Raw genomic sequence first — 113,199 nt, 5'->3', positions numbered from 1 at the left:
GTACCCTGCTCAAACTCATCACGGTTATCGAGCGCGCCAGTGCCGGCAAGGTGTATATCAACGGCCACGATATTGCCGATATCAGCCGTCGCCACGTGCCTTATCTGCGCCGCGAAATCGGCATGATTTTTCAGAATCACCACCTGCTGATGGACCGAAGCGTGTTCGACAACGTGGCGCTGCCACTGGTTATCGAAGGCTTTACCCACGGCGAAATCAAAAAGCGGGTGGCCGCAGCGCTGGACATGGTGGGCCTGTATGGCAAAGAGCGTCATAACCCCATCATGCTCTCCGGCGGTGAACAGCAGCGGGTGGGTATTGCCCGCGCCATCGTCAACAAGCCCGCACTGCTGCTGGCGGATGAGCCTACGGGTAACCTCGACCCCAAGTTGTCGATGGACATTCTGCGCTTGTTTGAGACCTTCAACGATGCCGGCACCACGGTACTCATCGCCACCCACGATCTGGGGCTTATCGCCCGGATGAAATACCGCACCCTGACCCTGCGCCAGGGCCGTATGCTGGGGGCGCGCGAAATTGGCGAGCCGCTGCGCCGCGGCGAATAAAGGAGCTGACCATGCGCGAACACGGAGAGCTGACCCGCAGCAAATTGCCCTTTACCGGCCAGATTGTGATGTTCTTTATCCGCCATATTCAGCAGGGCATGGCCAGTATCGGCGAGCTGTGGCGCAATCCGGTATCGTCACTGATGACCATGGCCGTGCTGGGGGTGAGCCTGAGTCTGCCCGCCGCCTTGCAGGTGCTGGTGAAAAATGCCGATACCATCACCCAGTCCTGGAACAGCGCCGCTGAAATTTCCCTGTTTATCGATGAAGGCCGCAACGAGCAGGCCATTCAAAGCCTGATTTCCCGTATTAAGGTGTACCCGGAAATCGCCGAGGTGCAGTATATCAACCGCGATCAGGCGCTGGCGGAGTTCCAGCAGTTGTCGGGCTTTGGCGAAGCCCTGTCTTATCTGGACGCTAACCCGCTGCCAGCGGTGGTAACAGTGACGCCAACCGCCAAATATTCCACCCCGGTGGGCGCCCGCGAGCTGCTTGGCAAGCTGGAGCGCGAACAGGAAGTGAGCTTCGGTCGCCTCGATATCGAGTGGCTGGAACGCTTGCAGGCGGTGATCCGTTTGCTGGAGCGCACCGTAATGGCGATTGCAGCCCTGTTGGTGCTGGCGGTGGTGCTGGTGATTGGTAACACCATTCGTTTGGCGATTATGAACCGCCGCAACGAAATCGAGGTGATGAAACTGGTGGGCGCTACCGAAGCCTTTATTCAGCGGCCGTTTCTGTACACCGGCATCTGGTATGGCGTGATTGGCGGCATTCTGGCCTGGATCATCATCAACCTGCTGGTGTGGTATCTGGATGGCGCCATTGCCGAGCTTTTGGGGCTGTACGGCAGCGATATCGAAATGGCGTCCTTAAGCTTTACCGAGCTGATCCAACTGGTGTTTCTGGCCTCCTTCCTTGGCTGGCTTGGCTCATATCTGTCGGTACGCCAACACCTGCGGGCGATTGAGCCCTCTTAAGCCCCGCTCAGACGCGCAAAAAATGAACTTTTGTTCACTTGAGAAGTCCTGTTTGCGGGGCCAAAATAGCTTTCCGGAATAGGTGGCTTGGAGCCAGCCTTGACATGACATGTCAGATGGCCGATAGTTCATCAGCCCTCCCCGAACCTCGGGTAAAGGCTCAAGTGAGAAGTAATCAGGAGAACCAATGACTGGACAAACGCAATCAATGGCACTGATGGTCCCCCAGGGAGCAGGTAGCCTTGAAGCTTATATTCACTCGGTCAACAGCATGCCCATGCTGGAGGCGGAGCAGGAGTATCAGCTCGCCAAGCGTTTGCAGGAAACCGGTGACCTGCAGGCGGCTAAGCAGCTGATTATGTCCCACCTGCGCTTTGTAGTGCACGTTGCCAAAAGTTACTCTGGCTACGGTCTGCCTCAGGCTGACCTTATTCAGGAAGGCAACATAGGTCTGATGAAGGCCGTTAAGCGATTCGATCCCGATGTAGGCGTGCGTCTGGTATCCTTTGCTGTGCATTGGATTAAAGCCGAGATCCACGAATACGTCCTCAAAAACTGGCGCATCGTCAAGGTGGCCACCACCAAGGCACAGCGCAAGCTGTTCTTTAATCTGCGCAAGGCTAAACAGCGTCTGGGCTGGTTCTCAGATGATGAAGTGGCCATGGTAGCGGAAAACCTTGGGGTATCGAAGGAAGACGTAACTGAGATGGAGTCGCGCATGGCGGCCCAGGATCAGGCCTTCGATCTGGTGAACGACCACGACGATGACGAGAGCTTCGCGCCTGTGCATTATCTGGAAGACCACTCTTCCGATTTGGCGGCCAACATCGAAAACGACAACTGGGAATCTGCTGCCCAGAATCGTTTGCTGTCGGCCATCAAGACTCTGGACGAGCGCAGCCAACACATTCTGCGTGCCCGCTGGTTGGATGACGACAAAGTCACCCTGCAGGAGCTGGCTGAGCAGTATCAGGTATCTGCCGAGCGTATTCGCCAGCTTGAAAAGAATGCCATGAACAAACTTAAGGCCTGCATGGAAGTCTAACTTCCGGCGAGTCTGAAAAAACCGGCCTGAGCGCCGGTTTTTTTATGCCTGTTTAGCGTTCGAGTTAGCCTTTGTTAACCGCTCAGGCCTTCTCGCGTCAGCAGCGCCTGTACCAGCGCCTTCCGATTGGGCTTAAGGCCGGTGCTGCCTATATCGGGCCAGGAAAAGTAGCGTCGGGGCCGCTTGAAGCGGGCAATCTGGCTGGCAAGAAACGCATCCAGCTCAGCTTGGCTTGGCATGGTGCCGCCATCCTGCCTTAAGCGCAGCATGGCGTGGGGCAAGTTACCAAAGCGTGCGTCAGCCAACGCAAATACCAGCGCCTTGGCGATGGCTGGATGACGACACAGCGCCGCCTCCACTTCCTCCGGTTGCAGGTTTTCGCCGCCGCAAACAAACATGTTATCCAGCCGACCTGCCACAAACAGCCGACCGTCAGCATCGAGGTGGCCTTTGTCTCTGGTGGCAAACCAGCCGTCTATGGTCAGTGGCCTTTCTATGCCGTTTGGCGTCAGATAGCCCAGAAACAGGGTATCGCCGCGCACCTGAATTTCTCCCTCCTCAGTGCGCAGTTGCCGCCCGGGCAGCAGAGTACCGCTGGCGCCTTCACTGTTGGCTGGCCCGGTGGTGATTTGTGAGCTCATTTCCGTCATGCCGTAGCTGCCAAACGCAGCAATCCCGAGGCCTTTCATGCTCTCCAGCAAGGATGCAGGCATGGCGCCGCCGCCAAGCAGCAAGGCTTTCACCGATGACAGCCGCTCGGGCGCAGAGCACAGCAGTTCGCTTAGCTGAGCTGCCACCAGTGACACATGGGTTGGCTTGAGCTGGGCGAGGCTGTCGCTGAGTGAGGGTTCGGTAGGAATGGCCACGCAGGCGCCCGCGAGTACGCAGCGGTGCAAAATCGCCAGTCCACCGATATGAAACAGCGGCAGTGATAACAGCCAGCTGTCGCCTGGCTCAAGGGGGATGAGTGACGCCGACCCAGTGGCGCTGGCCATGTGGTTGGCCAGGCTGTGCAGCGCGGCTTTGGGCTCGCCGCTGGAGCCCGAGGTCAGTACCAGATTAACCGGTGCCTGCCAGTCGATAAGGCCGGGCTCGGGCGTGTCCGTTTCAGCATGGGTGTTTGGGCATGCAGTGATTGAAAACCCGTCGATGGCGCCAAGCCTGGGTATTTGAGGATCGCCATAATAGATGGCATCCAGTTCCAGCCGCCTGGCGAGCTTTTCAAGCTGCGCCTCTGGGAAGCGCCAGGACAGCGGGCAATACAGGCTGCCAGCCTCCACACAGCCCCAGTAAAGCAGCACCTGCTCGGGGCTGTTGCGGCCAATGACTCCCAGCCGTTTAATGCCTGCCTGTTTAAGCACGGCGCCAATGTGTCGTGCTTTGATTGCCAGCTCGCGGTAGCTGAGGCGGGTATCGTCCCAGTGCAGGGCGCAGGCATCGGGCCAGCGCTTTGCGGCCTGTTGCAGCGGCGACAGTGCGGTTGATGCCGTCAAAGCAGTGAAGCCCCAATTTCAGAACCCTGAATCGAGCCCGGGGCACTGGGTGTAAGCAGTCGGCTCTTGCCGCTTGGCAGCACACAGTCGGCATCGAAGGCGGCCAGAGTATCCAGCCCCGGCGCTTCATCCGGGGTCGTTATGGCAGCAAATTGCCTGAGCGCATCTATGCCGAGGGAAGACTCGAGGCTTGAGCTGATAACGCAGCGCACCCCGAGGGTATGGGCCTGGTCGATAAGTCGTTGCACTCTGGCGGGTGAGCCCAGCAGCATGGGTTTGAGCACCAATGCTTTAAGGCCCTGAGCCTGTGGGTCTTGGGGTAAATGCTGCGCGTCTGTCCCTGAGGCAATGGATTCGTCCAGCGCGAAGCCGATGCCGGTGGCACGGTTCAGGGCCGGGTTGTCCTGCGGGTTGCGGCAGGGCTCTTCGATATAGTCGATGCTCTGCAGCGGCAGGCAGGCGCAAAAGTCGATGGCGGTGTCGAGCTCAAAGCCCTGATTGGCATCGAGGCGCAGCTTAAGTGTGGGCCTGGCCGCCAAAATGGTATGGATAAGCCGAAGTTCCTCCTCCATGGAGGTTTGCGCCACCTTGACCTTGGCAAAGCGGGTCGCATCCGGCAGTGCTTTGACTCTTAATGTCAGAGCATCGAGACTTTCGCCCGGGTTTAGATACAGCAAGGGCACCGCCGGGACGCATGGGGTGCGGGCGGTATCATCAATGCTGTGGCCGAAATGGCCCCTGAGTTTGGCCACAGCCACACCAAGGCCCCAGCCGATAGCGGGCAGGCTGGCGTCATCGGCGGCCAGCTCCAGCTCATCCAGGGTGGTAAGCTGTTTCAGGCTGGTCTTAAGCGCGGCAATACAATCATCCAAAGACTCCCTGCTGAAGCCCTGCAGCGTTTCGCCATCGATATCGATCCCCGACAGCGGGGCTATCTCGGCAAAAGCGGATATACCATCCAAACGCGCTTCGAGCACCAGGCCCTGTCTGTGGTCGATGCGCTGCTTGCCCACCGGTAAGGGGCGGGAGAGGGCGATACGGTAGGGGTAGAGGGCGAATTCCATAGAAGAAGTCATGATTGGGTTCCATCGATAAGGCTAAGCAGCAAGGCTGCCAGTACCTCAGGCTGCTCGGCATGGCAATTGTGGCCTGCGCCGCGAATACAGTGGCTGTGGACAGGCGCCAGCTGCTGCCAGTTCCGGGCAATGGCGGCAAACTTGACGTCGTGCTCGCCATAAATAAAGTTGACCGGGCAACTGAGCATGGCGGGCAATTGCCACAGGTCTTGTTGCCTGCCAAGGGAGGTGGCTCGGTAAAGGGCAACCAATTGATTGCGCAGGGTATCCGGATGGTCTTGCAGCCGCTTTTCGATAAGCCGGGCGCGGCTGACATCGTCCAGATGGGCAAACACTCCCTGTCGATACCAGTCATCCAGAAATTGGCCGAGTGGCTCGTTGGCCAGCCGCTCGGCCCAAAGTCCATCAGAGCCAAGCCGCTCGTTGCGGGCAGATTCATCAGCGAGTCCCGGGTGGCAGGACTCCAGTGTGAGCGATAACAGCCGCACCGATTGATGCCCGTCCTGCCCCTGCTTGGCCTGTAAGCGTTTGGCCAGATGCAGCGCCAATCTGCCGCCAAGGGAATAGCCCAGCAAGTGAAACTGACTCACTTCATGCTCGGCCAAATAGTGCTCCAGCGCGTCGCAGACTCTGTCGAAATCGAACTCGCAGCAGGACAAAGGATTCAGGCCGTGGCCGGGCAGATCCGGGGTCAACACCCGCAGGCGACTGCCGAGCGTTTGCCTGAGTTCATCCCAATCGCGGCCGCTGCCCAGAAAACCGTGCAGCAGCACCAGTGTTGGCATCAGCGGCTTCGCATCCACTCTGCCATCCTTTTGATTTGATTGCTGGCCTGGTCGTGGGCGACTGTCACTTCAATCAGGCTGGCGCCGGGATGTTCCAGTGCGCTCTGATAGGCTTCCATAAAGCTGTCCATGTCTTCGGCTCTGTCGTAGGGCAGGCCGAACATGGCCGCGCCATAGCCAAATTCGAGTCCGTGGCTCAGACGGTAAAAATCGCTTCTCAGATTCTCGGAAGGCACCGGCAGCAGATTGAAAATATTACCGCCATCGTTGTTCAGCACCACTATGACCAGCGGCGACTGGCAGCTTCTGGCCAGCGCCAGCGAATTGAGATCATGCAGCGCCGAGAGGTCGCCGATAATCAGGGTTGTGGGTCTGCCCTGATGACGGGCCACCCCGCAGGCCGTGGCCAGCAAGCCATCGATGCCGGAGGCGCCTCGATTGGTAAAGGTGCTGGCGGCGCAGCAGCCGATGGGGGCGAACATGTCGTACAGGCGCACCGGCAGGCTGTTGCCGATAAAGAGCTGCTGCTCGGCGGTGTGGCTCGCGGCAATGGCGCGTACTACCTGGGCCTCGCCAAACTCGCTGCCATCGATATGGTGGATAAAGTCCTGCTCCACGGCCTGATTCAGCGCCGTCAGCTCATTGGCCCAATTGGCCTCGCTGGAGCGTGGCCAGTCCAGCGCCGCCATCTCACCCGCACGGCCAAGCCACAATTGCTTGCAGCTGTGGCTGGGATCGAGCCGCTCCTGTGCGGGCAATACCTGCCAGTGGCTGTGCCAGTCTTTTTCGGCCAAAAAGGCGATAAGCCGTTTTGACAGCAGACGAGCGCCGAACACCAGCACCCGATCGGCCTGTTCCAGCAAGCCTTTGGCTCTGGGGCTCAGCAGCAGTTGGTCGATATGGCCAATGGCCCCCGGATGTTGCCGCAGTTGGCACTGGGCATCGGTCAGCAGCGGCCAGCCAAGCTTTTGCGCGAGCGTGATGAGTTCCAGTGGCGCCTCGTCTTCGGTGAGTGTGCCTGCCACTATCACGCCCTTGCCGTGGACGAAGCGCATCATGGCGTCCCTCGGCGGTGGGCTGAAGGGGCGCGATGGCGCTATGTCGAGGTAGGGCGTTTGGGTGGCCTGCCAGTGGCTGAGGCGGCCAAGATAGCCGTCGAAACCGCTTAGTTCAGACGCTTCGCTGGGATACAGGGGCTCGCGGTACATGCAGTTGATGTGCAGTGGCCGGCTGAGGTTGGCAAGCTTTTCGTCGATGCTGCTGAGCAGCGCTTCTGGTGCTATCTGGCGGCTTGGCGCCGGCAGGTTCAGCGGCTCAGCATACTGGCCGAAAATCCCGGGCTGGGGAATGGCCTGATTGGCTCCGCAGCCAATCAGCTCCCAGGGACGGTCGCCGGAGAGCACTATCAGCGGCACCCGGGTCAGCCAGGCTTCGACAATGGCGGGGTAGAGATTGGCCACCGCGGTGCCTGAAGTGGTGATGATGGCTACCGGTGTGCCACTGGCCTTGGCCAGTCCCAGCGCCAGAAAGCCCAGTCCGCGTTCATCGAAATGCAGATGGCGACTGAGCTTGTTTTGGGCGGCAGCCGCCAGAGTGAGTGGCGTGGAGCGCGAGCCCGGCGCCATGCACAGATGCTGCACGCCATAGCGCGACAGCTCTTCGAGAATAAGTGAGCCCCAAAGCAGATTGAGTTCGGCAGTGCCTGGATGAGTATGGTCCATGGGTCAAAATATCGGGGAACTGATGACCATAGTTTACCGCTAACTCCAGCGCATAAAAGGCAATTTTTTCGCTTGGTGCCAGCGGTGTTGCCAATTGCCGACCGGCTCACTCAATTCGGGCGCCATTTGGCAGTTTGGTGATCGGGCTGTGGCGCAATTGAGATCAGCTGGCGAGGTTATTGATCCACTCGCTCATTACCACGTGGGTTTTGATTTTAACTATGTCGGTGTGGGTATCTATATATTCGCGGATTTCGTGCAGGCGCCGCATCGACGGGGTATGAACGTACACCAGCAGATCCATATCACCTGAGATGCCGTGGCAGGTAAGCACTTCGGGAATGGCCTGAAACACATGCACCACGTCGGCGCAGCGGGGGCATTTGTGCTGAATTTCGAAGTAGGCCGACACCCCTTCTTTTTGTGACTCGGACAAGAGCACCTGATAGCCACGGATAACGCCTGTGCTCTCGAGCTTCTTGATCCGGTCCGACACTGCGCTTCGCGACAAATTCACCCGCTCGGCAATGGCCGATACGCTCTGGCGCGCGTCTTCCCTCAGTGCCTGCACTATGGCCTTGTCGAATTTATCCACCTTGAAGCAGCTCCCCATGACTGTTGCCGACGAAATGACGGCAAACTGATTAATGTCCGGCAAAATGACGGCTTGATGCCCTGGTATGGCGGAAAAGCACGACAGAATGTTATTCGGTGCCCGACTATACTTTGGCTCATTCCCCGCTGCAATAATTTAACAGATGGAACATATCAAAGGAACGATCGGACGTTGGCAAGGCGCCGGACTCATGGCCACCACTTTATTGGGTACCGGGGTGTTTATCTTACCGCAGATGACGCTGGCAAAGGCCGGTACCAGCGCGCTCTGGGCCTGGGCGCTGCTTACCCTGGCCATTATCCCTGTGACCCTGGTGTTTGGTCGTTTGGCGAGCCGGTTTCCCCATGCCGCCGGGCCAGCCTTCTTCGTGGAAAAGGCCTTTGGCCGCACCCTTGGTCGCAGCATAGGGCTTATCTTTTTGCTGGTGATCCCCATGGGCGCCCCGGCCGCCATTTTGATGACATTTCAGTTTGTCACCGCCTTGCTGCCATTGGCGGGCGCTGAGCTGTTGGTGGCGCAGCTGCTGGTGATAGGTCTGTTGTGGCTCGCCAATTTAAAGGGCTTACAGGTATCGGCCAAGGCGCAGTTTGCACTGACGCTGGGGATTGTGTCTGTGGTACTGGCGCTGTTTATGGCGCTGGGTGTGCAGCATCACGCCGTCGAATTGCCGGATTTTGAATCAGCCTGGCAGACCGGCCCCATGATGCTGGCTGCGGGTATCGCCTTTTGGAGCTTTCTCGGTGTGGAAGCCATGACTCATCTGGCCCACGATTTTCGTGAGCCGGAAAAAGACATGATCCCGGCGATGATGATTGGCACTGTGCTGGTGGGGCTGATTTATCTTGGCTGTACCAGCCTGCTGTGGCTGGTGCCATCCAGCACAGGCGTGGCCATGATGGGGGTATTCGATGCGCTGCTTGGCGGCGCCGGTGCTCAGCTGATTGGGGTGCTGGGGATTGCCGCCGGCCTGGCTACCGTGAATGTGTATGCCGGCAGTGCTGCCAGACTGCTGTGGAGTTTTAGCCGCGAAGGCATTATGCCGCGCTATTTCCAGCGTCTTAACGACCACGGTGTGCCGGTGCGCGCCCAAACGGCGATTCTGGGCACCATGGCGTTGGTGCTGACCCTGGTGTTTGTGTTCAAGCAGGATCTGGAGCAGTTGATCGCCTGGAGCAACGGGGTGTTTGTGATTATCTATGCCATGTCGATGCTGGCGGCCTGGCGCTTGCTTGGCGCATCGTCCCGCCCGTGGATTTTATTGGGGTTGGGGTTCTGCATTGCGCTTGGGATATCGCTTGGCGAACGTATGGCTTATGCGGTGCTTTTGCTGATGCTGGTGTTGCCCCTGCTGTGGTGGCAGAAGGGGCATTTGCAGCGTAAAGCGGATAGTGCCTGTTAAATCCGCTGATCCAGGCTGAAGTCGAGGCGGATCTGCTGGTTACTCACAGCAACCGGTTTGCCATCGACCATCCTGGGTTTGTACTTCCAGCGCTTAACCGCGTCGCGGGCGGCGGCATCGAAGGTGCGTTTGGGGTTGGCATCCAGCACCCGGATATTGGTGGTGCTGCCATCGGCGGCAATATCGAAGCCCAACACCACAAAGCCTTCTTTGCCGTTTTGGGCGGCGCTGATGGGATAGTTGGGCTGGATTTGTACCACTGGCACTGCGTCAAAGTTGTTGTTGCCAAAATCCTGACCTGTCGGTTGCACAGGTGGCAGCTCAATGGTGGGTGTCTCGATTAATGTGCCGTTTGGATCGCCGCCGCCAGTGGCGATAGCTATGGGCTTGATTGGCTCAGGGATCGGTGGTGGCGTGCGCTGCCTATCTGGCCTGGGATCTACTCTGTCCGGCATGGTGACCTGGAGTGCAGGTGTCGGTGTCGGCTGCTGATATTCCGCCGGCGGCTGTTTCACCAGATAGGCCATAAAGACAAACAAGCCCAGAGTGACCAAGGCGCCCAGCATTCCCAGCGTACCTTTTCGCATCAGTGATTTACCCATATCCACCTTCCTGTGTTGTATTGGCATTCACTGATATAGCTAGCAGCTTGCTTTTTAACCGGCAAACATTTTCTTACACTTTTCCCTAATAAAAGCAAATATTTACAAAATATAAACGGCAATTTTACCTGCGGTTTACCAAAATGGTGTGGCGCAACTATATCGGGAGCTTGCAGATGAACACACTCACTCGCGTTTTGGGAACCACAATGCTGCTGTCCTTATTGGGCGTCAGTGCAACCACCGCCCTGGCGGCGGATCAACCGGCCATTCAGGCTGCCATTAACGACGCAGCACGGCCCGCAGCCGACAGACTGAAAGATGCCAATCGACACCCTGATGCCATTCTTAATTTCTTCGAGGTAGCGCCGGGTCAGCAGGTGCTGGATATCTTTTCCGGAGGCGGTTACTACACCGAGCTGCTGGCCCGCACCGTGGGCAAACAAGGCACAGTCGTGGCGCACAACAACAAGGCGTATCTGCCCTTCGCCGGTGATGAGCTGAAGCTGCGTGACTACAACACCCGCTTGCCCAACGTGCAGACCCTGCTGGCGGAGGCCGATGATCTGCATTTTGCCGAAGCAAGTTTCGATCGCATCTTTTTCGTACTTGGCTTTCATGACGCCTTTTTCAGTGAAAAAGATTGGCCTGCCATCGATGTCGATAAGCTCACTGCGCTGATGTATCGCTCCCTCAAGCCGGGCGGCAAGGTGGCTATTATCGACCATCGCGCCAGTGCCGGAGTGGGGATAGCCGTGACCCACAGTCTGCACCGCATTGAACCTGCGGTGGTGGTTGCAAAAATGACCGCCGCCGGATTTGTGCTGGAAGGCGAGAGCGCGGCGCTGGCCAATCCCGACGATAATCTGGAAAAGTCGGCGTTTGACAAGGATATACGCGGAAAGACTGATAGATTCGTACTCAAATTTACCCGGCTGTAACCAAAGGGCGTGGCAGTAAAAATCTGGTCTATATTTGAATTAGCAGACAAAGGAGACCGGAATATGAATTCAGCTGCGCTTTTATCCAAGGTCGATGAATTGCCAAGGTTGCCCAAGGCCATCGCCGAGTTGTTGGATGCGGTAAATAACGAAGACACCTCCATAAAAGAGGTTTGCGAAAAGCTTTCCCACGACCCTGTGCTCAGCGCCCGGGTGCTCAGACTGGCCAACTCGGCGCGCTTTGGCAGCTCGCGGGAAGTGGGCTCCATCGACGATGCCGTGGTGCGTTTGGGTATGCAAACCCTGCGCACCCTGGTGATTGCCTCAGCGGTGGTGGGTGCGGTGCCCAAGGTGGAAGGCATTGATTTAGGGGATTTTTGGGGTAATACCTTTGAAGTGGCCACCATTTGTCAGGAGCTGGCCAAGCGGCTTGGCACCCTGCCGGAAGAAGCCTTTACCTGCGGTATTTTGCATTCCATTGGCGAACTCTTAATTGCCAGTGGTGAGCCCGAAAAATCCGCTGCTATCCGCGCAGCTGTGGCTGAGGGTGCCGACCGGCATTTGATGGAAAAAGAAATGCTTGGCTACGATTCTGCCGATATCGGCGCCATGCTGGCGCAAAACTGGAAGTTCACGCCGGCGCTTGTGAAGGGGATCCGCTTTCAGGATGCGCCCAAGACCTGCGAGCCTTACTCAAAGCTTGCCGGCATGATTGCCATGTCCAAGCGGGTGGTCAGTGACTGGGAGAAAATCGGCGACGATGAGCGCACCAGTTGGCTGGCTCAGGTAAGTGAAATGGCCGGGGTGAAGGTGGATTTGGGCGGTCTGGCGGAGAAGCTGGGCAAGCTTCACGGTCAGGGCATGGAAATGGGCAAGCAGCTGGCTTAGGTAATTGATTTTAAGTAAAACGCCGCTCGGTGCGAGCGGCTCCTGTCCTGCGAGTTTTCCCTGCTGGCCTGACTGGGTGCTTGGCTGGGTGCTTGAGTAGCCGACTGGCTGCTTAGTCGCTTACCTGGTTGCGCAGCTGGATCAATTCACTGTGTTTTAAGTAGAGCAGATCGGCCGTTTTACGGATGATCTGCTCTTCGTATTGGCATAATTCCCCATCGGCAAAGGCCAGTTGCCACATCGCCAGAATCAGCGCCTGTTTGTCCTGCAGGCTGAATTCCCGGTTGATTAAATCCGTATATTCAAACAGCGAGACCGCTTCTTCGTGGCGCGCCATGGCGCTTTGGATAAGCTCACTCGCCTCAGTGGCAGAGGCGCCGGTGAGATTGGCGATAATGCCGGGCAACAGTGTTTGCTCCTGCCCGGAGAGGCTTTCATCGGCCAGTACCACTTCAATCAGGAGTGCCGCAGCGGCTTCCTGCCGGGAAAGCGACTTGCCGGGTTCCCCCAGTTGCTGTTTCAGCAGTTTTTTCAGCGCCGCTATCATGCTTTCCTCCCAAGAATGGCTGTTTGAGCTGTGAAGTTTACAGCAGGCTGCCAAGACCTTTCATCAGCAGACCTACGGTATCTTCACTGGCATTGGCCTGCAGGTAGTTTTTGGCAACATCCACCATAGGCGCAGCAAGCTCACGTGAAATCCCCAGTTTTTCAAAGGCATCATACACAAGGGCGCTGCCCTGAAGCGAGTTGCCCAGGCTGCCGCCCACGCCGGAAAGCAGGCCAGACATACCGCTGCCGGAGTCCAGCGCCGGCACGGCGCTGAGCATCTTATCGGCGCCGGGGATGGCGTTGCTGAGGCTGGAGAATTCACTGCCACTGAGGCTGCCCTGAGCCATTTTCAGCAGGGCGCCCATGCCACCTTCGGCCTGATTCTGATCCAGACCAAGGGCCATTAAGTTACCCAGCAGATCGCCGCTTTGGGCTTGGTTGGATGCGGCCTGGGCGGTGTTGCTGGCCGACTGAGTGGTAGTGCTTACTTGCTTGAGCGTGTCTGCCGCCAGGGCGCCAAAATCGGCTGCGCTGGCCACAGGCGCCAGCAGAGACAGGGAGGCAAGCAGAGAAAGAGTGGTGATTCGTTTCATTTTGAGACGTCCTGTTGGTGTTTTCCTTCAAAGGTTGGGGGATATTCTAGGCCGCCCAAGGTAAAAAATGCACGGAATTTGCGTCATATCAACCCTTGGTCACCGATAAGCCCTGTGCATCCATGGGGGTTTTTCGGTATTCTAGGCGCACAAAATAAAGGGTCAGTTTCTGCCGGTCACAAATCGCTTTTGGGCGGCGGAATGTAATTAACTTTTAACGGTTGGATAGACACATGTCATTGTCGGTAGTTCTGAGCGAAGCGTTTAATTTCTTTCGCAATCATCTGAGCCAATTGGCGGCTCTGACCATTCCACTGTTGCTGGCCCAGGTTGGGATCCAGCTGTGGCTGGGCAGCGAGTTTGCCAAGGCCGATATTGAAAACCCACAATTTGGGGCACCGCACTTCTTCGCCATGATGGTGCTGCTGATCATTTTCTCGATTCTGATTGCCGCGCTGACCCTGTACTTACAGCTGCGCAGCGAAGGCCATCAGCTGGCCACCGGCCAATTACTGAAAGCCAGCATGCCTTTTGTGCCACCGCTGCTGCTGGCCGGGGTGTTCTCGGGCATGGCCATTCTGGCGCCTGTGGTGTTTCTGGCCGTGTTTGGTCCGCTGTGGATTGTGGGCCTCGGGATCAGCCTGTATCTGTTCGCCCGTCTCGCTTACGTGAATTTTATGGTGGTGGCCGAGCGCTTAACGCCCTTTGAGGCTATCAAGGCCAGCTTCCAGTTTTCGGCGCCCATTGCCTTTAAAACTATGGCATTGCTGATGCTTTATGTGCCGCTGTCGCTGATTGGTGGTACCTTGTCGCAGGTGGCTGGCAACGTGGGTTTGCCGCTGCAACTGCTGACCGATACCGCCTTTGCCTTTATCGGCCTGTTCGTTAACGTGGCGCTGTTTCGCCTCTACATGGTGACCCGCTCACAGGCTTGATGGGAGACCTATGGCACATACCCGGCTAACCGATACTGGGCTTGTCAGCGCCTTCAACAGCGATTTGGGCGCTGATTATCAACAGGCCCGCCGTCATGCCCGTGATGTGCCTTCCCAGGCACTTTTGACCCTCAGAAGTGCCCTGTTCAAACTAACCGGCCTGCTTGCCGATGGCCGCTTGTCATTCGACAGCCCCAATCTCTACAACCGTATCGAAGCCCTGTCACAGGCTCGCCTATTGGGGGTGCGTCAGGTGCGGGCCATGCATCGGCTGCGTGCCGATGGCAACCGCGGTGCCCACCCGGAAAAATACCATCTAAGTCAGGAGCAGTTGCTGGCGCTGGCGGAAAAGTCGCTGCAAAACTTCTGCGCCCTGGTGGCTGAACTTGGCAATCTGGGCGAATGGGAATTTGAGCCGCTGGATGCCCTTGGCAATCGCGAGCTGTGTTTTCGCGCCGTGATGCAGGACGATGCCGAGGCTCAGTATCTGCTGGGGATGGCATTCAAGGTGGAAGGCCTGATGGAGCGCGATAAGGCTGAAGCCTTTGATGATCACCAACAAGCCTCATCTCTCGAACCAAAGAGGCTGCTGACCAAGGCCAAGCATTGGTTCAGGGAGGCGGCTAATCATTTGCCCAAGGCCAGATACGAGCTGGCTGTGGCCTGGCTGCACGGCTATGACGGCGAAACCGATGCCAAAAAAGGTCTTGAACTGCTCGTTCAGGCGGCAGATGAAGGCATAGACGACGCCCGTGCCCTGCTGGGCTTTTGTGCGCTGACCGGTCAGTTTGGTCAGCTCCAGGACTTAAGCCTTGCCAAAGCACTGCTGACCCAGGCGGCGGAGGCAGGCCACACAGAGGCCGAAGCCAATCTCGGGGTGCTCTATTATCAGGCTGGTGAGCTTGAGCGCGCCTTTGGCCATATCGAATCGGCTGCCCGTGGAGGCTTCCCGGCGGCGCAGTACCATGTGTCGCTGATGCTGAGTCGCGGTGAGGGTTGCCCGGCAGATACGCTTGCCAGCGAGCGCTGGCTTGCCGAAGCAGCCCAGCAAGGGCAGCTGGATGCCATGTTCCTGCGAGCCCGCCACATGTTGCACGATGAAGCCACGCTGGGCGGCGATTTGGCGCTGGCAGAAGACTATTTACGCCAGGTGATCCGCTATGGCCGCAGCGTGCCGGCGATGATTGAATTATCGATGGCGCTCGCCGATGGCATTCTTGGCCGTATCGATGTGGTGGGGGCGGCTGCGTTGCTGCGCCACGGCGCCATGCTGGGGAATGCACAGGAGCGGGAAATTATTGCGCCCCTGTGGCAGTCGCTGGCCGAGCAGGTGGAAAAGGTTCTGCCGCTTTCGACCCATACAGACGAAAAAAAGGCCCTGGAGAGAGCCAAAGATTTGCTGGTGGAAATGCCGGGGCCGGGTGATGAGCGCTAGCCCCGGGGCAGTGGATTACTCGGTTGGATCGTGATCGAAGGTGCGGCCCTGATGGGGACGTGGACGGAATGCATCGCGATCGCGAAAACGGATAAAGGCGTCACTGGTTTCGGCTTCAAACTGAGTCTCGGCGCGCTTGGCCTGAGCCTGCTGGGCGCGGCGAACCAGCTTACCCAACCAGATGCGGCCAAATACGCTCAGCAGCCCGAAGGCGACCGCACCGGCCAGCAGAATAAAGGGTAAGGCCACCAGGCTGAGTCCCATTACCACCAAACCGGCCACAAACATGGCCAGACCTTTAAGGCCGCTGAAACGTTGGTGCAGGGGCGGGGTGTGGAATTGACTGTAAATCATATTGCCTCCTCGGCGGGTGTCATGGTCACAGTCTGCGAAAAATCGTCCCGCGAAGCACGTGAAATATGGTTAATCTTGCGGCTGCCTTCCGTTAATTCCAGCTGCCGCTGTCGCGGGCACTGTGCCTTGCACTCTGAGTAATCAGTTCCCTGAGCCACTTGTGGCCCGGGTCGCCATCGTTGCGCTGATGCCACAGCAGCACGTACGCCAGCGGCATAAAATCAAACGGCAGCGGCAGCATTACCAGCGGATACAGATTGATGGCATGGCGGGCAAAACTTTCCGGCAGGGTAAACACCAGGTCGGTGTGGGCACAGACACTGGCGGCGCCGTAAAAGTCTGGCACCGTGGTGCACAAATCCCGCTGCTGCCCCTTGGCTGCCAGGTGGTAATCCAGCGCCCACCAGTCGTTACCTTCGCAGCGCACCTGCACATGCTGCATGCTGAGGTAAGCCTCCACATCCCAGTTGCCCGCCTGATGCAGCGCCAGCGCCGGGTGCCCAACCCGCACCAGACACAGCTGATGGTCGTGATACAGAGTCTGATGGCTGATGCCTTCGGGCAGGCTGTCGATACTGAAATTCGATTGGGGCTGCAGGTCGATACCGTCGATGCCAAAGTCAATCTGGCCCAGCTGTAAGTCACTGATGGACTTTTCATTCCACATGTAGGAGTTGATACGCAGGTTCGGCGCCTGGGCCAGCAAGGGGCCGATGAACCCGGGGATCAGGGTTTCGTAGGCGCTTTCCACCATGGCAAAGCTGAAGCTGCGGTTGCTGCTGCCCGGGTCGAAACTGGGGGGCAGGGTGAGTTGATACAGCTCCTGCAGGATTTTCGGAAGCCGCTCGCCGAGTGCCAGTGCATGTGCCGTGGGCTTCAGTCCGTGGGCGGTTCGGGAAAACAGCGGGTCGCCCAGGGTTTCCCGCAGGCGGCTCAGGCTTTTCGACAGCGCCGATTGACTCAGATTCAGCCGCACGGCCGCGCGGGTCACGCTCTGTTCTTCAATCAAAACCTGCAGCACCACCAATAAATTCAGGTCGATACGGGCCAGCTTATCCAGTTGCATAGATATTCCTTGAGGGAATTTGTAAAAGGAATATATACCATTTCTGTTCATACCACAGCAGGGGTAAGATGCTCGCATCGTTAAACCAGTCTGAAAATACCTAACGCCATGTCCCGTAATCTGTTGCCTATTTTGATGTCTCTGGTGCTGTTAAGCCCGCTGGCCATCGACATCTACTTGCCTTCCATGCCCGCGATGGCGGTGGATTATGGCGTTGACGAGCGGCAGGTGCAGTCCACCCTGGTGCTGTTTTTGTTTGCCATGGGTGTGGGTCAGGTATTGATTGGTCCGCTGGCCGACCGTTATGGCCGTCGCCCGGTCGCGCTGTTCGGTACTGTGCTCTATGTGGTCAGCAGCTTGCTTGCCATGGCAGCGATGGAGTTTGAGTGGCTGCAATTGGCGCGTCTGCTGCAAGGCCTGGCGGCCTGTTCTACGTCCATCGTGGCCTTCAGTGCCGTGCGTGACAGCTACAGCCAGTCCGAAGGCGCCCGTATTTACAGTTATCTTAACGGTGCCATTTGCGTGATCCCGGCGCTGGCCCCGACCCTCGGCGGCCTGCTGGCACTGCAATTTGGCTGGCGCTCTACCTTTGCCTTTATGGCGCTGTACGGCCTGTTGATGCTGGTGGTGGTGGGCTATCGCCTGCCGGAAACCCGTCCGGCCAATACCCATTCTGCCGGGCCATTGTACCGCTGGGAACGTTATGGCCCCGTGCTGAAAAACAGCCACTTTATGTTTTATGCCATCACCTGTATGGCGGCCATGGCGGCTATCCTGTGTTATGTGTCTTACTCGTCCATCTGGCTGATTGGCCGCCTTGGGCTCAGTGAACTGACCTTCTCCGGTCTGTTTGGCCTCAATGCTTTGGTCAACGTAGTGGCGTGTTTTGCGGCGCCGCTGGTCATCAAACGTCTTGGCAACCGCCCCACTGTGATTGTGGCCCTGTGGCTGATGGCACTGGCGTCACTGCTGGAGCTTGGCCTGCAACTGGTTGACTGGCAAACCCCGCTGGCAGGTGCCTTCGCCTTTATGCTGCCGATGATGCTGCTGTGTATTGGTTTTGCACTGCTGCTTGGCCCGGCCACCAGTATGGCGCTGGCACCCTTCGGTGAGCGTGCAGGTACGGCAACCGCCATGCTTGGATTTATTCAAATGAGTGGTGCGTCTGTGATTACTGCGGTGGTGCAGCTGACGCCTCTGGAAGCCCCGCTGGCCATAGGTTTGACCATGGGCATTCTGGCACTGCTACTCTTGTTTGTGATGATGTTGCCAGGGCTTGGCCATTGGCACCGGGAACCAGAGCACGGCTAAGCGTGCCCCGTCCGGCGATAAAGAATCACCCTTTGGCCCACGACGAGATACTCGGAGTGGGCCTCTTTTTATCAGAAGCGACCGTTCAGACCCACATTGAAGTTGAAACCGTCATCGCTATTTGAGTCGCCGCTATCAAACTGCTTTGCAAGCACAAAATTGGCCGACAGGCTGTCGGTCATTCGAAGGTAATAGCCGGTATTGAGGGCAAAGGTATCGTCGTCCTCGGAGATGGCATAGTTGGCGCCGACGTGCCAGGCACGATTGATAAACCAACTGGCGCCAATCTGGCCGCTGGTCATTGAGCTTGAACCAAACTGATTGCCATCAACACTGTTGTGCTGAATGCTGGCATCAAATTTAATGCCTTCAGTGCTTTGCAAACGCAGGTAGCTGCTGACACCGGCAGTCCAGGTATCGAGGTCGCTGTCAAAGCCAAAGTATTCGGCATTGGCGCGAGCGTAGCTCAGATAGGCTCTGGAAACATCATTGAAATACCAGCCGGCAGTGATTGAGTAGGTATCTGAATCGGCAGCATTGCCCATTGAGCTCTTGCCCAGGGCGGCACCGATAAACCACTTGGATGCAAACACATACTCGCCGCCGACATTGTAGGTATCATAGTCGCTGTCGTTTACGCCGGTGGCATACAGGGCACTGAACACAGATGATTGCGCCAGGTAACCGGCCAATACATAAGGGTCTTTACTCTGATCGACAGGGGAGAGGTAGTAGTTATAGCCAACTGCTGCGACACCGGAATCACTGTATTCAGAGTTGGCGCCATAGCTGGCAGAAACTTCGTGTTGGAACGGCGTGTCCTGGGCCTGAACCTGGGTGCAAAGAAGGGCTAATCCGAGTGATAACGCACCTGATACTTTTTTCATTTTACTATCCTTGTTTTCTAATGAGATGAATGACTTCCAATGTCCTGAATGTTACTCAGGGACTGAATATTGAAATGTCGGTTGCGATTTTGTCGGAAGCTTGTATCTGTGCACAAGGGTTAATTTGTAAGCATTTTGGAGCGCAAACTTGAGTCGAAAAATTTGTCAGCGCTGTCATTTTCCCTGCAACGTGTGTCTGTGCGATGTCCTCAAACCTGTGACATCCCGCAGCGCTGTCTGGGTGTTGCAGCACCCATCTGAAACCGACCATGGCAAAAACAGTGCCCGTTTACTGCCGCTGATGTTGGATAAGGCGCAGATTGTGGTTGGCGAAACCGCTGCGGATTTTGCCGGGCCGCAGGCACAAATTCAGGCTCAGGGATTGGCGCCTGTGCTGGTGTATCCCGCCGAAGCCGGGGAGGCGGTGTTTACGCCTGCGGCAAACGCGCCTGAGCCGGAAAACCGGCTGCTTATTCTGCTCGATGGCACCTGGCGCAAGGCGCTGAAGATGTATCACCTCAACCCCTGGCTGCACACGCTGCCCAAACTCGCCTTGTCGCCTGAAAAGCCCTCGGCCTACCGGATCCGCAAGGCACGCAGGGCCGATAGCCTCTCGACGCTGGAGGCCGCCGCCGAGGCGCTGACGCAGCTGGAGCCGCAGCTCGATGTGTCTGCCCTGTACGAGGCCTTTGATGCCATGGTATCCCGGCGCCTGGCGGCCATGCCTGAGGCGGTGCGGCAACGATATTTACGTGATGAGAGCAACACTTAGCCGATTTGACCGATAGGGCGTGGCCGCAGTTGGTGCTACTCTGGCACATGAACAGGATTGTTTGATTTCGGTGGTACAGGATGACGGTAGTTGAAATGGATGTGGCTAACGACCGCAGCAGCAAACGGGGCCGGGTAAAGGCCCTTGGCGAGCGAAGTATGCGCTTGCTCTGGCTGCTTATTCTGTGTGGTCTCACCACCCTGGTGTTGTCGGTGGGCTATGCCTTTTGGCAGCTGGAACGCGAGATTAAAGACGACCTCGACCAGCTGATAGGCTTCCTCGACACCCGACTGCAAACCGCCGAGCGGGCGCTGCTGGAACTGGATGCTCAGGACGTATCCCGCTGCGATGATGCCGCCGTGCGGCGGATGACCGAATTTACCTTTGAACACCCAGCCGCCGGCATCTTTCTTACCCGCCCAGTGGGCGATACCTCCAGGGTGTTTTGCACCATCCACGGTCAGGTGGCCCCCACCCAGCACAGCACAGTGCTGGCAAGGGCACAAGTGCCTGACAAGCCCGGCTTCGAGTTGATTATTGTTGAGCACCTCTGGTCCGGAAAGCCGCGCCGCAATCTGTTTCTCGACTACCATGGCGAGCGCCAATACAACTCGGTGCAAATCCCCCTCTCCGACAGCTATGCCTTCCTCGAGGCCGATAAAGAATCCCAGCGCCGCCTCACGATATTGCTCAACAACCAATACCAAATCACCCAGCTTGGCAGTCTCAGGGACAAGGATGATTGGGGCAGCATGAAGGCGGGCAGCGCCATTTGGCCGCTGTCGATGGAGGCTGCCATCAGTGGCCGCCGGGTGCTGGCCGAGGCGCGGCTGCTTATTCCGTTGCTGCTGCCCTTTGCGGCCCTGGGGGTCTTTCTGCTGGTGTACATTTCACGGATGCGGGCGCGGGTAGATGAAACCCTGTTTCGGTTCCACCGCGCCTTGGAGCGTGACGAGTTTGTCGGCTATTTTCAGCCGATTGTGGATGCCAGTGCCGGGCGTATCACCGGCTGTGAAGTCTTGCTGCGCTGGGTCAGGGCCGATGGCTCAGTGATCCCGCCGGGGCGCTTTATTCCGCAGCTGGAACAGAGTGAGCTTATACAGGAAGTGACCCAACGGCTGCTGTTGTCGCTGCCAAAGCAAATCGGCGAGGTGCTTGAGGCCGACAAGGCATTTCGCTGCGGCGTGAATCTGGTACCGGCGCAGCTCGAATCTCCGGAGCTGGCCGACTGGCTCAGCGCCAATTGCGATGCCATTGGCTGTAACCATCTGGCGCTGGAGATCACCGAGCGTCTGCCAGTGACCGATATGCCAGCCGCCCGCGCCGAACTGAAGCGATTCAAGGCGCTGGGTATCGAAATCAAGCTCGATGATGCCGGTACAGGTTACGGCGGCGCCGCGTATTTGCAGGAACTCAGTATTGATGTGCTGAAAATCGATAAGCTGTTTGTAGATACCCTGCTGATTTCACCGGACAACACGCCTGTGCTGGATGCCTATATCCGTCTGGGGCAGAGCCTGGGGCTCAAGATCATTGCCGAAGGGGTGGAAACCCAGGCGCAGTCGCAGGCGCTGATCGCCAGAGGCGTGCATTTGCAGCAGGGATTCCTGTTTGCCAAACCCTTACCGGCGGCAGATTTTGTTGCGCTGTACCGCAACTGGCAGCCACAATATGGGGAGATGCGGCCCAGGCAGTTACAGCCGCAATAGTGTTTTTGTCCCAAGCGCCGCGCTTGAAGGAACCAAGCCATGAAAAAATTGCCCCTGTTCGTTGCCATGCTGAGCGCAGCCCTGAGCTTTGCGGTTATGTCTGCCGACGACACTAAGCCCCGGCTGGTGATGAAAGCCGACAAGGCCCGGGAACAGGCCCAGAAAACCGAGGCCGAGCAGCTCGAGAAAGCCCGTGCTGCCGCGGCCGATACCGCCACCCGTGAAGCCGATGTGCTTAAGCGACAGCAGCACGATGGCTGGGAAGATGCCCAGCGTGACAAGGCTGCCGCCCAGTTCAACGACCGCGAAAGCCGCGAGCAAAAGTATCTGCGGGAAGCCAAGGAAGCGGCCAGGAAAGAGCGCAAGATCCCCAAACCATGAGTTTTCCCTGTTGCCTGTGCGGCGAAACCGCCCTGTATTTGTTCGCCGAAGACCGTCGTCGCCCTTATTACCGTTGCCGCAACTGTGCCCTGGTACAGGTGCCGGCGCCGTTCCACTTAAGCGCCGCCGACGAAAAGGCCGAATACGACAAGCATGACAATGGCGAAGACAGCCCAGGCTATCGCAGCTTTCTGAGCCGGACCCTGACGCCTTTGTTGCCGCGGCTGCAGCCTGGCGATAGGGGCCTTGACTTTGGCTGCGGTGCCGGTGCTTTGCTGGCCAAAATGGCCGCCGAGCAAGGCTATGAGTTTGCACCATACGATCTCAATTACTTTCCCGACCGCAGCGTGCTGACGCGCCAATACCAGTGTGTAACCCTCACCGAAGTGATTGAGCACGTGGCCGATGCCCGTGGCCTGCTGGATGAGCTGGCGGGTTTGTTGGCACCCGGTGGTCTGCTCGCCATCATGACCAAGCGGGTGCTGTCGGCCGATGCCTTCAGCCGTTGGCACTACAAAAACGACCCCACCCACATCAACTTCTACAGCGACGACACCTTCGCCTGGATAGCGGCCGAACGCGGCTGGCAGCTGGAGCTGGTGGACAAAGACGTGGTGTTTTTCCGGGTTCCCGAATAATTGGTTAACAATTAATCCATTCGCATGTAGTTTGGTTATTCGGATAATAAAATCAGAATAACGGAATCCCTATGCGCTCCTTTCCTGTTGCCAAACTTTCCCTGGCCCTTGCGGCTCTGTGTACCTTGCCCGCCCAGGCTCAAACCCCGGCTCAGCTCGCCGCGGCTGTGGAGCAAAAAGTCATTGAATGGCGCCGCGATCTGCATCAGCATCCCGAGCTTTCCAACCGCGAATTTCGCACCGCCGAGGTAGTGGCCAAACACCTTAAGTCTCTGGGGCTTGAGGTTCAGACCGGCATAGCCCACACCGGGGTGGTGGCCAGGCTCAAGGGGGCCAAACCCGGGCCGCTGATTGCCCTGCGTGCCGATATGGATGCGCTGCCGGTGACCGAGCGAGTAGATATTCCCTTTGCCTCCAAAGCCACAGATACCTACCGTGGCCAGACGGTTGGGGTGATGCACGCCTGTGGTCACGACACCCATGTGGCCATGTTGATGGGGGTGGCCGAAAGCCTGGCGAAAATGAAAGATAGCCTCGCCGGGGAAGTGATGTTTGTGTTTCAGCCCGCCGAAGAAGGTGCGCCGGACGGTGAAGAAGGTGGTGCCGAGTTGATGCTCAAGCAGGGGCTGTTTGGCAAACATAAGCCCGATGCTGTGTTTGGATTGCATGTGACCTCCAATCTGCCAGTGGGCATGATTGGTGTGCGTCCGGGCCCGGCTATGGCCAGTGAAGATTCTTTCAGTATCAAGGTGAGCGGCCGCCAGACCCACGGCTCCCGTCCCTGGAATGGCATTGACCCCATAGTCGCCTCGGCTCAGGTGGTCAGCGCGGTGCAAACCATAGTGTCGCGCCGGGTGGATGTGACCAAGGCGCCTGCCGTGGTCAGTTTTGGTGCCATCAATGGCGGCATTCGCTCCAATATTATTCCTGATGAGGTGGAGCTGATTGGCACTATCCGTACCTTCGATCAGGCAATGCGTGCCGACATCAAAAAGCTGCTGTCGCAAACCGCCGCCGATGCGGCCGCGGCAGTGGGCGCCAGCGCTGAGACCCAGATTAAGCAGGGTTACCCTGTGACGGTGAACAGCCCGCAGCTGGTGGCCCAGATGCGCCCGGTGCTCGAGGCCGTGGTGGGCAGTGCCAAGGTGCTGGAGCCGGGGCTGATCACCGGTGCTGAGGATTTCTCCTTTTATGCCCAAGAGGTGCCGGGGATGTTCTTCTTCCTTGGGGTCACACCTGCGGGAAAAGATCCGGCCACCGTGGCCAGTAACCACTCGCCTGAATTCTATGTGGATGAAAAAGCACTGAAAATTGGCGTTGAAGCCATGACGGCGGTGGCGCTGGCAGCCCTGAAGCCGCAGTAAGCGGCGGTCAGCCGGTATCACTTTCATTTACACTTTTTTCCGCATATTCGCCTTCGCCGCACTTGCTGGCGGCGAAGGGATTGCTTTAAATGGCGGATTGGTATTTACACAAATTTTAATTCAGAAGCAGGAAGCGAAATGAAACGTACGCTGTCAGCCCTGACTCTGGCAATGGGCCTGGCTTTGGCCCCCTTTGCCAGTCAGGCCACCACTGCCGCCGATATCAAGAGCTTTACCTTGGATAACGGTATGAAAATCATGGTGCTGGAAGATGCCTCCATCCCCAACGCCAACATGTATCTGTTCTGGAAAGTGGGCTCGCGCAACGAGGCCCCGGGCATTACCGGTATTTCCCATTTCTTTGAGCACATGATGTTCAACGGCTCCAAAAAGTACGGCCCGAAGATGTTTGACCGCACCATGGAAGCGGCCGGTGGCGCCAACAACGCCTACACCACCGAAAACCTGACCGTGTACACCGACTGGTTCCCGGCCACTGCGCTGGAAACTATTTTCGACCTCGAAGCCGACCGTATCGCCAATCTGGATATCAACGCCAAGATGGTGGAAAGCGAGCGCGGCGTGGTGACCTCAGAGCGCAGCACTGGCCTTGAAAACTCCAACATCCGCGCCCTGATGGAAGAGCTTAAAGGGGTTGCCTTCCGTGCTCACCCCTACAGCTGGCCTGTGATTGGCCATGAGTCGGACATTGCCGCCTGGACGCTGGAAGATCTGGTGCAGTACCACAAGACCTATTACGCCCCCAACAATGCGGTGGTGGTGATTGCCGGTGATGTGAAACTGGACGAAGTAAAGTCGCTGGCGGGCAAGTATTTCGCGCCTATTCCTGCGCAGGAGCCGCCGAGGGAAGTGAAGACTGTTGAGCCGCTGCAAAAGGGCGAACGCCGCACCTTTATCCACAAGGCTTCGGCCAGCACGCCTAACGTAATGATGGCCTATCACGTGCCTGCCACCTCACACGAAGACTATTATGCGCTGGAATTGCTGGCGGGCATTTTGAGTGCCGGTAACAGCTCACGCCTGTATCAGTCGATGGTCGACAGCCAGCTGGCACTGGAAGCCGATACCTACTTCCCCATGTCCTTCGATCCCAACCTGTTCTACGTTTATGCCGTGGGCGCTCCCGGCGTGACTGCCGCCGCGCTGGAGCAGGAACTGATTGCCCAAACCAACCGCATCGCCGCCGAAGGTGTGACCGAGCAAGAGCTTGAGAAAATCAAAAATATCAAGCTGATGGAATTCTATCGCAGCATGGAAACCATCAATGGCAAGGCCAACACCCTGGGCACCTACGAACTCTTCTTTGGCAGCTTCGATAAGCTGTTCAACGCCCCTGAGGCATACAACAAGGTCAGCACCGCCGACATTCAGCGCGTGGCCCAGACCTACCTGAAACGTGCCAACCGCAGTGTGGCCGTGCTTGCTGCCGAAGAGGAGATGGATAAATGATCAAGTGTAAACCCCTGATGATAGCGGCAGCACTGGCACTGGCCGGTTGTGCCGCCACCGAGGGCAACAAGGGTGTCGAGGCGCCGGCAAATGCCGCATTCCAGCTGCCCGCCTACGAGCGCGTAACGCTGGACAATGGCTTGACCCTGTTCCTGATGCAGCAAAAAGAAGTGCCACTTATTACCCTAAGCGCCGTGGTGCGTGCCGGTGCGGTGAATGACAGCGTTTCAGGCGTTTCTGCCATTACCGCCGAGAGCCTGATGTTGGGCGCCGGTGGTAAGTCCAAGCGCGATATTGAGAATCAGGTCGATTTTCTCGGCGCCAGCCTCAATGCCAGTGCCGGTAAAGAAGGCAGCTATGTCAGCGCCAAGTTTATGGCCAAGGATCTGGATACCATGCTGCCACTGTTTGCCGACGTGCTGCGCCGTCCTGACTTTGATGCCGCCGAGTTCGATAAACTCAAGCAGCGTGAAGTGGGCGGCCTTATTCAGGCCAAGGAAAGCCCGAGAGCCGTGATTGGCAACTACTTCGGTAAGCTGGTGTATGGCGAGCATCCCTATGGCAACGCCAGCAGCGGCAACAGTGAATCGGTAGACAGCCTGACACTGGCGCAGGTGCGTGCCTTCTACAGCGGTTTCTATCAGCCAATCAACACCGCCATTTCTGTGGTGGGTGACTTTGATGTGGCCGAGATGAAAGCCAAGCTCAATGCCCGCTTCGGCGATTGGCACAATGGCTCTGTGACCAAGATGCGCTCCCTCGAAGAAGGCCTGCCGGTGCTTGGCAAGAGCCGGGTGCTGCTGGTGGACAAGCCCGATGCCATGGAAACCACCTTTGTGATTGGTGGCATGGGCATTTCCGAGGATAACCCCGATGCTGTGGGTCTGACCGTGGTCAACACCATTCTGGGTGGCCGTTTCACCTCCTGGCTCAACGATGAGCTGCGGGTGAATGCCGGTCTGACCTATGGCGCCCGCTCAGGCTTTACCTCCTACGCCGACAGCGGTCTGTTCCAGATAAGCACCTTCACCAAAACCGATACCACCGAAGCGGCCATCGATTTGGCGCTCAAAACCTACGATCGTCTGTGGCAACAGGGGATCGACCAGGCCACGCTGGATTCGGCCAAGGCCTACGTGAAGGGCCAGTTCCCGCCCAAGTTCGAAACCAGCGGTCAGCTGGCCGGTCTGTTGTCTGACATGTACCTCTACGGCTTTGATAACAGCTATATCAATGACTTCGAGCGTAAAGTCGACAGCCTGACCCTGGAAGAAACCCAGCGTTTGATCAACACCTACTTCCCCAGAGACAAACTGCAATTTGTGCTGATTGGCAATGCCGCCAAGGTGGCACCTGTGGCAGCCAAATATGGTGAAGTGACTCAGGTGAACATCAAGGACGTGGGTTTCGGTAACTAAGCCCACACCTTCTTCAACGGGGTCTGCATTGTCAGACCCCGTTTCATTTTTACGCCCGGCGGCGCACATTTTCCTATTTGTTCTACACTTATTTCCATGGCGGCAGTCTGGGACAGGAGTCCGCGCCTGCCACACCGCCGCCCGATCTCGGGCGAATCGAAGGGAAAGAGCCATGACGAACGACAAGCACACACAGGAAGAAGGGGACTCCCTGTCTATGGACATGCTGGAGGAGGCCTTTCTGAATAAAGTCGACTGGCTGCACGTGCAGGAGACAGTAAAGCTCCTGCTGCTGTCGATGGCGCAAATTGAACTCACCCTCACCGACGGCGACTACAATGTGACCGGCCTTGGGCAGCAGTTTACCGAGATGGCATCGCACCTGCGGCAGGTGAATCTGCACCTGGCCAATCAACCCGATACCCCCAAAGACATCATTAAACACGGCATCATGCTCGAAACTGAAATCGATAAGGGCGTGGTGGCATTTCAGTTTTACGACCGTCTGAGCCAGCGACTGCAACACGTGGTCACAGGGCTGGCCCTGACCGAAGATTTGCTGTGCAACGAAGAAAAACGCCTGCAGGGTGAAGAGTGGTCAAAAATCCAAAAGCAGATAAAATCTACTTACTCCCTTGATTGTGAACGTAAAATGTTCGATCTTGTGCTCCAGGGTATGCCACTTCATGAAGCCTTGGCGCTGTATCGGGATGAACATCTTTACCGCAAAGACGATATCGAACTCTTTTAACTCTGCCCTTTGTGCATTGTCTCTGTTGCTGCCACTGGCGGCAGCGGAGATGCCGTTTGCCCAGTGGTGCACCAGCCTCGCCGGGCAATGGCAGGGCACCGGCGCCCGCCCCGGTGAAGTGCCCAAATCCCTCTCCATCGATGTAATCTGCAGTGCCGACCGCCATCAGTTGATCATCAGCGTCAGTCGCGGCGTGCGCTATGCCAGCAGCGAAACCTGGTGGTTTCGCCGTCAGGGCGACAAAGCCATGTTGACCTATTTTGATGGCGTGACCGAAGACAAGGGGCAGCTATTCAGCCTTTATCGGCGCGGCGACAGCTATTCGCTGCTGGGGGAAGGTGTGGTGGCCGACAGGCCTGCGCTGATCCAGTTGCTTTTTGAGCCCCAGGAGCAGGGCTGGCAATGGCTGCAGCAGTCGCAGTTTCTCGATGACGACATCGCCCAATACCGCTTATTCCGGGGCCTGTCGATGCGTCCACGGCAAGCAGGCGCCACGCAGCCCCAGTGAGGGCAGCTTAGCGGGCGCCGCCAAAGCCCTGCTGACGCCAGGCTTCGTAACTGATAATGGCTACGGCGTTGGACAGGTTCAGGCTGCGGCTCGACTCCACCATGGGAATGCGCAGGCGCTGCTCGGTGGGCACCGAGTTGATAATGTCCATCGGCAGACCACGGCTCTCGGGGCCAAACAAGAGTACATCACCGGCCTGGTAAGTCAGTTCTGAGTGGGGGCGGCTGCCCTTGGTGGTGCAGGCCAGAATGCGTCGCCCTGCCATGGCCTCAAGGAAACTCGCGAAGTCTTTATGGCGGGTCACCCGGGTCATATCGCTGTAATCCAGCCCGGCGCGGCGCAGCTTTTTCTCTTCCAAATCAAAACCCAAAGGTTCAATCAGGTGCAGTTCACAGCCGTTGTTGGCGCACAGGCGAATAATATTGCCCGTGTTGGGGGCGATTTCGGGTTCGTAGAGAGCGATGTTGAACATAGCAGCAGGCATCAGGTCTGAGTTGGGCTGGAGTATAACAAAGCCAAAGTGCCGCGCCCAAAAAAACAGGCCCTCAGCGTTGCAGAGGGCCTGGATAAAGTCGAAATGACTTAGATTTTAAGGTGCTTTGACAGCGGCAGTTCGCGGTAACGCACGCCGCCAGCGGCCACTATGGCATTGGCAAGGGCCGGGGCTACCGGCGGCACGCCGGGTTCCCCCACTCCGCCCGGCACAGCTCTGGAGGCGATGATCTCAGTCGTAATCTGCGGGCAGTGTGGCAGCCTGAGCAGCGGGTAGTCGTGGAAGTTTGACTGGGTCACGGCGCCTTTGTCGAAATCGATTTCGCCAAAGAGCGCAAGGCTTAAGCCAAACATCACCGCGCCTTCCATCTGCGCGGCCACCCGGTCTGGGTTCACCACAGTGCCGGCATCCATCAGCGCGATAGCATCCACCACAGTGAGCTTGTCACCTTCGAGCCGCACCTTGATGGCCACGGCGGCATAGGCAACAAAGCTGCGGTGAATGGCAAAGCCCCAGCCTTCGTTTTTACCCGCTGGTTTTTGTGCCATCAGCGCTTCGGCGCGGTCAATCAGCTTAAGGTAGCGGCCCACATCCACCGGATGACGGCTCTGATCTTCACCATAGTTGCCATATTCAAAGCCTTGATTGGCAAAGTTTTCAACCCGCGCCTTGCCGAGCAGTTCCCGCCACTGGGCGGTGCAGGATTTTCCATTGGCAATGGCGAGTTCGTCCACAAAGCTGCCCACCCCAAAGCCGTGTTGAATGTTACTCACCGACCTTAACCAGCCGATGCGGGTGTGGCTTTCGGCCTTGACGGCTTCGCAGCGCACGGCGCTGATATCCCAGGGAATATCGGTAAAGCCCAGGTCCAGCTCGAACGGCTGCGGAGTATCCACGGCACTGTCGAAGGTGCTGCCGATAGAGGGGAAGGCGGTACGCGACAATATCGCCTGCACCTTGCCCTTGTCGTCGATGCAGGCCTGGTAGTACTGGGCGCTGATGGCGTGCAGGTAGCCGTTTCTCAGCTCATCTTCACGGCTCCACTGCAGCAGCACCGGCTTGTTGATTTTGCTGGAAATAAACGCGGCTTCGACGCTGAAATCCGGCTTGGATTTGCGGCCGAAGCCGCCGCCGAGCAGGGTGACATTTACCTTAACCTTGTCTTCATCGATACCCAGCATACCGGCCACATTCTGCTGGGTGCTTTGGGGCGTTTGACTGCTGGCCCACAGTTCGCAGCCGTTTTTATCGACGCTGGCAATCACCGCCGGTGGCTCCATGGGCGCATGGGCGAGATAGGGCACTGTGTAAATGGCGCTGACCATCTTGTCCTCAGGCCAGCTTGCAGGCTGGCTGCCAAGCTCGCGGGCGACTTTGCCGGGTTCCCGCACTCTTTGTTTGAGAGTATCGAGATAAGTCTTGCTGTTATGGCTGTCGTTGGCGCTTTTGCTCCAGCTGAGCTTGAGGGCTTTTCTGCCTTCCAGTGCACTCCAGGTATTAGTGGCCACCACGGCAACGCCGCCAAGCGGCTGAAACGCCGGTGCGCCCTTGGGTACCGGCAGAGGGACAATATCCAGCACCCCCGCCACCTTGCGGGCGGTGCTGTCGTCCATGGACTCGAGCGCGCTGCCAAACACCGGCGGACGGGCAATCACCGCATACACCAAGCCTTCGGGACGATTGTCGGCGCCATAGATGGCACGGCCACCGAGCATATCGTCCATATCGACAATGGTGTGGCCCTTGCCGATTTGGGTGAATTGGTCAGGGGTTTTGAGGGTGAGGGTTTTGGCATCCGGCAGTGGCAGTTTGGCGGCGGCCATGGCGAGCTCGCCATAGCTTAAGCGCTTGTCGCTGCCTTTGTGATACACGGCATGAGCCTTGGCATAGACCTCAGTCACGGGCACTTGCCAGCGCTCGGCGGCGGCTTGCTCCAGCATCTGCCTTGCCATGGCGCCCATCTCGCGCATCTTGTCGAAACCCTTGCGGATACTGCGGCTGCCGTCGGTGTTCTGGCTGCCATAGCGTTTGTCGGCCAGGCCCTGTACCACGACCACCTTGTCCCAGTCGGCTTCCAGCTCATCGGCCAGCACCTGCGGAATGCCGGTGCGTATGCCCTGACCCATTTCCGAGCGGTGGCAGGTGAGGTACACCCTGTTGTCTTCGCCGATGGCGATAAAGAGGTTGAGGCGCTGCTCTTCGCCAAAGGCGGCGGTTTGCGCGGCGAGCATGGGGCTCCAGCCGAGGCCAGAGGCCCCCAGCATCAGGGCGCCGCCCGAGGCACCGAAGAGTTTGAGCACATCGCGGCGGCTGAAGTTTTCAATGGCAGTAAACTTGCTCATGACTTGGCCTCCTGCTTGCCCTGATAGTCCTTGATGGCGGCGCGGATGCGGGTGTAGGTGCCGCAGCGGCAAATGTTGCCTGCCATGGCCTCGTCAATCTGGCTGTCGCTGGGGGCAGGATGCCTGCTCACCAGCGCTGCCGCCGACATCAACTGGCCCGCCTGACAAAAGCCGCACTGGGGCACCTTGTGGCGGCGCCAACTGTCTTTGAGCTTGTCGTCGGTAAGGCCCTCGATGGTGGTCACCGACTTGCCTTCCAGGCTTTGGATGCTGGTGAGGCAGGCGCGCATTGGCTCGCCGTCCACATGCACAGTGCAGGCGCCGCAAAGCCCTGCGCCGCAGCCATATTTGGTGCCGGTTAAGCCCATCAGATCCCGCAGCGCCCATAAGAGTGGCATCTTGGGGTCGGCGTCCAGGGTAAACAAACGGCCGTTGATTTTAAGTGATGTCATGCGTCACTCGCTCCTTGTGCTCACAAAGCGCCCGAAATCGGCGCGGGTGTCTATATCGATGCTGGCGCCGGGTAGCGCCATCCATCCCAGTTGTTGTTGTTTTTGCAAAGATTTCAAAAGCCCCTTGGCGCCTCTGTCGCCACAAAGACGGCTCAGCTCACCAAAGTCGGCACGGTTGAAAATAGCCGGTGCGCCGGGGGCATCCAGATACCAGGCGGCGGTGGTTTTACCCGACTCCTGCCAGCTTTGAATAAGGGATTCATAGTCCTGCGTGCAGAGCAGCGCGTGATCCGCAAGCGCCAGCAGCAAGGCATCGGCGTCTGTGCCCTGCGCCGCGTCGGCGGCTGCGGCAATGCTGTGGCCAAGCCCCAGATGCCAGTCGGGGGAGGGAATAATGGCGGTGCCTTTGGGCAGCAGCGGTTTTAAGGTGCCTGCATGGCCGCCAAGGCATACCCTGAGCGGCAGTATTTGAGTGTCGCAGCTGCCGCGCACCTTACTTAACGCATCGACACTGCGGCTAAGCAGGGTGGTGCCCCCCGGCAGTGGCATGGCGAGTTTGACTCCTTCGAAGCGGCGCGAGCCGCCTGCGGCCAGGAGCACGGGCAAGAGTTTCATTTAAGACCTCCGCTGCTTGGCTTGCGAGCGGACGGCGTGAGTTTGCCATGCAGGCTTGACTGGCAGGCGGCGAGTATCGACAGAGCGATGTCGGCGGGCAGCTCGCCGCCTAAATCAAGGCCAGCGGGGCTTGCAGGTGGGCAGTAAAAATCGTCCCAGCTCATACCTGCTGTGTTTAGCAGCTTCTCGCCCCGGTGGCGTGGCCCAAGCAGTGCCAGATACTTAAGCGGCAATCGGCCAAGTTTGGGCAAAATGGCCGCATCGAGTTCGAGGCTGTGGTGCATCACCACCGCCATATCGATACTGGCAAGAAAGTCCGGCGTCAGCCCATCGGCCGGAGTTTTAATGAGCTCACAGCCTTCAAAGTCGCAGGGGCGGGCATAGCTGGTGCGCGGGTCAACAACGCTGATGCGCCACTCAAGTTGGCGCGCCATGTGCGCCAGTGGCCTGGCATCCATGCCGCCCCCGAAGATGGCCAGATGTGGCCTTGGGCGAACCGGCACCACCAGCAGTTCAGATTGCTGACTGCCGCTTTGCGGATTGAGGATTAAGCGGCCGGGACGGCTGAAATCGGCCGCAGGAAAAGGTGCGTCTGCGTCAGGATAAAAGTGGGCGATGAGCGTATCGGCAGGGGCGCGGTTTTGCGGCAGCTCCAGGCACCAAAAACCGGGTTTGCCGCTGGCGAGGGCCTCTGCCATGGCGGCGAATTGCAGTTGCTGATTGGCTGCAGTTAACGGCAGCAGCAGTATATCCACCAGACCGCCACAGCCGAGGCGGTAGCTGGCGTCGGTTTCGTCTCTGGCATCGTAACGGCCGAGCACGGCGCAGTGTCCGACCAGTGCTTTTTGGGCCTGACGGCGCAGATCAGCCTCGAGGCAGCCGCCGCTTAACATGCCAAGGCTCGGGCCCGAGGGGTGAAACAACATCATGGCGCCGGATTTACGGTAGGCACTGCCTTCCACCGACGCAATCACCGCCAGCACCCAGTTGGCATCCGGGTCGCTGCGCCAGGCATCCAAGAGTGAATCCAAACGGTTGGCCATCTGTCCCTGTATCCTGTTGGCGTAAAGACTTAACCTAGCAAAAGGTGCCCCAATTTAGAAGGCGCTTAAGTTTTGCCAAATGTTTCGCCGTTGCCGCTGCCCATAAACAAAACCCCGACCGGAGCCGGGGTTTTGACAGGCGGGGTAAAGTTAGAAGAAGCCCAGCGGATTGGTGTCGAAGCTCACCAGCAGGTTTTTGGTGTTCTGGTAGTGCGACAACATCATCTTGTGGGTCTCGCGGCCTATGCCCGACTTTTTATAGCCACCAAAGGCGGCGTGGGCAGGGTAGGCGTGGTAGCAGTTAATCCACACCCGTCCGGCCTGAATGCCGCGGCCCATGCGCTGGGCGAGATTCATATCCCGGGTCCAGACACCGGCGCCAAGGCCATACTGGGTGTCGTTGGCAATGGCCAGGGCTTCGGCTTCGTCCTTGAAGGTGGTAACAGAAACCACGGGGCCAAATATTTCTTCCTGGAACACCCGCATCTTGTTGTGGCCCTTGAGGATGGTGGGCTGGATGTAGTAGCCGCCTTTTTCGGGGCCATCCTGCAGGTTGATTTCGCCGCCCATCAACACCTTGGCGCCTTCGGCGCGGCCAATGTCCAGATAGCCCAGGATCTTGTCGTACTGCTCGCGGGATGCCTGGGCGCCCACTTGGGTGTCGGTATCCAGCGGGCTGCCCTGACGAATCGTTTTGGCGCGGGCAATCACCTTCTCGATAAAGGCATCATAGATGGATTCCTGCACCAGCACCCGGCTTGGGCAGGTGCATACTTCGCCCTGGTTGAAGAAGGCCAGCAACATGCCCTCGATGGCCTTGTCGAGATAGTTGTCTTCGTGGCTCATCACATCGGCAAAGTAGATGTTGGGCGACTTGCCGCCAAGCTCGACCGTGGAGGGAATGAGGTTTTCGGCGGCGCATTTGAGGATATGGTTGCCCACTTCGGTGGAGCCGGTGAAGGCCAGTTTGGCGATGCGTTTGCTGGTGGCGAGGGCTGCGCCTGCTTCGGCGCCAAAGCCATTGACCACGTTGAGTACGCCGGGTGGCAGCAGATCTTCGATGGTTTCCAAAAGCACCATAATGGAGGCCGGCGTTTGTTCGGCAGGCTTGAGCACGACGCAGTTACCCGCCGCCAGCGCCGGGGCGATTTTCCAGGCCGCCATCAGCAGTGGGAAGTTCCAGGGGATGATTTGCCCGACCACGCCCAAAGGCTCGGGGAAGTGGTAGCTCACGGTATTGGCATCAAGGTCTGCAGCGCTGCCTTCCTGGGCACGGATACAACCGGCGAAATAGCGGAAGTGGTCAACAAACAGCGGCAGGTCGGCGTTCAGGGTTTCGCGCACGGCTTTGCCGTTTTCCCAGGTTTCCACCACGGCGAGGCGCTCCAGATGCTGCTCGACCCGGTCGGCGATTTTCAAAAGCAGATTGCTGCGCTCGGTGACCGAGGTTTTGCCCCAGCTGTCTTTGGCGGCATGGGCGGCATCCAGTGCGAGTTCGATGTCGCGATAGTCTGAACGGGCCGCCTGGCAAAACACCTTGCCATCCACAGGCGAGACGTTATCGAAGTACTCGCCGCCCACGGGGGGCACCCACTTGCCACCAATAAAGTTGTCGTATCTGGCCTTGAATGAAGCGATGGCACCCGCTGTGCCCGGAGCGCTGTAAATCATCTGCTTGTCCTTTTTGCTGTTGAGAGTGTCTTGTTGTTGTGATTGTTCCGACCATGCAATTCGCCAGTCGGTGAACCATCTTTATGGCAAAGGACGGGCCAGAATTGTTCAACTTGTCGCCAGTTCGCCCTAACAGTATGATGAAAATCTTATTTTCGAATATACGCAGCTGCGGGTCGGCCAAGGGAGTGGCGTGGCGACCGAAGTCGTATTGTTGCGCCTTGGTACAGTTGTTGTAAGTGATTGTGCCGAAACGGAACACAGGAGCACACAGATGAAATCTGCCATTCAGCCCTGGCTTGCCGATTCGTGGCGCCGCAGTGAAGGCGCCGGTCTCAGTGAAACCCGTCCGGGAGAACTTAAGCTCTCCCGGGTCGAACTGGATGAGCGCTGTGAGCGCCACCGTCAGCTGATAGCGCTGGTGGAATCCGAAGCCCTGCCGCTGTTTACCCGTCTGATGGCCCACACCGACAGCCGGCTGATTTTATCCGACGCCGAAGGCTTCGTGCTGCGCCACTGGGGGCTGTCACGTTATTCTGATCGGCTCGCCAATGTGGCGCTGGACTGCGGCGTAAATTGGCTCGAAGAGCACAAGGGCACCAATGCCATAGGCACAGCGCTTAAGGCCAAAGAAGCCCTGTCGGTGGTGGGCGAGCAGCACTTTTGCCGCCCGCACCGCTTTATGAGCTGCACCGCCAGCCCGATTTTTTCGCCGTCCGGCGAGCTGATTGGCGCCCTCGATATCACTTCCGAGCGGCTCAAGCACAATCAACAAACCTTATTGCTTATCTCCAGTTTGGCGCAGCAGGTGGAAACGGCGCTTCTGTGCGCCCTGCCCGGTGGCCGTTTTCGGGTGGATTTGGCCGCCAGTCGGCAACTGCTCAGTTCCGGCTGGCAGGGCATTCTGATTGCCGATGACGATGGCCGTTTGCTTGGGCTAAACCCCATGGCACGCCAGTATCTGGGCGGCGCCTCGCCCGGCATGGCGCTGGGTGAGCTGCTGGGAGATGACTGGCAGGCGCAGCAGGCGCTGTGCCCCCGCGGTGAGCTGCATCTGGCCACCTCGGCGATTGGCGAGGGGGCCTTGTCGATTCAAACCAATAAAGCCAGCGGGTTGCACGGCATCAAGCCGCTGCGATTCCACGACCCTCAGCTGGAAACCGCCTGGCAGCAGGCGCGCAAGGTCATCAGCCGCAAAATTCCATTGTTGGTGCAAGGCGAAACCGGGGTGGGCAAAGAGCACTTTGTGCGCCAGCTGTATCAGGACAGTCGCCTCGATGGCGAGCTGGTGGCGGTTAACTGTGCCGCCTTGCCCGCCGAGCTGATTGAGGCCGAGCTCTTTGGTTATCAGGGCGGTGCCTTTACCGGGGCGGCGCGTCAGGGGCACCTTGGCAAGGTGCGTCAGGCCGATGGCGGTTTTCTGTTTCTGGATGAAATCGGTGAGTTGCCGCTGGCGGCCCAGGGCAGGTTGCTAAGGGTACTGCAGGAGCGGGAAGTGACTCCGGTGGGCGGCCTTAAAAGCCACAGGGTGGACATTCAGGTGGTGGCCGCCACCCACATGGATTTGGCCGCCATGGTGCGTGATGGCCGTTTTCGTGAAGACCTGTATTTTCGCCTCAACGGTTTGCAGGTGAGCCTGCCGCCATTGAGGCAGAGGGCCGATAAATCGCGGCTGATCCACAAGCTTCACCGCCAGTACCGGTTCAATCCGCCGGGGGATGAGCAGCGGCTGTGCCCGCAGTTACTGGCATTGCTGGAGGCCTATGGCTGGCCGGGCAACCTTCGGGAGCTGGATAACCTGATGCAAGTGGCTTGCCTGATGGCAGAAGGGGTGTTCGAACTGAGTCAGACGCATTTGAGTGATGCCCACAGGCGGGCGCTGATGCAGGGCCAGGAGGGGCAACCAGCTTCTGAGTCTAGCCTTAAGGCTGAGCTTGATGGCCGTATTCAGGCAACGCTCTCTGAGTGCAATGGCAATATCAGTGAAGCGGCCCGCCGCCTTGGGGTAAGCCGCAATCTGATTTACCGCAGCCTTAAGCGCACCGACAGTTAGCTCAGAGCCGCTCGCAAGCTAACGCGGCAAGCGAATCGCGACGCACAGGCCGCCGGTTGGCCTGTTGTGGGCGCTAATACTGCCGCCCTGGGCTTCGATGGCCGCCGCGGTAATGGCAAGGCCAAGCCCCCAGCCGCCACTTTCACGCTCGCGGGATTTATCGGTGCGATAAAAAGGACGGAAGATGGCTTCGAGTTCGGCTTCCGCCACGCCGGGGCCATCGTCGCAGATTTGGATCTCAACCTCATTTGACGAGTCTGCCACCGTCAGACTGACCTGCAGCTTGGCGTAGCGGATGGCGTTACGCAGCAGATTTTCCACCGCCCGCGCCAGCAACTTGGGGGAGTGGCTCAGGCGCAGATTGTCGTCCATTTCAATGGCCAGATGTTTGCCACACTCGCTGGCTTCAAACTCCGCATCATCCAATACCTGGCCGAGGGTCTCGGCAAGTTCGCAGTCAACTTTGGCTTCGGTGGCACCCATGGTCACCCGGGAGAGGGTCAGCAGCTCGGCTATCAGGGCATCGAGCTGCTCGGCCTCGTGGGCAATACGGCTTAGCTCATTGCTATCCTGACCGCGCTTGCGCGCCAGTGCCAGCGCCAGTTGCAGCCGGGTCAGTGGGGTGCGCAGCTCGTGGCTGATGTCCCCCATCAGCCGCTGCTGATTGTTAACCTGCTGCTCAATGGCTTCTGCCATGGCGTTGAAGGCATGCCCAAGCTGGCCGAGTTCATCACGGCGATTCAGGGTGGCCGCATCGACCCGGCTGCCAAGGTCTCCCCGCGCCAGGGCATCAGCGCTCTGTTTCAATACTTTAAGCGGTCTGCCAAGGTGCCAGGCCAACAGGCCGCACAGGAGACCCGAGACCAACACCGCCAGCCCCAGGGTCAGCAGCTTGTGCTCGATAAAAAACAGGAACAGTGGCCGAGGATGTTGCCCCGGCACCCGGCCATAGAGGCGGTATTCCTTACCGTCGACATGGAACTCTTTGGGGCCGAACACCATTTCATCGCGGAACTGGTACATGATGGGGCGCTCGGCTTCTTCGGCGAGCAGGATAAATTTGCGCAGAGAGCGGGGTTGTCGCTCCCCAAGAATGCGTCCTTCTTCACCGGTGATGAAAATGCGCATCGGTTTACCGTCGGCGTGGCGTGAGCGCTCCCAGCGTCGCAGCCGCTCCGGATTCATCAGTTCAGGGTCTGCTTCAATGGCCTGGGCCACCCGTTCGAGCGCCTGAAACAGCTCCCGTGGAACCGGCGCGGACTCCTGCCGCTGTTGCAGCAGCGGCAGGCTGCCAACGGCAACCAGCACTACAGAGCTGCACAGCCAAAAGCCGAGCAGCAACTTGATAAAGAGGCGATTGGGCAGGCTGGTGCTGTTCATGTGAGCCAGATGTATCCTTTGCCGCGGATGGTTTTCACCCGAGGGCGACCGTCGCTGCGCTCGGGCAGCTTTTTGCGCAGGTTCGACAGATGCATATCGAGGCTGCGGTCAAAGGGCATCAGCCGTTTGCCAAGCACGGTTTCGCTGAGGCTGTCCTTGGTGACCAGCTCGCCGGCCTTGCCGGCCAACTGCAATAACAGCGCAAACTCGGTGCCGGTGAGGCTTATCAGCGCGTCGCTGCACCAGGCCTCCTGACGGCTGGGGTCGAGGCGCAGATCACCCACCTGAATACCCTCGGCCGCCGCAGTTTGGCCGCCTGCCAATTGGCTGCGGCGCAGAATGGCGCGAATACGGGCAATCAGCTCGCGATCGTTAAAGGGCTTGGGCAGGTAATCATCGGCGCCAATTTCGAGTCCAACCACGCGGTCAATATCATCCCCGCGGGCGGTGAGCATCAGCACAGGTGTGTGTTTGTGCATTCTGAGCTGCTTAAGCACTTCAAAACCATTGAGTTTGGGCAGCATTACGTCCAGCAGAATAAGGTCGAACTCATCGGCTTTGGCCTTGGCCAGCCCCTCTGCGCCGTCGTGGGCCAGAGTCAGGTTGAACCCCTCAAGTTCGAGCAGCTCTTTGAGCAGCTCAGACAGCCCGGTATCGTCATCGATAAGCAACAAATGATTCATCAAACCTCCGGGATACATCCCCCGTGTACGCCTGCGACTCAGTATACGCCGATGGGCGTCAAGCAGTGGCGTGGCTTTGTAAGTCTGTGTAAATGCGCTCATCTTTACATTCTTTTACCCGCCTTGCATCCTCCTTGACATTGACCTGGGTACACTGGAAACCGTCGAAACAGCCACTCCCACTATTCACAGCGAGGTGAGTTATGAACAAATTAATGAAGCGTGGTGTTATTGCTCTGATGGTATCCGGTGCTCTGCTTGGCGGTACTGCTGCCATGGCCAATCCTTACCATGAAGGTCACGGTGAGCGCGGCCCCATGATGATGGAAAAGATGCGCCACATGTTCCGTGGTCTGGATCTGACCGACGAGCAAAAGACCCAAATCCGTGAGCTGATGAAGGCCCACAAAGAAGATCGCAAGGCACAGCGTGAAGGCAAAGACGATGCGGCCCGCAGCGCCCACCACGACAAAATGATGGCCCTGATGAATGCCGAGCGTTTTGACGAAGCCGCGGCCAAGGCTCTGATTGCCGAGCGTCAGGCGCAGGGTGAAGCCCGCGCGCTGGAAGCCATGAAGTTGCAGCACGAGATTTATCAGGTGCTGACGCCGGAGCAAAAGGCCAAATTTCAGACTCGCTTTGATCAAAAGCGCAAAGAGCGCGAAGAGCGACGTGAAGAGCGTCGAAAAGAGCGAGAAGATTCGTTTTAAGGCGCGCTATCCCTTGCCCTGAGCACCTGAGTTTGACTCAAGTTGCGTTTCCCGACCGCTGACGGGCAAGGAATACAAAAATCTGTTATAAGAGAACCACCTGTCCAGAGTGGTTCTTTTTTATGTCCAGCCCTTCAACATCAGATAACGCCAAGGTCGAAAAAGACTATGCCTTCTGGGTCAAGCTGGCCAGCCGCGCCGCTGTGGCCACCGCATTTACCCTGATCCTGATTAAGCTGCTCGCCTGGCTGTGGTCAGGCTCCGCCAGTATGCTGGCATCGCTCACCGACTCCTTCGCCGATGCCTTGGCCTCCATCATTAACTTTATTGCCATTCGTTATGCGCTGATGCCCGCCGATGATGAGCACAGGCACGGCCATGGTAAGGCAGAGCCGCTGGCGTCGCTGGCGCAGTCGGCCTTTATTCTCGGCTCGGCCTTTTTGCTGCTGTTCCACGGCAGCGATAGGCTGCTCAATCCCGAACCTCTGGCGCATGCGGCTGTGGGCATTTGGGTCTCGATAATTGCCATTGCGCTTACCCTGGCATTGGTAATGCTGCAAAAGCGTGCTTTGGCGGCGACCGGCAGCACTGTGGTGGAAGCCGATTCGCTGCACTATAAATCGGATTTATTCCTCAATGGCGCCGTGCTGCTGGCGCTGGTGCTGGCCCAGTATGGCCTCTGGTGGGCCGATGGATTATTTGCGCTGCTGATTGCGCTTTATATCGGGCAGCAGGCCTTTGGTCTGGGCTATCGCTCTATCCAGTCGCTGCTTGACCGCGAATTGGACGAGGCCACCCGGGACAATATCATCAAGCTTGCCACTCAGGATGTCCGGGTGCGCGGCGTGCATGATCTCAAGACCCGTCAGGCCGGTCAGACGATTTTTATTCAGCTGCATCTGGAGCTGGATGGCAATTTGCCGCTGCGGGAAGCTCATACCCTGTCGGATGCCACTGCGGCGCGTATCCGTGCCGATTTTCCCGAATCGGAAATCATCATCCACCAGGACCCGGTATAAGCAAGCGTGCTGTAGCCGGAGTGTTGCCGATGTAATCCGGATTTTGCTCTGGGTGGTAACGGCGGTTTCGCGGGTTAACATTTGTGCGCCATTGTTTACCAGTTTTGCGGTAACCTATTGATACATTCAGCCTTTGTTCAGGGATATCCCCACATAGTGCTTCCTGTCTTACATACATTTGAGTCGTGAAAAGGAACGCAGGATGAACAAGCTGAAAGTAGCTGCCCTGGTGGCGATGATGGTTAGCGGTGCAGCCATGGCTGAAACCGATAAAACCGGTTTTTACGTGGGCGGCGCCCTGAACCAGGTGAAAGCTTCCGGTGACGGTGAAGGTTCAAGCGACGGCGTGGGCTTTGGCGCTTACGGCGGTTACAACTTCAACGAGTGGTTTGGTCTGGAAGCCAACCTGTTTGCCAGTGGCGATCTGGGTGAAGATGGCGTAGACATCGGCGCCGGTGCCCTGACCTTTGCCCCTAAGTTTACTTACCACTTCAACGACACCTTCTCTGCCTTTGCCAAGGTGGGTGTAGCCTCTATGGCCGTTGTGGTTGACTATGGTCCATTCGACCGTGACTTCACCGGTTGGGGCGTAACCTGGGGTGTGGGTGTAAATGCTGCCCTGACCGACAACCTGAACCTGCGTCTGAGCTACGATCGCACCCGTGGCGATCTGGATGACGATTCTTACTGGTTCGAAGGCGAAAACTACGGCGGTAAGCTCGATAACGTCGATATTTCGCAAATTGCTCTGGGTCTGCACTACCAGTTCTGATTTCAGGCCAGTTCTGATCTCAGTGTTGCAGTGAAAGTCCCGACCAGGGATGGTATGAAAAAGGACGCTTCGGCGTCCTTTTTCATTTTCATTGGCCACCGGCATTCCTTGATGTGATTTTCTTCACAAGTGTTTTAAATATTTGACACAGATCAAGGCTTGTGCACATCGGCATAAGCTAATTTAAACGAGCGTTTTTCAAACACTGATAATAAAGGAAAGTCATGTACCCCATTTTATTGAAAGCCCACGTTATTTTAGCTTTTGTTGCCTTTGCCAGTTTGCTGCTGCGTTGCTACTGGGGGCTGAAAAAGCCCGCCATGTTGCAACAGGCGCTGGCACTCAAGGCCCATAAACTCATCACCTTACTGATGCTGCTCAGCGCCATAGCGCTGTGCCTGTTGCTGGGCATGTATCCTGTGGCTCAGGCCTGGCTGACCGAAAAGCTGGTGCTGTTTGTGCTTTACGTGGGCCTTGGCATTGCTGCTATCCGCCCGGGGGCGCCGGATAATCAGCGCCTGGTGCTTACCGGCGCCGCGGCTGTGTGTTTTGTACTTATGATGATCATTGCCAAAAGCCACAGTGCGCTGCTGCTTGGCTAAGTCGCAAACTGTGCCTTGCTTCTGTCCGCTGTAAGCTCACCCGGAGCAAGTACGGGACTCATTTGCACCTTTCCCGATGGGCCCGTTCGCGGGCCTTGATTGTGGTGTTAACCGCGGCAAGTCGACTGCGCACTAATCTTGCTTCTGTTAACGAAAGTTTGACGTTAAGATAGCGTCCTACAACCAAGGATGTTGCTGGCTTTTCAATGAGATCAAGTTATCGGCCGGAAAACGGGGCTATGCTAACTGCCGCTCAGAGCAGCAAAACCACATACAAAGGGAACATGATGAAACTCAAACCTCTGCTTATTGCCGCCATGCTGCTCGGTGCAGCCACTCCAGCCTTCGCCGCCAAAGATCTCGGTTTCTACGCCGGTGGCTATGTTGCCAACACCAATCTGGATGACAAAATTGGTCCCTTCGACGAGTCGGCCTGGGGCCTTGGCGCCTACGGTGGTTATAACTTCAATCCAAGCTTTGGTCTTGAAACCAGCGTGTTCGGCACCGACAGCTTTGTCGATGGCGCCGATTTGCAGGTGGTGGGCCTGACCTTTGCACCCACAGTGCGCCATGCCTTTACGGATGCGGTCACTGTGTATCTCAAGGGTGGCTTGGTGTATCAGGTGATTACCAGCGACAGCGGCTACGATGACGATTATCAGGGCACAGGTTATCTGCTGGGTGCCGGGGTGGACGTGACCCTGACCGAAAACATGGCGCTGCGGGTGTTTTACGAGTTCAGCGAAATTGAGCCTGAGCACGATGAGCTGACCAACTACTTCGCCAACACCCGCATGGACCACTATGGTGTTGGCTTGCACTGGCGCTTTTAAACGAGCTTCCCACGTAATAAAAAAGGACGCAGCACGCGTCCTTTTTTAATGCCCAAATGGACTACTCCATCTCCAGCTCTTTTAGCTTGCGGGTAAGAGTATTGCGGCCCCAGCCGAGGCGGCGGGCGGCTTCCTGTTTATGGCCCTGGGTGTGCTTGAGCGCGACTTCGAGCATGATGCGCTCGAAGGTGGGCTGCATATCGGCCAAAAGATCCGACTCGCCTTCGCCGAGACGGCGGTCGACCATGTCACGCAGCGCACTCTCCCAGTTTCCATCACCGGCGGAGATGGCCGCTGTCGAGCTTGGCTCTTTCAGCAGCTCCGGCGGTAAGTCCTGGGGCAGGATTTCCTGACCGGAGGCCATCACAGTGAGCCAGCGGCAGGTGTTTTCCAGCTGACGCACGTTTCCCGGCCAGGGCAGGTGCTGCAGTTTCAGGGCGGTGTCTTTGGCGAGGATTTTGGCTTCCACGCCAATCTCGCGGGCGGCGGCCGCCAAAAAGTGCCGTGCCAGCTGGGGAATGTCTTCGCGGCGTTCCCGAAGCGGTGGCAGATGTACCCGGATCACGTTCAGGCGGTGGAACAAATCCTCACGGAACTGACCTTGCTGCACCAGCCGTTCCAGGTCCTGGTGGGTGGCGGCGATAATGCGCACGTCCACCTGCACCGGCGAGTGGCCCCCCACCCGGTAAAACTGGCCGTCGGCCAGAACCCGTAAAAGACGGGTCTGCACATCCAGCGGCATATCGCCGATTTCATCCAAAAACAGGGTGCCGCCGTTGGCCTGCTCGAAGCGGCCCTGACGTACCCCAGCGGCGCCGGTAAAGGCACCCTTCTCATGGCCGAACAGCTCGGATTCAATCAAGTCCTTGGGAATGGCGGCCATATTCAGCGCGATAAAGGGCTTGTCTTTACGGGGGCTGTGTTTGTGCAGCGCGCCGGCCACCAACTCTTTACCCGTGCCCGACTGGCCGTTAATCAGCACGCTGATAGAGGAGCGCGATAGGCGACCGATGGCGCGAAACACCTCCTGCATTGCTGGTGCCTCGCCAATGATTTCCGGCGCCTTAATGGGCTCGCTGGCAATGCTTTGGGGCGACTGCTCGCTGGCGTGGGTCAGGGCGCGCTCCACCAGGGCGATGGCTTCATCGATATCGAATGGCTTGGGCAGATACTCAAAGGCACCGGACTGATAAGCGGCCACGGCGCTGTCGAGATCCGAGTGGGCGGTCATTATGATGACCGGAATGTGGGGGTAATGCAGGCCGATGCGCTCCAGCAGCGTAAGGCCATCGGTGCCCGGCATACGGATATCGGACACTATCACCAGCGGTTGGCTCAGCTCCAGCGCCTGCCACAGCGACTCGGCCGCAGCGAAGCTGGCGCTGGTGATGCGGGCGCTCTTGAGCGCCTTTTCCAGCACCCAACGAATCGAGCTGTCGTCGTCGAGGATCCAAACCTGTTCACTGATACTCATGACGTCTCCTTGTTGGCCTATTTGCCGGTTTTAATGGGCAGGGTGAGCACAAACTGGGTGTGACCCGGCGCAGAATCGCAGTCGATGCGGCCGCCGTGCAGCCGGGCAATATTGTGGGCAATCGAGAGCCCAAGCCCCGACCCCTGTTCGCGACCTGTAACCATGGGATAAAACAGGGTATCCATCAGCTCAGGGGGAATACCCGGGCCATCGTCAATGACCGACAGCGTCAGCACCAGTTTGTGCCGCTGCGAGCCTATGGTGACCTGATGATCGGTGCGTGTGCGCACCGTGACGGTGCCGCCCTGTTTTTCCAGCGCCTGTACCGCGTTTTGCACTATGTTGAGCAGCGCCTGCTGCAACTGATCCGCATCCATATCGATATCGGGTATGGAAGGGTCGTAGTCGCGGCGAATATGAATATTGCCGGGGGCCGACAGCTCCACCAGTTTCAGCACCTTTTGCACCACTTCGTGGATATTTTGCGGCAGGTGCGCGGTGGGCTTTTGCGGTCCCAACAGCTTGTCGACCAGGGTGCGCATGCGGTCGGCCTGCTCGATGATCAGGTTGGTAAATTCTTTCAGCGACGGGTCATCCAGTTCGCGGGCAAGCAGCTGGGCGGCGCCGCGCAGGCCGCCGAGAGGGTTTTTGATTTCGTGGGCGAGGTTTCGCACCAGAAACTGGGCCGCTTGCTGCTGGGCATCCTGGCTCAGTTGCTGGTGAATACGGCGCTGCTGATCGACCTGACGCAGCTCCAGCAGACTCAGGCCTGGTTGGTTTTCCAGTGGAATAAGCGTGAGATCCACCGTGTGCTGCTGACCGTCGAAACCAATCAGGGTGGCGGTGTTGACCGTCAGCCCCTGGCCGCCGGCCACGGCATCGGTCAGCACGCTGGCCGGTACCTCCTGAAGCTGGAAGATATCGGTCAGGGTTTGTTCGGTCAGGCGGTGGCTGCCTGTGCCAAGCAACTGCTCTGCCGCGGCATTGGCAAAGCAGGGCCTGAGGCCAGCGTCGATGACCATCACAGCGGTCACCAGGTGATTGAGCAGGTTATGTGTATCCATCGGGCCTTTCCTGACAGGGCTTGCACCAACATGGTGCACCAAAATGGTGCATCCCGCAAGCGGCAGCATGGACCCGAGGCGATGGGTGGGCTATGGTTAACTTTTTGTTATTTTTATTGTTTTTACTTCAATTGCCCGAAAGTGGAACCGCCTTGGGTTGCTGCAGCACGCTGGTGCGGTGCAAAAACAGGGTTCTGGGTTCACTGGATGCAATCACTTTGCCATTTCGGGCTATCAGCTGAACTTCAATGCTGTGCTCGCCTCTGTCTATGCCTTTGACTTTAAAGAGCGGAACATCCAGCGGGTCTTCCCAGACCTTGCCATCGATGCGCAGCACCCACAGGGCATTGGTAGGTTTGTCGGGGGTAACGTTGGCGCTGACATCAAAGTTGCCGTCGTTGTCGCGAATCGTGGCGTCTTGGTCGGGCGACAGTATGCTTATCTGGTACTCGATAGCCTCGGGCTTGTCGCTGCGGGGGACGGCGGCGGGAATTTCCATACGAATTTGATTGGCTGAGGTCTCTTTCAGATCAACCACTTCGGCATTTTCCTGTGGCTTGTCGCTGTAATGGACCTTGCCATCCTTATCAACCCATTTGTATACGGCGGCCTGAGCAGTCAGGCACAGGGCGAGCAGGGCAAGCAGAGAAAGCTGTTTCATCGTCGGTATCCCTTGGGTAAGTCTTGGCTAAAGATAGCGCTTTTTGCGCGGAAAATCATGGGATTCTGATTTCCCGCGCCCTGGATTGATTACAGGTAGCTACACAGGTATTCGGACACTTCCTGGGTGCGAATTGAGAAGCTGACATCGGCGTCCAGGTCGAAGGTGCTGCCTTCGGCGTAGGGCTTCCACTCGCTTGCGCCCGGCAGCAGTACATCGAATTGACCGCTCAGTACCTGCATTTTTTCCGGCTGGGTGGTGGAAAACTCATATTCGCCAGGCAGTACTACGCCTATGGTTTGTTTCTCGCCGCCCACATAAATGGCCCGGCTGGTGACCTTGCCATCGAAATACACGTTGGCCTTCAGTGCGACGTTTACGTTTTCCAGAACCTTCATCAGCTGTCTCCTGTCAGTTGTTTTTTATGAATATAAAGTTGAAGCCGCCCCGGGGCCAATGAAAAATTTGATGAAGGGTGCCGGGCTGAAAGTTGGCATGTGGCAGGGCTGTAGGCTTTCCTTAAGTTGTAATTCATCGCCGTGGCATAGGATGGCGGGTTTAACAAAACGAAAACAAGTTCTGGGGAGCAAGGGCATGAACACAACCAGCGCCGCCAATGGTGGGGGCCTGCTAGGCAAATTTTTGAATGGCATAGAAAAGGCCGGGAATAAACTGCCGGATCCGGCGGTGATATTTTTAATGGCCATGATGCTGATTTGGGTGTTGTCGGCGGTGTTTTCCCGCTTCGAGTTCAGCGCCATCGACCCGCGCACCGGCGAGGCCATAGTGGTGCATAACCTGCTGACCGGCGATGCGTTGGCGGGCTTTCTGGCCAATATGGTGAAAACCTTTACCTCGTTCGCCCCGCTGGGTGTGGTGCTGGTGGCCATGCTGGGGGTTGGGGTTGCCGAGCATTCGGGCTTTATCAATACCGGCCTGAAGATGATGCTCAAGGTGACACCGGCCAAGCTGCTCACGCCATCCATTATCCTGATTGCCATCGTCAGCCACACCGCCACCGATGCAGGTTACGTGCTGGTGATCCCGCTCGCCGGGGTGATTTTCTACGCCATGGGGCGCCACCCGCTGGCGGGCATTGCCGCGGCTTTTGCCGGGGTGTCCGGCGGTTTTGGCGCCAACTTTGTGCCCTCAGGGCTGGATCCCTTGCTGCAAAGCTTTACCCAGAGCGCGGCGCAAATCATCGACCCGGAAATCGCCATCAACCCGCTCAACAACTGGTTTTTTGCTTCGGCGTCGAGCCTGCTGATTGTGTTGCTGGGCTGGTATCTCACCGACAAGGTGATTGAGCCGCGTCTGGCCAATACCCCCATCGATGGTGATACTTCCAACCTGCCCAAGTTCGATGAGGCGGGCCCACGTGAGAAGCAGGGTTTTTTGCTGGCCGTAGCCGTGATGGTGGCTGGACTGGTGCTTCTGTATCTGGCAGCAAGCCCGGCGGATTCTCCGTTAAGGGCCAAGAGTGGTAATCTGTCTGACTTCAGCGCGCCCCTGATGCAATCGATAGTGCCGCTGATTTTCCTGCTGTTTTGGATCCCCGGTGCCGTGTATGGCTTCTACGTGGGCACCTTCAAAAAGAGTAAGGACATGATAGATGCCATGTCCAAGTCTATGGGCAGCATGGCCTATTACATAGTAATGGCCTTCTTCTGTGCGCTCTTTATTGCCGCTTTCAGCCAGTCTAATCTGGGTGCTTTGCTGGCCATTGAAGGGGCCGAGGTGCTTAAGGCGTTGGCGCTGCCAAGTGCGGTGACCATAGTCGGCATCATCTTCCTCACCGCCTTTGTGAACCTGTTTGTGGGCTCAAGCTCGGCCAAGTGGGCGCTGCTGGGCCCCATTTTTGTGCCCATGCTGATGCAGCTGAATATCTCCCCCGACCTGACCCAGGCGGCCTACCGGGTGGGCGACTCAGGCTCTAACATCATCACCCCACTGATGCCTTACTTCCCGCTGGTGGTGGTCTATTGCCAGAAGTATGTGAAAAACACCGGCATTGGCACCCTGATTGCCATGATGCTGCCGTTCTCGGTGGTGTTCCTGGTGGGTTGGACCGCCTTCCTGCTGCTGTACTGGACCCTGGGCTTCCCGCTTGGCCTGCAGGCAAGCTACACCTACGGTCTGTAGGCAACATGAGCTAATAAAAACGCCCGCAATCGCGGGCGTTTTTATTAGCTGAGAGTCACTGGCGTTTTCGCCAGATACTCATCTCCGACAGGCTGTGCTGGAATTTGCGTTTGGTTTCACGAATGACAAAGGGCACTTCCTTCACTGCCACCAGTTCGAAGTGGGGAATAAGCGTCTCGGTGAGGCCATCGAGGGTAGTAAAGTTTTCACCATTCACCTTGATACCGCCCAGCCAATTGGCCTTGGGGGTGTAGTCCTCAAGCCAGGTGTAAGGTGAGGCAATTACCAGATAACCGCCCGTATTGATGCGGCTGTGAATTTGCTCAAGGAAGGCCTTGGGCTCATTCAGCCTGTCGATAAGGTTGGAGGCGTACACCAAATCATAGCCACCGAAGCGCGGCTTTAGATTAAGCGCATCGCCCTGAAGGAAATCGATTTTGTGCTTCACCTCGTTGTAGCCAAGGCTGGCAAGCGAGGCGGTGCGGTATTCCACCAGTTCGCCTTCGGTGCGAATAGTGTAGCGTTTCTCGCCCTGCTCCTTGAGGGCGTAGGCCTGCTGGATAAACCGGGCGGAGAAATCGATAGCATCTACGGCATCAAAATAGCGCGCCAGCTCAAAACTTGCCCGGCCCACGGAGCAGCCGATGTCCAGCGCCCTGGCGTGGCGCTCGAGGTTGATTTCGGCCAGCGCTTCCTGCACCCCTTTGACGCAGAAGTTGGCCACGCCGAAGTACTCGCGGCCGTAGTGGAATTCCAGATACTGGGAGATCAGTTCATCGGTTTCATACACGTTCACCTTTACGCCCTCATCCGGTGATTGGCTGGACTCCACGTAGCGGAAGCCAGCATGTTGATAGAAGTGACGGCGAAACGCATAGCGCGAGGCGGCGATGGCCTCGTTGCCGGTGGAAATCCAGCTGCCGCCCTTGATGAGGTTGTGTTTGCCATCAAAGGTGGGGGTGGAGAAGTCATCATACAGCGGGTGCACCGCAAAGCCCGGGAAGCCGTCGATGGCGGTCTCGGTCCATTGCCACACATTGCCCACCAGATCGTAAAAACGTCCCTGACGGAAGCGGTTCACCGGGCAGGATGAGGCGTAGTGGGCCAGATTGAGGTTACCCGGCACTTCGCGCCAGGCAGGTGCGGCGCCTATGACGGTCATATCGCCTTCAAGCTCGCGTCTGAGCCAGTACCATTCGGCCTCGGTGGGCAGACGAATGCTGCGCTCCGTAGTCGCCGCCTTCCAGTTGCAAAAGGCTTTGGCTTCCAGCTGGTTTACTTCCACCGGCCAGTTGAGTGGCAGCGGGATTTCGCTGCAGAGGTTACGCTGATACCAGCGGCCGTCTCTCTGGCGCCAAAAGCGTGGCATATCGGCGTTGGTGTATTCACGCCAGGCATTGCCTTCATCGCTCCACCACTTGGGTTCCTGATAGCCACCGGCCTTAACAAAGGCCATAAACTCGCCGTTGGAAACCAATTTTTCGCTGGCGCGAAAATCGCTGATGTGGTGATGACGATGGCCGTATTCGTTATCCCAGCCGTAGGTTAGATCTTCATCGGCTTTGCCAAGGCTGATATCGCCGCCTTTGACCTGAATTAGCGGGTTATCCGGTGTCTCGCCATAATCCCTGCATTCGGGCCACTGCGTTGAAGGTGTCAGGTCTTCAAGGGGCAGCTGGCGGATAATCACCGAGGAGGTTTCGAGGTGAATGCGTTCGTGTTCAATGCCCATCAAAATCGCCCAGGCGAGGCTATTTTGGCCGATGGGCAGCTCAATCGACATAGTATCGATAAGGCTTTCAATCAGGGCTCGTACCGCATTGCGGTAAGTGCGCACCTCGTCCACCTGCGGCCAGTCGTAATGGGCTTCGTTCAGGTCATCCCAGGACATCTCGTCCACACCAATGGCAAACATGGACTCGAAATGGTCGTTGATACGCTCGTCTATGTACTTGCCCAGCTTGAGCTTATTGATAAAAAAGGTGGCGGTGTGGCCGAAGTAGAAAATCAGTGGATGGCGTAGCGGCTCGGCCTTTTTAAAGTAGGCATCGTCATTGGAAATCAGCGTAAACAGCGACTCATACTGAGTCCAGCTGTTCTGGAAATAAGCTTTGATTTCAACGCGTTTGCTGTGGATGTCCGTGCCAGTAAGGCTTGGCGTTGGCAGAGCGGTAAAAGGTTCCATTGCGTGTCTTGTCCCTCTGGAAGCATGAAGGCCAGTATAGGCGCTGCTGATGATACGGGCGGAATTAGAGTCAGGATCACTGCATCAGACCCGTCCGCCCGGGATTTGCTTTCAGTCGCCGCCGCTGCAGCCGCCACCATCGCCACCGGCGTCGCCGTCAAACCAACTGTTTCCTGAGTCGCTGCTGCAGCTGTAACTGCTGCAACCTATGTGACTGGCGCAGTGGCGATCCTGCGGGCCGCAGTGGAGTTGATAATGAAAGCCATCGTCTATGTTCAGCTCAGCGTCCAGGGCAAAAATCAACGGCAGGTGGGACGGCGCCTTGGGGTTTATCCCTTCGAGCTGGCAGGCCAGTCGCCAGGCGCGTTTGATGGGACTGCGCCGTGAAATGGCCCTTGGCATGGCTGCAGCCGGGGTGTGGTGCAGGAATCGGCCAAACGCCTTCTGGCAAAACGCCTGATACTGCCGGGTAGAGAGAATAAACTCATGCCAGAGGACATCGACCGCCTGTGATGGCATTGCCAGCGGGCTGTGTTTTGCCAGCCGGCTCATGTGGAAATACTGTCTCAAGCCCGCCAGCGCCCGCTGCTTTTGAGCGTCGCTGAGGTGGGGATAGCGCTGCGTCAGGGCATCAGTCAGCTGCGGTGGAAACCGAAAGCTATCGATATAGTCACGGCGCCGGTCGCTGGCACTGCGAAACCAGACGAAGGCGACAGCCACACCCAATATCGGCAGTAACATCAGGGCTATGGGCATTGGCTGACCCCGTTTACATCGGCAACAGCAGGCGGGGGCTGCCGCTTTCTTTGATTTCGCCGCCGCCCACTTCGATAACGTCGTTATCGTCCATCAGATACAGGCTGCCGGGCAGGCCGTCGACCTCCAGTCGCTGAGCCATGGCATCCTTGTCGGCCACGTGCACCAGCAGATGAAACGGCACCAGATTAAGGCCGCGGGTGGTTTGGAACGGCACCACGGCTTCGTCACCGCAGTAGGCTGCCGTGGCGATGTCCGGCGTCATCAAAATGGCGCCGGCACTGACGCCGACAAGATGACCACCGGCCTCTACAAAGGCCTGCAGACGGGAGATTAGACCGCTTGCACCAAGATGGTGCAGGTATTCAAAGGTGTTGCCGCCGCACAGATGAATGATGTCGCACTCGAACAGCGGATCGTAGAGTTCGCAGTCGGGGCCGTGAATGGGTTCGGCAAAGGCGATGATTTCAGCTCCGAGCTGATCATAGAGCTCCACCACCGGGGCAAAGTACTCGCGGGTAGGGTCGGCGCTTGAGGCGAGGTAGCCGACGCTGGGATTGGGCCCAATGCCGGCAAGCCATTGTTTCAGCTTGTCCTGTACCCCAGGTGCCTGGGTATCACTCATCAAAAACAGCGACATCAGCAACTCCTTTTTGCAGCTTCAGGGCAGACCTCAGCGGCTGGCGCTGTAAGGGTCGTCCGTCAACAGATACTGTTTCAATTCGGCTTTATTGGGTTGAGCACTGAGCCAGGCGCGAATGCGTTTGAGTTCGGCGTAGGTATCGTCGCCAAACTTGTTGCGGTAGTGCTCGGCAAAATTATGTTGGGTCTGGCTTTGGCGCAGGCGGTTTTGCCATTCCTGAGTTACCAGCAGATTGAGACAACTGGCGAGCCCCATGGATTTGAGCAGCGGCCATTCGCCTTTATCGAGCCAAACACCGCCCACAGCAGCGCTGTAGTCGAGCCTGTGATCTGTGTCTGTGCTGATTTTCAGCTTGCGCATCAGGGTATGGCTCATGGGGCAAAACAGCGCCATCGGGCTGTCTTCACTTTCTTCGATGGCTGTTACCGGGGCAAAATCGGTATCGGGGTGCTGGGCTTTCCAGGCGACAAAATCGTCGATAAGAACCCAGTGACCGCCGCAGTGATTGCAACGGTGGGCGTTAAAGAGGTCATCGAGCCGGGTGGGAACCAGGCTTCCGCGTTTACAGGCGCTGCAGTGCATCATCAATCCTTTGCGATAAAACCCCGGCAAAACAAAAGGGCGCCGGGGAGATCTCAGCCTAGGGGATTTTAAAGTTCAGCTCAAGTGTCACTCCAGCGGCAGGGCATTGCGGCTGAAGGTTTGTTTGAGCACCAGGGTCGATTCTATGCCCGCCACCCCGGGCAGGCTGCCAAGGGATTTCTTCACAAATCGCTCGTAGGCGAGCAGATCCCGGGCGACGATTTTCAGCAGGTAGTCATGGCTGCCGGTGATCACCGAACACTCCATCACCTCCGGCAGCAGGGCCACTGCGGTTTCAAAGCGCTCGGCGGCCTTGTCAGAGTTCTCCGACAGCCTCAGTGAGGCATAGACAATCACTTCAAATCCGGCCTTGCGGTGATCCAGCAAGGCGCCATAGCCCTGAATGTAGCCTTCTTGCTCCAGGCGACGGATGCGCCTCAGACAAGGGGTATCTGACAGGCCAACCGAGGCGGCAAGTTCGGTCACAGTCTGACGGCCATTTTGCTGCAGGGCGGCGAGGATGGCGGTGTCTTTCTTATCGAGTTGGGTCATTGTTGGTGAATTTCGATAATTTGGGATTTGTTGTTATCGAGTATCACTCAATGGCGGCAGTTTGTCCGCAGGCTTTTGGTGAAAAAACCTCCGCCCCCTGTGCTAGGCTGTTTACAACTGCGTCTGTACCTTGCAACGCGGTAAGTGTCTGGAGAACGATAACAATGAAACACATGACGCTGAACGTGGAGGCCTTCGACGAATGGCTGCGTACCCGTTTTGTTGAAATGAACAACGAGCTTGAATCCCTCTATTGGCTGCAAACCGATCGCGCCAATGTGCAGGGGATTGGCGAAGACCTCAAGCAGCAGCTGGAAAACGAAGGCCGCAGGCACATCAGTGCCTTGCTGGAAGAGGGCAACACCGACGAAGGCTTTGATGCGGCCTTCGATTTGCTCGGCAACGTAGGGCTGTATATGGCGGCCTGTCGGCGCCATGAAATTACCGAGCCTTCGCGGGAAACCCACTCGCCACTGGTGGAGGCCTCGGCGCTGGCCATGCATATCGGTGCTTCCATCGGGGTGACCCCACGCTTTGCCACGGCTCACCTCACCACCCACAATATGGCCCGCGGCGGCCAGTACAAGCGCTTTACCGATTTGCACGACGAGCGCCTGTTTGTTGACTACAACACCAAGGGTATTCTGGCCTACAAGCGCGCCGCCGACGCGCTGCTGAAAATCCTGCCGTTGGGAGTGTCTCACCCCATTACCGCAGACCTGCTCAAGGTGGCCCGTCAGGCGCTGCAGGATGTGATGGACTCTAACACCACCCTGTTCCATGAACTGGATACCGACCGTTTCTTTTACTGCGTGCGGCCCTATTACAAGCCGTACCGGGTGGGCAGTCAGGTGTATCGCGGCGCCAATGCCGGCGATTTTGCCGGTATCAACGTAATCGATATGCTGCTCGGGCTGTGCCACGCCAACGAACCTTCTTACTCGCAGATGCTGGTGGATAAGTTCCTGTACATGATGCCGGAAGATCAGGCGATTCTGCGCGACTGCATGCGCCGCACCAGTCTGATGGAATACTTCCTGCGTGCCACCGGCAGCCACAAGGAAAGCTGGTATCAGGAAAACCTGCGACTGTTCCTCGAAGTGTGTGAACTTCACGGCCAAACCGCGATTCAGCACCACGATCAGCTGGTGAAAAAATACATTGCCGAGCCCTCGGTCAACATGGATCAGCAGCATATGTCCAAGGTCACCGCCAGTGGCCCGCCGCTGCATGTGCTGATTGGGGCGCTGGAAAAGTTGCGCGACCGCCGTGCCGCCACCAAGCGCAGTGATATTCGCACCGCCTGGCAGGAAATTGCCCGCCTCAAGGCCAGTTTGGACTGAACCATGGATTACAAATCGCAGTTTTATTTGCCGGGCGGCAGCTATCTGCTGAATCACTCAGTGGGTCGGCCGTTAAAGGCAGCCAAGGCCGGGTTTGAGCGGGATTTCTGGCAACCCTGGTGTGACAGTGGCCGCGAGCCCTGGGGCGATTGGCTGGGTGGCATCGAGGGTTTTCGCGCGGCACTGGCCAGTTTGTTCGATGCCGACAAAGAGGATTTCTGCCCGCAGACCAACCTGTCATCGGCGCTGACCAAGCTGCTGATGTCGCATCCGCGGCTAAATCGTGTTGGCGCCCGGGTGCTCATGTGCGAGGAAGACTTCCCTTCCATGGGCTTTGCGGTGCAACAGGCGCTGCCTGAGGCAAGGCTCAGTTTTATCCCCCAGGGGGCGGATATTACCGATGCCAATGTGTGGCAGCAGCATATGGATGCCGGGCTGGATCTGGTGTTTATCAGCCATGCCTTTTCCAATCTGGGGGCGCTGGCGCCTGTGGCTGACATCGTCGGCCGCTGCCGTGAGCTTGGGGTGTTATCGCTGGTAGACGTGGCCCAGTCGGCGGGGGTTGTGCCTCTGTCACTCAGTGAACTTGCGCCTGACTTTCTGATTGGCTCGTCGGTGAAGTGGCTCTGCGGTGGTCCGGGTGCCGCTTATCTGTGGGTTCACCCCGAACGGATTGATGAGTGCGAACCTGTGGATGTGGGCTGGTTTTCCCATGAAAACCCGTTTGAGTTTGATATCCACCATTTCAAACATCATCCCTCGGCGCTGCGCTTTTGGGGCGGTACCCCCTCTGTAGCGCCCTTTGTGCTGGCAGCCCACAGCATCAACTGGTTTGCCAGGTTGGAAAAAGGGCTGCTGCGGCAACATAATCAGGCTTTGGTATCAATGCTTTATGATGAGTTGCACCAAGCTGGTGCAATTGGTTCGGCACGGCGCTCGCCAGCGAGTGGTATCGCGGCCCACAGCCGCAGCGGCACCGCGATTTTGAACTTTGGTGAGCTTAACGAGGCGGTGATGGCCGCACTCACCCAGGCCAATATCAGCGTCGATAAGCGCCGCTACGGACTCAGGGTGTCGCCGCACCTGTATAACGACCTGGAAGATATTGCGCGCTTTATTGCGTGCGTGAAGGCGGTCTGCTGAATCCTTCAACCCTGAGCCCTTGATGCTCGAATAAAGGCCCAAAAATAAGCGCCCCGAACCTGAGTCCGGGGCGCTTTTTTATGCGCCGGTTACCCGGCGTCCTGTAGGGTATTACAGGCTGTAATACAGTTCGAATTCTACTGGGTGAGTAGTGCGGTTTACGCGCTCAGCCTCAGCCTTTTTCAGGCCGATGTAGGAATCGATGAAGTCGTTGCAGAATACACCGCCCTTGGTCAGGAACTCACGGTCAGCGTCCAGGGCAGCCAGAGCTACGTCCAGAGACTCGGCAACCTGTGGGATTTCGGCCGCTTCTTCAGCTGGCAGATCGTACAGGTCTTTGTCCATGGCATCGCCAGGGTGGATCTTGTTCTGGATACCGTCCAGACCAGCCATCAGCAGAGCCGCGAAAGCCAGGTATGGGTTGGCCATTGGGTCTGGGAAGCGGGTCTCGATACGACGACCTTTAGGGCTTGGTACCACTGGGATACGGATAGAAGCAGAACGGTTACGGGCAGAGTAAGCCAGCATTACCGGGGCTTCGAAGTGTGGTACCAGACGCTTGTAAGAGTTGGTGCTTGGGTTGGTGAAGGCGTTCAGGGCACGGGCGTGCTTGATGATACCGCCGATGTAGTACAGGGCAGTTTCAGACAGACCGCCGTACTTGTCGCCGGCAAACAGGTTTACGCCATCTTTGGCCAGAGACTGGTGAACGTGCATACCAGAGCCGTTGTCGCCAACAATTGGCTTAGGCATAAAGGTAGCAGTCTTACCGTAGGCGTGAGCCATGTTGTGAACCACGTACTTCAGTACCTGGATTTCGTCAGCCTTGGCAGTCAGGGTGTTGAAACGGGTAGCAATTTCGTTCTGACCGGCAGTGGCCACTTCGTGGTGGTGAGCTTCAACTACCTGACCCATTTCTTCCAGTACCAGACACATGGCAGAGCGCAGGTCCTGAGAAGAGTCAACCGGGGCAACCGGGAAGTAACCGCCTTTCACGAATGGACGGTGACCTGTGTTGCCTTCTTCGTAGCTGGTGCCTGAGTTCCAGGCGGCTTCTTTGGCGTCGATCTTCACAAAGGTACCGCTCATGTCGGTGCCGAAACGTACGTCGTCGAACAGGAAGAATTCTGGCTCTGGACCTACGAGTACGGTGTCGGCGATGCCGGTAGCACGCAGGTACTCTTCAGCCTTTTTGGCGATAGAGCGTGGGTCACGGTTGTAGCCGCTCATGGTGGCAGGCTCGAGGATGTCACAGCGGATCAGCGCAGTGGTTTCTTCGGTGAAAGGATCCAGCACGAAAGTGCTTGGGTCAGGCATCAGCACCATGTCTGATTCGTTGATGCCTTTCCAGCCGGCGATGGATGAGCCGTCGAACATTTTACCGTCTTCAAAGAAGTCGGCATCTACCTGATGAGTAGGGATAGATACGTGCTGCTCTTTACCCTTGGTATCGGTAAAGCGCAGATCCACGAATTTCACTTCCAGGTCTTTCAACTGCTTCAACACATTTTCAACTGACATGTTCGAGTCTCCGGGTAGGGTAAAGGGTTGTCCCTTAATCAATAATTTGTTTGTCGGTGTAGCGGCTTTTGCGGCTGCGCCGAAACGTGGCACAGATAAAGCCAGTACTGTGCCAACATTTTAAGTTATTGATTAAAAAGAGAGTGGTTGGATTTTTAGGGCGCAGGATTTTCACGGTTGCACTATTGTGGTGCAGCCTATGCACTGTTGTGGTGCTTGCACTGATGCTGTGCAGTAATTTGGTGCAGCCGGGCAAGGTCGGGATCTCCCAAACGGCCAAAAAATAATCCTGTCCGTGAGGACGCTGCTAGAGTAGAATGGCACGCTTTTTAACGCAAGGGGCCGGGGAATAGTTCAGTAAAACGTCATATTCCCGCGCCCTGCCGGCGATAGTCCGGCCGTCCCGAGGCGTAACAACATCGGGGCAATGCACACTGAAACAAGATGGTAAGAGGCTAACCGTGTTAGAAAATTTGCGTAACATCGCCATTATTGCTCACGTTGACCATGGTAAAACCACCCTGGTTGACAAGCTGCTCTCCCAGTCAGGCACCCTTGAAAGCCGCGGCGAAGCCACAGAGCGCGTGATGGACTCCAACGATCTGGAAAAAGAACGTGGCATCACCATTCTGGCGAAAAACACTGCCATCAAGTGGAACGATTACCGTATCAACATCGTAGACACCCCTGGCCATGCCGACTTCGGTGGTGAAGTAGAGCGTGTTCTGTCTATGGTGGACTCTGTATTGCTGCTGGTTGACGCCGTTGACGGCCCAATGCCACAGACCCGCTTCGTGACCAAAAAGGCGTTTGCCCAGGGCCTCAAGCCCATCGTGGTTATCAACAAAATCGACCGTCCGGGTGCCCGTCCTGATTGGGTAATCGACCAGGTATTTGACCTGTTCGACAACCTGGGTGCCACCGACGAACAGCTGGATTTCCCTATCGTTTACGCCTCGGCTCTGAATGGCTTTGCCACTCTGGATCCCGATGAGCCAAGCGAAGACATGACCCCACTGTTCCAGACCATCGTTGAGAAAGTATCTCCTCCGGATGCCGACGCCGACGGCGCCTTCCAGATGCAGATCTCTCAGCTGGACTACAACAGCTACGTGGGCGTTATCGGTGTAGGCCGTATCAAGCGCGGCAGCGTCAAGACCAACCAGCAGGTAACCGTTGTTGGTGCCGATGGTAAAACCCGTAACGGCAAAATCGGCCAGGTACTGGGTTACATGGGTCTGGACCGTCACGAAGTGGCCAGCGCCAACGCCGGTGACATCGTTGCTATCACGGGTCTTGGCGAGCTGAAAATCTCTGACACCATCTGCGCCGTGGGCAGTGCCGAAGCCCTGCCACCACTGAGCGTAGACGAGCCAACTCTGACCATGACCTTCCAGGTAAACACCTCTCCGTTTGCCGGTAAAGAAGGTAAGTACGTGACTTCACGTAACATCCTTGAGCGTCTGCAACAGGAACTGGTTCACAACGTGGCCCTGCGTGTAGAAGAAACCGACAGCCCTGACCGCTTCCGCGTGTCTGGCCGTGGTGAACTGCACCTGTCTATCCTGATTGAAAACATGCGCCGTGAAGGTTACGAGCTGGCGGTATCCCGTCCAGAAGTAATCATCAAGGAAATCGACGGTGAGAAGTGCGAGCCGTTCGAAACCCTGACCGTGGACGTGGAAGAAGATCATCAGGGCACTGTGATCGAGAAGCTGGGTACCCGTAAGGCTGACATGAAAGACATGCAGCTGGACGGCAAGGGTCGTGTACGTATCGACTTCGTTATCCCAAGCCGCGGCCTGATTGGCTTCCAGACCGAGTTTATGACTGCGACCTCTGGTACCGGTCTGCTGTACCACACTTTCGACCACTACGGTCCATTCAAGGGTGGTGACATCGGTCAGCGTAACAACGGTGTACTGATCTCCAACGCCACAGGTAAGGCACTGACCTTCGCCCTGTTCGGTCTGCAGGACCGTGGTCGTCTGATGATCGGTCACGCCGCCGAAGTTTACGAAGGCCAGGTGATCGGTATCCACAGCCGTTCAAACGACCTGACCGTGAACTGCCTCAAGGGCAAGCAGCTGACCAACATGCGTGCCTCTGGTACTGACGAAGCTCAGGTACTGACTCCGCACATCCAGATGACTCTGGAACAGGCGCTTGAGTTTATCGATGACGACGAACTGGTAGAAGTGACGCCGCTGAGCATCCGCGTGCGTAAGAAGCATCTGACCGAGAACGATCGTAAGCGCGCCAGCCGTCAGGGTGACTAATTCTGACCGCATCGCGTGATTAAAAAACCCCGGCTTGCCGGGGTTTTTTGTTTATACACATGTGCTGGCGGTGCGGGTGACTCCGCTGTGATTGACGTTACGCGCGGCTTTTGCGGCGAGCGCCTTTGCGACTGCGCTCGCGCCACATCCAAAAGCCGGACAGTGCCATCAGGCAGGGCAAAAAGCCGACAATGCACCAGATGATACGGCTCATGAGGCCGGCAAAGTCGCCATAGTGCAGAGGCTTGAAACTGTCGGTGAACTGATACAGCCAAGGCGCCTCGGCCACATCGAGGGTACCTGTGTGCTGGCCAGTGTTGTCATCAAAGCTGACAATAGACCCAAAGCGGCTGCGCAGCATGCCATCATCGGCGCGATGACCAAACAGGTGCACGCCCGGGTAACTTGCATCCGGCAGGCGCATATAGCTTGGCTCAAAGCCGGGCAGCTCGCGCTGCGCCTCGGTTATCAGGGTTTCCACGTCGATGGCGGGATTGTAATAGCGCTGAGTAATGACAAAGGCGCTGTCATCGTGGCCTTCAATCACTTCTTCGTAAAAGTGCTCCAGGTTCCACCAGGCACCGGTAAAGCCCAGCACCAGAAACACAGGTGCACCTGTGATGCCGAGCATCTTGTGGCCATCGCTCAGCAGCAGTCGCAGGCCTTTTCCTAAGCGCAAAGTAAAGAAGGTGCGCCAGAACTGGCGGTGCAGCACTATCCCTGATATCCCCAAAAACAGCATCAGCAGCGCCGTGATGGCCGCCAGCAGCAAGCCTGCGTGATCCATCAGCAGCAGATAGTGTAGCTCCAGCAGCCAGTCGGTCAGCGCCCAGGTAAGCGATCTGGGCACTGTGAGCAGCTCGCCGGTTGCCGGATCCAGCCACAGCTTTTGCCAGTCGTAACTGCCTTGCTGCGCCACATACAGCATGTCGGCCTCGCCTTGTGCGCCAAACTGCCAGCCGAGGATCTCATGTTCAGGCAGCGCACTGGCTGCGCGCGGCAGCAGCACAGTCATACTGAGGCGCTCATCGCTGCCGGCATTGACCACCTCGGGCATCAGCCACCGGTCAAGCTCGGCTTTGAACACCAGCAGGCTGCCGCTCAGGGCTATCACAAACAGCGGCAGGGCGACGATAAGCCCCGCCAGCCCGTGCCATTTCCACAGATGTTTGCGCATCCTGATTACCAGTTGGCCGAGAAGCTGAGTTTGACCTCGCGGCCGCTGCCGGGCATGACCCTGAGCAGGCTGTCGGAGCCTGAGTAATAGTCTTCATCGGTGAGATTGCTGACGATAAGACGCACATCGTACAGATCCCAGCTGTAGGTCAGGTTCAGGTCAACCAGGGTGTAGGCGGGCAGGTAGAAGTCGCCTTCGCTGCTCTCATTCAGGACCGCCTGCACATTGCCCTGCTGCCTGGCATAGTGGTTTACCCCGGCACCAGCACTGAGGCCTGGCAGATAGTCATCCAGGTTGTACTTAAGCCAGCCGCCATAGGAGTATCTGGGCACGTTGGCAACCCACTTGTCGTGCTCGGCATCCACCGCATGGGTGTAAGCGGCATGGCCGATAAGCTGCAGGTTGTCGGTGAGCAGCCACTGCAAATCCAGCTCGGCGCCCTGGCTTTGGATTTCTCCCGATGCCGAGTAGGTAAAGTTGCCACCGGCATCCACATTGGCCAGGGCGATGTTCTTTTTGGTGAGGTCAAACAGCGACAGGGTTGCGCTGAGGTCGCCATCGAAGCCACGGCTCTTGAGGCCAATCTCCCACTGTTTGCCCTGCTCTGGGTCCAGCACCTGCCCATTGGCATCGACAAAGGATTGTGGCGTAAAGGCTTCAGAGTAGCTGCCATACAGCACCCAGTTGTCGTTAAAGGCGTAGCTCAGGCCAGCGCGTGGGCTGAAATTACTTGCGTATTCATCCACGTAGGCTTGTTTATATCGGTCGATACGGCCACCGAGGGTCAGGCTCCAGTGGTCACCCCAGTTGATTTGGTCCTGGGCATAGAAGCCGAAAATACGGTTCTCGACCTTGGACTCGGGGCCAAAATCGTTGGTTTCGCTGTCTGGAAACACGCTGTAATCAGGCTGATACAGGTTGATTGTGGGGTACTGGCTGCCAAGGGCGCTACTGGTGTAGAGGTCGGAGATAAACACATCGACCCCGGCGGTAAACACATGCTCGCTGTTGCCAAGCTGCACTGTACCGTTGATGCCTGTGTCTATGGCCCAGGTTTTCCACTGGGTGCGGTAGCTGAATTTATACAGCGACAGCTCGCCGTTGTCGGCATTGTAGCTGCTGGGATAGTAAAGGTTATTCCAGTTGCTGGAGGCATCCTGATAGCGCATGTTCTGGCGCAGTTCCAGATTGTTGCCAAGCGCCCAGGACAGCTCATAACCCAAGCGGAAGGTTTCATCTTCCAGATTACCCGGGTCGTTGATATTGCCGTAAAACAAGTTCTTATCGAGCTGGCCCAGGGGCGATTCCAGCACTGTGCCCATGGCAGGCAGCGGCATGCCGGGTTCGTTGTTGTCTTTGGTGTAACTGCCAAGCAGAGTCAGTTTGGCGTCGTCCGATAATTCAAAACTGAGGGACGGCGCTATGTACAGGCGCTCCTGGCCATCCACAAAGTCCACCGAATTGGCGGCATTGCGGTAGGTCAGGCCAAGGCGGCCGTAGATATCACCCTCATCGTTCAGCACCCGGTTAATATCGGCATTCACTTCGTTGTAGTCGTCGCTGCCGCCGTGCAGGGTCAGGCTGCTCTGGTCGGTTTTGCCCGGCCGTTTGCTCACCAGATTAACCATGCCGGAAATGGCGCCTGCGCCATAGAGGGTGGAAGAGGGGCCCTTCATCACCTCGAGGGTTTCGAGGTTGGATTGTTCCACGTTGGCGCCCAGACCGTTGTCGTTCAGGCGCAGGCCGTCGAGGTAGATGTTTTGAGAGGCATCAAAGCCGCGGATGCGGAAGTAGTCGTAACCCTGGAAATAGCCGCCGGGCTGGATGCCGGCGATATGTTTGAGTGAGTCTTCCAGGTGGATGGCGCCCACATCATCGAGGAAATTCTTCGACAGGATCTGGATATTCTGCGGCGCTTTAATCAGGCTGAAATCGCCCTTGGTAGTGGATGGCGCCGTTGCCTTGGTGGTCACGATAATCCGTTCGATACCGATGTCGCTCTCTTCCTTGCCATGGGCGGCCATGGCGGACATCAGTGCCACAGTCAGCCCGGCCAGTTTAAAAATGCGGGTGCTGGACATGATTTAGCAGTTCCTCACGTGGTTATAATACGCACGGATGATAAATCAAATGCAAATCGTTATCATTAATTATTTAAAGTGATCACTCTATCCTGTGGGGTTGATCGCTTTTCCAGCGGTAACAGTTCACTGCAAAAGGTTGCTGAATGCCATGAAAAAGCCCCGCGGTGCGGGGCTTTGGCTCAGATAGGTGTGTGCCTAAGGCGGGAAGAACCCGCCTTGGGCTAGAGATTACAGCTTGACCGGCACCAGATTGGAGCAGCTACCTGTACTGTCACAGACCTGATAGCTCACGTTCACCGGATCGTTTTTGCCAACCTTGAATCTGTCGGTGAAGCTGGTGCGGCTGGTTGAACCCACTTCGACGCCGTCACGCAGCACCTTAAAGCCGGGGGTGCCGGTATCCCAGCGCAGCGACACATACACGCTGCCAAGACGGGACTTGGAGGCCTTGGCGACCTGCAACTCAATATCGCCCTGGGGTGGCTCTGGCACAGTCACATCGAAGCTTTGACTGCTGCTGGCGCTGGCACCGTCATCGTCGGTCACGGTCAGGGTGACTGTGTAATTGCCCGACTGGGCGTAACTGTGGCTGGTGTTCGCACCGTTGCCGGTACTGCCATCGCCGAAGTTCCACTGCCAGCTCACCAACTGGCCGTCACTGTCGCTGGCGCTGGACACAAACTGGCCGGTGGCTCCATTGAAGCTGGCGCTGAAGTTCGACACCGGTGGCTGATTGGGGGTTGGGGTCGACACATCAAAGCTGCCGGTGAGGCTTAAATCTGCGTAAGCGCTGTAGGCTTTGAGCATCACATGCCAGGTGCCTTCGGTGGCCTGAGCCAGGTCGCAGCTTTCATTACTGCCGTTGTTCCAGGAGCGGCAGTCAAAATCTGAGGTCGACGGCGGCGTGCCGAACTTCACGTACATGTCGGCATCGCCATTGTTGGCGCTGGTGACAAAGCGCAGGTTCTCGGCATTGGCCGGTACCGCGAGGGTGAAATAGCTCTGGGCATCCTTGGCGGCGCTGAGCCCGGTGAGAGCCACGCCATTTTCAAGCTCGCCGGTTTCGGGGCCTGTGCCACCTGTGTTAAAGCCCAGCTCTACCAGATAGCTCGAGGCCAGCTTGGCAAAGTTGAGTGCATGTTCCATGGTGGGGTCGAGCTTGTCCAGGGTGTCCTGGGCGGTGTGGATATGGGGGTTGTAGTCGTTGAAGCGTGACTCAAATGGCATGGCAGCCGGGTAACCCTGATTGTGCCAGGAGGCATGATCCGAGCAGCCATAACCGCACACATCCACGCCGTAGCTTATCTCGGTATGGTAGGTATCCATCAGCTTGATAAGAAACTGATTCAGGCCCGAGTCTGTGTAGTCCTGCATCAGCACTATGTCTTCGTTGCTGCCGTTAAAGCCGGTCATATCCAGCTGCATAACCGCTACCACATTTTGCCCCTGACTGCGGGCCTCGGCGGCGATTTCGGCGCTGCCACGCAGACCCACTTCCTCGGCGGCATAGCCGATAAACTTGATGGTGCGCTTGGGCTGACCCTGGCTCATAAAGGCGCGGATCACCTCGGTGATGGTGGCCATGCCCGAGGCATTGTCGTCGGCGCCGGGAGCGCGGGTGGTTTCTGTGGTGTAGCCATTGATGGAGTCCAGGTGGCCGCCAAGAACGACAATCTCATCCGGGGCTTCGCTGCCGGTGAGGGTGAGGACGACCGAGTCCTGACGCCAGTCGGCATGGTCATACACGGCGGCATTGGCCCAGCTCTGCCCCCCGGCCAGTGCTGCCCAGTTGTCTTTCACCCAATGGGCGGCGTTTTCACCGTGGCTGGTGGTGTAGTAGCGGTTGGTGAATGCCTCCAGGCTGGTGACTGTATCCTTGATATTGCTTGCCATCAGCCGCGGCAGAATGTCGGCAACCCTCGCCGCCTGATTGGGCTCGCCGGGGAAACTGAATGCGGCCTGGCTCACTGGCACCAGACTGGCGGCCAGGGCATCGGCCTCGGTGGCATGCACGCTGAAACCGCCGCAGCGATTGTGCTCTTTGTGCATCAGGGCGCTTAATTCCAGTAGCTTATCTTCGTTGAGGCGGGTGATAAGCTTACCGCCGCTTTGCTTGGTGCCGGTCTGCAGATTGTGTTTTTGCATCAGGCCGCTGAGGGTGGCCTGGGCATCTTTGTCAGTCATAATCCACAGATCGCCGGCCATGGCCGACAGGGGTGAGAGTAGCGCGAGGGTGAGCAGGCTCTTTTGAAGCTTCATGGGTCGGTATCCTTACTTGTTATTATTCGAGACCGACAATCCATGTTGGTGCCGCAGGCGGTCTGTGCGCTCTCCATTCTGCCGTGGGGCTAAGGCGTGCGACATTGGCAAAAGCGGTTAAATTCGCCCGCGCCGACTCATACCTGTGGTCAGGTTGCTGTGCGGTTTACAGCCACAGCAAGCAAAGTGCAGGCGCGGCCATCAAGGCTGCCCCCGGCAACAGACCGGGTCGCTGTTTCACCAGCAGCAGAACCAGCAAGGCCGCAGGTGTCAGCAGGGTAAGTAGTTCGATAACGCCATAGCTGCCCCCAATGACAGTGGCAATCACCACTGCAAGGATAATCAGCCCCAGGCCGCAACATTGCAGACATCGGCCCTGAAGCTCGCTTGGGGGGCGGTTGAAAGCGGCACGAAAGTGGCTGAACTGCGACAGCGCCAGCAGACAAAATGCTGCCAGCAGCAGACCAAACAGGGCGAGCGTGTTCATGCGGTTTGCTCCCTCAGTGCTTTGGCGCGGGCCGGAACGCCCTTTGGCAGCTTGCGCACCGCCTGCAAGCATGCAAGCGCCGTGAGTAAGAACAGCATATCGGCCACCACCAAAGGCCATTGCCCGGCAGCCATATTGCCAAGCAAGCCGAGCGGCGCCGTGAGGCTGTTAAGCAGCGGCATCAGCAGCGCCAGCAAACCTGTGACTGCCAGCAGGCTGCGCCAGGCCGCGGCATCGCGGCGAAACAGCGCCACCAAAGCGCAGATCCCAAGCCCGATGAAGAAGGCGTGTACTTCCCACTGTGCCCGCCCAGACAGGTCGGTGGGCAGGATGCGGTTGGCATAGAAAAACAGCAGTGTGCCCAGCGGCAGGCCGACAATGGCAGTCAGATTCAGCCCTTCAACCAAGCTAAGCCCAAATCCCTGTTTACGTTTTTCTCTGAGCCTCAGCGCCCACATCAGACAGCCCGATGCAATCATCACGCAGCCCAGCAGTCCCATCACAAAGCCCACCACGCGCAGTAAGGGGCCTGCGAAGCGGGCGGTGTGCAGTGCCATCAGGGTGTCGTGGACAGTATCGACTGTGCTTTGGGCTTTGGGTTGGCTCAGCAGCTCGCCGCTGGCGCTGAAAACCAGCTGGTCTCGCTCGTCGGTGACTTCGCGGCCAGAGTCGCGGGTGAAGCTTATCCGGCCATTGGCATCGCCGGGATGTTGCAGGCGCACTTCTTTCAGCGCCACCTCATCGCCCCATATAGCCTGGACTTGTGGCAGCAACTGACTGATGGGTATTGGCTCCAACGCCAGGCCGCTGGCCTTGATGGGTTCGGCCCGTGGCGACAGTTCCTGACGCATGGCGCGCGCATCGCCGTCCCACACACTGTAGGCGGCCCAGGGCATGTACATTAGCATCAGGGTAATCAGGCCCGTGTAGGTGATCACCAGATGAAATGGCAGCGCCATCACTGAGCTCAGGTTATGGGCATCGAGCCAGGAGCGGCTGCCCTTACCGGGGCGAAAGCTGAAAAAGTCTTTGAAAATCCGCTTGTGAATGATGATGCCACTGATAAGGGCAATCAGCATAAACATGGTGCAGATGCCCACCAGATAGCGGGCCAGGGGCACAGGCAGGTAGTGCAAGTCAAAGTGCAGCCGGTAGAAGAAGTTACCCCCCAGGGTGTCGCGGCTCTCGGGGGCGGGATTGCCGTCCATGTCCATCACCTGACTGTGGATCCTGGGTCTGCCCTGTTCACCGGGCTTACGCGCCTCGCTCCAACTGAACGCAAGATAAGGTCGCCGCTCGGTTGGCAGCTCAATATACCAGTCCGGCGCCTTGGGGGCGCGAGCCTGCAAAAAGGCCTGCCCCTGTTGCAGGCTGTGTGCCAGCGATTGTTGCAGCTCATTGCTGAGCACGTTTTGATGCAGTTCAGGCTTGCTGTACAGGCTTATCTCGTGGCGGAAAAAGCTTAAGGTTCCGGCAAAGAACACCAACAGCAGTAACCAGCACACCAGCAGCCCAGCCCAGGTGTGCAGCCAGCTCATGGAGCGGAAAAAGGTCTCTTTCATGGGGCAGGCGCCTCAAGTAGCAGCAGGGAGAGCAGCAAGGGCGTGCTCCAAATAAGCCAGTTCACGCTGGCGCGCAGGGTGCAGCGGGCGGCGTAACTGTAGAGGATCCACAGGCCAAAAATGAGAAACGACAGCAACATGCCAAGCACGGCCGCATCGCCGCGTTGGATATCCATAAGCCGCGGCAGTATGAGCGGCGCGGCGGCGGCAAAGGCGGCGGCCAGCGCATAACCGCCGACAATGGCAAGCAGGCTGCGGCTCAGCAGTTTACGACTTTCCCCGGATAAGAATGGCATGGTGTTTCCCGGCGCAGGTGACAGGGCGGGGATCCTAATCCAAGATAATTAAATGATAAACATTCTCAATTGTGATTTACATTGTAAAGATGAGGTCTTTGACCGACCGCACCATTGGCGGTATTTACACTGTTAAGTTTCTCAAGCTGGCGATTCGTGGATATGCTTGAGGGAAGGTGCGAATAAGTCCCGTGCTTGCTCTGCGTGGGCTTAAAGTGGATAGATGCAAGGTACAGTTCGCACCTTCCTTGGGTAAGTCTCATTGCCGATAGGTGGTCTATGCAAAGTGCCCACTTGGCCCGTACCAAACTATGGATCCTGGCGTTTGCCATTGTGTACTGGCTATTGTCATTGTTGACGGTGGAATACCTGCACCGCAGCTACGTAAGGGACTATCTGGCTGAACAACAACAGTGGTTTTCGCAAAAATTGGCGCTGATCAGAGCCAATATCGAAGCCAAGGTGAATGCCGACATCCTGTTGGCAGACAGCCTTGCGACTATTCTCAGCTTCAATCCCGACATGCCCTACAGCCAATGGACTGTGCTGGCCGAATTGATGGCCGGCAAGGGCGAGTTTATCCGCAGCGTCAGCATAGCTCCCAATGATGTGGTTGCCATGGTGTATCCGCTGCAAGGCAACGAAACCGTGATGGGGCTGGATTTCAGGCTGCTGCCCACGCAGGCGCAGGCGGTGGTTGAAGCACGCATGTCCCGGCAGATTACCCTGGATGGTCCCCTGACCCTGGTGCAGGGCGGTACCGGGTTGATTGCCAGGGCGCCGGTGTTCTCCAATCCGCCGCTGAACAGCCATTATTGGGGTGTGTGCAGTGTGGTGATAGATCTCGACCAACTGATAGCCCAGATGCGCAGCACTGAACTTGCCGAAGGCACCACCTTAGCGATAAGACCGCTGAGTTATCCGGATACCACAGGCGCTCCTTTTATAGGTGTCGTTGAAGATTTTGCCGCCGCCAAGGCCACCGCCAGGGTGCATTTGCTCGGCGCGACCTGGGAGCTGGCACTGGCCGATCGGCGCGAGCTTAGGGCCTGGGGCTGGCAGAATGCTGCGCGCCTCCTGGGGTACAGCGTTGCCCTGTTGCTGTTTTTGAGCTTCTTGATGGTTGCCAATGCATATCGCATGGCACATCTGGTGTCGCTGCACGATATGCTCACCGGCCTACCCAACCGCCGATTTGCCATGGCGCTGCTGTCCAAGCTGATCCAAACCCCCAATGGCCGCTTTGTGGTGGTCAATGTCGACCTGAATCACTTTAAGCAAGTGAATGATAACTTTGGACATGCAGCCGGTGATGCTATGTTGAAAGCGGTGGCCATGCGCATGCAGTCGGGGCTTCGCAGCAGCGATATAGTGGCAAGGCTGGGCGGAGATGAATTTCTGCTGATTTTGCCACGGCTGACTGAGCCGGAAGATATCGAGCGGGTGCTGGCCAAGATACGCCAGGCCGCCTGCGAACAGCCGCTTGAGCTTGAAGAGCTGACCCTGACCATCAGTATCAGCATGGGGCAGGCCAGGTATCCTGAGGATGGCTTGGATATTTCAGCCTTGCTGCATGATGCCGATAAAGCCATGTATACCGACAAACAACGGATTAAAGGGGAACATCAATGAACTGGCGTCGCCTGGCCTTGATTGCCACCAGTGCCTGCACCTTGCTGTTGACCCTGCCGGGACTGGCGGCCGATGCCATGCAGGTTCGTTATGTGGATGCCAGCCAAATGAAGCACAACCCCAACAACGCCTATTTTGGCCAGTTGTTGCAGCTGGCGTTGGAAAAGTCGGTCGACAAATACGGCCCCTATCAACTGACTCCCATCGATATAGATATTTCCCAGCGGCGCCATTTTCGCGAGCTGGACAATGGCATCATCAACGTGTTCTGGACCATGACCAATTATCGGCGCGAAACCGAGGCATTGCCGGTGAGGGTACCGCTGATGAAGGGCGTGTATGGGCTTCGACTGCTGGCGAGCAACCCCAGAGATCTCGATACCCTTGCCAGCGTGAAAACCCAGGCTGAGTTGGCGGCATTCAGTTTTATTCAGGGGCTCGATTGGCCCGACACCCAAATTCTTCGCCTGAACCGGCTTGAGGTGTCCACCGAGGTATCCGAAGGCGACATGTACGAGTTTACCCGCCGCCACCCGGGGCATCTGTTTCCACGCGCCGTGACCGAGCTGTACGCCGAAACCGATAGTGGTGGCTACTACGACCTGGCCAACGAACGGCACTTACTGCTGCGTTATCCGGCGGTGATGTACTTCTTTGTCGCCAAAGACAATCAGCAACTTGCCGAGCGGCTCGAGTTTGGTCTCAGGGCGGCCATGGCCGATGGCAGTTTCGATAAGCTGTTTTATGGTTTTGCACCCCACCGGGAAGCGCTCAGACAGGCGCAGCTTTCAGAGCGTACTCTTATTAATTTGAGCAATCCGCTGTTGCCCCAAACCGCCGACGAACAGGCGGTGCTGAAACTGCAGGATGAGGTGATTGCTCATCAGCTGCAGTGATGGCCGCAGTAAATGCCCAAACCCTAAGCCAATGAAAAGCCGCCTTTGAGGCGGCTTTTTGCTGGCCAAACTTCGTCTCCCGGCGCTTATTCCTGCGCCAGTTCCCTGGCGATGCGCTCGCCGGAGGAGATAGCACCATTCATATAGGACCAGTAATCCACGTCACAGGCCTCACCGGCGAACAGGATATTGCCCTCGCGGCTGAATTGGGCCCCCCAGAAACCGGTCATGGTGCCCACCACCGGGCTGACGAAAGCGCCTCTGGACCAGGGGTTCTGCCACCAGTTGGACACCAGTGCCTTGCCGGTGTACTGGGCCGAGATCCCGGGCCAGATCTTGTCGTACTCGGCCAGCAGCCGGTTAACATCGCTGCTGTGGGCCGGGCCATGGTACAGGCGACCCGAGAGGTGCTCGCCCCAGTAGCCGCCGGTGTAGTTCACGATAATGCCTTTGTCGCTGGGGGAGGTGGTGTCGCCTTCCCAGGTGCTGATAAAGCTGTCGGGCCCCGAATAGGACACGGCGCTCATGGACACTTCACGGCCGTGGATCTGCCGGGTCTGGGCGTAGTCACGGCTGGCAAATTCCAGCTGCAACTTGCCGTTATCGGCCGCTTGCATTTCCAGCAGTGAGCGCTGTTTGGCCGGGGCAAAGCTGTCCCAAATTCTGGGGTCTATGTCGATGTTTTTAATCAGATGATAGGGCATGGCCAGTACCAGACGCTCGCAGTCATCGCTGCTGCCATCCTCAAAATGCAGGCTGTAAGGCCCCATGGCCTCGCCGCGAATGGCAACCAGCTTTTTGCCCATCAGAATTTGGCCATCATCAAGCTCGGCTGCCATGCCGTGGATCACCGAGTCGTTACCTGTCTTGATTTTGAAGCGCTCGTCGGTGCCTGCCAGCGGCAGGCCGCCGGAGTTGCGGGTGCTCCAGCCCAACAGATAGATGAGGTTCAGCGCCGAGTTATCGTCGACGCGGCCGTATTCTGCTATCAGGTCGGTCATCAGCAGCTTGTGCACCCAGTGGCCGCTGCTGTAGCCATTGCCTTCCAGCCAATCCTGGGCGGTTATGTTATCCAGCTCGATATGGGCCTGATTATGGTTGTTGTAGAAGGGCTGCCAGGGGGCACGCTGCTGCTCCCGTTTCATCAGCTCGTACAAGCCGCCAACCCATTCATCCAGCAGGTCGTGTTCGGTGTAGAGCTCGTCGCCAATCAGGTACACCTCTTCCTCGCCGAGGGTATTTTTCCCCACATCCACCAGTTCCAGATTCAGCTGGTGGGCGAGATTGCGCAGCGCCGTGTGCTCGGTGGAAATCAGTTCGCCGCCCCATTCCACTACCCGGTTGTCGCTGAAGTAACTGCGGTCTGAGTACATGCGGCCACCGATGCGGTCGCTGCCTTCGTAGAGGGTGCAGGTCATGCCGAACTGCTTGAGTCGGTGGGCGGTACGCATGCCGCCGGGACCAGCACCAATCACGGCGATTTTCGCCTGGCTCTGACCGGTCTTCTCACCGTTGTTGCTGGCCGGCGCGGCGAAGGCGGTGGGGGCCATGGCGCCTGCGGTCAGGCCGGCGCCTATACCAGCGCCCAGGCCTTTCAGGAAGGTTCGCCGTTCACGGGCCAGTTTGTGGTCGGCGGCGGCTTGCTGACGCCAGGCTTTGTCCTGCTCCAGCACTTCTTTAACCGGTATGCCGGTGCGTTTGGCGGTGTCGGTGACGTCGTGCAGACGGCGGATAAGATCAGTGATTTTCGAGTACGACATTCTTCGCATGGGGTTGCTCCCTGTGTTGTAGTGGGCCTCCGGCTCCAACTTCCTGGCCATGGAGTGTCGACGCTGCGTTACTGCTCGCTTTTTAATCAAAGCGTCAGCATCACTCTAACAACTGAGGGTGTATCGAAAAAGAAACAATTTCGTTGTTTATCTAAAACAGATGAATGTAGGTCATGATCGCAAATTGACGTGATTTTTCTGATGCTTAAGAGTGGAATTATCCGTGTCGGCAGCCAAATCTGCTGTGTGCAGACAGGTTGAGACATTAAGGCAGGCCCGAAAGCCTGCCCCTTGGCGTTTGAATTGTTCTTAAGGCGCCGAGCTGCTCGCTAAAGTGGTGTCAGCGAGCTGAATGTCAGCAGCAGTGGCTGATTGCTGCCGTCGGCCAGGGTCAGGTTGATGGTTAACCTATGGCCGCTGGCGCTGATGTCAGCAATGGATATTCGCTGGATATCGCTGCGGCCAAGTGCTTTGGCGACAGGTTCAAAAAGCCTGACCGGCTGCCCGGGGCTAAACCAGAGTAAAGGCTCTTTTTCGTTGCCGCTCAGGCCCTTGCTGGTGCCGCCAGAGCCGGTTATCACCCCGGCATCCGCCGACATGAAACTGGGCAGTGCCTCCACTATGCCTTCGGGTAATGTAAGTGGCTGATAACCTGTGGTCTTTTGCCAAAGATAGCCCCTGTCGAGGCTGCAGCGCAGCAGCAGGGTTTGACCGTCATGGCTAATGGCTTCCGGATTCAGCAGCTGTTTCTGGCAGTCGGCGGGCGGTCTGAGGTAACTAAAACCAAGCCGGTCGCGCCACAAAAACACCTGCTTGCCGGTATAGCCTGCAACCACCTGACCGTTGCCGGAGATCCGGGTGGCCAGCCGGTAATCATCGCTGTTGGGGCTGTCGGTCAGATCCCGTGGCGGCTTGCCAAATTCATGAACAAAGGCGTGCAGGTTCGATTGCCAACCGGCATAGCCCACGGCCCTGGTGCCATCGGCCGACACATCAATCAGGTTGGTGATGAAGTTGTTTTTAAGCGGCGTGACTTGCTCAAGCCCGCTGTCTTGGTGCCAGCGAAAGCCGCGGGAAGCGTTGTGGCCAACCAGGGTGCTGCCATCCTGGCTCAGCGCCATCACAATATTGACTCCCGTGGTGCCAAAGGGTGGCAGCTTGGTAAAGCGGCCCTGCTGCCAGACAAAGTTGTGGCGGGTATCGCCCTGGCGGACACTGAAGGTGAGGGTTTGGCCATCGTCGCTGGTTTGCTCGACTCTGCAGTTTGCAAAGCCGTCGGGGCAGCTTAGGGGCGTGAGGCTAAAATCGGGCAGAGCGGCCGCAGCAGATAAACCGGGTAAAAGCGTACTGCCTGCCAGCAGCAGGGCGAGGGTGTGGCTGAATTTCATCTGACATCCTGTCAAAAAGCCCCTCGAAAGGGGCTTTGGTCACTGTGATTTGCGGGCGCATCCAGGGATGCGCGGCTGCCGTTACTGGGCGGATTCCATGGCGGCTATAAACTTGTTGGACTCGGCAATAGAGCGGTTCATCTCTTTGATAAGCCCTGAAATATCGGTTTGCAGGCTGGCAAACTCACCCTTGATGGCGCCTATGGTTTGCGCGTTCAGGTTATGCTTCAAATACAGCATATTGTCTTTCATTGAGGTGAGAATGGGCGGCATCTTGCTTTCGGCGCGGCGCATGCTGCGCATCAGCGATTCGTAGTTGCGGCGGGTTTCTTTCAGCTTGGCCTGGCTTTTTGAGCGCAGACTGGCTTTGCTGATTTCACCGATTTCGGTCTGCCATTCGTCAAACAGCGCCTCGGCCACATCTTCGACTTTGTCGATGCGATTGGACACATCGTCGGCCGCGCTTTGGGCGGACTCGTACTCGTCTTTGGCCTTGTTGTAGGCTTTCTCCAGATCGCCGCCGTCGTGATTGAGCAGCGCCTGCATTTCTTCCAGTGCCGAGCTGAATTGCTGCTGGGCTTCTTCCTGGGATTCTTTGGCGTCCTTTACCCGGTCGACCATGATGTCACGCTTGTGGTAGCCCACCTGTTCCATGGCGCCGTAATAGGCGCTCTGGCAACCGCCAAGCATCAAACCGGCACCCAGCAGCGCCACAGAGAAAAACTGTTTCATTTTGCCTTCCTTGTCATTTACTCCGCCTTAAACTTGGCGGCATCAATAATTGACCACAGGTGCGCGATGGCGCCTATGATGGCAGGAACGATAAGCCACCACAGGGCATAGCCGCCCACGGTGATCACAAAGAACAGCAAGGCCGCCATGATGCGCCCCTGCAGCAATTGCCCGAGTCCCGGGAAGAACAGATTCACCCCTGCGGCAAGTACGTTGCCTGCCGATCCCTGTTGTGACATGGATTCGCTCCTTAAAACTTGTAAAGCAAGTATTGTACGCTTTATTGTACGAACATAAACCGTTACGGTCGCTCGCGGCAAGAGAAAAACAGTGAAAAATAAGATAGATGTGAGCCTGATAAAGGGCTTTTTTCTGGGAGTTTGGCGTTTTGTGCTGCACCTTATCTCCCGGCTCAAAGAAGACCAGATAAATGTCCGTGCCGGACATCTGGCTTACGTTACCCTGCTGTCGCTGGTGCCCATGGTGGCGGTGACCATGTCGGTGCTGTCGGCGTTTCCTGTGTTTCAGGGCATTCGTGGCACCATAGAAACCTTTGTCTACGAGAATATGATCCCCGCCGCCGGCGACACGGTGCAGGCCTATATTAATGAATTTGTGAAAAATGCCTCCAAGGGCACCGCCGTGGGTATCGGCTTTTTGGTGGTGGTGGCCATCATGCTGATCTCCGCCATCGATAAAGCCCTGAATGCCATCTGGCGCACCCGCGAGAAGCGCCGTTTTATGGTGGCCTTTTCCATGTATTGGATGGTGCTCACCCTCGGTCCTGTGCTGATGGGCGCGAGTATTGCCGTGACCTCCTATGTGGTGTCACTCAAGGTGCTCAGTGAGGCGGACGTGTACGGCGTGGTGCCTATGCTGATGGAGAAGCTGCCACTGATGTTCTCGGTGGCGGCCTTCCTGCTGTTGTACATGGGCGTGCCCAATCAGAAAGTGAAGTTTCTTCATGCGCTGCTTGGCGCCCTGGTGGCTGCGCTGCTGTTCGAAGCAGGTAAGAAGGGCTTTGCCCTGTACGTGACCCAATTCCCCAGCTACGAGGCCATTTATGGCGCGCTGGCGACCATTCCTATCCTGTTTGTGTGGGTGTATTTGTCCTGGACCATAGTGCTGTTTGGTGCCGTGATTGCCTCGGCGTTGCCTGAGTATCTCGACTATGACGATAACGACATCGAGGGTGATATTAGCGAGAACGCCGGCAGTGAAAGCGATGGCAGTGAAAGCAACCAGGGCGCAGAACGGAGCGCGGGTGTGGCAGGCGAGACTGAAAGCCCATCGGACGCTGACGTAATGGATGTGGTTACTCAAGTCGACACAAGTCCCGTCGACAACAGCCCAGTCGATAAAAGCAAGGCGCAGGACGCCGTCTGATGCCGTTCAACGACAAGTTCTCACCGCCGCTGATTGGCAGTCGCTGGATTGACGTGGCAAACGGCCACAGCCTGTATCTGGCGGAATATGGCAATCCCAATGGGGTGCCGCTGCTGTATCTTCATGGCGGTCCGGGCGCAGGTTGCAGCCCCGAAGATGCCATGCTGTTCGATGCCCGCCACTGGCGCATTCTGCTGCTGGATCAGCGCGGCGCTGGTCTGTCCCGCCCAAGAGGCGCGCTGGAAAACAACAACTTAAGCCTGCTGCTGGCCGATATTGAACGGGTGCGCGAAACCTTGGGCATTGATGCCTGGTGCCTTGCCGGTGGCTCTTTCGGCGCCACGCTGGGGCTTATCTACAGCGGCCTCTATCCTCAGCGGGTGGTGGCGCAAAGCTACTGGGGGCTGTTTATTCCCTCCCTGGCTGGCATGGCCTGGCTCTATGGACCCGACGGGGCGGCAAAACTGTTTGCCGAGGAATATGATGCCTTCAGTGCCGGTATCCCCATCAAGGGATGGTTGCCGCTGCTGTTCGAGTATTTCCACAAAGGGTTTTCCCATGGCCAGTCCGCCGTGGCTGAGCGGGCGTTTCGCCGCTGGCTGGATTGGGAGCTGACGCTGGCCTTTCCCGGCAATCGATTGCTGGGGCCGCTGGACTGGCGCTCGCGGGTGCTGGCCATGATTGAACTGCACTATGCCAAGGCCTACTACTTCGAGGCCGATGCGCTGCTCACTGGCGCCGTAGCTGACATTCGCGCCGACACCCGCATTCTGCAGGGAGAGTGTGACTGGGTGTGCCCACTGCAGGTCCTGAACGACTATCCCGCGCTGGCGCCACGGCTTGGACAGGACCTTGAACTGCTGGTGGTGAACGGTGGCTACCATTCACTGGCCGACAGTCGCATGCATCAGGCGGTGGTGCAGGCAGGCAACTGGATGTTGTCGGTCTGGCATCAGTAAGCCGTTGGGAAAGGTCGTCCCCCTGTGGCACAATCGCCGGGTTTTCCATCGTTAAGGATTAATCTGTGATTGCTTTGATACAGCGGGTGAGCCGCGCCAGTGTGACTGTGGAAGGTGAAATCACCGGTGCCATCGACCAGGGGTTGCTGGTGCTGCTGGGGGTTGAGCAGCAGGACGACCGCGCCAAGCTTGAGAAGCTGGCGCACAAGGTGATGAACTACCGCGTCTTTTCCGACGAAAACGGCAAGATGAATCTCAATGTCTCTCAGGTGGGAGGCGCTTTGCTGGTGGTGTCGCAATTTACCCTGGCTGCCGATACCGGCAGAGGTCTGCGCCCAAGTTTCTCTGGCGCCGGCACGCCGGAGCAGGCCGAGCGTCTGTACGAGGAATTTGTCGCCCATTGCCGTGAGCAGGGCGTGCCCACCCAAACCGGCCGCTTTGCCGCCGATATGAAGGTGGAGCTGCTCAACGATGGTCCTGTGACCTTCCATTTGCAGGTTTAACCATGACGCCCGAACAAACCCTTCTGCAGGAGTTGAAAGACACTTGGCACAGCACCATTCCCGTCAGTGACTTTATGCAGATTTGTCCGCGCCGCTTTGCCGACGATGTGTTTGAAGTCTCAGCGCCGCTCGCGCCCAATATCAACCTGCATCAGACCATGTTTGCCGGCAGTATTTATACCCTGATGACACTGACCGGCTGGGGCCTGATGTGGCTTAAGCAGCGCGAGGCAGGGGTGGAGGGCAGTATAGTGCTGGCCGACGCCAATATTCGCTACCATGCTCCGGTGACCTCGGCGCCACTGGCGCGGGTGCGATGGCCGGGCGGGGATCTCAGCGCGCTGGCTGGCGGTAAGCGTGTGAAGCAATTGCTGACAGTCGAGCTTATCTGCGGCGATACCCTGTGCGCCAGCTTCAGCGGGCTTTACGTCAGCCTGCCCGGCCACTGAGCCTGTCTATCTTGTATGCCATAAAAGCCAGTCTGTGACTGGCTTTTCTATTTTTTAGAACGTTTTTTCTGATTTTATCCGCTTTTTTTCGCTTTTGTGGGCCAATAAACTTGCCGTCATCAAATGAATTGGCGGGAGCAGTTCCCGGTTTCGGAGGTTTTATGACAAAGGTATTGGTTCTTAAATCCAGCATTCTCGGTGACTTTTCCCAATCGGCCCGTCTGATTGATGAGTGGGTTGCCAAGGAGCGCAGTGCAGGTGTTGAGGTGACAGTGCGGGATCTGGCCGCTGAGCCGCTGCCGGTACTGGACGGCGAAATCGCCTTTGGTCTGAGGGGCGGTGACAACCTGAGCCCACGTCAGGCCGAGGTGCTTGGTCTGTCCAACGCGCTTATCGATGAGCTCAAGGCCCACGACACCCTGGTAGTGGCGGCGCCAATGTATAACTTCAGCATTCCAACCCAGCTGAAAAACTGGATTGATTTGGTTGCCCGCGCCGGTGTTACCTTCAGCTACACCGAGCAAGGTCCGGTTGGACTTATCACAGGTAAAAAAGCCCTGGTGGTGGCGACCCGTGGCGGTATGCACAAGGATGCATCTTCTGACCACGTGGTGCCTTATCTGAAGACGGTACTGGGCTTTATCGGGATTACTGAGGTGGAAGCCGTGTATGCCGAAGCACTGAATATGGGCCCGGAAGCGGCCGAGAAAGGTTTGAGCGAGGCACGCAGCCAACTGGCGATTGCTGGCTGAGTCTTATGTTGAGGGTGAGTCGTCGCCCTCACAATCGTCTACTGTCCTGTCGGTTGCGGCTTTTACCGCATCGGCAGTCGAATCATCAGCCCCATCCTCAGTGAGGACGGCACCCTTCACCCCTTGCTCGATGCAAGGGGTATTTTTTATCTCATCGCCTGGATTAGGTCGGCACAGGCTGCAACCCTCGGCGCTGTGGCTGTATTCCACATAACGCACCTTGCGGCTTGCCTGCCCCCGGCCGGAACTGACCGCAAAGCCTGGACGTGGCGTCGGCTTGTCTTTGGCCATCGCGATATCCTGGTTGGCCTCAGGCGCCAGCCAGCAAGTCTTTCAGTGAGCCGCCGTTTATGACGCTGCAGCAGCCGTTGGCGCTCAGAATGTCACAGCCTTTCTGGGCACGAATGCCTGCACCGCAGTACAGCACCATGGGCGCGGCCTTGTTGGTGTGAGTGGCAACCCAGGTTTCGAGGGTATCCAGCGGAATATTTACGGCGCCGGGCAAGTGGCCTTCGGCAAATTCGGCGGGGGTCCTGACATCCACCAGGGTGGCGCCATTTTTTACCAATTCCCAGCATTGGGCCGGAAGGGCACTGCCAGACAAACCGGCGAGCATGGACTGCAACATGGTAACCTCGATTCAATTAGAAAAAGTTTATTGAGAATAATCTTATGCAAATTGAAAAGCAAATTTGTGACCCAATAGACTTTTGGGGAATTTCCCCTGCCGATGGTCGTACCTTAGCCTAAACTCAGTTATTGGCGAAGGTAGGCAGAGGATTTGCAAGCATGTTTGATTCGACCAAGGCCATCCCGGCATATCTGTGGAAGCAGGGAAGCAATGCCACTGAGCGACTGTCGCGGATCCACGACCGACTGCTGGAGGCGTATCCGGATGTCGATCGCATAGCCTTCGCCCTGTACGACCCCCACAGTGATCTGCTGAAGACTTTTATCAACAGTACCCGCCGCGGCGATGCCATTCACGGTTACCAGTATCGCCTGAGTGAGAGCCGCTCGCTCAGTCACATTGCCAACTCGGGTGAGTGCCGCGCCATCGATGATATTCAGGCCAACATCAGCCCGGACAATCTGCATTCCGCCTGGCTGTTGCAGCAGGGCTACCTGTCATCCTTCACCATTCCCCTATACGACAACGGCTTGTTTATCGGCTTTTTATTTTTTGATTCTTCCCGTCCGGCCGCCTTTGACGCCAAAATGCAGCGAGACATGGTGCTGTATGCCAATTTGGTCAACATGTCGCTCTCCAGTGAATTTACCGCGGTGCGCACTATTTTGGCGTCGGCGCAGGTGGCCAGGGATTTTGCCGATTTGCGGGATTTTGAAACCGGCGCACATCTGGATCGCATGGCTGCCTATTCACGCTTGATTGCCAAGGGGATCGCCTTGGATGCCGGGCTCAGTGATGAGGACATAGAACATATTGCGCTGTTTGCGCCGCTGCACGATGTGGGCAAAATTGGCATTCCCGACCGGGTGCTGCTCAAGCCCGGGCCTTTAACGGCAGAAGAGCGGCAACTAATGGAAACCCATGTGGAAAAAGGCGAGGGCATTATCCGTAAAATTCTTGGCGACTTTGGCTTGAGCCACCTGCCGGACTCGCAAATCATGCTCAATATTGTTGCCTGCCACCACGAATACCTCGATGGCAGTGGCTATCCCAGAGGCCTCAAAGGTATGCAAATCCCAACCGAGGCACGCATTGTCACAGTGGCCGATATCTTCGATGCCTTAAGTTGCAGTCGGCCCTACAAACAGCCATGGCCGCTGGAGCGCTGTTTTGATGAGTTAAGACGTATGGCAGCAGCAGGTAAGCTTGATGGCCGCTGTGTGGAAGCCCTGATTGCGGCACGCGCCGATGTGGAAGAAGTGCTGGGGCGCCTGACCGACGCAGCTTAAGCGGCTTAAGCGCAGTGGCGCTAATCCATGGCCGCAAATAAAAAACCGGAGCCAACTGAGGCTCCGGTTTTTATTGGCAGATAGAGTGGCTTAGTCTTGCCAGCGCTTAAAAATCAGCGAGGTGTTGATACCGCCGAAGGCGAAGTTATTGCTCATCACATAATCGGTATCAAGCTGGCGCAGGTCGCCGCGAATGTAGTCGAGCTCGCCGCAGTCGGGGTCGATTTGTTCAAGATTGATGGTGGGCGCGAACCAGCCTTCGTTCATCATCATAATGCTGCACCAGGCTTCCAGTGCGCCGCAGGCGCCCAGGGTGTGGCCGGTATAACTCTTCAGCGACGAAATGGGCATACGGCTGCCGAACACGGCGGCGGTGGCTTGGGTTTCGGCCACATCGCCCCTGTCGGTTGCGGTGCCGTGGGCGTTCACATAGCCTATGGCATCGGCATCCAGCGCAGCATCTTTCAGCGCCAGACGGATTGCCCCTTCCATGGTGGTCGCATTGGGCTGGGTCACGTGCAGGCCGTCGCTGTTGGTGCCAAAGCCAATGAGTTCGGCATAAATATGGGCGCCGCGTGCTTTGGCGTGCTCAAGCTCCTCCAGCACCAGGGTGCAGGCACCTTCACCTATCACCAGGCCGTCTCTGTGTTTATCAAATGGCCGCGGCGTCAGCTCAGGGGTGGCGTTTCGGGTGCTGGTGGCAAACAGGGTGTCGAACACCACGGCTTCGCTGGCGCACAGCTCTTCGCCGCCACCGGCCAGCATGGCGGTTTGCATACCGTACTTGATGGCTTCATAGGCGTAACCTATGCCCTGACTGCCGGAGGTGCAGGCACTGGAAGTGGTATGAATGCGGCCCTGAAGACCGAAATACACCCCCACGTTCACTGCCGTGGTGTGGGCCATCATGCGAATATAGCTGGTGGCATCTATGCCGGACATGTCGCCGCTGTCCAGCATGCGGCCAAAGCCAACCAGGGGATCGGTACTGCCGGTGGACGAGCCATAGGCTATGCCCACCTCACCCGAGGTCAGAAAGTCGCGGCCAAGCAGGCCCGCATCTTCCAGCGCCAGTTCACTGGCCCGGGTTGCCATCAAAGATACCCGCCCCATGGAGCGGATTTTTTTGCGCGAGTAGTGGGCGGGCACGGCAAAGTCGGTCACGGGCGCGGCGAGGCGGGTGTTGAGGTTATCGAACCTGTCCCACTCATCCATGCGTACCACCTTGTTTTGCATGGCCTTGAGGCTTGCCGCAATCGATGACCAGTCATGGCCGAGGCTGCTGATGCCGCCAAAGCCTGTGACCACAACCCGGCGGCTCACAGCATGCCTCCGTTCACCGAAATCACCTGACGGGTGATGTAGGCGGCATCATCGGACATCAAAAATCCCGCCAGTGCGGCGATTTCTTCCGGCTTGCCCATGCGGCGCATCGGCACCAACTGGTCGACCATGTCGGCGGGGAACTCGCTCACCATGTCGGTTTCAATCAGGCCGGGGGCGATGCAGTTGACGGTGATCTTGCGCTTGGCGAGCTCCAGTGACAGCGCCTTGGTGGCGCCGATGAGCCCCGCCTTGGAGGCACTGTAGTTTACCTGACCACGGTTTCCGGCAATGCCGGATACCGATGCCAAAGTGATGATGCGTCCGCCCTTACGGCTTTGGATCATCGGCATCACAGTGGGCTGCACCACGTTGTAAAAACCATCGAGGTTGGTGTGGATTACGCTGTCCCACTCATCATCTGTCATGGCCGGGAAGGCGGTGTCGCGGTTGATGCCTGCATTGAGTACCACGCCATAGTAGGCGCCGTTGGCATCGATATCGGCTTCAATGGCGGCGCGCACGCCAGCGCGGTCGGCCACATCAAATTTAAGCAGGCTTACCTTCACGCCAAGGGCGGCAATCTCGCTGCATGTTGCTTCGGCGGCGGTCAGGTTTGAGTGATAATGCACTGCAATATCATAACCTTGAGATGCAAGGCGCAGGGCAATGGCCTTGCCAATGCCGCGGCTGGAACCTGTCACCAGGACTCTTTTAGTCATTGTTATGCTCCTGTGCTAGATACTGGTGGATGAGCCTTGGCTCTCACGAATATAGGCGTCTGTGTCCTGAGGCTGGAACACATTGACGTTGGCCTCGGCGACTTGCGTTGCGCCGTGGAAAATGCGGCAGTCGAATACCGCAAGGCCGGTGTCTTCCTGATAAAGGCGTTTCACTTCAGTGGTGTAAGTTTCACCTTTGGCAAACACCGCAAGCGGCATGGACAGCTTGCGCGACCCCAGCAAAAAACCAACCTGAATGGGTTCGCCGCGCAGGGTGGCTTCGACCCCGGCGAGCGCCGCAATGCTCTGGGCCATATACTCTATGCCCACATAGTTGGGCACGCCGCCCAGTGCCTCATTAAAATAGGGGCTCGCGTTGCTGATATGGGTGGCGGTGAGCAGGCTATCGTGACCGTGCTCCAGCACCTCGTCAATCAGCACCATGGGGCGGCGATGGGGCAAAAAGGTTTCCACGTCTATGCTGGAAAGCGGCGCGCCATCCCAAAGCTTGTCAGTCATGCTGACCTCCACGGCTGAAAATCAAACTGGCATTGCTGCCGCCAAAGGCAAAGGAGTTGCTCATCACATGGCGAATGGGGCCTTGGACAGCCTGGTTTTTGCTGGAAGGCATAGGCACCAGTGGCAGCTGTGGGTCGTTGGTGTCGGCTATGCCGTCCCACACCTGAGGTGGCAGGCTGCGATTGCCTTCGCTTAACAGCAGCACGCAAAAGGCCGCTTCAATGGCACCGGCGGCGCCGAGGGCATGGCCGGTAAGCGGCTTGGTGGAGCTGCAGGGAGGCAAATGGCCTTCAAATACGGCACAAACCGCGCGGCTCTCCATGGCGTCATTTTTCGGCGTAGCTGTGCCGTGCAGGTTAATGTAATCGATGTCGGATGGCTTAAGTCCTGCGTCTTTGAGCGCTGCGCCCATGGCATCGATGGCGCCGCGTCCTTCTGGATGAGGCGCTGAAATATGATGGGCATCGCCGGACTCGCCGCAGCCGCTGAGCAAAACCGGGCCGTCGCCGCGAACCAGGGTAAACAGCGCCGCGCCTTCACCTATGTTGATGCCATCGCGATTGGCACTGAAGGGATTGCAGTGGCCTTTGGAGACAGACTCCAGCGCATCGAAGCCGTTAACTGTGAGGCGACAGAGACTATCGACGCCGCCCACAATCACCATGTCGCACAGCTTGGCATTGAGTAATCGCTTGGCGCTGGCAAACACCTTGGCGCTGGATGAGCAGGCGGTAGAGAGTGTGTAGCAGGGGCCATCGAGTTCAAAGTACTGGCGCAGAAAGTCGCTGGTGCTGCCAAGCTCCTGCTGAAAGTAATGATAATCGGCGGGGAACTCACCGTGCTCGGCGTGGTAGGCCAGGGCCTCTTCGCCCTTGGCAATGCCGGAGGTGGAGGTGCCGAGCACCACGCCGATGCGATCTTTGCCGAAACTGGCGATAGCCCGGGCAACTGTGGGCGCGATCTGCTCGGCGGCGCTTAGCAGTAACTGATTGTTGCGACAATCAAACTTGGCCATGTTCGTCGGAATGGCCGGCAGCGGGGTGCTGACTTCACCCACCAGGGTGGCGCCCGACGCCAGCAGCTCGCCGCTTTGCACCATGGCGGAGCTGTCACCGGCGAGCAGCCTAGGCAGGATCTCAGTGGCAGCCGCACCCAGCGGCGTACAAAAACCTGTGTCGGTAATGGCTATCTTGGTCAATCTCGTGCTTCCTAAATCCTGCCCCATTCCCTCTGGTTCATCGAACCTCTTATGCAAGGGGCTTGCGTTACGCCAGCGGCGTGATTTTCAGCGTCAGTTTGGCCGCCGGAATATTCAGGGTGATCCGGGCGCGCCAGGGGTCTGGATGACTGTAACTGATGTGCACCAGCTCGCCTTCATCGGCGGACGTCAGGCTGCGACAACGGCGCTGCTCGCAGGCTTGCTCCTGCACCTGACCACCGGCCAGTGCCGCATTGATTTGACCCTCGGGCCAATAAATCAGTTGCAGCAGCGCCACCAAATATTCGGCGCGAAAATTCTCGCCAAGCAGCACGCTTTGCTCACTGGCAAGGCTGTTGCCATCGAAGCGAACGTCAAACAGCGGCTGACCCAGCGGCGCCAGGCCCACCACAGACAGCTGCTGCTGGTTGAGCTCAAGCTCGCTCAAGAGTTCATGACGCTTGCCGTCAATATCAATGCTGACTTTCTGGGTTTGGCTCCGGCTCTCTGGGGTGGGCGTGTTTGGTGCCTTCGCTGCCCGCTGCGGCTTTGGGGCATCGGTTGTCTCCCGCAGCGCTTTCGCAGGTACCGGCAGTGGTGCCAGGCAATAATTCACGTCCCTGGATAAGCCAACACAGGTTTGGCGCAGCAGCAGCTGGGTGCAGCCGCTGGTGACCAAGAGCACGAAAAATGTCAGCAAAAGTCGTTGTATCATCACGCCATCCCTTGAGCGTCGGCCTTGGCCTCGCGGCACAATTCTACCACCATATTCAGGCGCCTTTGCGATTCTTTCACGAAGGGGTTTTCCGTATCCCATGCGTATCCGGCGAGGATGGAGCAGATCATTTGCTTGATGGTGGGATTGGGATTTTCAAAGAAGATCACTTCCTGGAAGGTGCCTTCGTACCAGGCCTGCACATAGGTGCGGAAACAGTTCACGCCCGTCATCAGTGGCTTGGCATATTCGCTGTCCCAGTCGACCTGTTCGCCATTCAGTTGCTTGAGCAAGGTGCGGGCAGCGAGAGAGGCGGACTGCATGGCAATGGTCACCCCGGAGGAGAACACAGGGTCGAGGAACTCACCTGCGTTGCCCAAAAGGGCGAACTTGTCGCTGGCAAGCTGGCTCACATTGGCCGAATAGCCTTTAAGTTCGGCGCACTGCTGAACCACCACCGCATCTTTAAGCAGCGCTTTAAGGCCCGGCTCTTCGCGCACCACCTGAATCAGTTTGTCTTCCAGGCTGCCATCAAGACGTGCCAGCAGATGGGGCTCGGCTACGACACCCAGGGAGCAGCGGCCATTGCTGAACGGGATCAGCCAATACCAGATGTCTTTGTGTTCTGGGTGGACGCTTATCAGAATCTTATTACGGTCGAAGCTGGCATCGCTGATATTGTCTTCGACGTGGGTAAAAATCGCCATCCGTGACGGCAGATTGGAGGGGCGCTCCAGATCCAAAAGCCGTGGCAGCACCCGGCCAAAACCACTGGCATCCAACATAAATTCGGCTTCGACCTGATAGCTGTCGCCTGCTTCAGAGCTGACAAAGAGGCTTGGCTTGCCACTGATGTTGATACGCTCAACCGTGTGGCCGTAGCGGATTTCCACGCCCTGAGCCTCCGCTGTATCGGCCAGCAGCTTGTCGAAGTTGCCGCGCTGCACCTGGAAGGTGGTGCCATGGCCAGCGGTGAACTTGTCGGTAAAGTCGAAGGTGGTGTAGGCACCATTGCGACGGAATGCCGCGCCATTCTTGAATTGGAAACCGGCGGCATTGACCGCCTCCAGCATGCCGGCCTCTTCGATAAAGTTCATGCAGCAGGGCAGCAGGCTCTCGCCGATGGAAAAGCGCGGGAAGTGTTGCCGCTCCAGCACCAGCACCCGTTTACCGGCCTTGTGCAGCAGGCTGGCGGCAATAGCGCCGGAGGGGCCCGCGCCGATAATCACAACATCCACAGCCATATCGAGGGGCTTGCTATTTCCAGAGTGCATCTAGTTCAGTTTCCTTTTAAACGTGTGAATGAGGGGCGAGAGCAGCAGGGTAAAGCCAATCCCGAGGGCCAGCGTGAGGCCAAAATAGTGTATTGCCGGGGTGTTACTGAGTGCCAGCAGACCAAAGGCGAGGGTGGTGGAGCTGGCTGACAACAGCACCGCCAGCATGACTCTGTGGCCATCCTCCCGGTTTTCATCTTTGGCGAAAAACAGGCTGTAATCGACGCCTATGCCAAATACCAGCAGCAGCGCCAGCGCATGGAACAGCGTCAGTGGCGAGCCCAGCAGCCCCAGCAGCGACAGGCTGAGCAGCGCCGCCAGCGCTGGTACCGCCACCATGGCAGCGGCAAGTTTCCAGGGGTGGCGCAGGGCAAATACCCCAAAGGCGATTAAGAGTGCCAGCGCCAGCAGCCACAGGGTGGTTTGGCGATACTCTCCCATCAGTTTGGAGATATCGCCCACCTTATCCACCAGGGTTACCCCCGGCAGAGTCGCTACCGCTTGGTTAAGTGTCGGTAAGTTCTGAATGCCGCCAAGCAGCACCATGGCGCCCCATTCCTGGGTCGCTGATTCGGGAGCGTTGGCATCTGTCGCAGTGGGCTCAAGCAGCAGCGGCTTGAGGCTCGCCCCCAGCGCAGTGGCAAAAAAAGCATCCGCTTCGATGGGCGTTTGGGCACCGGCCTGGTATTTGGCCCGAAGCTCTGCTTCGAGTTCAGGCTCAAGCCCCAAACGCGCAACTATGTCGCCAAGCCTTGGGCCATAAATTTGCTGCTGCAGGCGATAGTCCTCCAGCTGCCGCGCCCTGGATGGCAGGTAATCGGCAAGGTTCACATGGCTTTGCAGCAGCTGGTCTTTTTCGGCCTGAGCGAGCACTGGCGCGAGGGCTTCGAGTCTTTCGAGCAGCGCCTGCATCGACTCGGCCCGTACCAGTAAAAACTGATTATCCACTCCGCCCGAGAGCAGGGTTCGAACTTTGGCTTCTTCGGCCATCAGCGCGTCCGAGCCCTGCTGCAGGCTGCGGATATCATCGCGGGTTTGCAGCTTGCCAAGCCCTGCGGCGCTCACAATAAGGATGAACAGGCCTGCCACGGCCAGCGCTTTGGGGCCTGTGGCTTCGAACGGTGAAAGAAAACGAGAGGCGAGCTTGATGGCCGAACCTGAACCCTGAATACGGCTACCCGCCAGTGCCGGATAGGCGAGATACAGGGTGAGGTAAGCGCCAATCAAACCGCCGCCGCAAAAGGCCGCTACCTGCTGCATGCCCGGAAAGGGGGTGAAGCCCAGTGCCATATAGGCGAGCACGCTGGTGGTCAGTGCCAGCGTCAGTGCTGGCAGAATGCGGCTCAGCGTTTGGCCTGCACGCTCATCGCGGCCGATGCGCTCGGCATAAAAATGGAAGCTGTAGTCGATGGCAATGCCAATCAACGAGGTGCCAAACACCAACGTGAGCAGGTGTAATTTGCCGAAAATCAGGATGGTGAACAGACTGGCGCTCAGCATGGCGCTGGCAAGGGTAAGGCTTGCCATCAGCAGCGGCATCAGTGAGCGGAAGCTCAGCAGCACCAGCAGCACAACACCGGCCAGCGACAGTGAGCCAATCAGAGATACCTCGGCCTTGGCGCTTTGGGTGGCCTCAAGGGCATGAAACAGGGCGCCGGCCTTAAGCAGGCTCAGTTGCTTGCCCTGGTTTACCTTAGTGAAGGCGGCATTGATGGCGCTGATTTGGGCTTCCTGCGCCTTGGGGCTGAATACGCTGTCTTTGCCCTTGGTCATGATGATGGCGGCAGTTTGGCCGCCTGAGTTTCCAAGCAAGATGCCGTCTTCTTCAGCGAGGCGATGGCCCTTGCCAAAGCCTTGCATCAGCGCCGGAAACAGCAACAAGGGGTCTTCGCTGATAAGCTCGCTGCCGGCAAAACCGAAGGCGCTGTAGAGGGCAACTTCAGCCTGCTTGATGAGCACATCGAGCTTGCCGTTTTCCAGCAGGGTGCGTTGTGACTCGGTCAGTAGATTAAAACGAGCCGGAAAGTAGAGCCGGTAAATTTCTTTGGGGTCGAGTTCGCTGCCGCTGCGTACCGATGCGAACTCGGGGGAGCCTGCAAGTTCGGCCATCATGGCCTTGGCGGCTTCGATGGTTTCAGCTTTGTCTTCGCCTGTCAGCACCAGATAGCTTTCGTTGGCTAGGCGGGTCTCGAGACTGTCCAGTGCGCGGCTGGTCAGGGCATCCTGCTGCAAATGGGGCAGCATGGCGAGAATGTCGGTTTCGACCACATCCCTCTCTTTGAGGGCTTTAACGCCGAAAACGACGGCTGCGGTGAGCAGTAATAGCCAAAGAACGAGCCTCAGCCCTGCGCGGCCTGCATTCTGTGGCTTATCTGTGATTTTGCTTCCCCCAAGCGCCATCTAACTTATTGCCCCGACTCAATTTGCGGTCTAAAAGCCTGTAGCTCTTGCTCCGACAGCGGCCCGCTTTGCTGCTTGCTGAAGTGAATATCGCTGATATCGCCATTGGGGCTGATAAGTTTCAGCCGGTCTGTGCTGGCCTTGTTTGTGCTGGCCTTGTTTGTACGAGTCTCGGCACCGTCAGGGCTTGCCTCGTTGGCAAAACTGCCTTCAAGCTCAATGGCGGCAAACAGCGCCTTGATGTCACTGTCTTTTGGGGTGAGGCTTAGTTGCCAGCGATTGTCTGTCACGTTTAAGGTGAGCGAAAAATGCTGCTCCAATGTGGCCATATCGCCGCCCATCATCGCTTTGACCAGCATGGGCATCAGGGTGGCCGGGCCCGCCTTGGCATCCACCTCGGTCTGTTGCCACAGACCTTCACTGTCGCGGCTCAGCATGCGGGTTTCGCTTAAAATCAGTAAATTTTCAAAGGGCTGGCTTTGTGCCCACATCAGCCCCTGCTCGGGTGAAAACACGAAACTGCCCCGGCTGAGCAGCGGCCGCTTTAACGCCTTGAGGGTGCGGGTCTGCTCAAACTCGCCGCGCACCGCGCCCTGTGGCTTGAGGGCCGTGCTGAGTGCCCCGAGATTGACGTCGGTGTTCTGGGCAGTGTCTTCTGCCTGCACTGGCTGCCAGACCAGCACGGATGCCAGTATTCCAACGCAAAACTTAACAATCAGCCCCATAGATACCTCTTTATGCGCTCAGCGTTAAACATTATGGCGAGCTTCAGCCGAAGCTCAGGCGCCTGCTTCGCCCAGCAGTGGGCGAATTTTGGCCTGAAACACCTCGGGCGTAACGAAACAGAGTTCGTTATTGCTCATGTCCACTGCGGCCTGAATGGTGTAGCCCTTGGTAAGCCGCTCGCCACTTTCGGCATCACGTACCTGATAGTTAATCCGTAAGCGGTTTTCCCATTCCACCAGATCGGCGCTGACGCGAATTTTCTGCCCGAAGGTGCTGCTGCGAACATACTTTATCTGCACATCCACTATCGGCCAGGCAAAGCCGGATTCCTGCATCTGGCGGTAGTTGTAGTCGAGTTTGTCCAGAAGTTCACAGCGGACAATTTCGAAGTAACGCAAGTAGTTACCGTGCCAGGTGATCTGCATCGGATCCACATCGTGGAAGGGAATGATGATTTCCGTCTCGGCGTGAAGCAGAGATTTCATCGGCACACCTCCCACTCGGCGGCCTGAATGCGTGCCAGCGTCTGGCGCAGAGTGGCTTCGAGTGGTCTGTCTTCGGTCACCAGCGGGCAAGCCTCGCTGACCTGCGCCAGGGTCTTGGCCACGGAAGCGGTAAGTGACGACTCACACAGCTCACCCTGGCGGATGCGCAGGCGCATGCCCTGGGCCATGGCGAGCAATGCAGCTGCGGCCACCTGTTCGGTCAGCTCCAGCACCCGCAAACAGTCGCGGGCAGCAATGGTACCCATGCTGACTTTGTCCTGATTGTGGCACTCGGTGGAGCGGGAGAACACGCTGGCGGGCATGGTCAGCTTGAGCGCTTCGGCGGTCCAGGCCGACACGCCAATCTGCACCGCCTTGAAGCCGTGGTTGATGGGGCGGCGGGCACCTTCGGCGCCTGAGAGATTCGCTGGCAAGCCATTGTTAAACTTGGGGTCCATCACCAGCGCCATCTGGCGGTCAATCAGATCGCTAATGTTCGCCACCAGATTCTTGAGGCTGTCCATGGCAAAGGCGATATGGCCGCCGTAGAAGTGGCCGCCGTGGAGAATGTGCTCGCCTTCGCCGTCGACAATCGGGTTGTCGTTGGCGCTGTTGAGTTCGTTCTCAATAAACTGGCGCAGCATTGGCTGGGCGTCGGCCAACACGCCGATGATGTGGGGCGCGCAGCGGATGGAGTATCTGTCCTGCAGCCGGTCGGAGTTGCGTGGATGCTCGTGGTGATTGAGGTCGTCACGGATCCAGGTGGCTACCTGGCTTTGGCCCGGATGGGGCTTGGCGGCAAACAGAATATCGTCGAAATGGTTGGAGTTGCCCTTGAGGGTCAAGGATGCCATGGCGGTAATGCGTGACGACAGCCGGGTCAGGTAGTCGGCTCTATCAAAGGCAAGGCACGCCAGCGCCGTCATCACCGCGGTGCCGTTCATCAGCGCCAGGCCCTCTTTCGGGCGCAGCTTCAATGGGGTGATATTAAGCTTCTGGAACACCTCACTGCTGGGCACACGTTCGCCGCGATAAATCACGTCGCGCTCGCCAATCAGCACTCCGGCGAGGTAAGAAAGTGGTGTTAAGTCGCCGCTGGCGCCCACCGAGCCTTCTTCAGGGATAACCGGGCAGATGTCTTCATTAATCAGGGTTTCGATGCGCTCCAATAGCTCAAAACTGACGCCGGACTTGCCGATGGCAAGTGAATTCAGGCGGCAGGCCATCACGGCGCGGGACTGCATTGGCGTAAGCTCGCGGCCCATGCCGCAGCCATGGAAGCGCGACAGGTGCAGCGGCAGTTCGTGCACCAGATCCAGCCCTACAGTCACAGTACAGGAGTCGCCGTAACCCGTGGTTACGCCGTACACCACACCTTCTTCGGCCAGCAGGCTGTCGATAAAGCGGGCGCCGCGCTGGATGTATTCCACGTATTCCTGGTCGCGTCTCAGTTCAACCCTGGCGCCTTTGGCGATGGCAACGACCTGCTCTATGGTCAGGGCGCCGTAGCCAAACTTAACAGTCTCTTTCATTTCAGTTGATTGGTTAGTCATTTCACCGTTCCTGTGGCGTCTGCCCGGGCCAAAGCCTCATTGGCCGCGGCGCCAAAAATCGAAAAAGTTGAACCACTGCAGTGGCTCTTTGCGGGCGTAGTGCTCAAGCCTTTCGGCGTAGCGCACCACCGCGTTTTGAATACGTTCACTTCTGCCGGCTCTGGGGCCCTTGAGGGTGTCGGCAAAGGGCTCCACATGCACCCGGTAACGGCCCTGCTCCCGCAGGCAAAACATCAGAAATACCGGGCAGTCCAGCAGGCTTGCCAGAATAAAGGGCCCTTGTGGGAAAGGCGCGGTTTCGCCAAGGAAGGGCACTTCGACAACGCGGCCTGCATTGCCACTGGCGGTGCGATCCCCGGCTATCACCACCAGTTCGCCGGCGGCGATTTTGTCCGCCAGCATGATAGAAGTTGATGGGTCCAGCTCATTGATATGAATGAGGTTTAGGTCGCTGTCCGGGTTTAACTGCTTCAGCACCTTGTTAAAGTTTTCGGCGTTGGCGGTCATCACCATCACGTTCACTTTGACTTTGCGCTGGTGGATGGAGATGGCGCGGCAAAGCTCGAGGTTGCCAAGGTGTGATACCAGGAGCACGCCGCCCTGGCCACGCTCCAGCATGTCTGCCAGCAGCGCCCGCTCGGGGAAATCGACTTCGCTCAGCTTAATCCGGTCGCACCAGGCATCGATACGGTCAAGGGCGGCATTGCCAAAGGCGAGAAAGTGCCTGAGGCTGTGGTGCCAACTGACCTTTGGCTGCAGCGCTGGATGATTTGGCTCCAGCGCCTGTACCCGCTCCAGAAACTCAAGCGACGCCTTGCGGGCAGCGCCGCCGGTCATAAAGAAGTACGCAATCACAGGATACATAATGGCGCGGCACAGCCAGTGGCCGCCGAAGCGGTAACTCTCGGCCAGCAGCTTAATGCCCCAATAGCTGCCCCGCTCGCTGATGGACGACCAATGGGCTTGCTTTCTGCCGCGGCCAAGCAGGCTTGGCAGGCGTTTGAGCATGCCGAAGAAAAGTTTGGTGTGCAGGGCGCTGATGCGCACGTTGTCGGCAAAGCCCTGAAAATGGCTGACGCCGTCCTCGGGGTAAATCACCGCCGTGGGCACATGCACCACATCGACACCGCGCCAGTAGAGCTTCACCAGCACTTCGATATCAAAATCCATGCGCTCGCCAAGCTGCTCGCTTAAAAACAGCGCTTCGGTAGCGGCCAGTGGATAGACCCGAAAGCCGCACATGCTGTCCTGAATATCGAAGCTCAGGGTCTCGACCCACACCCAAAAATGGGTGATGTAGCGGCCATAGAGGCGGCCCTTGGGCACAGAGTCGTCATACTGGGGCCGTCCCGAGATCACCGCCTCGGGGTGCTCGCTGGCGGCGCTTAACAGTTTTGGAATGTCATCGAGGGTGTGCTGGCCATCGGCATCCACCTGCAGCGCGTGAGTAAAGCCTGCTTTGTAGGCGGCGCGCAGACCGGTCATTACCGCCGCGCCCTTGCCCCGGTTAAAGGGGTGGTGGAGCAGGGTGACCCAGGGGTATTTGGCATCGAGGGCCATCAGCAGATGGCAGGTGGCCTCGTTGCTGCCATCGTTGACCAGAAACACCGGCAGCCCCAAAGGCTCCAGCGTTTCCAGGGTGCGCTCGATGGCATGGGTGTGGTTGTAATTGGGGATGACGATAGCGACGCGCATCAAGAGTCCCCGTGGGCGGCAATCACTATCCGGCCTGAGCCGAAGCGGCGCTCGCCATCGCTGTAGGCGAAGGTGAGTTTGCCCTTGGCGGCGTTGTTGCTTATCAGCAAATCTACTTCGGTGCCGGGCAGCATCAGCTGCTGAAACTTAAGCACTTCAAGGCTTGCCACGCTGGCATCATAACCAAAATGTTCGCACCCAAAACGCACCGCCCAATCGAGTTGAGTCACCCCCGGCAGTACGCTTTGCCCCGGGAAGTGGCCGTCGAAAAACGGCAGGTCAGCATCGATGGCGAGCCTGAGTTTCAGTTCAGTGTCTGTCTCTTCGCGCGCCAAAACCTGTGGCAGCAATGACTTAATCATGGATGAACAGCTCAATCAAAGTTTGGTGAACGCGCTTGCCCTGTTGATTCAGTGGCAGCTCGTCGGGGTAACGCCAGCGCCTTGGCAGGGTGACCCGCTCAAATTCGGTTAACAGATGCGCCTTCAACTGGTTGTTGAGGGCAAGTTTGCCCTCTTCGGCCAGCAGTGCCTTGCCTTTATCCGACAGCTCCACCACGGCGCCAAGCTGGGTGCGTGGCTCGGTCAGCAGCACCAGCGCGGCGCGGCTCACCAGCGGATGGCTCTCAAGCAGGGCTTCCATCTGCACCAGCGACAGGCGCTTTTCTTCAATTTTGACAATCCGGTCCAGCCGGCCCTGCAGTACAAAACGGCCATTGTCATCGATGGCGATTTTATCTTCACAGCGAAGGGTCTCGGCGGGATTGTCGAGATAAGGCGAGCGCAGCAGCAGGGCGCCATCGTCGGCGCTGGCTATCTCGATACCGGGAAAGGCCTGCCATGCCTCGGCCGCAGAGGCTTGTCTGCGCCAGCCAATGCCGCCGGTCTCGGTGCTGCCGTAGACCTCGATGGGCAGGCTGCCATAAACCTTCTGGATGCCGCGGGCAGCGTCTTCACTCAAGGGGCCGCCCGATGAAAACACCAGGCTGGGGGAGTGCAGCTGACGCTCGTTATCCAGTGCATCCGGCAGGCGGCTTAACTGCGCCGGGCTGCTGATAAGGCACAGGTTTGGCAGTAGCGCCGTGTAGTAACTCAGGGTCTCGGGATATTCCACCAAATCGCTTAAAAACGGCCGTCCAGCGGCCAGTGGCCAAAGAATTTTAAACAGCAGGCCATAGATGTGCTGGTGGGAGACGGTGGCCAGCACGCTGCAATGGGGCAGGGCTGCGGCAAAGGTGGCCTCGAGGGTGCTGACTTCGGCGTCGAGCTGCTCGAGAGTCTTTTTTACCGCCTTGGGTTCGCCGCTGGAACCTGAGGTGTAAAGGGTCAGGCTGCCGCAGGGCTTGGCGTCAGGCCAGGCGGCCGGTGTTTGGGCGGTTTCTTTTTTCAGGGCAACCCAGTCGTGGCCTTCACACAGGGGCACATCCGAGAGCACGGCATCGAAATTCTGGGTGAGCTGACTTAAGGTGCCGCTTTGGGTGTTGGATGGCAGTACCAGCTCTTTGCCTGCCAGCAAACCGGCGCAAAGACCGATGGCGAACAAGTCAGAGCTTTCACTTGAGAGCAGCCAGCGCTGTTCACTCTTGTGGCTGAGGGTTTGCCACAGATGATGCACCTGGGTGGTAAACAGCGCCCCGGTAAGAATATCGTGGTGATTGAAGCTTATCAGCTGCTGAGCCGCCGGGCCGCGTGTCAGGGCGTTGTAGAGCAGAGACGTCATCGCGATGCTATCCACATGTCAGGCACCTTTTTTCAGAATGAAGGTGCGGTACAACCACTCCCCGCCAGCCAGTATGCCCATCAGAATGTAGGCAATCAGGCCGTTGTACAGGGTCCAGATTTCCAGGCTGGTAAAGTGGGCGGTATAAAAGGCCATGCCGCCGTTTACCACAAAGAGCAGGCACCAAAGCGCCGTGACTCTGCGAAGATAAGGTATGGCTTCATCGGGCAGGTCCGGCTCGCCGAGGCGCGCCAGCCGCTCTACCATGCTGGGGCCGCGCAGCAGTGACTGGCCGAACACCCCGAGCATGGTCAGGTTAATGACTATCGGGTAGTAAAGCAGCCAATCCTGGCGTTTGGCCAGCAAGCTGCCGGCGGTAAGCAGTACCCCGGCCAGCAGCGGCAGTGCCATGGCTTTGAGTTGCTGGCGCTTTAACACCAACCGCAGCAATAGCAGCAGACACAGCATACCTGCCAGCACGCCGGGAGGCAGGTAATTCAGCCCCAGCCAAACCGCCAGCGGGTAGACGAGCAGCAAAGCCGCCGTCAATACCTCAATAACCCGCATCAGCCCTGAACCAGCGCCTCGATGGCGTTAACCACATCTTCTACGGTGCGCACCGATTTGAACTCTTCGGGCTTAATCTTTTTGCCGGTGAGCTGCTGCAGCTTGATCACCAGATCCACCGCATCGATGCTGTCCAGATCCAGGTCCTGATACAGGTTGGCTTCCAGGCTGATGGCATCGGCGTCGATTTCAAAATCGTCCACCAGAATGGTGGTCAGCTTTTCAAGAATTTGCTCGCGATTGTCCATAGCCTTACTCCTGACCACGCTGAGATTCGATAAAGCTGGCAAGGGTTGCCACGCTGTAGAAGTGAGCCTTGGTCGCGTCGGAGTTGGCTTCAATCTTCACATCGAATTGCTTTTTAATGGCCAGACCCAGCTCGAGCGCATCGATGGAGTCCAGTCCCAGGCCGTCGCCGAACAGAGGCGCATCGGTTTCTATGTCAGCAATGGTCACGTCTTCCAGGTCGAGGCAGTCGATGATCAGCTGTTTGATTTGGTCGTGTAATGTCATAATTCTATTTCAAGTCTTTGTTTATAATAGTTTTCCATATCCCTGGTCAGTATTCGCGCCATCCTGGCATCTCCTCCTTCCTCGGCCTTATAGTCCATGGCGGAGATGGGCGTTCCTACCTCTACCGTCATGCCAATAGTGCGCCGGGGAATTTCCCACCAGGGGTCCTGTTTGGTCAGGCCAGGGGGCTTGGTGTGCAGCAACACAGGAAGTATGTCACTGCCGGTACGCAGGGCGATATTGGCCGCGCCGCGCGCAAAAGGGTTTATCTGCTCGCCAAGCACGGTACGGGTGCCTTCGGGGAAGATAATCAGATTGGTGCCGCGGCCGAGTACGTCGCGGCAGTCATCCAGCAGCAGCTCGGCGCCGCGGTTGGGAATATAACCCGCCGCCGACACCACGCCACGCATAAAAGGGTTGCGCCAAAGCCCCTGCTTTACGATGCAACCCGCGTTGGGCATCAGGCTTATCAGCACCACCACATCAATCAGGGTGGGGTGGTTGGCAATCACCAGCATGGCTTCGGCATTGGCGAGCCGCTCCACCTCTTTGGTTTCCAGTTTTATCACACCCGCCGCCGACAACATGTGCACAAAACCGCGAAACATCAGGTGCACGGCTTTTTGTACCCGCTTGATGCGAACCTCGGGTTTGCCGGGCCAGTATTTCAGCAGCGGTAAGATGGTCAGCGAGCTTAACAGGCCGCCGAGGCCAAAACAGATGTAGCACAGCATGCCACCCAGCCAGCGCGGCACATAGGCAAGCCCGGTCAGTCGGTGCTGACAGGGCGAGCGGCGCGCAAGCTTCTGGGTGTGCTCAGTCATGACTCAGGCTCCAGTCGAAACCGGAAAGGTGGCCCTGACAGTTTTCGCCTTTGGCAAGGCTTGCCAGCAGTTGGCCGTAGCTCATGGGTTCGAGCTCGGCTCCTTTGGACAAGGTTAGTTGCGGCTTGCCGCAAGACACTGGCGCCAGCACCATGCCCAGCGCCAGTGGCAGTTCAAATTCTTCGGTGTAGTCGTTATAGACGGGCGGCACAGGATCATCACCAAATACCAGCAGCAGCGGGCTTGGGTCTTCACACAGCTGGGCATAGGCTTCCACCATCGCCTGCGACAGGCTCTCGGTGCCGGCGGCGACTGAAGTCGAGGCGGCGCGGTTTTCGCTGAGAATGCCAAACAGGCCGCTGGCGGTATTGTGCACCGACTGGCTGAAACCCATGGGAGATAACGGCTCACGGATGATGACGCTGTGGAGCAGGTCTATGGTGCGATTGAGCTCGCCGTGGCGTGAGGCAAATACGCTGCGGCATTGGGAGGCGGGTTCGCACTGGAAGGCCACATCGAGCATCATGCGGCTTAAACGGCTGAAGCGACGACGCTGCATCGCCGGCACCTGAGGCAGCGCCGGCGTCACAGTACTGTTTGGTTCAGAGAGTGTTTTTTGCCAATCGGCCCAGCTTTCCCTGTCTTGATAAGCCGGGGACCATCCGCCCCACGCCATCACGCTGAAAGTTAATTGCACTGCATTGCCTCTGACGCTGTAGCCAGGCGTCGTAAGTTATCCATCACTTTAGCCGCATCGGGCAGGTATTGTTGTGGCTTGTTCTCAGGCGGCGGTTTGCCTTTCCGTCCGTCATTTTTTGGACTGATTATTCTATATCAAAACACCTTGATAACAGAAGCCCCCGGAGACCGCATGGCATCCGGGGGCACACTGTTAAAATCGGTGGCGTTATTGCAACAATGGCCGCAGTTTTTTCAGCGCGGCTTTCACTTTGCGGCTGTTTGTCGGGCCCATGCGGATCATCAGTTTCTGTGCCGGCGGCAGCGCTTCGAGCTTGGGATCGGCAAACTTGTAGTTAACGCTGAAGGTTACCAGCTCGATGGGCGCTTCGATGATGGGCGCCGCCAACATCTGATCGATGGCCTTGATACTGCGCTCCTTGAAGCTCATATCGTCATAGCCCAGCTCATCGAACGCCTGCTCCAGCATAGGGCTCATTTGGGCGTAGGTTTCCAGCAGCTTTTGTTCATCCATGTTGGCGATGTAGTTGGCGTACAGGTCGTAGCGCTTGTAGCTGTCGGGATTCAGATAGGTCTTGGCGGTGATTTCGCTGACGCTGAATTTGGCGTCTGGCCCCTTAACAGGGCTTTGTTTGCGGGCCAGTTGGCCTTCGGCCAGGTTATCCATAAAGACCACAAACTGGCGTACCAAATCCTGCTGTGCCAGCAGTGGCTCTATAGGCAGGCCCTTGCCAAGGTCGACAGCTTTTTTTGTGGCAAAGGCGTCGCTGTCTGCAAGCTCAGGAATGGGCTCGACCACGATTTCAGGCTCAGGCTGGGCTGGCGCTGTGGTGGCAGGTTCGGGCAGGACTTCCGGCTCGGGGACTATCTCCTGAGGCTCGGCTGGCTGGGCGGGCAAAGTGACGGGCTCGGGCGTCTCCACGGGCACTTCCACCACCGGAGCCGGTTCGGGCGCGCGGGTGAAATACATCCACAAGCCAGCGGCAATGGCAATCAGGGCCAGGATCAGCAGGGCCGACAGACGGTTGCTGCGCTGGGAGGTTTCTTCCTGCGGGGTGATTCTGTCTTCGGGATTGACTTGCATCTTGGCTCCTTGTGCTGCTGCCCGTAAAACACCCATTGTCCCAGTTCGCCGGTCGATGTCCATAGCCGAAGGCTGAACAAAAACAATATTTAATGCAGACGACTAAGCCTGTACGTATTGTTCGCGGCCGCCAAGCCAGCGCTCGATTATGGCATCCACATTGTCGGGGGCCTGGCTCATCAGATGACGTGCCAGTTTCTGGATGTGGGGAATAAGTGCCTGATCCCGCACCAAATCGGCCACTTTCATTTGCGCAAGCCCCGTCTGACGGGTACCCAGCACTTCGCCGGGACCACGAAGCTCCAGATCTTTTTGGGCAATCACAAAGCCGTCGTTACTTTCCCGCAGCACCCCGAGACGCGCCTGGGCGGTAAAGCTGAGCGGCGCCTTGTACAGCAGCACGCAGTGGCTGGCCACCGCGCCGCGGCCAACCCGGCCCCGCAGCTGATGCAGCTGGGCAAGCCCCAGCCGCTCGGGGTTTTCGATGATCATCAAACTGGCGTTGGGCACATCCACGCCCACTTCGATAACCGTGGTGGCAACCAGTAAATCGAGTTTGCCTGCTTTGAAGTCGGCCATGATGGCCTGCTTTTCGGCGCCCTTCATACGGCCATGCACCAGCCCAATGCCAAGCTCGGGCAGGGCCTCTTTCAGGCCCTCGGCGGTGTCTTCGGCGGCCTGACATTCGAGTACTTCCGACTCTTCAATCAGGGTGCATACCCAGTAGGCCTGACGCTTATCCTGCAAGGCGGCCTGACGCACCCGTTCAATCACATCCATGCGGCGGGTGTCGGGAATGGCAACCGTGGTGATGGGGGTTCGCCCCGGCGGCAGCTCATCAATAATCGAGGTGTCGAGATCCGCATAGGCGGTCATCGCCAATGTGCGGGGGATGGGGGTGGCGGTCATGATCAGCTGATGGGGGAAAAAGCCCTGCTGAATACCTTTTTCGCGCAGCCCAAGGCGCTGGTGTACGCCAAAACGGTGCTGCTCGTCGATGATGGTCAGGGCGAGTCGGGAAAAACTCACCTGCTCCTGAAAAATGGCGTGAGTGCCCACTATCATCTGCGCCGCCCCTGAGGCGATATCTTCCAGCGTTTGAGCGCGAGCCTTGCCTTTAAGCTTACCGGCCAGCCAACCAACTTTAAGCCCCAGCGGCTCAAACCAGCGGGCAAAGTTGGCGGCGTGTTGCTCGGCCAGGAGTTCTGTGGGTGCCATCAGGGCGACCTGACAGCCATTTTCGATGGCCGCCAGCGCCGACAGCGCTGCGACCAGGGTTTTGCCCGAGCCCACGTCACCCTGCACCAGCCGCATCATGGGAGTGGCTTTGGCCATGTCGGCATGGATCTCAGCAACTACCCGTGACTGGGCATTGGTTGGCGCAAATGGCAGGCTCTCAAGAAAGCGGGGGATAAGCTGACCCGTAGCGGCGAGTGGCTCGGCGGCGTCCTGATTGCTGCGCTCGCGGATCTTCAGCATGCTTAAGTTGTGGGCCAGCAGTTCTTCCTGCACCAGTCGCTGCTGCGCCGGGTGCTGGCCTTGCTCCAACTGCCACAGTTCGGCATCCGCCGGAGGCCTATGCAGGGTGCGCACGGCATCGGCCAGGCTCAAACGGTTGGGCTGCAACGACTCGGGCAGCAGCTCCGGCAGACCGCCTTCTTCCAATTGCTCCAGCGCCTGTTCGGTGAGCCTTATCCAACTGGCTTGCTTCAGGCCTTCGGTGGTTGGGTAGATGGGGGTCAGGGTGTCGGCCAGGCTCGGCGACTCGCCAGGTGCGGTAAGCTTGTATTCCGGATGGATAATTTCCAGCTGATGCTTACCGGTGCGGATTTCCCCAAAGGCACGGATCATCATTCCCGGCTGCAAGCCGTTCTTTTGCGCCATGGAAAAGTTGAAAAAACGTAAGGTCAGGCCACCGCTGGCATCGCGCACATTACAGGTGAGCATGCGCTTGCGACCATTGACGATTTGGCTGGAAATGACTTCGGCTTCGATGGTGGCCGTGGTGCCTGGGATCAGCTCATTGATGGCATAGATGCGGGTTCTGTCTTCGTAACGCAGCGGCAGATGAAACAGTAAATCCTGGACGGTATTAACCCCCAGTTTACTGAGTTTTTCTGCCACCCGGGCGGCCACGCCCTTGAGTTCGGTTACGGGAACAAGATCCAGTCTTTGCAATGCCTTGGCACCGGATTACTGTGAATTTATACATATACTAACAGAGAATCTTTTCGGAGCAACTTAGAGCCAACCCTTCTGAGCAGCGATGCGGGCCGCATCGACCCGATTGGCCGCGCCGAGCTTGTTGATGGCTTCTGACAGGTAGTTGCGTGCCGTGCCTTCGGCAATAAAAAGGCTGGCAGCGATTTCGGCGGTGCTTTTGCCTTCCTGGGCCAGCCTTAACGCCCGCCGCTCCTTGTCGGTGAGCGGGTCCTTGTCCCCGAGTGCCATCATGGCCAGCTCAGGGTCTATCACCTTGCGACCTGCCATCACCTTATCGATGGCATCGAGCAGCTCTTCGATGGGGGCATCTTTGAGCAAAAAGCCGCTGACCCCCGCCTCCAGCGCCCGGCGGATATACCCGGCGCGGCCAAAGGTGGTGATGATGATGACCTTGAGTCCGGGTCGATTCGCCTGTACCCACTCCGCCAGTTCGATACCCGTGTGGCCGGGCATTTCGATGTCGGTCAGCAGCAGTGCCGGGCTGGTTTCTTTCAGCAGTTTCAGAGCCTGTTGGCCATCGCAGGCCTCGGTAACCTCGGCGTCGCCTTCGAGTTTAAGCAGTGCTGCCAGGGCGCTTCGCACCATGGTTTGGTCTTCGGCGAGCAGGATGTTCATCAGTTGTCTCCCTGATTGCTCAGTAACGCTTTGGCGGGCAGGAAAATAGTGGCACAGAAGCCATGCTGGTTGTCGAGTTGCAGCTTGCCCTCTACGGCGGCGAGCCGCTCGCGAATCCCTTTAATGCCATTGCCTTCGGTGATCTTGCTGGCCTTGCCATCGTCTTTGACTTGCAGTGTCAGGCCTTGGTCGCTGAGGCTGCTGCTAAGCCAGCAGTGCTGCGCCTGGCTGTGGCGCAAAATGTTGCTGATAAGTTCGGTCAGCATCAGGCCCAGCTCGCGCTCCAGCGGCACCGGCAGCGCTGGCAGCTCGCCCTCAATACTGACCCCAAGGCCCTTTTCCCTGAGCCGCTGGCCCAGCTCATTAAGAATATCGGCAATGTCTTTGCGCTTGTATTGACCAACGGCGGCACGGATTTGCGCCAGGCTGTCGCGGGCAATCTGATTGAGGTCGTCCAGCTCTTTGCGGCAGGCATCCTGATCGCCCTTGCCAAGCAGCCGCGATGCCAGGTCGGCTTTCAGTGCAATGGACGCCAGATGGTGGCCCATGATGTCGTGCAGATCCCGGGCAATGCGCTCGCGCTCCAGTGCGCTGGCAAGGCGGCGAATTTCGGTATCGCTTTGAGCCATGGCACGTTTGGCTGCTTGCCGCTTGGCTTCGGCGACCCCAAACAGGCTGATACCAACAGTGAGTGCGCTGCCAAACAGGGCAAAGTTATAGCCGGGAAATTTAAGCAGCAGGTTGAGGCCAAGCATCAGGCTGCACAGGCAGGCAAGCCAGATAAAGTAGCCCGGGCCGCGGTAAAAGAAACCGATAAAGAAGCCCGCGAAGGTAAACAGCGAAATGGAGCCGCTGTTGAAAGGGGTAGCGACTATGCCGCAAAGGGCCATCAGGGCGATGGGTTTCCAGGCGTTGACTGCGCTGGCGCGGTAGGCGCCGAAATAGCCATAAAGGAAGGGGATAAGCAGTGCCAGGCTGACACCCACATCCAAACCGGATGCCTTGGACAGCACCAGTGGCAGAAAGTAAAACACCAGATTGGCCAGATAGTACTTGGCCAGTCGGGTTTCGAGTGCGTTGGGATCTTTCATGTCCGCTCCTTGGGCAAGGCCGTCATGATGACGGCTTTACCTGAGCTTGTAAATTGGTGGCAAGCGCCAGCTTATTGCGGCGCGTTGCCGACGCTTTCGAGCAGGTAGTTGGCCCAGCCATAGTTGGCGTCAACCGTCAGTGCCTGCTGCCAGTCGGCCGTTGCTGCGGTGAGGTCGCCTTGCTGCTGATGCACCAGGCCTCGCCAGGTATAGGCTTCTGCTTCGCCCCAGCAGATATCGCTGCAAGGGGCTTTAAACCCATCAATGGCAAAGGCGATGGCCTCAAGCGCCTTTTGCTCGCCGCCGCCAAAAGCGACCGGAGTGTAGAAGGCATTGATGCCCGCAATCAGCGCGACTCTGGGATTATTGGGTGCCAATGTGGCGGCCTGCTGCATCAGCGTCGCAATTTTGGCGCCGAGGCTGGCTCCCAATTTTGGACTGGCGCCGATTTGTACCCCGTAAACAGCTGCGAGTAAGGCTTTGGCTTCGGCATCTGCGGCAAATTTGCTCGATTCCAGTATCGAGGCTGCCTCAGCGGCTGCTGAGATTTGCAGCGCTTTTTGCCCCATCACCCCGGCAGCCACTGCCTGACGGTAGGCGCCATAGGCTTTGGTGTAACCCTGACTCTGCTGGGTGAGTTCGCCAAGGGCCTTGAGGTCCATTTGATTCATGGCCATATCGATATCGTCGATGCTGGCCGCGTTGATGATGGGTGACAGGGTCAGCCCCAGTGCGATGATAAGTGTTTTCATAACCCGTTCCTTGTTGATTGATAACCTGCCGTTCAGGTGAGGCCAGTATCGGTTTTCAAGGCTGGCTTGTTCAGGCACAAAGGTCACCAATGGCCGATGACAAATGTCATCAATGCAAGGCTCGCAGCAACAAAAAAGGGCCCGCAGGCCCTTTTTTACAACACGTAATGCTTACTGGAACAGATCGTCTGCCGTGGTTTCCGGCGCCGTGGTGTTGTCTTCGGCGATAGCGGAGTTGGCGTAATCTGTTGGCACTGTGCCGGCGGCGAAGTACTCGAAGCCACTGGTGTAGTCGGTGCGACGACTCAGCTTGCCCGAACTGTAATCGATACGGGCCGAGACTATGCCGGCAGGCGGCTGAGAAGGCTTCTCCGGGATGTCACCAATTGCCATCAGCATAAACTGGTTCCAGGCGGGACCCGCGGTTTTGGCGCCGGCCTCGGCACCGGAGATCTGGTCTTTGGCGCCGTTGGCATTCCAGGCGGTGCGGCCAAGTTCGCGGCCGTGGTCGTCAAAGCCAACCCAGACGGTGGTAACCAAGTCAGGGTTGAAACCACTGAACCAGGTATCACGCGACTCGTTGGTTGTACCTGTTTTACCAGCGATATCATGGCGTTTGAGCAGGCGAGCCGCGCGCCATGCGGTACCGTTCCAGCCGGTGCCCTTGCTGAAATCACCGCCGCCCCAAATCACACTCTTGAGCGCTTCGGTAATCAGGAAGGCGTTTTGCTCCGACAGCACTCGGGGCGCGTAACGCACGCCTTCGCCGCCGCACAGATTCACGTCGGTGGCTTTCGCCAGCATTTCTGGCGCCTCGCCGGTAATGGCGGCCGTGGCCAGGGCTTCAACTACCGAGTCTGGCTGTTGGCTGAGCACCTGATCTTCCGGCGTTTCTTCCGGCATTGGTGCATCGCAGGCCAATGTTGGCTTGGTCTTCTCCACTACCTGACCAAGGGCGGTTTCGACCCGGTCGATAAAGAAGGGCTCAACCAGATAGCCGCCGTTGGCGAACACCGAGAAAGCATTGACCACCTGCAGCGGAGTAACCGAAGGCGAACCCAGAGCCAGCGACTCGTTGCGGGGCAGGTCGTTGGGGTCGAAGCCAAAGCGGGTCAGCAGCTCGACAGTATTGTCGATACCGGCATAACGCAGCGCCCGTACGGCCATGACGTTAATTGACTGGGCCAGACCCACGCGCATCCGGGTTGGGCCTGTGTATACGTCGGGTGAGTTCTTGGGTCGCCAGGCGGTACCCTGACTCATGTCGGGCTTGTTGATAGGGGCGTTGTTTATCAGCGTGGCCAGGGTAAAGCCTTTCTCCAGCGTAGCGGCGTAGATAAAGGGCTTGATGTTGGAACCAAGCTGGCGTTTGGCCTGGGTCACCCGGTTGAACTGGCTCTGACTGAAGCTGTAACCGCCCACCAGTGCGCGGATGGCGCCGTTATGTGGGTCGAGGGATACGATGGCGCTGGAGACTTCCGGCACCTGTGACAGCTGCCAGTGTTCGCCATTGTTACGGATCCAGATACGCTCGCCGGCAGTCAGCACCTCGGTGGCAGCCTTGGGGGCACTGCCCTGACGGGTGTCAGTAATAAACTTGCGCGCCCATTGGATGCCCTGCCATGGCAGTGTCACGGTTTCGCCGTTGCCGCGCAGCACAGTCGCTTGCTGCTCCTGGACGTTTATCACGGCCGCAGGCTCAAGATCCTGTACGTTGGCGATTTTCTTCAGTCGCTCACTGATGCTGGCGGTGTCTGGCACCTCACTGCTCCACAGCACTTCGGCGCCACCGCGGTAGCCATGGCGTTCATCGTAGGCGTAGATATTGTCGCGCAGTGCCTTTTGGGCTTTGAGTTGCAGGTCGGAACTGACGGTGGTGTAAACGTTATAGCCGCCGGTATAGGCTTCCTCTTCGCCATACTTTTGGATCATATAGTCCCGCGCCATTTCAGACACATAAGGCACGTACAGGTCGATTTCGGCACCATGATAAGAGGCGGTATTGGGCTGCTCGATGGCGCTGGCGTATTCGCTGTCGTTAATGAAACCGACTTCCCGCATCCGCATCAACACTACATTACGACGCGCGAGCGCGCGGTCGGGCGAGGTGATGGGGTTAAGGGTGGAAGGCGCTTTGGGCAGGCCGGCAATAACCGCCATTTCTGCCAATGAGAGGTCGTGCAAATCCTTGCCGTAATACACCTGCGCCGCCGCGCCAACACCGTAAGCACGCTGGCCGAGGTAGATGCGATTTACGTACAGTTCAAGAATTTCATCTTTTGTGAGCAGATCCTCAATGTGAAAAGAAATAAAGATTTCCTTTACCTTGCGGATAATAGTTTTATCCCGCGTCAAAAAAAAGTTGCGGGCGACCTGTTGGGTAATGGTACTGGCACCCTGTTTTTTCTCGCCGGAGGCCATCCAAACCACGAAGGCTCGTACGATACCGACAGGGTCAATGCCCTGATGTTCGTAAAAGCGCGCGTCTTCTGTGGCCAGAAAGGCCTGCAGCAGCGGCTTGGGAACATCTTCAAGTTTGACGGGAATACGGCGCTTTTCGCCATATTGTGAAATAAGTTTGCCGTCCTGGCTGTATATCTTCAGCGGTGTCTGCAGCTGGACCGTTTTAAGGGTCGCGACATCGGGCAGGTCGGGCAAAACATAAAAATATGCCGCAACAATAGCGCCTACGCCCAGCAAGGCTAGACTAAAGAGGGCAATGAGAATACGTTTTAGCCACTTCACCAGAATATTCCAAAATAGTTCGAGGAAGCCACAGTATATAAGGGCAAAAGGCTAGGGTGAAGTAAAAAGCAGCGTCAAAAAATTGCCAATTGTAAAAGGCTTAAACATTCTATACAAATAAGTATAACGAGTTGATTTTGTGCTACTCTATCTCTGCAACCTAAAACAAAAGTGACAATGGACTATGCTTTCAAATCTATGGAAGCGTCAGGCTCCGCAGATGGTGGGGATCGACATTGGCTCCCATGAAGTCAAGGCGATTCTGCTGAGCAAGACGGCTGATGGTTTTAAAATATTAAGTCATGCCGCTGTTCCCGTTAAAAAGGGAGCCGTCAATGATCACGATATTCGTGATCCCGCAGCAGTGGTGGACAGCCTGCGCCAGGTAAGGCGTGCGTTGCCCAAAGGCTGTAAATTTGCCGCAGTGGCAGTGTCTGGTTCAGCGGTGATGACCAAGGTCATCTACATGGATGCTTCGCTGAATGAAACGGAGATGGAAGCCCAAATTGAAATCGAAGCCGATAACCTCATTCCTTATTCCCTGGATGAGGTAAGCATCGACTTTGAAACATTGAGTGTTAACAGCATCGACCCAACCAAGGTGGATGTGTTGCTCAGTGCTTGCCGAACTGAAAATATTGATGCCCGGGTGGATTCGCTGGATGAAGTGGATCTGGAAGCCAAGGTTGTCGATATCGAAGGCTATGCACTGGGTCGCTCTGTTGAACTCATCTACAGCCAGTTGCCTGAGGGCAGTGATAAAAAAGTCATTGCCATGGTGGACATAGGTGCCAACATGACCACCTTCGCCGTGGTTGAAGGTGGTGAAACTGCCTTTATCCGTGAGCAGGCATTTGGTGGAGAGCAGTTTACTCAGTCCATTCTGTCATTCTATGGCATGTCCTATGAGCAAGCCGAGAAAGCCAAAATAGAAGGTGATTTGCCTCGCAACTATATGTTTGAGGTGCTTTCGCCCTTCCAAACTCAGCTGTTGCAGCAAATTAAGCGCACGCTGCAAATATATTGCACCTCCAGTGGTAAAGATAAGGTGGATTATATCGTGCTCTGCGGCGGAACTTCCCGTCTGGAAGGCATGGCTAACCTGCTGACCAATGAACTGGGTGTTCATACCATTATTGCCGATCCCTTCCAGGGCAGTCTGCATGCCGATGAATCAGTTAAAACCACGTTGCAACCCAGTATCAGCAAATACATGGTTGCCTGTGGCCTGGCATTAAGGAGCTATGGTCAATGGCGAACATAAACCTGTTGCCCTGGCGTGAAGAGGCCAGAGAAAAGCAAAAACGTGATTATATTGGCTCTTTGGCACTGGTGTTTCTGGTTTCAGCACTACTGGTATTTGCCTGTTTGCAGGTGATCAGCGTGATGACCGATGAGCAACGTGCCCGAAATGCCTATCTGACATCAGAAATTCAGCTGCTGGAAAAGCAAATCGCTGAAATTCAAAAAATTACAGAGCGCAAAAAGGATATCGAGCGAAGGACAGCAATAATTCTGGATTTACAGCAAGCGCGAAACTTGCCGACACACGTGTTGGATGAGTTGGTGCGGGTTGTACCGCCGGGGATTTACCTATCCAGTGTCGAGAAGCAGGGCAGCATCGTCTTAATTGAAGGGCGTAGTGAGTCCAACAACAACGTGGCCAACATGATGCGCAAGATGAAGACATCTGCCTGGTTGGACGACCCTGTAATGCAGAGTATCGTGTCCCAAAATGACGAGATGCGTAAGCTGCAACGTTTCAGTCTCAAAGTCACCGTGGTTGATAAAGCGGCGAAACAAAGGGAAAAGGCAGCCGCCAGTAAGAAAGGAGCGGCAAAATGAAACTGGATCTGAGTGAATTCAACGATATCGATTTTGAGAATATTGGTGGTTGGCCAGCGCAGGTTAAAGTGGTGTTTGCGCTGCTGCTGGCAGTGTGCGTGGGGGTTGCGAGCTATTTCCTGTTTATCTCCGATGCTATCGATGTTCTGAAGGCCGAGCAGGTCAAAGAAGTAAAGTTGCGTCAGGACTTCCAGGCTAAATATCAGTTGGCGGCCAACCTTAAGCTGTACCGTGAACAGCTGAAGGAAATGGAAGCGCAGTTTGCCGAACTGCTTAAAATGTTGCCGTCTGAAAACGAAATGGATGGTCTGCTGGATGACCTGACTTTCGTGGCCACCGACGCCGGTTTGCATATTGAAAGCCTGGATTGGCTGGGTGCTGTGCCGCGTGACTTTTATATAGAGTTCCCAATTAAGATGTCTGTCAGTGGTGATTATCATCAGCTTGGCAACATGGTCAGTGGTGTTGCCAAGCTGCCACGTATCGTGAGTTTGCATGACTTTGTAATCAAGCATCAGGATGGCGACGTGTTGTCGATGGATATCCTGGCAAAGACCTATCGCTTCAAGGAAGGTACTGACTTACCACCTGAAAAAGGTAACAAAAAGAAGGGTAAGGGAGGCAAGAAATGATGAAATACTTGCCTGTTGCCGCTATCTTGCTGTTTTTGACCGGGTGCGTTGGCGATCGTAGCGATTTGGAACTATTTGTTACTACAACAAAGGCTCAACACGTTGCCAGAATTCCACCGCTGAAAAAACCACCGGTTTTCGAACATTTTGCCTATCAGGCCGAGTTGCTTCGCAGTCCTTTTGTTCCACCGTCACGTGAGTTGAGTGAAGAGTCGGTGGATGTCACCAAAGACTGTGCTCAACCGGATCTCAAGCGTCGGAAGGGCAGACTCGAAACCTATGCGCTCGATAACCTGAAAATGCGTGGAACCCTGACTCAGAATAAAAGTATCTGGGCTTTGGTTCAGACCAACGATGGCAATGTGTTCCGCTTGGGCGTGGGTGATTATCTTGGGCTGTATCATGGCCGTATCACTAAAGTCACCCCACAATATGTCGAAGTAATAGAATTAATTCCGGACGGTTCCGGTTGCTGGGCTGAGCGCTCAAGCACCCTCGAACTGGCTGGAGAATAACCTGCGAAGGATGAGGGAATGATGGAATCTTCTGCCGCGTTCATGACACGCTTCAGCAATCCTGGATTGATGAAGTCTCTGGTGGGAATCGCGTTGTTTTTTGGTGTATCAACGGCAGCTCTGGCGGCCAACCGTCTGGTCGATGTGAAGTATCACAATGTGATAGACAGCCAGTTGGAGCTGGAGTTGGTGTTTGAAAATCCAATAACCGAGCCCGAAGTTAACCTCAATGCATCGCCTGCCAAAATCTTGCTGTCATTTGATGACAGTGTTTCCGGTCTGGCTGCGCCTTCTCTGGCTGTTAATCGTGGTGGCGTAACTGAACTGCAGGCTCAGCAGCAGGATACCGATTTGGTTGTTGCGGTAAACTTGTCAAAAGTTCTGCCATACCAAGGTGCTGTAGTGGGCAACAGCTATCGCTTAACGGTCAATGATGCCGTGGTAAGTGAAGCTGCCGCCGATTCTGCTGTAGCTTCCAGTGCCTATGTTAATGGTGTAAAGAACATTGATTTTCGCCGCAATGGTAAAGGTGGTGGGGAGCTGATTGTTCAGCTCAATAACACCAAAATTGCTGCGGATGTCGAGCAAATTGGCGCCAAGTTGGAAGTGAAGTTCTATAACACAGATATTCCGCAGGATATGTTGTATGTGATGGACGTGCAGGATTTTGCCACGCCCGTGAAGAGCTTCGAAACCTTCAAAGACGATTTGGTTACCCGCATTCTTATCGATATCGGTGGCGAGTACGAGTACAACTATGTTCAGGAAGCGGCTCAATTCAAACTGTCGATGAACAAGGTTGTGCGTCAGGCTTCAGTAAAGCCAGAGAAGAAGTACAACGGTAAGACTTTGTCACTGAACTTCCAGAATATTTCTGTGCGTACCGTGCTGCAGCTCATCGCGGATTACAATAACTTTAACCTGGTGACCAGTGATTCTGTTCAGGGTGACATCACCTTGGTTCTGGATGATGTACCTTGGGATCAGGCCTTGGATCTTATTCTGAAAACCAAAGGTCTGGATAAGCGAATCGAAGGCAACATCCTGATGGTTGCACCGGCTGAAGAGCTTGCTGTCCGCGAGAGCATGGATCTGCGTAATCAGCAGGAGGTTCAGGAACTCGTGCCACTGTATTCTGAATACATGCAAATCAACTATGCTAAGGGGAAAGATATAGCGGCATTGCTCAAGAGTAAGGACTCCAGCCTGCTCACCGAGCGTGGCAGTGTGGCCGTGGACGAGCGCACTAATACCCTGCTGGTGAAAGATACTGCCGAGACGCTGCTGGCCGTGCGCCGCATGATTGATGTGCTGGATATCCCGATTCGTCAGGTATTGATTGAATCCCGCATGGTTACAGTGAAAGACAATGTGGCGGAAGACTTGGGTATTCGCTGGGGCATCACCGATCAGCAAGGTACCAAAGGCACTTCAGGTTCACTGGAAGGTGCACAGAACATTGCCAATGGCATAGTTCCCGCTATCAGTGACCGGCTCAATGTGAATCTGCCAGCACCTACCAATGCTGCCAGCATTGCATTCCATGTCGCTAAACTGGCCGACGGCACAGTGCTGGATATGGAACTGAGTGCGTTGGAGCAGGAAAACAAGGGCGAAATTATTGCCAGCCCCCGTATCACTACCTCTAACCAGAAGGCGGCTTACATCGAGCAGGGTGTTGAAATCCCTTATGTGTCTGCCTCATCTAGTGGTTCAACCACAGTATCGTTTAAGAAGGCTGTACTGTCTTTGCGGGTTACACCACAAATTACACCCGATAACCGGGTGATCCTCGATTTGGAAATCACTCAGGATAGCCAGGGGGAAACCGTGGATACCGCTACTGGCCGCGCAGTGGCAATCGATACTCAGCGTATCGGTACCCAGGTTCTGGTAGACAACGGTGAAACCATAGTGCTTGGTGGCATCTATCAGCAGAACCTTATCAGCCGTGTAAGCAAGGTGCCTGTGCTGGGTGATATCCCACTGGTAGGCTTCCTGTTCAGAAACACGTCGGACAAAAACGAACGTCAGGAGCTACTGATTTTCGTGACACCCAAGATTGTCACTGAAAAAATCTGATAGTCTTTTAAACAGCAGAGGTCGGCATATGCCGGCCTCTTTGTTTTGGGCGTGAACCAAAGTTTTCTGCGTGATCCGGATATCTGACTTGCCATGGTTGCCTCCAAACTGAGATAATCCCCGGTCAAGTCTCTTTAGAGCAAGGTATTGAGTTCGCCGCCTCTTTCAGAGGTTGGTATAGGTAGATAATTCATAAAAGATTCAGACGTATAAGAAATGGCTGAAAAACGTAATATTTTTCTGGTAGGCCCTATGGGCGCGGGCAAGAGCACAATAGGCCGTCATCTGGCGCAAATGCTGCATCTGGAATTCCACGACTCGGATCAAGAAATTGAAAGCCGTACCGGTGCGGACATCGCTTGGGTGTTTGACGTGGAAGGGGAAGAAGGTTTCCGTCGCCGTGAGGCGCAGGTAATTGCCGATCTGACCGAGAAGCAAGGCATAGTGCTGGCGACTGGTGGTGGCTCTGTTCAAAGCAAAGACATCCGTAACTTCCTGTCTGCCCGTGGCATCGTGGTTTACCTCGAAACTACCATCGACAAGCAGGTAGCCCGTACTCAGCGTGATAAACGCCGCCCACTGTTGCAGGTGGACGACCCTCGCTCAGTACTCGAGACACTGGCAGAAAGCCGTAACCCTCTTTACGAAGAGATTGCGGATCTGGTGGTGAAAACCGACGACCAAAGTGCCAAGGTCGTTGCCAATCAAATCATCGAACAATTGGGGTTCTGACGCAGCATGACACAAATTCAGGTTGATTTGGCAAATCGTAGTTATCCGATCCACATTGGCCCGAATTTGTTTAGTCAGGGAGCATTATTTGCCCCACTGGTGCGTGGCAAAAAGGTACTCGTTGTCACTAACGACACCGTTGCCCCCCTCTATCTGGACAAGATCACCGCTACCCTGTCTGCCGACGCGGCTCAGGTAGAGGCGGTGATCCTGCCGGATGGTGAACAGTACAAAACCCTCGAATATTTAAATCGCATCTTCGATGCGCTGCTCGAAGGGAATTATGCCCGTGATTGTCTTCTGCTGGCTTTGGGTGGCGGCGTTATTGGTGATATGACCGGCTTTGCTGCCGCCAGTTACCAACGTGGCGTTGATTTTATTCAGGTTCCCACTACCTTGCTGTCGCAGGTGGATTCCTCTGTTGGTGGCAAAACTGCCGTCAATCACCCCCTTGGTAAAAACATGATTGGTGCCTTCTATCAGCCTAAGCTGGTTGTGATAGACACCGACTGTTTGGCTACCTTGCCGGCTCGTGAATTTGCCGCCGGTATGGCTGAGGTGATCAAGTACGGCATCATTTGGGACAGCGAGTTTTTCAGCTGGCTCGAAGCCAATGTCGATGCACTCAAGGCGCTTGAGCAAAATGCTATTACCGAGGCCATCGCCCGTTGTTGCCAGATTAAGGCTGACGTAGTGTCTCAGGACGAAACCGAACAGGGCGTCCGGGCACTGCTGAACCTCGGGCACACCTTTGGTCACGCAATCGAAGCAGAAATGGGCTATGGCAACTGGCTGCATGGTGAAGCCGTGGCGGCTGGCATGGTACTTGCTGCACAAACTTCGGTAACACTGGGGCTAATCGATAAGTCAATTCTTTGTCGCATTACTGCGCTGATCCAGGCATTCGATTTGCCCGTCCAGGCTCCGGAGTCCATGGACTTTAACAGCTTTATTAAGCATATGCGGCGAGACAAAAAAGTACTCGGTGGTCAATTGAGGCTGGTTCTGCCTCTTGGTATTGGCCAAGCCGAGGTCAGCAGCCAGGCAACCGATGCCGACCTGGCCGAGGTCATTCGCCGCCCCTGACTGTGGGTGAACAATGACATTTTCGCTATCGGTACTCTTACCTTCCCAGGAAGCCCTGTTGCAACGCATGCAACACATGGCTTGCTACAGCCAGCAACTGGTGGTGGCGCTGGGCGAGGAGGGGGCCGGTAAGTCCACCTTGCTGACAGCTCTGGTCAGTGAGCAGGAAGAATACAACTCAGCCTTGGTGGTGTGCCCAATGCACGCCGATGCCGCTGAAATCCGCCGTAAAATCCTTATCCAGCTTTTATCTGAGCCTTTGTTTGACGATGAAGAGCCCTTGGGCAATACCCTTGGCCGCTTTGCGTCGGCGTTATCTCAGCCGATCCACATTCTTATTGATGATGCGCACCTATTGCCACTTGAGCTTTGGGCGGAGTGTCTGTTGTTATCGCAGCAAAAATGCGCTGGTCGGCCCATCGCTATCACCTTTGCCTCCGAGCCTGCAAAGGCGCGTGCGCTTTACGCCGAGCTTGGCAGCGTCCAGCGTGGCTTGATGGCACCCATTGATATTGAGCCCCTGCCACTTGGCGAGCGCGAAGCGCTGTACTACACCCTGATAAGCCGCAGCGATGACGTGCCTTACGTGCCGCGGGATATTATTAAAACTCAGCTTGAGCAGCAGGCGGGTAGGCCGGGTGAAGTGATTGCCTTGCTGGAACTGGCGCTGGCGCCCAAAACTGATGTTGCACCCTCCCGTAAAGCTATGTGGCGAGTGCTCGCAGTGGCTGCGGTTACCTTGCTGGTGACTGCGGGGCTTTGGGGCGTAATCAGTGGTCATCCGGGGGAGGTCAATTCCACATCAGAACCCTCAACCACCCAAACAGCCACCACCGATGCCAGAACTTACGCAGAGTCTGAAGGCAGACACCAGGTGACCGGTTTGCTGTCTCCCTTTGGCAACTGGCGACTTAAGCCCTATTTTGCCAATCGAAAACAGGCATTGGATGCCGCGCTGCAAGCCGAGCAAGAAGCAAAGGCTGCGACTTTGGCGCAGGAGCAAGCTGACCTGGCGCTGCTGGCCGAAGCCAGAGCATTGGCGGAAGTCGAAACTGCCGATACCCTAAAATCAGCCAGTGTGAGTGCGGCTGCTGCAATTACCAAATCAGACGCGCCTGTCACGCAGGCAAGCACCAAAGCTGATAAAAGCGCAGCGGCGCAGCATACAGATGTTGACGCTAAGCCGATTCAGGCTAAGGCTGCTGATGTTAGGACGAATAGCGACAAGACCCGCGACCCGAAAGCAAAAGGCGTTCAAGTGACCACGCAGGGTGCAGTGGCCGACACAAAGCCTGCAGCAGATGCCGCGAAAGCTGCGGCCATTACTGTCGCAACCGACATTCAGCTGCCC

The 113,199-nt window shown here is 57.2% G+C and carries 110 protein-coding genes (2 of these 110 cut by a window edge); 44 read left to right on the top strand and 66 right to left on the bottom strand.

Annotated elements, in window-relative coordinates; genetic code table 11:
* The 3 genes from ftsE to rpoH form a co-directional block, all read left to right on the top strand.
* Window positions 1-566: the 3' portion of a cell division ATP-binding protein FtsE gene (gene ftsE / locus STH12_RS16960; RefSeq protein WP_126168642.1), read on the top strand. It extends 124 nt beyond the left edge of the window; 566 of the gene's 690 nt are visible here — the last part of the coding sequence; its start codon lies off the left edge, out of view; the stop codon is at window positions 564-566.
* 11 nt (window positions 567-577) lie between these two features.
* Window positions 578-1,543 (top strand): permease-like cell division protein FtsX, encoded by a 966-nt coding sequence (gene ftsX, locus STH12_RS16955; protein ID WP_126168641.1) that lies wholly within the window; start codon window positions 578-580, stop codon window positions 1,541-1,543.
* A gap of 187 nt (window positions 1,544-1,730) precedes the next feature.
* Window positions 1,731-2,588 (top strand): RNA polymerase sigma factor RpoH, encoded by an 858-nt coding sequence (gene rpoH, locus STH12_RS16950; protein WP_126168640.1) that lies wholly within the window; start codon window positions 1,731-1,733, stop codon window positions 2,586-2,588.
* 74 nt (window positions 2,589-2,662) lie between these two features.
* On the opposite strand, the gene STH12_RS16945 is transcribed toward rpoH, so the two are convergent.
* The 5 genes from STH12_RS16945 to STH12_RS16925 all read right to left on the bottom strand — a co-directional run bounded on the left by STH12_RS16945 (window position 2,663) and on the right by STH12_RS16925 (window position 8,258).
* A complete protein-coding gene (locus tag STH12_RS16945) occupies window positions 2,663-4,081 on the bottom strand; it encodes an AMP-binding protein (protein ID WP_126168639.1) in 1,419 nt (472 codons plus the stop codon).
* A complete protein-coding gene (gene menC / locus STH12_RS16940) occupies window positions 4,078-5,157 on the bottom strand; it encodes an o-succinylbenzoate synthase (protein ID WP_126168638.1) in 1,080 nt (359 codons plus the stop codon). The genes STH12_RS16945 and menC overlap by 4 nt, the downstream gene beginning before the upstream one ends.
* Window positions 5,154-5,960 (bottom strand): 2-succinyl-6-hydroxy-2,4-cyclohexadiene-1-carboxylate synthase, encoded by an 807-nt coding sequence (menH, locus tag STH12_RS16935; RefSeq protein WP_126168637.1) that lies wholly within the window; start codon window positions 5,958-5,960, stop codon window positions 5,154-5,156. The genes menC and menH overlap by 4 nt, the downstream gene beginning before the upstream one ends.
* The gene (gene menD / locus STH12_RS16930) at window positions 5,942-7,663 is read right to left on the bottom strand and encodes a 2-succinyl-5-enolpyruvyl-6-hydroxy-3-cyclohexene-1-carboxylic-acid synthase (protein ID WP_126168636.1); all 1,722 of its coding nucleotides are present in this window, start codon (window positions 7,661-7,663) and stop codon (window positions 5,942-5,944) included. Before menD ends, menH begins: the two co-directional genes overlap by 19 nt.
* A 163-nt stretch (window positions 7,664-7,826) precedes the next feature.
* Window positions 7,827-8,258, bottom strand: coding sequence for an Lrp/AsnC family transcriptional regulator (locus tag STH12_RS16925; RefSeq protein ID WP_126168635.1), 432 nt, complete (start codon window positions 8,256-8,258; stop codon window positions 7,827-7,829).
* A gap of 163 nt (window positions 8,259-8,421) precedes the next feature.
* Between STH12_RS16925 and yjeH the strand changes: the two genes are divergently transcribed.
* Entirely contained in the window at window positions 8,422-9,678 is a 1,257-nt protein-coding gene (gene yjeH, locus STH12_RS16920; RefSeq protein ID WP_126168634.1) for an L-methionine/branched-chain amino acid transporter, read from the top strand.
* On the opposite strand, the gene STH12_RS16915 is transcribed toward yjeH, so the two are convergent.
* Window positions 9,675-10,280 (bottom strand): energy transducer TonB, encoded by a 606-nt coding sequence (locus STH12_RS16915; protein ID WP_164551237.1) that lies wholly within the window; start codon window positions 10,278-10,280, stop codon window positions 9,675-9,677. The two genes, yjeH and STH12_RS16915, sit on opposite strands and share 4 nt — an antisense overlap.
* Window positions 10,281-10,456: 176 nt before the next feature.
* On the opposite strand from STH12_RS16915, the gene STH12_RS16910 reads away from it, so the two are divergent.
* Both STH12_RS16910 and STH12_RS16905 read left to right on the top strand, forming a co-directional pair.
* Window positions 10,457-11,221: a class I SAM-dependent methyltransferase gene (locus STH12_RS16910; protein ID WP_237158651.1), complete on the top strand. Its 765-nt coding sequence runs from the start codon at window positions 10,457-10,459 to the stop codon at window positions 11,219-11,221.
* Between the two features lie 63 nt (window positions 11,222-11,284).
* On the top strand, window positions 11,285-12,109 hold the full coding sequence (locus STH12_RS16905; RefSeq protein ID WP_126168632.1) for an HDOD domain-containing protein: 825 nt from the start codon (window positions 11,285-11,287) through the stop codon (window positions 12,107-12,109).
* A gap of 112 nt (window positions 12,110-12,221) precedes the next feature.
* On the opposite strand, the gene STH12_RS16900 is transcribed toward STH12_RS16905, so the two are convergent.
* Window positions 12,222-12,656, bottom strand: a complete 435-nt coding sequence (locus STH12_RS16900) for a tellurite resistance TerB family protein (protein WP_126168631.1) — start codon at window positions 12,654-12,656, stop codon at window positions 12,222-12,224.
* A 37-nt stretch (window positions 12,657-12,693) separates the two neighbouring features.
* A complete protein-coding gene (locus STH12_RS16895) occupies window positions 12,694-13,251 on the bottom strand; it encodes a DUF2780 domain-containing protein (RefSeq protein WP_126168630.1) in 558 nt (185 codons plus the stop codon).
* A gap of 233 nt (window positions 13,252-13,484) precedes the next feature.
* On the opposite strand from STH12_RS16895, the gene STH12_RS16890 reads away from it, so the two are divergent.
* Window positions 13,485-14,186 (top strand): hypothetical protein, encoded by a 702-nt coding sequence (locus tag STH12_RS16890; protein ID WP_126168629.1) that lies wholly within the window; start codon window positions 13,485-13,487, stop codon window positions 14,184-14,186.
* A gap of 10 nt (window positions 14,187-14,196) precedes the next feature.
* Entirely contained in the window at window positions 14,197-15,621 is a 1,425-nt protein-coding gene (locus tag STH12_RS16885; protein ID WP_126168628.1) for a DUF4145 domain-containing protein, read from the top strand.
* A 15-nt stretch (window positions 15,622-15,636) separates the two neighbouring features.
* Here the strand turns inward: STH12_RS16885 and STH12_RS16880 are convergent, their stop codons facing one another.
* Together STH12_RS16880 and STH12_RS16875 are read right to left on the bottom strand one after the other, a co-directional pair.
* On the bottom strand, window positions 15,637-15,975 hold the full coding sequence (locus STH12_RS16880; protein WP_126168627.1) for a hypothetical protein: 339 nt from the start codon (window positions 15,973-15,975) through the stop codon (window positions 15,637-15,639).
* Window positions 15,976-16,066: 91 nt separating this feature from the next.
* Window positions 16,067-17,041 (bottom strand): LysR family transcriptional regulator, encoded by a 975-nt coding sequence (locus tag STH12_RS16875; protein ID WP_126168626.1) that lies wholly within the window; start codon window positions 17,039-17,041, stop codon window positions 16,067-16,069.
* Between the two features lie 108 nt (window positions 17,042-17,149).
* Here STH12_RS16875 and STH12_RS16870 point away from each other — a divergent pair, with 108 nt between their 5' ends.
* Window positions 17,150-18,352 (top strand): multidrug effflux MFS transporter, encoded by a 1,203-nt coding sequence (locus STH12_RS16870; protein ID WP_126168625.1) that lies wholly within the window; start codon window positions 17,150-17,152, stop codon window positions 18,350-18,352.
* Window positions 18,353-18,423: 71 nt separating this feature from the next.
* Here STH12_RS16870 and STH12_RS16865 read toward each other — a convergent pair whose 3' ends face one another.
* The gene (locus STH12_RS16865; RefSeq protein ID WP_126168624.1) at window positions 18,424-19,239 is read right to left on the bottom strand and encodes a putative porin; all 816 of its coding nucleotides are present in this window, start codon (window positions 19,237-19,239) and stop codon (window positions 18,424-18,426) included.
* Between the two features lie 148 nt (window positions 19,240-19,387).
* Here STH12_RS16865 and STH12_RS16860 point away from each other — a divergent pair, with 148 nt between their 5' ends.
* From STH12_RS16860 to STH12_RS16820, 9 genes are all read left to right on the top strand, one after another.
* Entirely contained in the window at window positions 19,388-20,011 is a 624-nt protein-coding gene (locus STH12_RS16860; protein WP_126168623.1) for a tRNA-uridine aminocarboxypropyltransferase, read from the top strand.
* Window positions 20,012-20,091: 80 nt separating this feature from the next.
* Window positions 20,092-21,720, top strand: a complete 1,629-nt coding sequence (locus STH12_RS16855) for an EAL domain-containing protein (protein WP_126168622.1) — start codon at window positions 20,092-20,094, stop codon at window positions 21,718-21,720.
* 39 nt (window positions 21,721-21,759) lie between these two features.
* Window positions 21,760-22,101, top strand: a complete 342-nt coding sequence (locus tag STH12_RS16850) for a hypothetical protein (RefSeq protein ID WP_126168621.1) — start codon at window positions 21,760-21,762, stop codon at window positions 22,099-22,101.
* Window positions 22,098-22,739 carry a class I SAM-dependent methyltransferase gene (locus STH12_RS16845; protein WP_126168620.1) on the top strand — a complete coding sequence of 214 codons (642 nt, stop codon included), beginning with the start codon at window positions 22,098-22,100 and terminating at the stop codon, window positions 22,737-22,739. The genes STH12_RS16850 and STH12_RS16845 overlap by 4 nt, the downstream gene beginning before the upstream one ends.
* 71 nt (window positions 22,740-22,810) lie before the next feature.
* Window positions 22,811-24,103, top strand: a complete 1,293-nt coding sequence (locus STH12_RS16840; RefSeq protein ID WP_126168619.1) for an amidohydrolase — start codon at window positions 22,811-22,813, stop codon at window positions 24,101-24,103.
* 138 nt (window positions 24,104-24,241) lie between these two features.
* The gene (locus tag STH12_RS16835; protein WP_126168618.1) at window positions 24,242-25,573 is read left to right on the top strand and encodes a M16 family metallopeptidase; all 1,332 of its coding nucleotides are present in this window, start codon (window positions 24,242-24,244) and stop codon (window positions 25,571-25,573) included.
* Entirely contained in the window at window positions 25,570-26,991 is a 1,422-nt protein-coding gene (locus STH12_RS16830; protein WP_126168617.1) for a M16 family metallopeptidase, read from the top strand. Before STH12_RS16835 ends, STH12_RS16830 begins: the two co-directional genes overlap by 4 nt.
* A gap of 172 nt (window positions 26,992-27,163) precedes the next feature.
* On the top strand, window positions 27,164-27,742 hold the full coding sequence (locus tag STH12_RS16825) for a hypothetical protein (protein WP_126168616.1): 579 nt from the start codon (window positions 27,164-27,166) through the stop codon (window positions 27,740-27,742).
* 49 nt (window positions 27,743-27,791) lie between these two features.
* Entirely contained in the window at window positions 27,792-28,250 is a 459-nt protein-coding gene (locus STH12_RS16820; protein WP_237158650.1) for a hypothetical protein, read from the top strand.
* Window positions 28,251-28,257: 7 nt separating this feature from the next.
* Here the strand turns inward: STH12_RS16820 and trmL are convergent, their stop codons facing one another.
* The 6 genes from trmL to exaC form a co-directional block, all read right to left on the bottom strand.
* On the bottom strand, window positions 28,258-28,722 hold the full coding sequence (gene trmL, locus STH12_RS16815) for a tRNA (uridine(34)/cytosine(34)/5-carboxymethylaminomethyluridine(34)-2'-O)-methyltransferase TrmL (RefSeq protein WP_126168615.1): 465 nt from the start codon (window positions 28,720-28,722) through the stop codon (window positions 28,258-28,260).
* A 110-nt stretch (window positions 28,723-28,832) separates the two neighbouring features.
* Window positions 28,833-31,085 carry a xanthine dehydrogenase family protein molybdopterin-binding subunit gene (locus tag STH12_RS16810; protein ID WP_126168614.1) on the bottom strand — a complete coding sequence of 751 codons (2,253 nt, stop codon included), beginning with the start codon at window positions 31,083-31,085 and terminating at the stop codon, window positions 28,833-28,835.
* Window positions 31,082-31,537, bottom strand: coding sequence for a (2Fe-2S)-binding protein (locus tag STH12_RS16805; RefSeq protein ID WP_126168613.1), 456 nt, complete (start codon window positions 31,535-31,537; stop codon window positions 31,082-31,084). Before STH12_RS16805 ends, STH12_RS16810 begins: the two co-directional genes overlap by 4 nt.
* Before the next feature lie 3 nt (window positions 31,538-31,540).
* Window positions 31,541-32,152, bottom strand: coding sequence for an NTP transferase domain-containing protein (locus STH12_RS16800; RefSeq protein ID WP_126168612.1), 612 nt, complete (start codon window positions 32,150-32,152; stop codon window positions 31,541-31,543).
* Window positions 32,149-33,195 carry an XdhC family protein gene (locus STH12_RS16795; protein WP_126168611.1) on the bottom strand — a complete coding sequence of 349 codons (1,047 nt, stop codon included), beginning with the start codon at window positions 33,193-33,195 and terminating at the stop codon, window positions 32,149-32,151. Before STH12_RS16795 ends, STH12_RS16800 begins: the two co-directional genes overlap by 4 nt.
* A gap of 150 nt (window positions 33,196-33,345) precedes the next feature.
* Window positions 33,346-34,866: an acetaldehyde dehydrogenase ExaC gene (exaC, locus tag STH12_RS16790; protein ID WP_126168610.1), complete on the bottom strand. Its 1,521-nt coding sequence runs from the start codon at window positions 34,864-34,866 to the stop codon at window positions 33,346-33,348.
* Between the two features lie 274 nt (window positions 34,867-35,140).
* Between exaC and STH12_RS16785 the strand changes: the two genes are divergently transcribed.
* A complete protein-coding gene (locus tag STH12_RS16785) occupies window positions 35,141-36,919 on the top strand; it encodes a sigma-54-dependent Fis family transcriptional regulator (protein ID WP_126168609.1) in 1,779 nt (592 codons plus the stop codon).
* Between the two features lie 18 nt (window positions 36,920-36,937).
* Here STH12_RS16785 and STH12_RS16780 read toward each other — a convergent pair whose 3' ends face one another.
* Together STH12_RS16780 and STH12_RS16775 are read right to left on the bottom strand one after the other, a co-directional pair.
* Window positions 36,938-38,299: an ATP-binding protein gene (locus STH12_RS16780; RefSeq protein WP_126168608.1), complete on the bottom strand. Its 1,362-nt coding sequence runs from the start codon at window positions 38,297-38,299 to the stop codon at window positions 36,938-36,940.
* Window positions 38,296-38,982 (bottom strand): response regulator, encoded by a 687-nt coding sequence (locus STH12_RS16775; protein WP_126168607.1) that lies wholly within the window; start codon window positions 38,980-38,982, stop codon window positions 38,296-38,298. The genes STH12_RS16780 and STH12_RS16775 overlap by 4 nt, the downstream gene beginning before the upstream one ends.
* Window positions 38,983-39,185: 203 nt before the next feature.
* Here STH12_RS16775 and STH12_RS16770 point away from each other — a divergent pair, with 203 nt between their 5' ends.
* The 5 genes from STH12_RS16770 (at window position 39,186) to STH12_RS16750 (ending at window position 42,918) form a co-directional block, all read left to right on the top strand.
* Complete coding sequence (locus STH12_RS16770; protein WP_126168606.1) at window positions 39,186-39,692, top strand: Spy/CpxP family protein refolding chaperone; 507 nt, start codon at window positions 39,186-39,188, stop codon at window positions 39,690-39,692.
* Window positions 39,693-39,814: 122 nt separating this feature from the next.
* Window positions 39,815-40,711: a cation efflux pump FieF gene (gene fieF, locus STH12_RS16765; RefSeq protein WP_126168605.1), complete on the top strand. Its 897-nt coding sequence runs from the start codon at window positions 39,815-39,817 to the stop codon at window positions 40,709-40,711.
* 202 nt (window positions 40,712-40,913) lie between these two features.
* The gene (locus STH12_RS16760) at window positions 40,914-41,483 is read left to right on the top strand and encodes a porin family protein (protein ID WP_126168604.1); all 570 of its coding nucleotides are present in this window, start codon (window positions 40,914-40,916) and stop codon (window positions 41,481-41,483) included.
* Window positions 41,484-41,707: 224 nt separating this feature from the next.
* Window positions 41,708-42,085, top strand: coding sequence for a SirB2 family protein (locus STH12_RS16755; RefSeq protein ID WP_126168603.1), 378 nt, complete (start codon window positions 41,708-41,710; stop codon window positions 42,083-42,085).
* A 287-nt stretch (window positions 42,086-42,372) separates the two neighbouring features.
* Window positions 42,373-42,918: a porin family protein gene (locus STH12_RS16750; protein WP_126168602.1), complete on the top strand. Its 546-nt coding sequence runs from the start codon at window positions 42,373-42,375 to the stop codon at window positions 42,916-42,918.
* A gap of 61 nt (window positions 42,919-42,979) precedes the next feature.
* Here the strand turns inward: STH12_RS16750 and glnG are convergent, their stop codons facing one another.
* The 4 genes from glnG to ppnP form a co-directional block, all read right to left on the bottom strand.
* Window positions 42,980-44,392, bottom strand: a complete 1,413-nt coding sequence (gene glnG / locus STH12_RS16745) for a nitrogen regulation protein NR(I) (RefSeq protein WP_126168601.1) — start codon at window positions 44,390-44,392, stop codon at window positions 42,980-42,982.
* Window positions 44,393-44,409: 17 nt separating this feature from the next.
* Window positions 44,410-45,456, bottom strand: a complete 1,047-nt coding sequence (gene glnL / locus STH12_RS16740) for a nitrogen regulation protein NR(II) (protein WP_126168600.1) — start codon at window positions 45,454-45,456, stop codon at window positions 44,410-44,412.
* Between the two features lie 127 nt (window positions 45,457-45,583).
* A complete protein-coding gene (locus STH12_RS16735) occupies window positions 45,584-46,117 on the bottom strand; it encodes a DUF4124 domain-containing protein (RefSeq protein ID WP_126168599.1) in 534 nt (177 codons plus the stop codon).
* A gap of 89 nt (window positions 46,118-46,206) precedes the next feature.
* A complete protein-coding gene (gene ppnP / locus STH12_RS16730; RefSeq protein ID WP_126168598.1) occupies window positions 46,207-46,515 on the bottom strand; it encodes a pyrimidine/purine nucleoside phosphorylase in 309 nt (102 codons plus the stop codon).
* A 196-nt stretch (window positions 46,516-46,711) separates the two neighbouring features.
* Between ppnP and STH12_RS16725 the strand changes: the two genes are divergently transcribed.
* Entirely contained in the window at window positions 46,712-48,259 is a 1,548-nt protein-coding gene (locus STH12_RS16725; protein WP_126168597.1) for an AbgT family transporter, read from the top strand.
* A 55-nt stretch (window positions 48,260-48,314) separates the two neighbouring features.
* On the opposite strand, the gene ovoA is transcribed toward STH12_RS16725, so the two are convergent.
* The 5 genes from ovoA to STH12_RS16700 all read right to left on the bottom strand — a co-directional run bounded on the left by ovoA (window position 48,315) and on the right by STH12_RS16700 (window position 52,977).
* Window positions 48,315-50,444, bottom strand: coding sequence for a 5-histidylcysteine sulfoxide synthase (ovoA, locus tag STH12_RS16720; protein ID WP_126168596.1), 2,130 nt, complete (start codon window positions 50,442-50,444; stop codon window positions 48,315-48,317).
* Between the two features lie 111 nt (window positions 50,445-50,555).
* Complete coding sequence (locus tag STH12_RS16715; RefSeq protein ID WP_218567756.1) at window positions 50,556-51,200, bottom strand: glycine-rich domain-containing protein; 645 nt, start codon at window positions 51,198-51,200, stop codon at window positions 50,556-50,558.
* A 13-nt stretch (window positions 51,201-51,213) separates the two neighbouring features.
* Window positions 51,214-51,840 (bottom strand): Type 1 glutamine amidotransferase-like domain-containing protein, encoded by a 627-nt coding sequence (locus STH12_RS16710; protein ID WP_126168595.1) that lies wholly within the window; start codon window positions 51,838-51,840, stop codon window positions 51,214-51,216.
* 33 nt (window positions 51,841-51,873) lie between these two features.
* Window positions 51,874-52,428 carry a TFIIB-type zinc ribbon-containing protein gene (locus tag STH12_RS16705; RefSeq protein WP_237158648.1) on the bottom strand — a complete coding sequence of 185 codons (555 nt, stop codon included), beginning with the start codon at window positions 52,426-52,428 and terminating at the stop codon, window positions 51,874-51,876.
* An 84-nt stretch (window positions 52,429-52,512) separates the two neighbouring features.
* Window positions 52,513-52,977 (bottom strand): Lrp/AsnC family transcriptional regulator, encoded by a 465-nt coding sequence (locus STH12_RS16700; protein ID WP_126168594.1) that lies wholly within the window; start codon window positions 52,975-52,977, stop codon window positions 52,513-52,515.
* Window positions 52,978-53,141: 164 nt separating this feature from the next.
* On the opposite strand from STH12_RS16700, the gene STH12_RS16695 reads away from it, so the two are divergent.
* Complete coding sequence (locus STH12_RS16695) at window positions 53,142-54,320, top strand: PrnB family protein (RefSeq protein ID WP_126168593.1); 1,179 nt, start codon at window positions 53,142-53,144, stop codon at window positions 54,318-54,320.
* Window positions 54,321-54,323: 3 nt separating this feature from the next.
* Window positions 54,324-55,463 carry an aminotransferase class V-fold PLP-dependent enzyme gene (locus tag STH12_RS16690; protein WP_126168592.1) on the top strand — a complete coding sequence of 380 codons (1,140 nt, stop codon included), beginning with the start codon at window positions 54,324-54,326 and terminating at the stop codon, window positions 55,461-55,463.
* A 111-nt stretch (window positions 55,464-55,574) separates the two neighbouring features.
* Here STH12_RS16690 and glnA read toward each other — a convergent pair whose 3' ends face one another.
* Both glnA and STH12_RS16680 read right to left on the bottom strand, forming a co-directional pair.
* The gene (gene glnA / locus STH12_RS16685; RefSeq protein WP_126168591.1) at window positions 55,575-56,984 is read right to left on the bottom strand and encodes a glutamate--ammonia ligase; all 1,410 of its coding nucleotides are present in this window, start codon (window positions 56,982-56,984) and stop codon (window positions 55,575-55,577) included.
* A gap of 34 nt (window positions 56,985-57,018) precedes the next feature.
* Window positions 57,019-57,264, bottom strand: coding sequence for a hypothetical protein (locus STH12_RS16680; RefSeq protein WP_126168590.1), 246 nt, complete (start codon window positions 57,262-57,264; stop codon window positions 57,019-57,021).
* A gap of 181 nt (window positions 57,265-57,445) precedes the next feature.
* Between STH12_RS16680 and typA the strand changes: the two genes are divergently transcribed.
* A complete protein-coding gene (gene typA, locus STH12_RS16675) occupies window positions 57,446-59,263 on the top strand; it encodes a translational GTPase TypA (RefSeq protein ID WP_126168589.1) in 1,818 nt (605 codons plus the stop codon).
* A gap of 97 nt (window positions 59,264-59,360) precedes the next feature.
* Here typA and STH12_RS16670 read toward each other — a convergent pair whose 3' ends face one another.
* From STH12_RS16670 to STH12_RS16645, 6 genes are all read right to left on the bottom strand, one after another.
* Window positions 59,361-60,440: a PepSY-associated TM helix domain-containing protein gene (locus STH12_RS16670; RefSeq protein ID WP_126168588.1), complete on the bottom strand. Its 1,080-nt coding sequence runs from the start codon at window positions 60,438-60,440 to the stop codon at window positions 59,361-59,363.
* Between the two features lie 5 nt (window positions 60,441-60,445).
* Window positions 60,446-62,521 carry a TonB-dependent siderophore receptor gene (locus STH12_RS16665; RefSeq protein ID WP_126168587.1) on the bottom strand — a complete coding sequence of 692 codons (2,076 nt, stop codon included), beginning with the start codon at window positions 62,519-62,521 and terminating at the stop codon, window positions 60,446-60,448.
* A 231-nt stretch (window positions 62,522-62,752) separates the two neighbouring features.
* Window positions 62,753-64,783 carry a M20/M25/M40 family metallo-hydrolase gene (locus STH12_RS16660; protein WP_164551236.1) on the bottom strand — a complete coding sequence of 677 codons (2,031 nt, stop codon included), beginning with the start codon at window positions 64,781-64,783 and terminating at the stop codon, window positions 62,753-62,755.
* 166 nt (window positions 64,784-64,949) lie between these two features.
* Complete coding sequence (locus tag STH12_RS16655) at window positions 64,950-65,270, bottom strand: DUF3325 family protein (RefSeq protein ID WP_164551235.1); 321 nt, start codon at window positions 65,268-65,270, stop codon at window positions 64,950-64,952.
* Entirely contained in the window at window positions 65,267-66,832 is a 1,566-nt protein-coding gene (locus STH12_RS16650; RefSeq protein ID WP_126168585.1) for a PepSY-associated TM helix domain-containing protein, read from the bottom strand. Before STH12_RS16650 ends, STH12_RS16655 begins: the two co-directional genes overlap by 4 nt.
* Window positions 66,829-67,128, bottom strand: a complete 300-nt coding sequence (locus STH12_RS16645) for a hypothetical protein (protein WP_126168584.1) — start codon at window positions 67,126-67,128, stop codon at window positions 66,829-66,831. The genes STH12_RS16650 and STH12_RS16645 overlap by 4 nt, the downstream gene beginning before the upstream one ends.
* Before the next feature lie 279 nt (window positions 67,129-67,407).
* Between STH12_RS16645 and STH12_RS16640 the strand changes: the two genes are divergently transcribed.
* Together STH12_RS16640 and STH12_RS16635 are read left to right on the top strand one after the other, a co-directional pair.
* On the top strand, window positions 67,408-68,760 hold the full coding sequence (locus STH12_RS16640) for a diguanylate cyclase domain-containing protein (RefSeq protein WP_126168583.1): 1,353 nt from the start codon (window positions 67,408-67,410) through the stop codon (window positions 68,758-68,760).
* Window positions 68,757-69,656, top strand: a complete 900-nt coding sequence (locus tag STH12_RS16635; protein WP_126168582.1) for a type 2 periplasmic-binding domain-containing protein — start codon at window positions 68,757-68,759, stop codon at window positions 69,654-69,656. Before STH12_RS16640 ends, STH12_RS16635 begins: the two co-directional genes overlap by 4 nt.
* Before the next feature lie 86 nt (window positions 69,657-69,742).
* On the opposite strand, the gene STH12_RS16630 is transcribed toward STH12_RS16635, so the two are convergent.
* From STH12_RS16630 to STH12_RS16615, 4 genes are all read right to left on the bottom strand, one after another.
* The gene (locus tag STH12_RS16630; protein WP_164551234.1) at window positions 69,743-71,425 is read right to left on the bottom strand and encodes a flavin monoamine oxidase family protein; all 1,683 of its coding nucleotides are present in this window, start codon (window positions 71,423-71,425) and stop codon (window positions 69,743-69,745) included.
* 329 nt (window positions 71,426-71,754) lie between these two features.
* Window positions 71,755-72,813 carry a hypothetical protein gene (locus tag STH12_RS16625; RefSeq protein ID WP_126168580.1) on the bottom strand — a complete coding sequence of 353 codons (1,059 nt, stop codon included), beginning with the start codon at window positions 72,811-72,813 and terminating at the stop codon, window positions 71,755-71,757.
* Window positions 72,814-72,894: 81 nt separating this feature from the next.
* Entirely contained in the window at window positions 72,895-73,545 is a 651-nt protein-coding gene (locus STH12_RS16620) for a DUF2959 domain-containing protein (RefSeq protein WP_126168579.1), read from the bottom strand.
* Window positions 73,546-73,562: 17 nt separating this feature from the next.
* Complete coding sequence (locus STH12_RS16615) at window positions 73,563-73,784, bottom strand: hypothetical protein (RefSeq protein WP_126168578.1); 222 nt, start codon at window positions 73,782-73,784, stop codon at window positions 73,563-73,565.
* Between the two features lie 91 nt (window positions 73,785-73,875).
* Here STH12_RS16615 and STH12_RS16610 point away from each other — a divergent pair, with 91 nt between their 5' ends.
* The 5 genes from STH12_RS16610 (at window position 73,876) to STH12_RS16590 (ending at window position 77,594) form a co-directional block, all read left to right on the top strand.
* The gene (locus STH12_RS16610) at window positions 73,876-74,931 is read left to right on the top strand and encodes a virulence factor BrkB family protein (protein ID WP_237158646.1); all 1,056 of its coding nucleotides are present in this window, start codon (window positions 73,876-73,878) and stop codon (window positions 74,929-74,931) included.
* On the top strand, window positions 74,931-75,890 hold the full coding sequence (locus STH12_RS16605) for an alpha/beta fold hydrolase (protein ID WP_126168577.1): 960 nt from the start codon (window positions 74,931-74,933) through the stop codon (window positions 75,888-75,890). The genes STH12_RS16610 and STH12_RS16605 overlap by 1 nt, the downstream gene beginning before the upstream one ends.
* Window positions 75,891-75,955: 65 nt before the next feature.
* On the top strand, window positions 75,956-76,393 hold the full coding sequence (gene dtd, locus STH12_RS16600) for a D-aminoacyl-tRNA deacylase (protein ID WP_126168576.1): 438 nt from the start codon (window positions 75,956-75,958) through the stop codon (window positions 76,391-76,393).
* A 2-nt stretch (window positions 76,394-76,395) separates the two neighbouring features.
* A complete protein-coding gene (locus STH12_RS16595; protein ID WP_126168575.1) occupies window positions 76,396-76,842 on the top strand; it encodes a thioesterase domain-containing protein in 447 nt (148 codons plus the stop codon).
* Window positions 76,843-77,003: 161 nt separating this feature from the next.
* A complete protein-coding gene (locus STH12_RS16590; RefSeq protein WP_126168574.1) occupies window positions 77,004-77,594 on the top strand; it encodes an FMN-dependent NADH-azoreductase in 591 nt (196 codons plus the stop codon).
* Window positions 77,595-77,597: 3 nt separating this feature from the next.
* Here STH12_RS16590 and STH12_RS16585 read toward each other — a convergent pair whose 3' ends face one another.
* Window positions 77,598-77,885 carry a hypothetical protein gene (locus STH12_RS16585; RefSeq protein WP_126168573.1) on the bottom strand — a complete coding sequence of 96 codons (288 nt, stop codon included), beginning with the start codon at window positions 77,883-77,885 and terminating at the stop codon, window positions 77,598-77,600.
* Between the two features lie 19 nt (window positions 77,886-77,904).
* Window positions 77,905-78,222, bottom strand: a complete 318-nt coding sequence (locus STH12_RS16580; RefSeq protein WP_126168572.1) for a rhodanese-like domain-containing protein — start codon at window positions 78,220-78,222, stop codon at window positions 77,905-77,907.
* Window positions 78,223-78,383: 161 nt separating this feature from the next.
* On the opposite strand from STH12_RS16580, the gene STH12_RS16575 reads away from it, so the two are divergent.
* Window positions 78,384-79,514, top strand: a complete 1,131-nt coding sequence (locus STH12_RS16575; protein WP_126168571.1) for an HD domain-containing phosphohydrolase — start codon at window positions 78,384-78,386, stop codon at window positions 79,512-79,514.
* A gap of 90 nt (window positions 79,515-79,604) precedes the next feature.
* On the opposite strand, the gene STH12_RS16570 is transcribed toward STH12_RS16575, so the two are convergent.
* The 24 genes from STH12_RS16570 to STH12_RS16455 all read right to left on the bottom strand — a co-directional run bounded on the left by STH12_RS16570 (window position 79,605) and on the right by STH12_RS16455 (window position 104,956).
* Window positions 79,605-80,837, bottom strand: a complete 1,233-nt coding sequence (locus tag STH12_RS16570) for a beta-ketoacyl-ACP synthase (RefSeq protein WP_126168570.1) — start codon at window positions 80,835-80,837, stop codon at window positions 79,605-79,607.
* Window positions 80,834-81,559, bottom strand: a complete 726-nt coding sequence (locus STH12_RS16565) for a 3-ketoacyl-ACP reductase FabG2 (RefSeq protein WP_126168569.1) — start codon at window positions 81,557-81,559, stop codon at window positions 80,834-80,836. The genes STH12_RS16570 and STH12_RS16565 overlap by 4 nt, the downstream gene beginning before the upstream one ends.
* Before the next feature lie 15 nt (window positions 81,560-81,574).
* Entirely contained in the window at window positions 81,575-82,078 is a 504-nt protein-coding gene (locus STH12_RS16560; RefSeq protein WP_126168568.1) for a hotdog family protein, read from the bottom strand.
* The gene (locus STH12_RS16555; protein ID WP_126169565.1) at window positions 82,071-83,303 is read right to left on the bottom strand and encodes a beta-ketoacyl-[acyl-carrier-protein] synthase family protein; all 1,233 of its coding nucleotides are present in this window, start codon (window positions 83,301-83,303) and stop codon (window positions 82,071-82,073) included. The genes STH12_RS16560 and STH12_RS16555 overlap by 8 nt, the downstream gene beginning before the upstream one ends.
* 40 nt (window positions 83,304-83,343) lie before the next feature.
* The gene (locus STH12_RS16550; RefSeq protein ID WP_164551233.1) at window positions 83,344-83,991 is read right to left on the bottom strand and encodes a DUF3261 domain-containing protein; all 648 of its coding nucleotides are present in this window, start codon (window positions 83,989-83,991) and stop codon (window positions 83,344-83,346) included.
* Window positions 83,991-85,265, bottom strand: a complete 1,275-nt coding sequence (locus STH12_RS16545; protein ID WP_126168566.1) for an NAD(P)/FAD-dependent oxidoreductase — start codon at window positions 85,263-85,265, stop codon at window positions 83,991-83,993. The genes STH12_RS16550 and STH12_RS16545 overlap by 1 nt, the downstream gene beginning before the upstream one ends.
* Window positions 85,266-87,665, bottom strand: a complete 2,400-nt coding sequence (locus STH12_RS16540) for an MMPL family transporter (RefSeq protein WP_126168565.1) — start codon at window positions 87,663-87,665, stop codon at window positions 85,266-85,268.
* Window positions 87,666-87,670: 5 nt separating this feature from the next.
* Window positions 87,671-88,390 (bottom strand): outer membrane lipoprotein carrier protein LolA, encoded by a 720-nt coding sequence (locus STH12_RS16535; RefSeq protein ID WP_126168564.1) that lies wholly within the window; start codon window positions 88,388-88,390, stop codon window positions 87,671-87,673.
* Window positions 88,391-88,444: 54 nt separating this feature from the next.
* Entirely contained in the window at window positions 88,445-88,876 is a 432-nt protein-coding gene (locus tag STH12_RS16530) for an acyl-CoA thioesterase (RefSeq protein WP_126168563.1), read from the bottom strand.
* On the bottom strand, window positions 88,873-90,429 hold the full coding sequence (locus STH12_RS16525) for an HAL/PAL/TAL family ammonia-lyase (protein ID WP_126168562.1): 1,557 nt from the start codon (window positions 90,427-90,429) through the stop codon (window positions 88,873-88,875). The genes STH12_RS16530 and STH12_RS16525 overlap by 4 nt, the downstream gene beginning before the upstream one ends.
* Window positions 90,430-90,465: 36 nt before the next feature.
* Window positions 90,466-92,124 carry a glycosyltransferase family 2 protein gene (locus tag STH12_RS16520; RefSeq protein ID WP_126168561.1) on the bottom strand — a complete coding sequence of 553 codons (1,659 nt, stop codon included), beginning with the start codon at window positions 92,122-92,124 and terminating at the stop codon, window positions 90,466-90,468.
* Window positions 92,124-92,486, bottom strand: coding sequence for an ApeI family dehydratase (locus STH12_RS16515; RefSeq protein ID WP_126168560.1), 363 nt, complete (start codon window positions 92,484-92,486; stop codon window positions 92,124-92,126). The genes STH12_RS16520 and STH12_RS16515 overlap by 1 nt, the downstream gene beginning before the upstream one ends.
* Entirely contained in the window at window positions 92,479-93,843 is a 1,365-nt protein-coding gene (locus STH12_RS16510; protein WP_126169564.1) for an AMP-binding protein, read from the bottom strand. Before STH12_RS16510 ends, STH12_RS16515 begins: the two co-directional genes overlap by 8 nt.
* Window positions 93,844-93,861: 18 nt before the next feature.
* Window positions 93,862-94,410, bottom strand: coding sequence for a COG4648 family protein (locus tag STH12_RS16505; RefSeq protein WP_126168559.1), 549 nt, complete (start codon window positions 94,408-94,410; stop codon window positions 93,862-93,864).
* Window positions 94,410-94,658, bottom strand: a complete 249-nt coding sequence (locus STH12_RS16500; protein ID WP_126168558.1) for an acyl carrier protein — start codon at window positions 94,656-94,658, stop codon at window positions 94,410-94,412. Before STH12_RS16500 ends, STH12_RS16505 begins: the two co-directional genes overlap by 1 nt.
* Before the next feature lie 4 nt (window positions 94,659-94,662).
* Window positions 94,663-94,923, bottom strand: a complete 261-nt coding sequence (locus STH12_RS16495; RefSeq protein WP_011761486.1) for a phosphopantetheine-binding protein — start codon at window positions 94,921-94,923, stop codon at window positions 94,663-94,665.
* A complete protein-coding gene (locus STH12_RS16490; RefSeq protein ID WP_126168557.1) occupies window positions 94,920-95,747 on the bottom strand; it encodes a lysophospholipid acyltransferase family protein in 828 nt (275 codons plus the stop codon). The genes STH12_RS16495 and STH12_RS16490 overlap by 4 nt, the downstream gene beginning before the upstream one ends.
* A complete protein-coding gene (locus STH12_RS16485; protein WP_164551232.1) occupies window positions 95,740-96,444 on the bottom strand; it encodes a beta-ketoacyl synthase chain length factor in 705 nt (234 codons plus the stop codon). Before STH12_RS16485 ends, STH12_RS16490 begins: the two co-directional genes overlap by 8 nt.
* Window positions 96,445-96,654: 210 nt before the next feature.
* The gene (locus STH12_RS16480; RefSeq protein ID WP_126168556.1) at window positions 96,655-97,530 is read right to left on the bottom strand and encodes a DUF3014 domain-containing protein; all 876 of its coding nucleotides are present in this window, start codon (window positions 97,528-97,530) and stop codon (window positions 96,655-96,657) included.
* A gap of 102 nt (window positions 97,531-97,632) precedes the next feature.
* Window positions 97,633-99,708, bottom strand: a complete 2,076-nt coding sequence (recG, locus tag STH12_RS16475; RefSeq protein ID WP_126168555.1) for an ATP-dependent DNA helicase RecG — start codon at window positions 99,706-99,708, stop codon at window positions 97,633-97,635.
* A gap of 63 nt (window positions 99,709-99,771) precedes the next feature.
* Window positions 99,772-100,368: a response regulator transcription factor gene (locus STH12_RS16470; RefSeq protein WP_126168554.1), complete on the bottom strand. Its 597-nt coding sequence runs from the start codon at window positions 100,366-100,368 to the stop codon at window positions 99,772-99,774.
* Window positions 100,368-101,459 (bottom strand): sensor histidine kinase, encoded by a 1,092-nt coding sequence (locus STH12_RS16465; protein WP_126168553.1) that lies wholly within the window; start codon window positions 101,457-101,459, stop codon window positions 100,368-100,370. The genes STH12_RS16470 and STH12_RS16465 overlap by 1 nt, the downstream gene beginning before the upstream one ends.
* A gap of 71 nt (window positions 101,460-101,530) precedes the next feature.
* Window positions 101,531-102,211, bottom strand: a complete 681-nt coding sequence (locus STH12_RS16460; protein ID WP_126168552.1) for a tetratricopeptide repeat protein — start codon at window positions 102,209-102,211, stop codon at window positions 101,531-101,533.
* Between the two features lie 171 nt (window positions 102,212-102,382).
* Entirely contained in the window at window positions 102,383-104,956 is a 2,574-nt protein-coding gene (locus STH12_RS16455; RefSeq protein ID WP_126168551.1) for a penicillin-binding protein 1A, read from the bottom strand.
* A gap of 184 nt (window positions 104,957-105,140) precedes the next feature.
* Here STH12_RS16455 and STH12_RS16450 point away from each other — a divergent pair, with 184 nt between their 5' ends.
* The 8 genes from STH12_RS16450 to STH12_RS16415 all read left to right on the top strand — a co-directional run.
* On the top strand, window positions 105,141-106,220 hold the full coding sequence (locus STH12_RS16450; RefSeq protein WP_126168550.1) for a pilus assembly protein PilM: 1,080 nt from the start codon (window positions 105,141-105,143) through the stop codon (window positions 106,218-106,220).
* Complete coding sequence (locus STH12_RS16445) at window positions 106,208-106,801, top strand: PilN domain-containing protein (RefSeq protein WP_126168549.1); 594 nt, start codon at window positions 106,208-106,210, stop codon at window positions 106,799-106,801. The genes STH12_RS16450 and STH12_RS16445 overlap by 13 nt, the downstream gene beginning before the upstream one ends.
* Window positions 106,798-107,433 (top strand): type IV pilus inner membrane component PilO, encoded by a 636-nt coding sequence (locus STH12_RS16440; RefSeq protein ID WP_126168548.1) that lies wholly within the window; start codon window positions 106,798-106,800, stop codon window positions 107,431-107,433. The genes STH12_RS16445 and STH12_RS16440 overlap by 4 nt, the downstream gene beginning before the upstream one ends.
* A complete protein-coding gene (locus STH12_RS16435; protein WP_126169562.1) occupies window positions 107,433-107,948 on the top strand; it encodes a pilus assembly protein PilP in 516 nt (171 codons plus the stop codon). The genes STH12_RS16440 and STH12_RS16435 overlap by 1 nt, the downstream gene beginning before the upstream one ends.
* A gap of 21 nt (window positions 107,949-107,969) precedes the next feature.
* Complete coding sequence (gene pilQ, locus STH12_RS16430; RefSeq protein WP_126169561.1) at window positions 107,970-110,030, top strand: type IV pilus secretin PilQ; 2,061 nt, start codon at window positions 107,970-107,972, stop codon at window positions 110,028-110,030.
* Between the two features lie 216 nt (window positions 110,031-110,246).
* A complete protein-coding gene (gene aroK, locus STH12_RS16425; RefSeq protein WP_126168547.1) occupies window positions 110,247-110,762 on the top strand; it encodes a shikimate kinase AroK in 516 nt (171 codons plus the stop codon).
* 6 nt (window positions 110,763-110,768) lie between these two features.
* On the top strand, window positions 110,769-111,848 hold the full coding sequence (aroB, locus tag STH12_RS16420; RefSeq protein ID WP_126168546.1) for a 3-dehydroquinate synthase: 1,080 nt from the start codon (window positions 110,769-110,771) through the stop codon (window positions 111,846-111,848).
* A 13-nt stretch (window positions 111,849-111,861) separates the two neighbouring features.
* Window positions 111,862-113,199, top strand: partial view of an AAA family ATPase gene (locus STH12_RS16415; protein WP_126168545.1) — the 5' portion only. 279 nt of this gene lie beyond the right edge of the window; the window shows 1,338 of its 1,617 coding nt (coding positions 1-1,338); the start codon lies at window positions 111,862-111,864; the stop codon falls past the right edge of the window.

The organism is Shewanella khirikhana (genome assembly GCF_003957745.1).
GTDB lineage: Bacteria > Pseudomonadota > Gammaproteobacteria > Enterobacterales > Shewanellaceae > Shewanella > Shewanella khirikhana.
This window is presented reverse-complemented; position numbering and strand designations above follow the sequence as displayed.

Coding starts and splice junctions, on each gene's coding strand:
- ftsX (WP_126168641.1), top strand. CDS start 578: ATGCGCGAACACGGAGAGCTGACCCGCAGCAAATTGCCCTTTACCGGC.
- rpoH (WP_126168640.1), top strand. CDS start 1,731: ATGACTGGACAAACGCAATCAATGGCACTGATGGTCCCCCAGGGAGCA.
- menC (WP_126168638.1), bottom strand. CDS start 5,157: ATGACTTCTTCTATGGAATTCGCCCTCTACCCCTACCGTATCGCCCTC.
- menD (WP_126168636.1), bottom strand. CDS start 7,663: ATGGACCATACTCATCCAGGCACTGCCGAACTCAATCTGCTTTGGGGC.
- yjeH (WP_126168634.1), top strand. CDS start 8,422: ATGGAACATATCAAAGGAACGATCGGACGTTGGCAAGGCGCCGGACTC.
- STH12_RS16915 (WP_164551237.1), bottom strand. CDS start 10,280: ATGGGTAAATCACTGATGCGAAAAGGTACGCTGGGAATGCTGGGCGCC.
- STH12_RS16910 (WP_237158651.1), top strand. CDS start 10,457: ATGAACACACTCACTCGCGTTTTGGGAACCACAATGCTGCTGTCCTTA.
- STH12_RS16905 (WP_126168632.1), top strand. CDS start 11,285: ATGAATTCAGCTGCGCTTTTATCCAAGGTCGATGAATTGCCAAGGTTG.
- STH12_RS16900 (WP_126168631.1), bottom strand. CDS start 12,656: ATGATAGCGGCGCTGAAAAAACTGCTGAAACAGCAACTGGGGGAACCC.
- STH12_RS16895 (WP_126168630.1), bottom strand. CDS start 13,251: ATGAAACGAATCACCACTCTTTCTCTGCTTGCCTCCCTGTCTCTGCTG.
- STH12_RS16890 (WP_126168629.1), top strand. CDS start 13,485: ATGTCATTGTCGGTAGTTCTGAGCGAAGCGTTTAATTTCTTTCGCAAT.
- STH12_RS16885 (WP_126168628.1), top strand. CDS start 14,197: ATGGCACATACCCGGCTAACCGATACTGGGCTTGTCAGCGCCTTCAAC.
- STH12_RS16880 (WP_126168627.1), bottom strand. CDS start 15,975: ATGATTTACAGTCAATTCCACACCCCGCCCCTGCACCAACGTTTCAGC.
- STH12_RS16875 (WP_126168626.1), bottom strand. CDS start 17,041: ATGCAACTGGATAAGCTGGCCCGTATCGACCTGAATTTATTGGTGGTG.
- STH12_RS16870 (WP_126168625.1), top strand. CDS start 17,150: ATGTCCCGTAATCTGTTGCCTATTTTGATGTCTCTGGTGCTGTTAAGC.
- STH12_RS16865 (WP_126168624.1), bottom strand. CDS start 19,239: ATGAAAAAAGTATCAGGTGCGTTATCACTCGGATTAGCCCTTCTTTGC.
- STH12_RS16855 (WP_126168622.1), top strand. CDS start 20,092: ATGACGGTAGTTGAAATGGATGTGGCTAACGACCGCAGCAGCAAACGG.
- STH12_RS16850 (WP_126168621.1), top strand. CDS start 21,760: ATGAAAAAATTGCCCCTGTTCGTTGCCATGCTGAGCGCAGCCCTGAGC.
- STH12_RS16845 (WP_126168620.1), top strand. CDS start 22,098: ATGAGTTTTCCCTGTTGCCTGTGCGGCGAAACCGCCCTGTATTTGTTC.
- STH12_RS16840 (WP_126168619.1), top strand. CDS start 22,811: ATGCGCTCCTTTCCTGTTGCCAAACTTTCCCTGGCCCTTGCGGCTCTG.
- STH12_RS16835 (WP_126168618.1), top strand. CDS start 24,242: ATGAAACGTACGCTGTCAGCCCTGACTCTGGCAATGGGCCTGGCTTTG.
- STH12_RS16830 (WP_126168617.1), top strand. CDS start 25,570: ATGATCAAGTGTAAACCCCTGATGATAGCGGCAGCACTGGCACTGGCC.
- STH12_RS16825 (WP_126168616.1), top strand. CDS start 27,164: ATGACGAACGACAAGCACACACAGGAAGAAGGGGACTCCCTGTCTATG.
- STH12_RS16820 (WP_237158650.1), top strand. CDS start 27,792: ATGCCGTTTGCCCAGTGGTGCACCAGCCTCGCCGGGCAATGGCAGGGC.
- trmL (WP_126168615.1), bottom strand. CDS start 28,722: ATGTTCAACATCGCTCTCTACGAACCCGAAATCGCCCCCAACACGGGC.
- STH12_RS16810 (WP_126168614.1), bottom strand. CDS start 31,085: ATGAGCAAGTTTACTGCCATTGAAAACTTCAGCCGCCGCGATGTGCTC.
- STH12_RS16805 (WP_126168613.1), bottom strand. CDS start 31,537: ATGACATCACTTAAAATCAACGGCCGTTTGTTTACCCTGGACGCCGAC.
- STH12_RS16800 (WP_126168612.1), bottom strand. CDS start 32,152: ATGAAACTCTTGCCCGTGCTCCTGGCCGCAGGCGGCTCGCGCCGCTTC.
- STH12_RS16795 (WP_126168611.1), bottom strand. CDS start 33,195: ATGGCCAACCGTTTGGATTCACTCTTGGATGCCTGGCGCAGCGACCCG.
- exaC (WP_126168610.1), bottom strand. CDS start 34,866: ATGATTTACAGCGCTCCGGGCACAGCGGGTGCCATCGCTTCATTCAAG.
- STH12_RS16785 (WP_126168609.1), top strand. CDS start 35,141: ATGAAATCTGCCATTCAGCCCTGGCTTGCCGATTCGTGGCGCCGCAGT.
- STH12_RS16780 (WP_126168608.1), bottom strand. CDS start 38,299: ATGAACAGCACCAGCCTGCCCAATCGCCTCTTTATCAAGTTGCTGCTC.
- STH12_RS16775 (WP_126168607.1), bottom strand. CDS start 38,982: ATGAATCATTTGTTGCTTATCGATGACGATACCGGGCTGTCTGAGCTG.
- STH12_RS16770 (WP_126168606.1), top strand. CDS start 39,186: ATGAACAAATTAATGAAGCGTGGTGTTATTGCTCTGATGGTATCCGGT.
- fieF (WP_126168605.1), top strand. CDS start 39,815: ATGTCCAGCCCTTCAACATCAGATAACGCCAAGGTCGAAAAAGACTAT.
- STH12_RS16760 (WP_126168604.1), top strand. CDS start 40,914: ATGAACAAGCTGAAAGTAGCTGCCCTGGTGGCGATGATGGTTAGCGGT.
- STH12_RS16755 (WP_126168603.1), top strand. CDS start 41,708: ATGTACCCCATTTTATTGAAAGCCCACGTTATTTTAGCTTTTGTTGCC.
- STH12_RS16750 (WP_126168602.1), top strand. CDS start 42,373: ATGAAACTCAAACCTCTGCTTATTGCCGCCATGCTGCTCGGTGCAGCC.
- glnG (WP_126168601.1), bottom strand. CDS start 44,392: ATGAGTATCAGTGAACAGGTTTGGATCCTCGACGACGACAGCTCGATT.
- glnL (WP_126168600.1), bottom strand. CDS start 45,456: ATGGATACACATAACCTGCTCAATCACCTGGTGACCGCTGTGATGGTC.
- STH12_RS16735 (WP_126168599.1), bottom strand. CDS start 46,117: ATGAAACAGCTTTCTCTGCTTGCCCTGCTCGCCCTGTGCCTGACTGCT.
- ppnP (WP_126168598.1), bottom strand. CDS start 46,515: ATGAAGGTTCTGGAAAACGTAAACGTCGCACTGAAGGCCAACGTGTAT.
- STH12_RS16725 (WP_126168597.1), top strand. CDS start 46,712: ATGAACACAACCAGCGCCGCCAATGGTGGGGGCCTGCTAGGCAAATTT.
- ovoA (WP_126168596.1), bottom strand. CDS start 50,444: ATGGAACCTTTTACCGCTCTGCCAACGCCAAGCCTTACTGGCACGGAC.
- STH12_RS16715 (WP_218567756.1), bottom strand. CDS start 51,200: ATGCCCATAGCCCTGATGTTACTGCCGATATTGGGTGTGGCTGTCGCC.
- STH12_RS16710 (WP_126168595.1), bottom strand. CDS start 51,840: ATGTCGCTGTTTTTGATGAGTGATACCCAGGCACCTGGGGTACAGGAC.
- STH12_RS16705 (WP_237158648.1), bottom strand. CDS start 52,428: ATGATGCACTGCAGCGCCTGTAAACGCGGAAGCCTGGTTCCCACCCGG.
- STH12_RS16700 (WP_126168594.1), bottom strand. CDS start 52,977: ATGACCCAACTCGATAAGAAAGACACCGCCATCCTCGCCGCCCTGCAG.
- STH12_RS16695 (WP_126168593.1), top strand. CDS start 53,142: ATGAAACACATGACGCTGAACGTGGAGGCCTTCGACGAATGGCTGCGT.
- STH12_RS16690 (WP_126168592.1), top strand. CDS start 54,324: ATGGATTACAAATCGCAGTTTTATTTGCCGGGCGGCAGCTATCTGCTG.
- glnA (WP_126168591.1), bottom strand. CDS start 56,984: ATGTCAGTTGAAAATGTGTTGAAGCAGTTGAAAGACCTGGAAGTGAAA.
- STH12_RS16670 (WP_126168588.1), bottom strand. CDS start 60,440: ATGCGCAAACATCTGTGGAAATGGCACGGGCTGGCGGGGCTTATCGTC.
- STH12_RS16665 (WP_126168587.1), bottom strand. CDS start 62,521: ATGTCCAGCACCCGCATTTTTAAACTGGCCGGGCTGACTGTGGCACTG.
- STH12_RS16660 (WP_164551236.1), bottom strand. CDS start 64,783: ATGAAGCTTCAAAAGAGCCTGCTCACCCTCGCGCTACTCTCACCCCTG.
- STH12_RS16655 (WP_164551235.1), bottom strand. CDS start 65,270: ATGAACACGCTCGCCCTGTTTGGTCTGCTGCTGGCAGCATTTTGTCTG.
- STH12_RS16650 (WP_126168585.1), bottom strand. CDS start 66,832: ATGAAAGAGACCTTTTTCCGCTCCATGAGCTGGCTGCACACCTGGGCT.
- STH12_RS16645 (WP_126168584.1), bottom strand. CDS start 67,128: ATGCCATTCTTATCCGGGGAAAGTCGTAAACTGCTGAGCCGCAGCCTG.
- STH12_RS16640 (WP_126168583.1), top strand. CDS start 67,408: ATGCAAAGTGCCCACTTGGCCCGTACCAAACTATGGATCCTGGCGTTT.
- STH12_RS16635 (WP_126168582.1), top strand. CDS start 68,757: ATGAACTGGCGTCGCCTGGCCTTGATTGCCACCAGTGCCTGCACCTTG.
- STH12_RS16630 (WP_164551234.1), bottom strand. CDS start 71,425: ATGCGAAGAATGTCGTACTCGAAAATCACTGATCTTATCCGCCGTCTG.
- STH12_RS16625 (WP_126168580.1), bottom strand. CDS start 72,813: ATGAAATTCAGCCACACCCTCGCCCTGCTGCTGGCAGGCAGTACGCTT.
- STH12_RS16620 (WP_126168579.1), bottom strand. CDS start 73,545: ATGAAACAGTTTTTCTCTGTGGCGCTGCTGGGTGCCGGTTTGATGCTT.
- STH12_RS16615 (WP_126168578.1), bottom strand. CDS start 73,784: ATGTCACAACAGGGATCGGCAGGCAACGTACTTGCCGCAGGGGTGAAT.
- STH12_RS16605 (WP_126168577.1), top strand. CDS start 74,931: ATGCCGTTCAACGACAAGTTCTCACCGCCGCTGATTGGCAGTCGCTGG.
- STH12_RS16595 (WP_126168575.1), top strand. CDS start 76,396: ATGACGCCCGAACAAACCCTTCTGCAGGAGTTGAAAGACACTTGGCAC.
- STH12_RS16590 (WP_126168574.1), top strand. CDS start 77,004: ATGACAAAGGTATTGGTTCTTAAATCCAGCATTCTCGGTGACTTTTCC.
- STH12_RS16585 (WP_126168573.1), bottom strand. CDS start 77,885: ATGGCCAAAGACAAGCCGACGCCACGTCCAGGCTTTGCGGTCAGTTCC.
- STH12_RS16580 (WP_126168572.1), bottom strand. CDS start 78,222: ATGTTGCAGTCCATGCTCGCCGGTTTGTCTGGCAGTGCCCTTCCGGCC.
- STH12_RS16575 (WP_126168571.1), top strand. CDS start 78,384: ATGTTTGATTCGACCAAGGCCATCCCGGCATATCTGTGGAAGCAGGGA.
- STH12_RS16565 (WP_126168569.1), bottom strand. CDS start 81,559: ATGACTAAAAGAGTCCTGGTGACAGGTTCCAGCCGCGGCATTGGCAAG.
- STH12_RS16560 (WP_126168568.1), bottom strand. CDS start 82,078: ATGACTGACAAGCTTTGGGATGGCGCGCCGCTTTCCAGCATAGACGTG.
- STH12_RS16555 (WP_126169565.1), bottom strand. CDS start 83,303: ATGGGGCAGGATTTAGGAAGCACGAGATTGACCAAGATAGCCATTACC.
- STH12_RS16550 (WP_164551233.1), bottom strand. CDS start 83,991: ATGATACAACGACTTTTGCTGACATTTTTCGTGCTCTTGGTCACCAGC.
- STH12_RS16545 (WP_126168566.1), bottom strand. CDS start 85,265: ATGCACTCTGGAAATAGCAAGCCCCTCGATATGGCTGTGGATGTTGTG.
- STH12_RS16540 (WP_126168565.1), bottom strand. CDS start 87,665: ATGGCGCTTGGGGGAAGCAAAATCACAGATAAGCCACAGAATGCAGGC.
- STH12_RS16535 (WP_126168564.1), bottom strand. CDS start 88,390: ATGGGGCTGATTGTTAAGTTTTGCGTTGGAATACTGGCATCCGTGCTG.
- STH12_RS16530 (WP_126168563.1), bottom strand. CDS start 88,876: ATGAAATCTCTGCTTCACGCCGAGACGGAAATCATCATTCCCTTCCAC.
- STH12_RS16525 (WP_126168562.1), bottom strand. CDS start 90,429: ATGACTAACCAATCAACTGAAATGAAAGAGACTGTTAAGTTTGGCTAC.
- STH12_RS16520 (WP_126168561.1), bottom strand. CDS start 92,124: ATGCGCGTCGCTATCGTCATCCCCAATTACAACCACACCCATGCCATC.
- STH12_RS16515 (WP_126168560.1), bottom strand. CDS start 92,486: ATGATTAAGTCATTGCTGCCACAGGTTTTGGCGCGCGAAGAGACAGAC.
- STH12_RS16510 (WP_126169564.1), bottom strand. CDS start 93,843: ATGACGTCTCTGCTCTACAACGCCCTGACACGCGGCCCGGCGGCTCAG.
- STH12_RS16505 (WP_126168559.1), bottom strand. CDS start 94,410: ATGCGGGTTATTGAGGTATTGACGGCGGCTTTGCTGCTCGTCTACCCG.
- STH12_RS16500 (WP_126168558.1), bottom strand. CDS start 94,658: ATGGACAATCGCGAGCAAATTCTTGAAAAGCTGACCACCATTCTGGTG.
- STH12_RS16495 (WP_011761486.1), bottom strand. CDS start 94,923: ATGACATTACACGACCAAATCAAACAGCTGATCATCGACTGCCTCGAC.
- STH12_RS16490 (WP_126168557.1), bottom strand. CDS start 95,747: ATGACTGAGCACACCCAGAAGCTTGCGCGCCGCTCGCCCTGTCAGCAC.
- STH12_RS16480 (WP_126168556.1), bottom strand. CDS start 97,530: ATGCAAGTCAATCCCGAAGACAGAATCACCCCGCAGGAAGAAACCTCC.
- STH12_RS16470 (WP_126168554.1), bottom strand. CDS start 100,368: ATGAACATCCTGCTCGCCGAAGACCAAACCATGGTGCGAAGCGCCCTG.
- STH12_RS16465 (WP_126168553.1), bottom strand. CDS start 101,459: ATGAAAGATCCCAACGCACTCGAAACCCGACTGGCCAAGTACTATCTG.
- STH12_RS16460 (WP_126168552.1), bottom strand. CDS start 102,211: ATGAAAACACTTATCATCGCACTGGGGCTGACCCTGTCACCCATCATC.
- STH12_RS16450 (WP_126168550.1), top strand. CDS start 105,141: ATGCTTTCAAATCTATGGAAGCGTCAGGCTCCGCAGATGGTGGGGATC.
- STH12_RS16445 (WP_126168549.1), top strand. CDS start 106,208: ATGGCGAACATAAACCTGTTGCCCTGGCGTGAAGAGGCCAGAGAAAAG.
- STH12_RS16440 (WP_126168548.1), top strand. CDS start 106,798: ATGAAACTGGATCTGAGTGAATTCAACGATATCGATTTTGAGAATATT.
- STH12_RS16435 (WP_126169562.1), top strand. CDS start 107,433: ATGAAATACTTGCCTGTTGCCGCTATCTTGCTGTTTTTGACCGGGTGC.
- pilQ (WP_126169561.1), top strand. CDS start 107,970: ATGGAATCTTCTGCCGCGTTCATGACACGCTTCAGCAATCCTGGATTG.
- aroK (WP_126168547.1), top strand. CDS start 110,247: ATGGCTGAAAAACGTAATATTTTTCTGGTAGGCCCTATGGGCGCGGGC.
- aroB (WP_126168546.1), top strand. CDS start 110,769: ATGACACAAATTCAGGTTGATTTGGCAAATCGTAGTTATCCGATCCAC.